Source organism: Bacteroides faecium, from assembly GCF_012113595.1.
Classification (GTDB): Bacteria; Bacteroidota; Bacteroidia; order Bacteroidales; family Bacteroidaceae; genus Bacteroides; species Bacteroides faecium.
This window is the reverse complement of record NZ_CP050831.1, coordinates 4556043-4671385: the sequence shown is the minus strand read 5'-3', so window position 1 is coordinate 4671385 and position 115343 is coordinate 4556043. Positions and strand designations below refer to the sequence as shown.

General features: G+C 45.2%; 99 protein-coding genes and 1 tRNA gene (2 of these 100 cut by a window edge). 51 read left to right on the top strand and 49 right to left on the bottom strand.

What is annotated here, in order from left to right; translation table 11 throughout:
* The 4 genes in view from BacF7301_RS17330 to BacF7301_RS17315 are tightly spaced (at most 49 nt apart) and all read left to right on the top strand, a layout consistent with a single transcriptional unit that may run on beyond the window.
* Positions 1 to 517 carry the final stretch of a SusC/RagA family TonB-linked outer membrane protein gene (locus BacF7301_RS17330; RefSeq protein ID WP_167964738.1) on the top strand. 2285 nt of this gene lie to the left of the window's left edge, so only the last 517 of its 2802 coding nucleotides appear in the window; its start codon lies beyond the left edge, outside the window; its stop codon occupies positions 515 to 517.
* A gap of 11 nt (positions 518 to 528) precedes the next feature.
* On the top strand, positions 529 to 2166 hold the full coding sequence (locus BacF7301_RS17325) for a SusD/RagB family nutrient-binding outer membrane lipoprotein (protein WP_209319457.1): 1638 nt from the start codon (positions 529 to 531) through the stop codon (positions 2164 to 2166).
* A 49-nt stretch (positions 2167 to 2215) separates the two neighbouring features.
* Positions 2216 to 3313, top strand: coding sequence for an endo-beta-N-acetylglucosaminidase (locus tag BacF7301_RS17320; RefSeq protein WP_167964736.1), 1098 nt, complete (start codon positions 2216 to 2218; stop codon positions 3311 to 3313).
* 20 nt (positions 3314 to 3333) lie between these two features.
* Positions 3334 to 4515 carry a BT_3987 domain-containing protein gene (locus BacF7301_RS17315; protein ID WP_167964734.1) on the top strand — a complete coding sequence of 394 codons (1182 nt, stop codon included), beginning with the start codon at positions 3334 to 3336 and terminating at the stop codon, positions 4513 to 4515.
* A gap of 371 nt (positions 4516 to 4886) precedes the next feature.
* Here the strand turns inward: BacF7301_RS17315 and BacF7301_RS17310 are convergent, their stop codons facing one another.
* A complete protein-coding gene (locus BacF7301_RS17310) occupies positions 4887 to 5882 on the bottom strand; it encodes a FecR family protein (protein WP_167964732.1) in 996 nt (331 codons plus the stop codon).
* Between the two features lie 160 nt (positions 5883 to 6042).
* Between BacF7301_RS17310 and BacF7301_RS17305 the strand changes: the two genes are divergently transcribed.
* The 5 genes from BacF7301_RS17305 to BacF7301_RS17285 are packed head-to-tail and all read left to right on the top strand — an operon-like array spanning position 6043 to position 14225.
* Complete coding sequence (locus BacF7301_RS17305) at positions 6043 to 6654, top strand: RNA polymerase sigma-70 factor (RefSeq protein ID WP_167964730.1); 612 nt, start codon at positions 6043 to 6045, stop codon at positions 6652 to 6654.
* Between the two features lie 19 nt (positions 6655 to 6673).
* A complete protein-coding gene (locus BacF7301_RS17300) occupies positions 6674 to 9844 on the top strand; it encodes a UvrD-helicase domain-containing protein (RefSeq protein WP_167964728.1) in 3171 nt (1056 codons plus the stop codon).
* Between the two features lie 14 nt (positions 9845 to 9858).
* Positions 9859 to 10485, top strand: a complete 627-nt coding sequence (locus BacF7301_RS17295; RefSeq protein ID WP_167964726.1) for a radical SAM protein — start codon at positions 9859 to 9861, stop codon at positions 10483 to 10485.
* Positions 10482 to 11327, top strand: coding sequence for an energy transducer TonB (locus BacF7301_RS17290; RefSeq protein WP_167964723.1), 846 nt, complete (start codon positions 10482 to 10484; stop codon positions 11325 to 11327). The genes BacF7301_RS17295 and BacF7301_RS17290 overlap by 4 nt, the downstream gene beginning before the upstream one ends.
* Positions 11328 to 11357: 30 nt before the next feature.
* Positions 11358 to 14225, top strand: coding sequence for a PD-(D/E)XK nuclease family protein (locus BacF7301_RS17285; protein ID WP_167964721.1), 2868 nt, complete (start codon positions 11358 to 11360; stop codon positions 14223 to 14225).
* Between the two features lie 157 nt (positions 14226 to 14382).
* Here the strand turns inward: BacF7301_RS17285 and BacF7301_RS17280 are convergent, their stop codons facing one another.
* Both BacF7301_RS17280 and BacF7301_RS17275 read right to left on the bottom strand, forming a co-directional pair.
* The gene (locus BacF7301_RS17280; RefSeq protein WP_167964719.1) at positions 14383 to 15516 is read right to left on the bottom strand and encodes a hybrid sensor histidine kinase/response regulator; all 1134 of its coding nucleotides are present in this window, start codon (positions 15514 to 15516) and stop codon (positions 14383 to 14385) included.
* A gap of 31 nt (positions 15517 to 15547) precedes the next feature.
* Complete coding sequence (locus BacF7301_RS17275) at positions 15548 to 16477, bottom strand: UDP-glucuronic acid decarboxylase family protein (RefSeq protein ID WP_167964717.1); 930 nt, start codon at positions 16475 to 16477, stop codon at positions 15548 to 15550.
* 202 nt (positions 16478 to 16679) lie between these two features.
* Here BacF7301_RS17275 and BacF7301_RS17270 point away from each other — a divergent pair, with 202 nt between their 5' ends.
* Positions 16680 to 17639: a hypothetical protein gene (locus BacF7301_RS17270; RefSeq protein WP_167964715.1), complete on the top strand. Its 960-nt coding sequence runs from the start codon at positions 16680 to 16682 to the stop codon at positions 17637 to 17639.
* A 236-nt stretch (positions 17640 to 17875) separates the two neighbouring features.
* The gene (locus tag BacF7301_RS17265; protein ID WP_167964713.1) at positions 17876 to 18835 is read left to right on the top strand and encodes a hypothetical protein; all 960 of its coding nucleotides are present in this window, start codon (positions 17876 to 17878) and stop codon (positions 18833 to 18835) included.
* Positions 18836 to 18928: 93 nt separating this feature from the next.
* Here BacF7301_RS17265 and BacF7301_RS17260 read toward each other — a convergent pair whose 3' ends face one another.
* From BacF7301_RS17260 to BacF7301_RS17200, 13 genes are all read right to left on the bottom strand, one after another.
* On the bottom strand, positions 18929 to 22156 hold the full coding sequence (locus BacF7301_RS17260) for a fimbrial protein (RefSeq protein WP_167964711.1): 3228 nt from the start codon (positions 22154 to 22156) through the stop codon (positions 18929 to 18931).
* A 44-nt stretch (positions 22157 to 22200) separates the two neighbouring features.
* The gene (locus BacF7301_RS17255) at positions 22201 to 23808 is read right to left on the bottom strand and encodes a fimbrillin family protein (RefSeq protein WP_167964709.1); all 1608 of its coding nucleotides are present in this window, start codon (positions 23806 to 23808) and stop codon (positions 22201 to 22203) included.
* A 40-nt stretch (positions 23809 to 23848) separates the two neighbouring features.
* Positions 23849 to 24961 carry a hypothetical protein gene (locus tag BacF7301_RS17250; RefSeq protein WP_167964707.1) on the bottom strand — a complete coding sequence of 371 codons (1113 nt, stop codon included), beginning with the start codon at positions 24959 to 24961 and terminating at the stop codon, positions 23849 to 23851.
* 2 nt (positions 24962 to 24963) lie between these two features.
* Positions 24964 to 25962 (bottom strand): FimB/Mfa2 family fimbrial subunit, encoded by a 999-nt coding sequence (locus BacF7301_RS17245; protein WP_167964705.1) that lies wholly within the window; start codon positions 25960 to 25962, stop codon positions 24964 to 24966.
* 277 nt (positions 25963 to 26239) lie between these two features.
* Positions 26240 to 27955 carry an Mfa1 family fimbria major subunit gene (locus BacF7301_RS17240; RefSeq protein ID WP_167964704.1) on the bottom strand — a complete coding sequence of 572 codons (1716 nt, stop codon included), beginning with the start codon at positions 27953 to 27955 and terminating at the stop codon, positions 26240 to 26242.
* A gap of 57 nt (positions 27956 to 28012) precedes the next feature.
* Complete coding sequence (locus BacF7301_RS17235; protein WP_167964703.1) at positions 28013 to 29524, bottom strand: DUF3868 domain-containing protein; 1512 nt, start codon at positions 29522 to 29524, stop codon at positions 28013 to 28015.
* Between the two features lie 8 nt (positions 29525 to 29532).
* Complete coding sequence (locus BacF7301_RS17230) at positions 29533 to 30105, bottom strand: DUF3575 domain-containing protein (protein WP_167964702.1); 573 nt, start codon at positions 30103 to 30105, stop codon at positions 29533 to 29535.
* A 21-nt stretch (positions 30106 to 30126) separates the two neighbouring features.
* Complete coding sequence (locus tag BacF7301_RS17225) at positions 30127 to 30492, bottom strand: hypothetical protein (protein ID WP_167964701.1); 366 nt, start codon at positions 30490 to 30492, stop codon at positions 30127 to 30129.
* A 17-nt stretch (positions 30493 to 30509) separates the two neighbouring features.
* Positions 30510 to 30791: a hypothetical protein gene (locus BacF7301_RS17220; RefSeq protein ID WP_245208256.1), complete on the bottom strand. Its 282-nt coding sequence runs from the start codon at positions 30789 to 30791 to the stop codon at positions 30510 to 30512.
* Positions 30792 to 31280: 489 nt separating this feature from the next.
* Positions 31281 to 31823 carry an IbrB-like domain-containing protein gene (locus BacF7301_RS17215; RefSeq protein WP_167964700.1) on the bottom strand — a complete coding sequence of 181 codons (543 nt, stop codon included), beginning with the start codon at positions 31821 to 31823 and terminating at the stop codon, positions 31281 to 31283.
* The gene (locus tag BacF7301_RS17210) at positions 31820 to 33124 is read right to left on the bottom strand and encodes a DUF3440 domain-containing protein (protein ID WP_167964699.1); all 1305 of its coding nucleotides are present in this window, start codon (positions 33122 to 33124) and stop codon (positions 31820 to 31822) included. Before BacF7301_RS17210 ends, BacF7301_RS17215 begins: the two co-directional genes overlap by 4 nt.
* Positions 33125 to 33127: 3 nt before the next feature.
* Positions 33128 to 33535, bottom strand: a complete 408-nt coding sequence (locus BacF7301_RS17205; protein ID WP_167964698.1) for a hypothetical protein — start codon at positions 33533 to 33535, stop codon at positions 33128 to 33130.
* A gap of 96 nt (positions 33536 to 33631) precedes the next feature.
* Entirely contained in the window at positions 33632 to 33970 is a 339-nt protein-coding gene (locus BacF7301_RS17200; protein ID WP_245208255.1) for a hypothetical protein, read from the bottom strand.
* Between the two features lie 1045 nt (positions 33971 to 35015).
* Between BacF7301_RS17200 and BacF7301_RS17195 the strand changes: the two genes are divergently transcribed.
* Positions 35016 to 36020 carry a beta-ketoacyl-ACP synthase III gene (locus tag BacF7301_RS17195; protein ID WP_167964695.1) on the top strand — a complete coding sequence of 335 codons (1005 nt, stop codon included), beginning with the start codon at positions 35016 to 35018 and terminating at the stop codon, positions 36018 to 36020.
* Between the two features lie 173 nt (positions 36021 to 36193).
* Here BacF7301_RS17195 and BacF7301_RS17190 read toward each other — a convergent pair whose 3' ends face one another.
* Both BacF7301_RS17190 and BacF7301_RS17185 read right to left on the bottom strand, forming a co-directional pair.
* On the bottom strand, positions 36194 to 37324 hold the full coding sequence (locus tag BacF7301_RS17190; RefSeq protein WP_167964693.1) for a helix-turn-helix transcriptional regulator: 1131 nt from the start codon (positions 37322 to 37324) through the stop codon (positions 36194 to 36196).
* Entirely contained in the window at positions 37321 to 38547 is a 1227-nt protein-coding gene (locus tag BacF7301_RS17185) for a helix-turn-helix domain-containing protein (protein ID WP_167964691.1), read from the bottom strand. Before BacF7301_RS17185 ends, BacF7301_RS17190 begins: the two co-directional genes overlap by 4 nt.
* A 264-nt stretch (positions 38548 to 38811) precedes the next feature.
* On the opposite strand from BacF7301_RS17185, the gene BacF7301_RS17180 reads away from it, so the two are divergent.
* The 6 genes from BacF7301_RS17180 (at position 38812) to BacF7301_RS26125 (ending at position 46655) form a co-directional block, all read left to right on the top strand.
* A complete protein-coding gene (locus BacF7301_RS17180) occupies positions 38812 to 39930 on the top strand; it encodes a DUF3575 domain-containing protein (protein WP_167964690.1) in 1119 nt (372 codons plus the stop codon).
* On the top strand, positions 39909 to 40808 hold the full coding sequence (locus BacF7301_RS17175) for a hypothetical protein (protein ID WP_245208254.1): 900 nt from the start codon (positions 39909 to 39911) through the stop codon (positions 40806 to 40808). Before BacF7301_RS17180 ends, BacF7301_RS17175 begins: the two co-directional genes overlap by 22 nt.
* Before the next feature lie 34 nt (positions 40809 to 40842).
* Positions 40843 to 42945 (top strand): fimbrillin family protein, encoded by a 2103-nt coding sequence (locus BacF7301_RS26060; protein ID WP_167964688.1) that lies wholly within the window; start codon positions 40843 to 40845, stop codon positions 42943 to 42945.
* Positions 42946 to 42991: 46 nt separating this feature from the next.
* Positions 42992 to 45259 carry a fimbrillin family protein gene (locus BacF7301_RS17165; protein ID WP_167964686.1) on the top strand — a complete coding sequence of 756 codons (2268 nt, stop codon included), beginning with the start codon at positions 42992 to 42994 and terminating at the stop codon, positions 45257 to 45259.
* Between the two features lie 145 nt (positions 45260 to 45404).
* Complete coding sequence (locus tag BacF7301_RS17160) at positions 45405 to 46322, top strand: hypothetical protein (RefSeq protein ID WP_167964684.1); 918 nt, start codon at positions 45405 to 45407, stop codon at positions 46320 to 46322.
* Positions 46323 to 46559: 237 nt separating this feature from the next.
* Entirely contained in the window at positions 46560 to 46655 is a 96-nt protein-coding gene (locus BacF7301_RS26125) for a GNAT family N-acetyltransferase (RefSeq protein ID WP_167967234.1), read from the top strand.
* Between the two features lie 222 nt (positions 46656 to 46877).
* Here the strand turns inward: BacF7301_RS26125 and BacF7301_RS17150 are convergent.
* Positions 46878 to 46951: transfer RNA gene (locus BacF7301_RS17150), tRNA-Asp, on the bottom strand.
* Between the two features lie 156 nt (positions 46952 to 47107).
* On the opposite strand from BacF7301_RS17150, the gene BacF7301_RS17145 reads away from it, so the two are divergent.
* Positions 47108 to 48424, top strand: a complete 1317-nt coding sequence (locus tag BacF7301_RS17145) for a pyridoxal phosphate-dependent aminotransferase (RefSeq protein WP_167964682.1) — start codon at positions 47108 to 47110, stop codon at positions 48422 to 48424.
* A gap of 94 nt (positions 48425 to 48518) precedes the next feature.
* A complete protein-coding gene (locus BacF7301_RS17140; protein ID WP_167964680.1) occupies positions 48519 to 49109 on the top strand; it encodes a YqgE/AlgH family protein in 591 nt (196 codons plus the stop codon).
* 11 nt (positions 49110 to 49120) lie between these two features.
* On the opposite strand, the gene BacF7301_RS17135 is transcribed toward BacF7301_RS17140, so the two are convergent.
* The 3 genes from BacF7301_RS17135 to recR are packed head-to-tail and all read right to left on the bottom strand — an operon-like array spanning position 49121 to position 50759.
* Entirely contained in the window at positions 49121 to 49657 is a 537-nt protein-coding gene (locus BacF7301_RS17135; protein ID WP_167964678.1) for a GNAT family N-acetyltransferase, read from the bottom strand.
* Positions 49654 to 50112, bottom strand: coding sequence for a hypothetical protein (locus BacF7301_RS17130; RefSeq protein ID WP_167964676.1), 459 nt, complete (start codon positions 50110 to 50112; stop codon positions 49654 to 49656). The genes BacF7301_RS17135 and BacF7301_RS17130 overlap by 4 nt, the downstream gene beginning before the upstream one ends.
* Positions 50113 to 50141: 29 nt before the next feature.
* Positions 50142 to 50759 carry a recombination mediator RecR gene (gene recR, locus BacF7301_RS17125; protein WP_167964674.1) on the bottom strand — a complete coding sequence of 206 codons (618 nt, stop codon included), beginning with the start codon at positions 50757 to 50759 and terminating at the stop codon, positions 50142 to 50144.
* Between the two features lie 90 nt (positions 50760 to 50849).
* On the opposite strand from recR, the gene BacF7301_RS17120 reads away from it, so the two are divergent.
* The 7 genes from BacF7301_RS17120 (at position 50850) to BacF7301_RS17090 (ending at position 57989) form a co-directional block, all read left to right on the top strand.
* The gene (locus tag BacF7301_RS17120; protein ID WP_167964673.1) at positions 50850 to 52304 is read left to right on the top strand and encodes a sodium:solute symporter; all 1455 of its coding nucleotides are present in this window, start codon (positions 50850 to 50852) and stop codon (positions 52302 to 52304) included.
* 124 nt (positions 52305 to 52428) lie between these two features.
* Entirely contained in the window at positions 52429 to 53031 is a 603-nt protein-coding gene (yihA, locus tag BacF7301_RS17115) for a ribosome biogenesis GTP-binding protein YihA/YsxC (RefSeq protein WP_022139785.1), read from the top strand.
* A gap of 14 nt (positions 53032 to 53045) precedes the next feature.
* Positions 53046 to 53645, top strand: coding sequence for a DUF4923 family protein (locus tag BacF7301_RS17110; RefSeq protein WP_167964672.1), 600 nt, complete (start codon positions 53046 to 53048; stop codon positions 53643 to 53645).
* A gap of 99 nt (positions 53646 to 53744) precedes the next feature.
* The gene (locus BacF7301_RS17105) at positions 53745 to 54140 is read left to right on the top strand and encodes a DUF1573 domain-containing protein (RefSeq protein ID WP_022139787.1); all 396 of its coding nucleotides are present in this window, start codon (positions 53745 to 53747) and stop codon (positions 54138 to 54140) included.
* Between the two features lie 104 nt (positions 54141 to 54244).
* Complete coding sequence (locus BacF7301_RS17100) at positions 54245 to 56233, top strand: OPT family oligopeptide transporter (RefSeq protein WP_167964671.1); 1989 nt, start codon at positions 54245 to 54247, stop codon at positions 56231 to 56233.
* Between the two features lie 5 nt (positions 56234 to 56238).
* Complete coding sequence (locus BacF7301_RS17095) at positions 56239 to 57021, top strand: N-acetylmuramoyl-L-alanine amidase-like domain-containing protein (RefSeq protein WP_369805502.1); 783 nt, start codon at positions 56239 to 56241, stop codon at positions 57019 to 57021.
* A 2-nt stretch (positions 57022 to 57023) separates the two neighbouring features.
* Positions 57024 to 57989 carry a PorV/PorQ family protein gene (locus BacF7301_RS17090; RefSeq protein WP_167964670.1) on the top strand — a complete coding sequence of 322 codons (966 nt, stop codon included), beginning with the start codon at positions 57024 to 57026 and terminating at the stop codon, positions 57987 to 57989.
* Here the strand turns inward: BacF7301_RS17090 and lipB are convergent.
* Positions 57946 to 58629 (bottom strand): lipoyl(octanoyl) transferase LipB, encoded by a 684-nt coding sequence (gene lipB, locus BacF7301_RS17085; protein ID WP_167964669.1) that lies wholly within the window; start codon positions 58627 to 58629, stop codon positions 57946 to 57948. The genes BacF7301_RS17090 and lipB overlap by 44 nt on opposite strands.
* Positions 58630 to 58695: 66 nt before the next feature.
* Here lipB and BacF7301_RS17080 point away from each other — a divergent pair, with 66 nt between their 5' ends.
* Positions 58696 to 59535 carry a helix-turn-helix domain-containing protein gene (locus tag BacF7301_RS17080; protein ID WP_167964668.1) on the top strand — a complete coding sequence of 280 codons (840 nt, stop codon included), beginning with the start codon at positions 58696 to 58698 and terminating at the stop codon, positions 59533 to 59535.
* A 127-nt stretch (positions 59536 to 59662) separates the two neighbouring features.
* Here BacF7301_RS17080 and BacF7301_RS17075 read toward each other — a convergent pair whose 3' ends face one another.
* The 4 genes from BacF7301_RS17075 to BacF7301_RS17060 all read right to left on the bottom strand — a co-directional run bounded on the left by BacF7301_RS17075 (position 59663) and on the right by BacF7301_RS17060 (position 65091).
* Complete coding sequence (locus BacF7301_RS17075; protein WP_167964667.1) at positions 59663 to 61879, bottom strand: heavy metal translocating P-type ATPase; 2217 nt, start codon at positions 61877 to 61879, stop codon at positions 59663 to 59665.
* 104 nt (positions 61880 to 61983) lie between these two features.
* Positions 61984 to 62307, bottom strand: coding sequence for a heavy-metal-associated domain-containing protein (locus tag BacF7301_RS17070; RefSeq protein WP_167964666.1), 324 nt, complete (start codon positions 62305 to 62307; stop codon positions 61984 to 61986).
* A gap of 33 nt (positions 62308 to 62340) precedes the next feature.
* On the bottom strand, positions 62341 to 64563 hold the full coding sequence (locus tag BacF7301_RS17065) for a TonB-dependent receptor (RefSeq protein ID WP_167964665.1): 2223 nt from the start codon (positions 64561 to 64563) through the stop codon (positions 62341 to 62343).
* Between the two features lie 129 nt (positions 64564 to 64692).
* Positions 64693 to 65091 carry a hypothetical protein gene (locus tag BacF7301_RS17060; protein ID WP_167964663.1) on the bottom strand — a complete coding sequence of 133 codons (399 nt, stop codon included), beginning with the start codon at positions 65089 to 65091 and terminating at the stop codon, positions 64693 to 64695.
* A gap of 126 nt (positions 65092 to 65217) precedes the next feature.
* Here BacF7301_RS17060 and BacF7301_RS17055 point away from each other — a divergent pair, with 126 nt between their 5' ends.
* From BacF7301_RS17055 to gcvP, 5 genes are all read left to right on the top strand, one after another.
* Positions 65218 to 65451, top strand: coding sequence for a YecH family metal-binding protein (locus BacF7301_RS17055; RefSeq protein ID WP_167964662.1), 234 nt, complete (start codon positions 65218 to 65220; stop codon positions 65449 to 65451).
* Between the two features lie 223 nt (positions 65452 to 65674).
* Positions 65675 to 66526 carry a DUF3298 and DUF4163 domain-containing protein gene (locus tag BacF7301_RS17050; RefSeq protein WP_167964661.1) on the top strand — a complete coding sequence of 284 codons (852 nt, stop codon included), beginning with the start codon at positions 65675 to 65677 and terminating at the stop codon, positions 66524 to 66526.
* A 114-nt stretch (positions 66527 to 66640) separates the two neighbouring features.
* Entirely contained in the window at positions 66641 to 67261 is a 621-nt protein-coding gene (gene rsmG / locus BacF7301_RS17045; RefSeq protein WP_167964660.1) for a 16S rRNA (guanine(527)-N(7))-methyltransferase RsmG, read from the top strand.
* Positions 67262 to 67303: 42 nt separating this feature from the next.
* Positions 67304 to 67942: an MBL fold metallo-hydrolase gene (locus BacF7301_RS17040; RefSeq protein ID WP_044655322.1), complete on the top strand. Its 639-nt coding sequence runs from the start codon at positions 67304 to 67306 to the stop codon at positions 67940 to 67942.
* 21 nt (positions 67943 to 67963) lie between these two features.
* Positions 67964 to 70813 carry an aminomethyl-transferring glycine dehydrogenase gene (gene gcvP / locus BacF7301_RS17035; RefSeq protein ID WP_167964659.1) on the top strand — a complete coding sequence of 950 codons (2850 nt, stop codon included), beginning with the start codon at positions 67964 to 67966 and terminating at the stop codon, positions 70811 to 70813.
* A gap of 152 nt (positions 70814 to 70965) precedes the next feature.
* On the opposite strand, the gene BacF7301_RS17030 is transcribed toward gcvP, so the two are convergent.
* From BacF7301_RS17030 to BacF7301_RS16950, 16 genes are all read right to left on the bottom strand, one after another.
* Positions 70966 to 71535, bottom strand: a complete 570-nt coding sequence (locus BacF7301_RS17030) for a nitroreductase family protein (protein WP_167964658.1) — start codon at positions 71533 to 71535, stop codon at positions 70966 to 70968.
* A gap of 37 nt (positions 71536 to 71572) precedes the next feature.
* On the bottom strand, positions 71573 to 72658 hold the full coding sequence (locus BacF7301_RS17025; protein ID WP_167964657.1) for an HpaII family restriction endonuclease: 1086 nt from the start codon (positions 72656 to 72658) through the stop codon (positions 71573 to 71575).
* Between the two features lie 46 nt (positions 72659 to 72704).
* The gene (locus BacF7301_RS17020; protein ID WP_245208253.1) at positions 72705 to 73538 is read right to left on the bottom strand and encodes a C39 family peptidase; all 834 of its coding nucleotides are present in this window, start codon (positions 73536 to 73538) and stop codon (positions 72705 to 72707) included.
* A gap of 49 nt (positions 73539 to 73587) precedes the next feature.
* The gene (locus BacF7301_RS17015; protein ID WP_022139805.1) at positions 73588 to 74202 is read right to left on the bottom strand and encodes an IMPACT family protein; all 615 of its coding nucleotides are present in this window, start codon (positions 74200 to 74202) and stop codon (positions 73588 to 73590) included.
* Positions 74203 to 74291: 89 nt separating this feature from the next.
* A complete protein-coding gene (locus tag BacF7301_RS17010) occupies positions 74292 to 75539 on the bottom strand; it encodes a DUF1015 domain-containing protein (protein WP_167964656.1) in 1248 nt (415 codons plus the stop codon).
* 85 nt (positions 75540 to 75624) lie between these two features.
* On the bottom strand, positions 75625 to 76545 hold the full coding sequence (locus BacF7301_RS17005; protein WP_167964655.1) for an NAD(P)-dependent oxidoreductase: 921 nt from the start codon (positions 76543 to 76545) through the stop codon (positions 75625 to 75627).
* A gap of 98 nt (positions 76546 to 76643) precedes the next feature.
* A complete protein-coding gene (serC, locus tag BacF7301_RS17000; RefSeq protein ID WP_167964654.1) occupies positions 76644 to 77711 on the bottom strand; it encodes a 3-phosphoserine/phosphohydroxythreonine transaminase in 1068 nt (355 codons plus the stop codon).
* 475 nt (positions 77712 to 78186) lie between these two features.
* A complete protein-coding gene (locus tag BacF7301_RS16995) occupies positions 78187 to 79521 on the bottom strand; it encodes a DEAD/DEAH box helicase (RefSeq protein WP_167964653.1) in 1335 nt (444 codons plus the stop codon).
* 45 nt (positions 79522 to 79566) lie between these two features.
* Positions 79567 to 79746, bottom strand: coding sequence for a hypothetical protein (locus BacF7301_RS16990; RefSeq protein WP_022137688.1), 180 nt, complete (start codon positions 79744 to 79746; stop codon positions 79567 to 79569).
* A gap of 268 nt (positions 79747 to 80014) precedes the next feature.
* Complete coding sequence (gene nqrF, locus BacF7301_RS16985; RefSeq protein ID WP_167964652.1) at positions 80015 to 81289, bottom strand: NADH:ubiquinone reductase (Na(+)-transporting) subunit F; 1275 nt, start codon at positions 81287 to 81289, stop codon at positions 80015 to 80017.
* 19 nt (positions 81290 to 81308) lie between these two features.
* Positions 81309 to 81935 (bottom strand): NADH:ubiquinone reductase (Na(+)-transporting) subunit E, encoded by a 627-nt coding sequence (nqrE, locus tag BacF7301_RS16980; protein ID WP_167964650.1) that lies wholly within the window; start codon positions 81933 to 81935, stop codon positions 81309 to 81311.
* A 42-nt stretch (positions 81936 to 81977) separates the two neighbouring features.
* Positions 81978 to 82619 (bottom strand): NADH:ubiquinone reductase (Na(+)-transporting) subunit D, encoded by a 642-nt coding sequence (locus tag BacF7301_RS16975; protein ID WP_167964648.1) that lies wholly within the window; start codon positions 82617 to 82619, stop codon positions 81978 to 81980.
* Between the two features lie 19 nt (positions 82620 to 82638).
* Entirely contained in the window at positions 82639 to 83313 is a 675-nt protein-coding gene (locus tag BacF7301_RS16970; protein ID WP_167964646.1) for a Na(+)-translocating NADH-quinone reductase subunit C, read from the bottom strand.
* A gap of 13 nt (positions 83314 to 83326) precedes the next feature.
* Positions 83327 to 84499: an NADH:ubiquinone reductase (Na(+)-transporting) subunit B gene (locus tag BacF7301_RS16965; protein WP_167964644.1), complete on the bottom strand. Its 1173-nt coding sequence runs from the start codon at positions 84497 to 84499 to the stop codon at positions 83327 to 83329.
* Between the two features lie 121 nt (positions 84500 to 84620).
* Positions 84621 to 85970, bottom strand: a complete 1350-nt coding sequence (locus BacF7301_RS16960; protein ID WP_167964642.1) for a Na(+)-translocating NADH-quinone reductase subunit A — start codon at positions 85968 to 85970, stop codon at positions 84621 to 84623.
* 751 nt (positions 85971 to 86721) lie between these two features.
* A complete protein-coding gene (locus tag BacF7301_RS16950; protein ID WP_167964640.1) occupies positions 86722 to 88116 on the bottom strand; it encodes a C1 family peptidase in 1395 nt (464 codons plus the stop codon).
* 152 nt (positions 88117 to 88268) lie between these two features.
* Here BacF7301_RS16950 and BacF7301_RS16945 point away from each other — a divergent pair, with 152 nt between their 5' ends.
* The 7 genes from BacF7301_RS16945 to BacF7301_RS16915 all read left to right on the top strand — a co-directional run bounded on the left by BacF7301_RS16945 (position 88269) and on the right by BacF7301_RS16915 (position 97489).
* Positions 88269 to 89540, top strand: coding sequence for a BamA/TamA family outer membrane protein (locus BacF7301_RS16945; protein ID WP_167964639.1), 1272 nt, complete (start codon positions 88269 to 88271; stop codon positions 89538 to 89540).
* Positions 89541 to 89853: 313 nt separating this feature from the next.
* Positions 89854 to 90600 (top strand): TolC family protein, encoded by a 747-nt coding sequence (locus BacF7301_RS16940; RefSeq protein WP_167964637.1) that lies wholly within the window; start codon positions 89854 to 89856, stop codon positions 90598 to 90600.
* Positions 90601 to 90611: 11 nt separating this feature from the next.
* A complete protein-coding gene (locus BacF7301_RS16935; RefSeq protein ID WP_167964635.1) occupies positions 90612 to 92840 on the top strand; it encodes a GumC family protein in 2229 nt (742 codons plus the stop codon).
* Complete coding sequence (locus tag BacF7301_RS16930) at positions 92830 to 94167, top strand: O-antigen ligase family protein (RefSeq protein ID WP_167964633.1); 1338 nt, start codon at positions 92830 to 92832, stop codon at positions 94165 to 94167. Before BacF7301_RS16935 ends, BacF7301_RS16930 begins: the two co-directional genes overlap by 11 nt.
* Entirely contained in the window at positions 94164 to 95132 is a 969-nt protein-coding gene (locus BacF7301_RS16925) for a glycosyltransferase family 2 protein (RefSeq protein WP_167964631.1), read from the top strand. Before BacF7301_RS16930 ends, BacF7301_RS16925 begins: the two co-directional genes overlap by 4 nt.
* Positions 95133 to 95145: 13 nt before the next feature.
* The gene (locus tag BacF7301_RS16920) at positions 95146 to 96357 is read left to right on the top strand and encodes a glycosyltransferase family 2 protein (RefSeq protein ID WP_167964629.1); all 1212 of its coding nucleotides are present in this window, start codon (positions 95146 to 95148) and stop codon (positions 96355 to 96357) included.
* 13 nt (positions 96358 to 96370) lie between these two features.
* On the top strand, positions 96371 to 97489 hold the full coding sequence (locus BacF7301_RS16915; RefSeq protein ID WP_167964627.1) for a glycosyltransferase family 4 protein: 1119 nt from the start codon (positions 96371 to 96373) through the stop codon (positions 97487 to 97489).
* Between the two features lie 124 nt (positions 97490 to 97613).
* On the opposite strand, the gene BacF7301_RS16910 is transcribed toward BacF7301_RS16915, so the two are convergent.
* The 4 genes from BacF7301_RS16910 to BacF7301_RS16895 form a co-directional block, all read right to left on the bottom strand.
* Positions 97614 to 98075, bottom strand: a complete 462-nt coding sequence (locus BacF7301_RS16910) for an N-acetylmuramoyl-L-alanine amidase (protein WP_167964625.1) — start codon at positions 98073 to 98075, stop codon at positions 97614 to 97616.
* A 156-nt stretch (positions 98076 to 98231) separates the two neighbouring features.
* Positions 98232 to 98759 (bottom strand): HU family DNA-binding protein, encoded by a 528-nt coding sequence (locus tag BacF7301_RS16905; protein WP_167964623.1) that lies wholly within the window; start codon positions 98757 to 98759, stop codon positions 98232 to 98234.
* Between the two features lie 186 nt (positions 98760 to 98945).
* The gene (locus BacF7301_RS16900; RefSeq protein ID WP_167964621.1) at positions 98946 to 99365 is read right to left on the bottom strand and encodes a HEPN domain-containing protein; all 420 of its coding nucleotides are present in this window, start codon (positions 99363 to 99365) and stop codon (positions 98946 to 98948) included.
* Positions 99362 to 99670 (bottom strand): nucleotidyltransferase domain-containing protein, encoded by a 309-nt coding sequence (locus BacF7301_RS16895; protein ID WP_167964619.1) that lies wholly within the window; start codon positions 99668 to 99670, stop codon positions 99362 to 99364. Before BacF7301_RS16895 ends, BacF7301_RS16900 begins: the two co-directional genes overlap by 4 nt.
* 157 nt (positions 99671 to 99827) lie before the next feature.
* Between BacF7301_RS16895 and BacF7301_RS16890 the strand changes: the two genes are divergently transcribed.
* A complete protein-coding gene (locus tag BacF7301_RS16890; protein WP_167964617.1) occupies positions 99828 to 100052 on the top strand; it encodes a DUF4248 domain-containing protein in 225 nt (74 codons plus the stop codon).
* Between the two features lie 8 nt (positions 100053 to 100060).
* Here BacF7301_RS16890 and BacF7301_RS16885 read toward each other — a convergent pair whose 3' ends face one another.
* The gene (locus BacF7301_RS16885) at positions 100061 to 101860 is read right to left on the bottom strand and encodes a bifunctional DNA primase/helicase (RefSeq protein WP_167964615.1); all 1800 of its coding nucleotides are present in this window, start codon (positions 101858 to 101860) and stop codon (positions 100061 to 100063) included.
* A 191-nt stretch (positions 101861 to 102051) separates the two neighbouring features.
* Positions 102052 to 103056, bottom strand: coding sequence for a DUF7833 domain-containing protein (locus tag BacF7301_RS16880; RefSeq protein ID WP_167964613.1), 1005 nt, complete (start codon positions 103054 to 103056; stop codon positions 102052 to 102054).
* Between the two features lie 170 nt (positions 103057 to 103226).
* Here BacF7301_RS16880 and BacF7301_RS16875 point away from each other — a divergent pair, with 170 nt between their 5' ends.
* The 10 genes from BacF7301_RS16875 to BacF7301_RS16830 form a co-directional block, all read left to right on the top strand.
* Positions 103227 to 103784, top strand: coding sequence for a hypothetical protein (locus tag BacF7301_RS16875; RefSeq protein ID WP_167964611.1), 558 nt, complete (start codon positions 103227 to 103229; stop codon positions 103782 to 103784).
* Positions 103785 to 103849: 65 nt separating this feature from the next.
* Positions 103850 to 104965: a glycosyltransferase family protein gene (locus BacF7301_RS16870; protein ID WP_167964609.1), complete on the top strand. Its 1116-nt coding sequence runs from the start codon at positions 103850 to 103852 to the stop codon at positions 104963 to 104965.
* The gene (locus BacF7301_RS16865) at positions 104958 to 106412 is read left to right on the top strand and encodes a lipopolysaccharide biosynthesis protein (protein WP_167964607.1); all 1455 of its coding nucleotides are present in this window, start codon (positions 104958 to 104960) and stop codon (positions 106410 to 106412) included. Before BacF7301_RS16870 ends, BacF7301_RS16865 begins: the two co-directional genes overlap by 8 nt.
* A 41-nt stretch (positions 106413 to 106453) precedes the next feature.
* The gene (locus BacF7301_RS16860; RefSeq protein WP_167964605.1) at positions 106454 to 107590 is read left to right on the top strand and encodes a glycosyltransferase family protein; all 1137 of its coding nucleotides are present in this window, start codon (positions 106454 to 106456) and stop codon (positions 107588 to 107590) included.
* A gap of 15 nt (positions 107591 to 107605) precedes the next feature.
* The gene (locus BacF7301_RS16855; protein ID WP_167964603.1) at positions 107606 to 108364 is read left to right on the top strand and encodes a glycosyltransferase family 32 protein; all 759 of its coding nucleotides are present in this window, start codon (positions 107606 to 107608) and stop codon (positions 108362 to 108364) included.
* 30 nt (positions 108365 to 108394) lie between these two features.
* A complete protein-coding gene (locus tag BacF7301_RS16850) occupies positions 108395 to 109252 on the top strand; it encodes a glycosyltransferase family A protein (RefSeq protein WP_167964601.1) in 858 nt (285 codons plus the stop codon).
* A 27-nt stretch (positions 109253 to 109279) separates the two neighbouring features.
* Positions 109280 to 110068 carry a class I SAM-dependent methyltransferase gene (locus BacF7301_RS16845; protein WP_167964599.1) on the top strand — a complete coding sequence of 263 codons (789 nt, stop codon included), beginning with the start codon at positions 109280 to 109282 and terminating at the stop codon, positions 110066 to 110068.
* Positions 110065 to 111603 carry a polysaccharide deacetylase family protein gene (locus BacF7301_RS16840; RefSeq protein WP_369805498.1) on the top strand — a complete coding sequence of 513 codons (1539 nt, stop codon included), beginning with the start codon at positions 110065 to 110067 and terminating at the stop codon, positions 111601 to 111603. The genes BacF7301_RS16845 and BacF7301_RS16840 overlap by 4 nt, the downstream gene beginning before the upstream one ends.
* Positions 111604 to 111632: 29 nt before the next feature.
* Positions 111633 to 112847, top strand: a complete 1215-nt coding sequence (locus BacF7301_RS16835; RefSeq protein ID WP_167964597.1) for a glycosyltransferase family 2 protein — start codon at positions 111633 to 111635, stop codon at positions 112845 to 112847.
* A gap of 73 nt (positions 112848 to 112920) precedes the next feature.
* Positions 112921 to 115343: the 5' portion of a hybrid sensor histidine kinase/response regulator gene (locus tag BacF7301_RS16830; RefSeq protein ID WP_167964595.1), read on the top strand. It continues 250 nt past the right edge of the window; the window shows 2423 of its 2673 coding nt (coding positions 1–2423); it begins with the start codon at positions 112921 to 112923; its stop codon lies off the right edge, out of view.

Genomic DNA, 115343 nt, shown 5'->3' with positions numbered 1-115343 from the left:
TACCACACCGTTTAAAATAGGTACCGTCAATCCGAAGTGGAATCTGGGATGGAGACATGGATTTAACTATAAAGGCATTAATGCTAGCGTGATGTTTACTGCAAGAATCGGCGGCAACGTGATTTCTAAAACTCAAGCTACGCTTGACCGTTTCGGCGTATCAAAAGCATCTGCAGATGCGCGGGAGACAGGCTATGTAATGCTGGGTAATATAAAGATGGAGCCGCAAGATTATTATGGAACAATCTACGATTTAGACTCCTATTATGTTTATTCAGCTACCAATATCCGTTTGCAGGAAGCCAGCATAGGCTATACGCTGCCTAACAAATGGTTTGGTAATGTGGTGAAAAACGTGAACGTCTCTGTATATGGAACCAATTTATGGATGATTTACAACAAAGCTCCATATGATCCTGAACTAACTGCTTCAACGGGTACGTTCGGTCAAGGTTACGACTATTTTATGTTGCCTAGCAGTCGTACTTACGGATTTAGTTTGAAATTTGGATTCTAATTATTGATATTATGAAAATGAAGAAATACTTATTATTAATCTTTTCGCTAAGTTTCTTAACTGCTTGTGAAGATTATGTTGACATAAATAAAAGTACTACGGGTGTGACAGATGGAGATCTGGAGGCAGGCGGATTGATATACGGCACACAGTTGATGGATATGCAACAGCGGGTTATTCCTATCGGCTCGCCGAGTAAGACAACCGAACCGGGCAATGACCTGGCGGTTACGGACGTGATGTCATCCGGTCAGTATATAGGTTATTTCGGGATGAATAACAACTGGAGGTTGGGCACGGAAGCTACTTGGGATTTTGCAGACAATCGAATGAACTATGCATACGAACAGCTTTACATGAAAGTATATCAGCCTTGGGTGCAGATATACCAAAAAATCGGGACGAGCGATGAGCCTGAGAAACAAGAAATTATGGCTATATTTAATGTAGTGAAAGTTGCAGGTTGGTTAAGAGCTACCGATTGTTTCGGTCCTATCGTATATACCAATGCAGGAAACGGTGACATCGCTCCGGCACTCGACAAACAGGAAGATGTGTATAAGGCTATGCTGAAAGATTTGGCTACTTGTGCAGATGTTCTCAACAAAGCGACTTCGAAGATTATGCCCAAATATGATTTAATCTATGATGGGGACCCCGTGAAATGGACGAAACTCGCCAATTCCTTAATGCTGAGAATGGCAGTCCGCGTTCACTTTGTCAATGAAGCTTTAGCAAAAGAATATATTGCGAAAGCATTGGACCCTAAGAATGGAGGCGTGATTGAAAGCAAAGCTGACGAAGCTAAAATCGGTAATACAAGCAAGTACCCGTTACTCAATTCTCTCATCGCCACAATTGATTATAAAGAAAACCGGATGGGTGCCACGGCTTGGTCTTATCTTACCGGTTATAGCGATCCGCGTTTGGAAAAGTACTACACGGAAGGTACATATAACGAAACAAAAGGATATTATTGCATTGCTCCCGGCAATACTCAAGGACAGGGAACAGGTAAGAATAGCGCAGAATTTGCATCTTCTCCCAAAGTGGAAAATGCAGATCCTTTGTATTGGTTCAGAGCTTCCGAAACTTATTTCTTAAAAGCTGAAGCGGCATTGTATGACTTGATAGCAGAAGACGTAAAGAACTTGTATGAAGCGGGCGTGAAAATGTCTATGGAAGAATGGGGCATTACGGATGCAGTAGCTACTGCCTACTTAAGCAAAGGCAGTGTGAAACCGGCAGCGTTGACAACGAGTGATTATCATTATTCCAATTATTCTAATCCCTACGGTTTTGACATCACTGCCGGAAACGTTTCTCCCAAATGGGATGCCGCCGCTTCGGAAGAAGGAAAATTGCAACAGATCATTACTCAGAAATATCTTGCTCTCTATCCTAATGGAATAGAAGCGTGGACGGAATATCGCAGAACAGGTTATCCTTATCTGGCAGATCTCTTTGACAGCAACTTGCCCAATAAGATAGGTGCAGATGCAAAAGCCCGGACACCGGAACGTTTCAGCTTTTCAACAAAGGAACATCAGGGCAACCCTAATATGTCGTCTCTTTCTACTTTGCTAAATGGTCCGGATAAAGGGGGCACTAAACTTTGGTGGGTACGTTCCGGCAGGCCTGTCCAGTAATAACCATTCAGTTACTTGTTTTAATAATCAATGAACAACAATTAATATTATGAGATTACGTAATTATTTATACATTGGTATTGCAGCTTTGAGCTTTGTAGCCTGTTCTGATTGGACAGAGACAGAGCGTGTGACGTTCCCCGAACAAGAAGATATAACACGCCACATCCCTTTTATTGAAGCACAGGGAGAGGAGGATTTAATGCCTTCGCAACGTGAATATTATCGCCAACTCAGAGAGTACCGTAAAACTCCTCATGTGAAGGGTTTCGGCTGGTATGGAAACTGGACCGGTAAAGGTACGAATCCTCAGAATTATCTGAAGATGTTGCCCGATAGTGTAGATTTTGTTTCGCTGTGGGGGGCCAGAGGTTACTTATCTGACGAACAGAAAGCAGACTTGAAATTCTTCCAAGAGGTAAAAGGAGGGAAAGCCCTGCTTTGTTGGATTGTTCAGGATATTGGTTCCGCCATTACTCCACAAGGTAAGGATATGCACCAATACTGGGTAGAAGAACTAGGTGAGGGTGATCCTGTAAAAGGAAGTATCGCTTATGCAAATGCTATTTGTGACACTATTGAAAAATATAATATAGATGGTTTTGATATTGACTACGAACCGGGATATGGACATTCGGGAACCATAGCTAATGGTCAGGAAATAAGTCCGAAAGGTAATACAAAAATGCAAGCCTTTATAGAAACTTTGAGTGCCCGTTTACGTCCTGCAGGCAGAATGCTGGTAATGGATGGGCAACCGGATCTTTTGTCTACAGAAACATCTAAATTAATAGATCATTATATCTATCAGGCTTATTGGGAAAGTAATACAAATAGTGTTATCAGGAAAATCAATCATCCGCATTTAGAGGATTGGGAGCGTAAAACCATTATCACAGCTGAGTTTGAACAAGGTTGGAGAACCGGTGGCATTACCTATTATTCCAGTTCTGTGCGTCCTGAATTCAGGTATATTTATGGGGCACAACTCTTTGATTATGCAACGATGGACTTGCCTAGTGGCAAACGAATCGGTGGCATAGGTACTTATCACATGGAGTATGATTTTGCCAACGAACCTTCTTACAAGTGGTTGAGAACTGCTCTTTATTATGGTAACCAGGTTTATCCCGGCAAATTTGAATAAACTTTTAATCAGAAAGAAAAATGAAAAAAATAGTTATGACTCTGTTCGGTGCATTGCTTCTAGCAGGTTGCCAGAACGAATTATATACGGAATCTCAAAAAGATAACGGAAGCGGTCAAGGTGCATACATTGCCGCTGAGGGTCCTATTCAGATTTTCGTAGAAGAGGGTAGAGAATATTTCATCAAAGATGTGAAAGTCGGATTGACGGTAAAGGAGGACAAAGCATTCGATGTTCCTTTAATCGTTGGTGACCAGACACAACTTGACGAATACAACAAGAAGAATAACACATCCTATCTGATGCTACCGCCCGAAATGTATGAGATGCCGACTGTTATGAACTTCAAACCCAATCTGGCTATGCAGTCCATACCGGTTTCATTGAAAAATCTGAAATTTTCATTGAAAGGAGATTATGCATTGCCTATCCGTTTGTCTAATGGCTCTGCCTCTCCGATTCCGGGTGAAGAAGAAGCGTTGCTTATTCTAGAGAAACGTACGCGTACCAAAGTACTTCTTATGAATGGCTCAGGAAGTGAGAGTGACAAAATGTTCCCACAGGACTTTAAGGTGAAACAATGGACTATGGAAGCTATGGTTAAGCGTTCTGCATACAATGCCAACAATAGGTCTATTGGGGGAACAAAACTGGTTGCCAATGCCGGACCTCATGATGAAATTTACACTCGGTTTGGAGATGTAACCATTGACCCCAATCAATTGCAAATAAAAACGGGTTCTGCCCAAATAGATGTTCCGAAGAATAAATTTGCCGCTAAACCCAATGAATGGTATATGCTTACGTTTGTGTATGACGGTAAAATAACTTATGTGTATGTAAATGGCGATCTGGTAGCATCCAGTGAGATTAGGGACGGAGAGTATGGCCTGATTGGTTTCTGGATAGGGGGCGCCAACGAATATATCCGCGAAGTTCGTTTCTGGGATATCGCACGCACTCAACAGCAAATCAAAGCATTTACTTGGAAAATGGTAAATCCGGACGAAAAAGGATTGTTGCTTTACTATCCGTGTAACGGGCTAAAACGTAATCACGAGACCGGTGAAATCACAGAGGATGATACTATGATATGGAACTGGGCTACTTATTACAACGGCGATAAGGATAATCTGAATCTTCCGATGAAAGGCAGATTTGATGATAACGGTGGCAAAATGTTTGTATTCCCTGCCGAATAATAAAGACTAAGATAGAGAATTAAAATCTCTTAAACCAAGCACATCGTTCAATCAACTGTAGAAAGAGCGATGTGCTTATCTAGGCTCACATTATTTTCATGGGTATTTAACCTATTATTTCAGTTTATCAATTTGAGTGATTTCATACTCGAGCATTTTCATACACGGTTATTAGTTAAATGGAAATTTCTGCACCGATGAATTTGCTTATTTAATTCAAATCCGCACGGTTATGAATAAGACAGTAGAGCTGTTAAATCCCCAAGTATAAAAAGTGCCCCCTTATCTATTTTTATAACAATAAAGGCATGCCAGCTAACCCGACATGCCTTCTATCTCAAACACTCTTTTCTTCTATAAATATCTCCGTTTTATTTCTTCTTTATCAACCGAATCACCCGTCCGTTTTTCTTATAGTTGAAATGATTAGTATGCATCAAAACATTAAGAATTTCATCCGGTGTGCTATCAGTTGAGAATTCACCAGTAAATCGTTCAGTTTTCAGAGCATCATCCTCATAAACAAATTTAATATCATACAACTTCTCCATGACATTGGTAATTTCCAATAGCGAATGTTGCTTGAACATCAGTTTGCCGTTAATCCACAAAAGAACATCCGTAGGTTGGTTATACTCAATCAGTTCAGCCTGATAAGTATCCGTATTCACGTTCAATGTTTGTCCCGGTTTCAGCAAATAGCCATTATCCTCTGTCCGTGGAGAATCCACCCGAACCAATCCTTGAAGCAAAGTAGTCACTACCCTATTCTCTTCTTCGCGTGCCCGCACATTGAATTTAGTCCCCAACACGCATGTCTTGATTTGCTTACTGTTTACTATAAACGGAGCATGCTTATCATGAGCCACCTCAAAATAAGCTTCACCTGACAGGTCAACCTGGCGGTCCGAACTCCAGAAAGAGTTATGATAAACCAATTTTGAAGATGCATTCAGCCATACCTTACTGCCATCCGGGAGTACAGTCTGTGCTCTTTGTCCTGCAACAGTCAGCACCTCATAGTCCGAAAGTTTATTAGATACCAGCCCCCAAGTAAGCCCGCCTGCAAAAACAAGTCCGGCAAGGAAAGCAGCAGCCACAGTACTATAACGTCCCCAACGGATTGACATATTCTTCCGTTTGGCCTTCTTTTCTTTCTCCCGAACAGCCGATTTAAATTTATCTAATGACGCCTCTGTATCTACGGCATTCATCATCGCTACCCGGTCACCTACAAAAAGAGTATAGTATAGCTGTTCCAGAACTTTCCGGTTCTCCGGCGCTTCCTTGCACCAGGCTTCCACCCGTCCGGCTTCCTCGTCATTACATTCACCCCGTAGATAACTCAACAAGAATATTTCATCCATGTCTATTCAATCTTTTTACAATAAAAAATATAATACCTTTGTAGTAATACAGTTGGCTGCACAAATATACTAAACTCAAAAAGAAAAAAATATTTTTCTCCTGTTTTTATTTCTTTTCTCTACTTCTTTCATTATTTTTGTCTTACAAAAGCAAAAGAGAATGTCACAATCTCCAATATTTCTAGATATTAATAACAATAAATCTGTCATCAATGCTCTGAAAGCAGGCGAAGAAAAAGTTTTTGACGCGGTCTACCGTCATTACTTCCGACGATTGTGCGCCTTCTGCTCGCAGTACGTTGCCGAGCAGGAAGAGATTGAGGAAATTGTGCAGGAAACAATGATGTGGTTGTGGGAAAACCGTTCCAGTCTCATGCCGGAACTGACATTGAAAACCCTTCTTTTTACGATAGTCAAAAACAAAGCACTGAACCGTATCTCCCATTTTGAGATTAAACGGAAAGTACATCAGGAAATAGTAGAAAAATACGAAGGTGAATTCAGCAATCCGGATTTCTATTTAGAAAATGAACTCCTGCGACTTTACGAAGAAGCGTTAAAACAACTTCCTGAAGAATATCGGAAAGCATATGAAATGAACCGTAATCATCGTTTAACTCACAAAGAGATAGCCGAAAAACTCAAGGTTTCTCCACAAACTGTCAATTACAGAATCGGGCAGGCTTTGAAGTTACTGCGAGTAGCTTTAAAAGACTATCTGCCTCTATTCATACTTTGTTTCGGAGTTGATTTTCTGAAAAAGTTTTATTAATTCATTCTATTATTAGATAATGAGCGAACTCCTTGTTTATAAAGCCTCTGCAGGTTCGGGAAAAACATTTACCCTGGCTGTAGAATATATTAAGCTACTTATTCTTAATCCACGTGCCTATCGTCAGATTCTGGCTGTAACCTTTACAAACAAAGCCACGGCAGAGATGAAAGAACGCATTCTCAGCCAGCTTTATGGCATCCAGACGAGTGATAAAGATTCCGAAGCCTATCTCAACCGTATCAAGGAAGAGACTGGTAAAACGGAACAGGAAATACGTGAAGCAGCAGGTGTTGCCCTCAGCTATATGTTGCATGATTACAGCCGTTTTCGGGTAGAGACAATCGACTCTTTCTTCCAGTCCGTCATGCGTAACCTGGCACGGGAACTGGAACTCAGTCCGAACCTGAATATAGAACTGAACAACACCGAAGTACTTAGTGATGCAGTAGACAGTATGATTGAAAAGTTAGGTCCTACCTCTCCTGTCCTCGCCTGGTTGTTAGACTATATCAACGAACGGATTGCCGACGATAAACGTTGGAACGTATCGGACGAAGTCAAGAGTTTCGGACGCAATATCTTTGATGAAGGCTATATTGAGAAAGGAGAAAAACTTCGTGAACGACTGCGCAACCCAGGTACTATCAAAGAATACCGTAAACACCTGAAAGCCCTGGAAACCGAGGTCTTGGAACAAATGAAAGGCTTCTACGACCAATTCGAAGGAGAATTGGACAGACACGCATTGGCTGCCGATGACCTGAAAGGTGGCTCACGAGGAATCGGCAGCTACTTCCGTAAACTCAACAATGGAGTTTTAAGCAACGATATACGTAATACCACAGTAGAGAAATGCCTGGAAGATGCCAAGAACTGGGCAACCAAGACTTCACCCCGCTATGCGGACATCATTAACTTGGCCAATTCCAGCCTTATGCAAATTCTGGAAGATGCCGAAAAGTTACGTCCACGAAACAATATGCTGCTGAACAGTTGCCGGCTGTCCCTGCAACATCTCAATAAAGTACAACTTCTCGCCAATATCGATGAAGAAGTACGCCAACTGAACCACGATAACAACCGGTTCCTACTATCAGACACCAACGCCCTACTCCATCAATTAGTAAAAGACGGCGATTCTTCTTTTGTATTCGAAAAGATAGGGACGAATATCCGCAATGTCATGATAGACGAGTTTCAGGATACCAGCCGAATGCAATGGGGCAACTTCAAACTACTTTTACTCGAAGGATTATCCCAAGGGGCAAACAGCCTGATTGTCGGGGACGTGAAGCAATCTATCTACCGTTGGAGAAATGGGGATTGGGGAATTCTCAACGGACTGAACGACCATATCGAACATTTCCCGATTCGTGTCAAGACATTGGCTACCAACCGGCGTAGTGAGACCACTGTCATCCGGTTCAACAACCATATATTCACAGCCGCTGCCGACTATCTGAACGGAGTCTACAAAGAACAGCTGGGCAAAGATTGCGAAGACTTGCAAAAAGCCTATGCCGACGTCGTGCAGGAATCTCCCCGAAGTACAGAAAAGGGATATGTAAAAGTCTCTTTTCTCGAACCCGACGAAGAGCACGACTATACCGAACAGACACTAATCAGCCTGGGAGCAGAAGTAGAACATCTGCTTGCCAACGGTGTACGGCTAAATGACATAACCATCCTTGTACGAAAGAACAAAAGCATCCCACGCATCGCTGATTATTTTGACAAAGAACTGCATTACAAAATAGTATCGGATGAAGCATTCCGCCTGAATGCTTCCTTGGCTATTTGTATGATGATGGATGCTTTGCGCTATCTCTCGGACGAAAATAATAAGATAGCCCGTGCCCAACTGGCAGTAGCCTATCAGAACGAAGTTTTACAAAAAGGGCTGGACTGGAATACCCTCCTGCTTCTTCCTGTCGAAAACTATCTTCCATCCGCATTTTTTGAAAGGATAAAAGAACTGAGGCTAATGCCTCTCTATGAATTGTTAGAAGAACTATTCAGCATCTTCGAGATGAAGAATATCAAGGCCCAGGATGCTTACCTGTTTGCCTTTTTTGATGCAGTAACGGATTACCTGCAAAACAACTCTTCCGAGCTTGACGCATTCATCCGTTATTGGGATGAAACATTATGCAGCAAAACGATTCCAAGCGGAGAGGTAGAAGGTATCCGAATCTTCTCCATACACAAATCCAAAGGATTGGAATTCCACACAGTGCTTCTTCCTTTCTGTGACTGGAAATTAGAGAATGAAACGAATAACCAATTAGTATGGTGCGCCCCTCAGGCAGCCCCCTTCAACGCTTTGGATATTCTTCCTATCAACTACTCCACGCAGATGGCGGAATCCATATATGGAAACGACTATCTGCACGAACGCTTGCAACTATGGGTAGACAACTTAAATTTGCTGTATGTCGCTTTCACCCGGGCAGGAAAGAATCTTATCATCTGGAGCAAAAAAGCCCAGAAAGGTACAATGTCGGAACTACTGGCAAACGCACTCCCTGTCGTAGCGCTCAAAGAAGGGATAGATTGGGAAGAAGACTGTTATGAACAAGGTAAACTCTGCCCTTCGGAAGAAGATAAAGCTAAGACCTCTACCAATAAGCTTACTCAGAAACCGGAAAAGCTACCTGTTCAAATGGAGTCCATGCGCCATGATATTGAATTCCGCCAGTCCAACCGCTCAGCGGACTTCATACAAGGAATTGAAGAAGAGGAATCCGACGACCGTTTTATCAATCGCGGACGTTTGCTGCATACCCTATTCTCCGTTATCGAAACGGCAGAGGATATTGAACCCGCCATTGACCGGCTTATCTTTGAAGGAGTAATCAGAAACGAAGAAAAAGAGGAAATGGCACGTGAAGTCGCACAAAAGGCTTTCTCATCCCCCGAGATACAAGACTGGTATTCAGGAGAATGGACACTGTTCAACGAATGTGCCATCATTTACAAGGAAAAAGGAGTCTTGCAAACTCGCCGTCCCGACCGTGTAATGATGAAAGACGGGCAGGTAGTTGTCGTCGACTTTAAATTCGGCAAAGAGAATCCCAAATACAATAAACAGGTGAAAGGATATATGCAACTGCTCACCAAAATGGGATATAAAAATATCACTGGATATCTGTGGTATGTAGACGAAGAAAGAATAGAAAAAGTATAGATACAGTATAAAGGATGAAAACAGTACCCCTCATAGGCATTGCCCGTCATCGACTTTCCATTGACGGTGAAGGAGTCACAACATTAGTGGCTTTTCACGGTTGTCCGCTACATTGCAAGTACTGTCTCAATCCAACTTGTCTACAACCTGACGGCATTTGGAAGAACTACGACTGCAACCAGCTCTATGAAGAAGTACGTAAAGACGAACTATACTTTCTGGCCAGTCGCGGCGGAGTCACTTTTGGCGGTGGTGAGCCATTGCTGCAAAGCAAGTTTATCCGGCAATTCCGTCAGCTTTGCGGACCGGAATGGAGAATTACCGTCGAGACCTCTCTCAATGTTCCGACGCAAAATATAGAAGAACTTATCACAGTCATTGATAATTATATCATTGACATTAAAGATACCAACAACGATATCTATCAACAATATACAGGTAAAGACAATAAGAATGTATTCTGCAACCTCCGATATTTAATCGAGCATGGTAAAGCAGAGCAAATCATCGTCCGTACCCCGCTCATTCCCCACTACAATACAGAGAATGATATTGAGCATAGCATACAACTCTTGAAAGAAATGGGAATCACCCAATTCGACCGGTTCACTTATAAAACTCCAAAATCCTATCAGCCATGAAACGAGGAAAACAAACCTGCAAGATTCTAAAAGATATCCGCAGACAGATAGCAGAAGCAAATGATATCGAATTCATCACCTCCGAATGCCAATATCAGGGTGATTGTCTGGGTACTTGTCCAAAATGTGAAGCAGAAGTCCGTTATTTGGAACAACAACTCGAACGAAAACGAATAGCTGGGAAAGCAGTCACCGTGCTAGGTATATCCGCAGGATTAGTAGCTATGTCTCCGATGACTTCTTGTACAAACTCTGCCAATAAAGGAACGAATCAAGAAATAATAAACGATACTATCGCCAACGAATGCATGTTTGGAGACGTTATTCCCATTACAGAGGAAGACACAATTGTGGCATCAATTAAAGATACCCCCTCTCCCGTACCGGAAGTTCTTGGAATTATCGAACCTGTAACAGAAGAAGAAGTAATAGAAGGAGAAATAAGAGCAGACACCATCGAGTCCGTTTCTCTCCCCGGATGGATTCCGCCCAAAATCGACGAGATGCCTTCAGAAAATGATACATTGCATGTATCTGCCGTTATGCCCGAATTTCCGGGCGGAATGCAGGAACTCATGTCATTTATAACCAAGAAGATTCAATATCCCAAAGAGATTGCACAAGGAGAGGCAGGTATCCAAGGGCGCGTCATCGTTCAATTTATCGTAGACAAAGACGGCAATATCGTCAATCCTAAAGTTGTGCGTGGTGTAGACCCTTACTTAGATAAAGAAGCTTTACGAGTTGTCAATTCAATGCCTAAATGGAAACCGGGAGAATTGGCTGACGGTACAAAAGTTGCCGTTTATTATACAATTCCAGTCATGTTCCGGCTGCAATAAATACTTTAACCAGAAAACATTTTAAACAATATGCAAACATTTCTCCAACTAGTCGCTCACGATTTATATTCCAAAATAGGAAACGACCTGTCACGTACAGTGCTCGTTTTCCCGAACAAGCGTGCCAACCTGTTTTTCAATGAATACTTGGCAGGAGAATCCGACCAACCAATTTGGGCTCCCGCTGCAATGAGTATCAGCGACCTGTTTCAGAAACTATCCGTACAGAAAACCGGTGACCCTATCCGATTAGTTTGCGAACTTTATAAAGTGTTCAAGGAAGAAACACAAAGCCAGGAGACATTGGATGATTTCTACTTTTGGGGAGAACTGCTTATCAGCGACTTCGATGATGTAGATAAGAACATGGTAGATGCAGACAAACTCTTCAGCAATCTGCAAGACTTGAAGAACCTGATGGATGACTATGACTTTCTGGACAAAGAGCAGGAAGAGGCTATCCGGCAATTCTTCCAGAATTTTTCTATCGAACGCCGGACGGAACTTAAGGAGAAATTTATTTCCCTTTGGGACAAACTAAGCTCTATTTATCATCGCTATCAGGAGAACCTCGCAGAGCTAGGCATTGCCTACGAAGGTATGCTCTACCGGAATGTCATCGAGCAGCTCGATACTGACCGGCTCAAGTATGATAAATATATATTCGTCGGTTTTAATGTACTGAATAAAGTAGAACACCAATTCTTCAAACTGCTGCAAGACGCAGATAAAGCCATGTTCTATTGGGATTATGATATATTCTATACCCAACAAATCAAGAAGCATGAAGCCGGAGAATTCCTTAAACGTAACTTACAGGATTTCCCAAACGAGCTTCCGGATAGTTATTTCGACTCTTTCAAAACACCCAAGAATATACGCTACATTTCCGCATCTACCGAAAATGCACAAGCGCGCTTCCTTCCCGAATGGATACGTACAACCTTCTCTAATAGTGAATGTGAAGAAAAAGAAAATGCAGTAGTACTCTGTAACGAAGCACTGTTACTTCCCGTACTCCACTCCATTCCGCAAGAAGTGAAGAACGTCAATATCACTATGGGATTCCCATTGGCGCAAACTCCCGTATACAGCTTTATCAACGCAGCAATGGAATTGCAGACCAATGGTTATCGTACCGATACCGGACGATTTACCTACGAAGCAGTATCGGCTATATTGAAACATCCCTACACTCAACAACTGTCAACTCATGCCGATTCACTGGAAGATGAACTGACAAAGACAAACCGCTTCTATCCACTCCCTTCGGAATTAAAACAAGATGACTTCCTAGCCAATCTCTTCACTCCCCGCAGCGGCATTAAGGACTTATGCGACTACCTTGTCGGACTAATCAAAGATATCTCCATCCTGTACCGCAAAGAAGGAGAATACAATGACATTTTCAATCAACTTTATAGAGAATCCCTATTCCAGAGCCATCTTAAAATCAACCGTCTCTATAGCCTGATTGAAAGTGGAGAACTGAACGTTCGCACCGACACATTAAAAAGGCTGATTAGCAAAGTACTGACTACCTCGAATATCCCTTTCCACGGCGAACCTGCCATCGGAATGCAAGTGATGGGCGTATTGGAAACGCGTAATCTTGACTTCCGCAACCTTGTGATGCTATCTCTCAATGAAGGACAACTGCCCAAATCCGGTGGAGAATCCTCATTCATCCCATACAATCTTCGAAAGGCTTTCGGCATGACGACCATCGAACACAAAAATGCGGTTTACGCCTACTACTTCTACCGCCTGATACAACGGGCAGAGAATATCACTTTACTCTACAACACCTCTTCAGACGGCTTGAATCGTGGAGAAGAATCCCGTTTCATGCTACAATTATTAGTGGAAGGGCCTCACGAAATCACCCGTGAATATCTGGAAGCCGGACAATCTCCGCAAAGCAATCAAGAGATACAAATCGAGAAGACACCGGAAGTATTAAGACGAATTTACCGTGCTTACGACAGCACCAACCCGAAATCCGTCATTCTTTCCCCTTCCGCCCTTAACGCATACCTCGACTGTCGGCTGAGATTTTACTACCGGTATGTGGCAGGACTAAAGACTCCTGATGAAGTCAGTGCAGAAATCGACTCCGCTCTGTTCGGAACGATTTTCCACCTCTCCGCCCAACTGGCATATACCGAGCTGACAGCCAACGGAAATATGATACAAAAAGAAGACTTGGAACGCTTACTCCGTGATGAGGTCAAACTGCAAAGCTATGTTGACCGGGCATTCAAGAAAGAACTATTCAAGGTAGCTCCTGAAGAAAAACCCGAATACAATGGCGTGCAACTTATCAACTCCAAAGTCATTCTCTCCTATCTGAAACAGTTGTTACGCAATGACCTTCAATATACCCCTTTTGAAATGATCGCCATGGAAGAGAAAGTTTCAGAAGAAATAACTATCCGCACCGGACAAGGCCCGTTCACTCTCCGTTTGGGTGGAACGATAGACCGCATGGACGCTAAGGAAGGAACTTTGAGAATCGTTGATTACAAAACCGGCGGAAGCCCCAAAACACCAGCCAATATAGAGCAGTTGTTTACCCCTTCGGAAACACGTCCGAATTATATCTTCCAGACATTTCTCTATGCTGCCATTATGAGCCGGAAACAATCGCTGATGGTAGCTCCTGCCCTACTCTATATCCACCGCGCAGCATCGGAAAGTTATTCGCCCGTTATTGAAATGGGAGAACCCCGCAAACCGAAAATGCCGGTAAATAACTTCGCCTTTTTTGAGGACGAATTCCGCGAACGCCTGCAAGCACTATTAGAAGAGATTTTCGATGAGAAAGAAGCTTTTACGCAAACCGAAGATATAAAGAAATGTTCGTACTGCGACTTTAAGGCAATCTGTAAACGATAGATTATTTTCAGAATATAATTTGGGCACGGATTACACGAATTTCACGGTTTTTCCAATTATCTTATAAACCGTGTAATTCGTGTAATCCGTGCCTGAATTATAATATATAAAGAAGTCTCAAAGCATCATCTCTCAACAGAGAAATACGTTGAAACTATTATTTTTCCAGCAACGGAATAGAGAAGCTAAATGTAGAACCTTCTCCCTTCTTCGAGGTAAACCAAAGTTTACCGCCATTCTTGACAACAAAGTCCTGACACAGCAACAGTCCGAGTCCCGAACCTTCCTCATTATTCGTACCGAAAGTACTGAAATGAGTATCCGTATGCAACAACTTCTTCTGATTTTCTTCGTCGATACCGCACCCGCTATCTTTCACGCTTACAATAGCCATACTGTCTTCCTCAGTTAGCGATACCACCACTTCCGAGCCTTCATTACTGAACTTGATAGCATTACTTATCAAGTTACGAATCACCGTCTTAATCATATCAATATCAGCACGTACAGCTACGTCCGTCACTGGCACATCCTGTACGATCTTAATATTTTTCAAGCTGGCTACCATCGTGAAGATTTCACTCACTCCTTCTACGACCTCTACCATATTAATATCCTGATAAACCACCTTCAACTTACCAATCTGGCTCTTCGTCCATTTCAGCAAGTTATCGAGCAATGAGAACACATCTTCAGTCGTTTGATTAGCCATTGTCAGCAGTTCGTACATTTCATCACCGATAGTATCACTCGGAAGATTCAGAATCAGCATATTCAGCACCATCTTGATAGAACCCATTGGAGAGCGCAAGTCATGTGCAATCACAGAATATAGTTTATCACGTCCCATGATTGTCTTTCGCAACTCTTCCGTTTGTGCCACGATAATCCGCTTCGCCGCAACCAGTGAAATCTGGTGTGTCACACGAATAATCAGTTCTTCTTTATTGAATGGCTTTGATATAAAGTCATTTCCACCCACCTGAAATCCTTTCACGATATCCGCGGTGCTATTAAGTGCAGTAAGAAAAATAATAGGAATTTCAGCCATTTCTGAATCAGCCTTCATTTGCTGTGCTACTTCGAAGCCACTTATATCGGGCATCATGACGTCCAGCAATACAAGATCCGGTTTTTCCTTCTTTACCTGCTCCAATGCTTGTGTGCCATTGCCAGCCGTCACAATATTGAATTTCTCATTGGTCAAAAGTACCTTCAGTAAAAGCACGTTTGAGATCACATCGTCCACAATGAGTACTTTATATTCAGAAGGATTAATTTCCATATTCATAATAATCGCGTTATAATAGTTTTTTTACACATCAAACATTTTTAAAATACTCAATCATACGCTTCAACCCATCTTCCAGTTCGATGGTAGGCTCCCAATCAAGTTTTTCTTTTGCCAGCGTAATGTCCGGCTGGCGTTGTTTCGGATCATCGTCCGGCAAAGGCTTAAATACTATTTTCGAAGACGAACCGGTCATGCTGATTATCCTTTGCGCCAAATCAAGAACCGGGAACTCATTCGGATTACCGAGATTCACAGGCCCTGTGAAATCATCTTCCGTATCCATCATTCGTATCATCCCTTCAATTAAATCATCAATATACTGGAAACTGCGTGTTTGCTTCCCATCCCCATATATGGTTATATCTTCATCATTCAATGCTTGCAGAATAAAATTAGAAACCACACGCCCGTCATTCGGCAACATACGCGGGCCGTACGTATTAAAAATACGGATTATCTTCACGCGAACATCGTTCTGACGATGATAATCCATAAACAAAGTTTCCGCACAGCGTTTTCCTTCATCATAACAGGAGCGGTAACCCACCGGATTCACGTTTCCCCAATAACTTTCCGGTTGCGGATGCACAATGGGGTCTCCGTACACTTCACTGGTAGAAGCCTGCAATATTTTGGCATTCAATCTCATTGCCAATCCCAGCATATTAATAGCTCCCATTACAGATGTTTTAGCCGTCTGAATCGGATCATGTTGATAATGGATAGGAGATGCAGGACAAGCTAGATTGTATATCTCATCTACCTCGGCAGAATAGGGATAAGTAACATCATGTCTCACTACCTCAAAATGATGATTATTCATTAAATGAGCAATATTATCTTTCGATCCCGTAAAAAAATTATCAAGGCATATCACTTCGTGACCGTCGTTTATAAGCCGTGTACAAAGATGTGAGCCTATAAAACCGGCTCCCCCACTTACCAATATTCTTTTCATTATTCGTTTTTTCTATTGTTTACTAAAGAGACACTGCCTCTCCGTTTTGTTTATGGTCACAAATGTAACCGATTTGCTTTATATATACAATTTTTCGGAAAGGATATTTTCCAAAAAAGAAGAATTAAATAGTTCCACATTCTGAAACAACTTGCCACTGACAAATGTTTATAATAGAAAAGTATTATTTATTAGAACTATTATGATGACAAATAATCCAAATGCAAACCTTATAGAAGCGATGAAGGAAAAGCTTCCGCTCAAAGGGCAACTGGCAGATATGTTGATGGACACGCTATACATAGGAAAAGAGGCAGTATATAGAAGATTGCGCGGTGAAGTGCCTTTCACCTTGCAAGAGTCGGCTCTTGTTTCCAGAAAACTGGGTATATCACTAGACAAGATTATAGGGCTGAGTTTCAAATCGAACGCCATGTTCAATATAAACATTGTAGATTATGACGACCCGTTCGAGAGTTACTACAATATCTTGGAAAAATATGTCACGCTGGTCAACACAATGCCGGACGACCCGAACTCCACCATGGGAACTTCCGCCAACATTATTCCCCAGACTCTCTATCTGAAACATGAGCTTCTGGCAAAATTCCGTTTATTCAAATGGATGTACCAGAATAAATATATTGATTGCAAGAGTTTCGAAGAATTGGAGATTCCCCCGAAACTGGTCAATATCCAGAAAGACTATGTAGGAATGACACGTCATATCCACTCCATAGACTATATATGGGACAATATGATTTTCCAGCATCTCATTAACGATATCCAATACTTCGCCAGCATCCATCTCATTTCGGACGAAACGAAAGAAGAAATCAAAAAAGAATTATTCTTATTGGCGGACGAACTGGAAGAACTGGCTATCAATGGCAAGACAGCCGATGGCAATCGTGTACGCATCTATGTGTCGAATATCAACTTCGAGGCAACATACAGCTATATAGACATTAATAATCTGCAACTGAGTCTGATACGTATTTATTCCATCAACTCTATTACCACGATGGACAACGAAATATTCTGTACCCTGAAAGAATGGATCCAGTCCCTGAAAAAGTTCTCTACTTTGATATCCGAAAGCGGCGAAATGCAGCGTATTCAATTCTTCAAGCAACAGCGAGAAATTATTGATGCTCTTTAATTTTAGTTTCGTAGATTAAAACTCTAAAAAAAATCCAGTTCCAATAAACGAAAGTAGATAAGATTCTTATCTACTTTTTTTCATTCCCTGTTCCCGCCACCCCCGCTTGATTCCCAATCAGAAAAAGACATACACATTCATCCCTGTTTTCCCACACAAATCTTTCAAACACAAGACGTAATTTTGCATAGAATGTATCACAGAGATTATTAACATTAAAATTAAAGGAACAAACAATGAAAAATGGTATTCTAAACGAATTAATATCTACAATGAGGGAACGGATTCCTCAAGATATGAACTTGGCCAATACTTTGGCTGACATTTTGTGTATGGGAAAGGAAGCTGTTTATCGTAGATTGAGAGGTGAGGTATCTTTTACAATAGACGAGGTGGCGCTACTTTCTCAAAAACTCGGTATTTCTATCGACCAGGTTGTCGGCAGCCATGTATCCAACAAAGTCACTTTCGACCTGAACCTACTTCATGCTACCAGTGCGCTGGAAAGCTATTACGAAATAGTCAACCGTTATCTGCAAATTTTCGACTATGTGAAAACAGATAATACAACGGAGGTGTATACTGCATCCAATTCCCTTCCCTTTACACTTTATTCTTCCTATGAGAATTTGTCTAAATTCCGTCTTTGCCGATGGATGTATCAGAACGGAGATATAAAGACGCCACATTCTTTGGAAGAGATGTATGTGGACGACCGGATCGTCAATGTACATAAGAAGCTGAGTGAAAGTATAAGACAGTGTCCAAAAACGTTTTTCATCTGGGACACAAATATCTTTTATTCTTTTGTGAAGGAAATCAAGTACTTTGCCAGTCTGAACCTGATAAGCAAAGACGATGTCATGCATTTGAAGGAAGAGCTTCTTCAGTTACTTGGCGTGGTAGAACATCTGTCCATAAAGGGAGAGTTCAGCGAAAACAAGAAAGTATCTTTCTATCTGTCCAATATCAGTTTCGAAGCCACTTACAGTTATATCGAGAAACATGATTACCAAGTCAGCCTACTGCGAGTATATTCTATCAATTCGATGGATTCGCAAAGCTCGTATATCTGCCAGATGCAACGCAATTGGATTCAATCGTTGAAGCGTCACTCTATTCTGGTTTCAGAAAGTGGAGAAGCACAGCGTATTGCTTTCTTGCAAAAGCAATTGGAAGTTATCAATACGTTGTAAACAATTGTAAATTTTAGGATATAAAGGAAAGGGGAAAAGACGAGCTGTATCAGAATGAAGACAAACAATATTCTGATACAGCTCGTTTAGCTTTTATTCTATTGTGCGCACACAACGATACCAAGCCCAATCTGTAGATTCTGCCGTAGTCCATGCGCCGAATTCACCATTATTATGTCCGACCACCCAATAGCCGCCATCGCGTGAAGTCAATGTCCAATGCACAGCGCTAATCTTCTCGAATCCGCTCCCTGTCCAAGTAGTTGAACTACCGAAACCTTGGTTTTTGATACTGGTAACGGTCCCTCCCATACTGAGTACCAAATACATCTCACGCTGGGTAGGCAGACGCCAACCACTCCCTTTGCTTTCGCATGCCGCTTTTGCTTCCGACCAAGTTTTACCATTACTGCTGGTATTTTCAATCTGAAACTTAGGAGCAATCTTATTCATCGCGTCACTTGTACCCGGAGTTTCACCTGAAGCAAATAACACCGAAGGATCTGTTCCTCCACTGCCATCGCGAGAGACAATAGTGACCCCTGAGGATTCTACCGTCAGATAAGGGTACTTCTTTCCGCTATTTGCATTATTCCTCACGCAACGGAAATAATTATTATTACTAACAGGTGCGGAATCCAGATAACCTGCCGACATTTCCATCCAAAAACGGGTAGCAGAGCCTTTAGCCTCATAGTATGATGAAGTCCAGTAATTACCAGTCCAGTTTTGATACCACCCATATATATTCTGGCTGTCATGATTATTATAATTCTCCGCATTGCCACCCAAAGCATTTTCATAAGCGAATGACAGCAACAGTTCACTGGCAGTAGGCAGACGCCAACCATCGCCTATATTCCTACAGATATCCTCCGCATCGGCTACATTTTCCAACCGCCCCACACTTTGTTTCGTTTCGCCTATTTCCTTATAATATAGCCTGTTATCAAACCGAAGCGGATAAAGATAGAAAAGAGGTTCCCCGGCAGTTGTGTAAGATTTCGTTTCGGACACCATTTGAAGGTCAATCGTACGATAAAACGGGAATTCTTCATCCGCAACGGTATGCATTACATTTCTGAACGTGATTCTTATCGTTCCGCTTTTTCCCTCTTTCCACTTGCCGGGGTGAAGCTTCAGCCTAAAATCGTATCCGTGGCCAACCACATCATTCCCCTTGCCGTCATCATAGCCTATGATAGACTCAAGATACATCTTGTCGTCCGCATTCTTTCTGCCTATAATTACATCATTATCCGAATCGGTCCGAATCAGTCCGGTGCCATCATCGTTCGTTATATTCAATTCCTCAATATCCATAATTTCCCAATTATTATTGACAAACAATTGCAAGTATTGTTCCGCACCCAGATTGACTTTATAAGTACGGCTATTGACTGTAGTGGGAATATATCGGAATGAGAATTCCAACTCCCCTTGATTGATGGGAAATTGTACATGAGTGAGGTATCCCTCCTTATCGTACAGCCCGAATAAGATGAAGTCCCAACGCCACCACCAGCCTGCACCATCTTCAACAGTACCATCACCTGCTCTTCGCGGATTAGGCTGTATGGTAAACGCCTGCACCCTTTCACTGAATGGTACCGTATTCGTCCTGTCTAATTGCGGAATTAAACCGCCGGCATTGTATTGGATCATACCGATATCGTTAGAGTCAAAAAGTTTACCTTCTATCTTATCCACGGAAAACATGACATACACCGTCTGCGGTTCAAGAGGGAGTTCGTCACCATCGGGATTTCTAATCGGGAAAAAAAGACCTCTCTCCAACACATTTCCGTATGCATCGACAAATTTGATAATTCCCGGATCTATCGTATACTGCGTCACTTCAATATTGTGAGTCAAGCGCCCTGCCGTCAACGTAACAGTAGCCTTACGCTCAACACCTATAGTTTCATTATTAAAATAAGGAATCTTCAATTTGAATTGGGTATCATCGTTCGCTACGCCCGACGCCGCATCGACTCCACCTTCAAATTTGAGCCAGTCGCTCCCTGCAGTAACGGTGGCCTTCCAACCGCCGGGACTGTCAGTAAAAACGTCTATGGCATAACTATTATTCTGGTATTGAGTTACAGCGACCTCCGATTCACCCACTCCGAGCATATATTGCCCATTGTAGACTACATCTTTGACCTTATCACGGTCATAGTGTATCAATCGGAATTTCAGATTGGACATGACTGTATAGGATTCCAATGCCTCTCTAAAACTTGCATAACCGATTCCCAACGCTTTAGTAATGGTAATGATATATTTATGGTTTCGCTTCAAAGGTAAATATTCCACCTGCTCTCCTGTATTTCCGGTTTTGGTGAAATCCACCCGGTAAAATGTCGATTCACCAGTACCGATCCTTCCTTTTACAATCAGGCAAGTAGCATCCTTACGGCTCGCTTCTCCGTCTTGTCCCGCACCACCGGCATCCTCTGCCGCCATGGATTCAAAGGTATAAATCTCCCCATCGTAGGGTGTGTTACCCTTTACGGAATAAAGGATTGCATCCCCCTCTTCCGTCATTTTACCACTGTTCGCGGGGAGAACCGGAGTATCCGGAGCCGGGTCAGTAACCTGCCCGTTCGTGTTCCATGCCGGAGCAATGTATCCGGTGGTATTGTAATTGGCCAGGTAAACCTCTTCGACCGTGAAATTCGAAGTGGCACTGTTATTATGGATATCGATACGCGCCAGCATACGTTTCATATTTATGCCGGTTATCGGCTCCATCGAAGGAGTGATTTTGCTTATTACCTTCTCCCCGTACATCGGAATCCGCGTATATCCACCAGTCGTCGAGCCGTCTGCCAGCCATTTGCCGGTCTGGGCGTGGAGCATCTTTTCCATTGCCTCAACCTTGGTGGTCATTCCCTTCTTGAAGCCTGACGCAATATTATCAAGTTCCTTATTCGCCACAACCACAATGCAGGTAGATGCGGTGGTGAAAGGAAGCTTGGCAGAGAAACTCACAGTGGAATTGTCAGCTAAGTCCTGAGTGACTCCTGTAGCGGTGACCCATTCCAAGTATACCGCCGGTGTTTTTGACGCATCAAAAACAAGAATATCCACCGTTTTTATTTCGTCTTCTTTCTTTGCTGTTCCCGTTCCGGTCATCGTACGCGAAGATACGGACGGAAGATTTACATCGGGAACCGTTAATGTAAACCGGATACCATTTCCTGCCGGAGAAGGTGTCGACCCTAATTCTTCCTGTACGCATCCGGTAAGCCATACCGTCATCAACAGAACAGACAAAAGACAGCACTTTCTTATGATTGAAATCCCATATTGCATATTTCTATTTCCTTTCCTTAAACTTTAATATTGCATATTCGCCATTATGGCGCGGTCAATATCACCGCTATTGGCAAATTATCACCATTCGTATTGGTTAGTGTGAGTGTAGCTGTATCACCGGACATGGCATCAGCTCTGAAGTAGAAGTAAACCGCATCACCGCTCACGCCACTTGTTTCGAGCATTGTCTCACTGTTAAGCAGAATTTTATCCGGGTCCTGTATCTGGGTTATCTTCCACTCCCACGTTCCCGGATTGCCCGAAGTAAAGACAAGCTTGCGACGTTGCATATTTCCGGTTCCAACATCGCTACCATCCAATTCTACGTTCGAGGTCAACCACTCTCCGTCTTCTCCCCACTGACTCAACAGTACACGGTGTCGCAGATTACCGGCATTGATATAAAAGCCTGTTTCCCGCTTACTTCCGGTTCCGGAATTAAATCCGGGCATCACAACCTGGATATTATAGGTATATACACCTCCCGAAAGGGATGTCTGCGTCATATTAACCGTTGGCCACGTATCCATAGTACTTTTGTTTAATGACGCACCCGGCAGATAGCCCGTATCCGGATTGGCATCATAATTCGTTTTCGCTTCTATATTGACAGTGACACCATCACCAGCCGTCTGTACCTTGGTCTGCGATAACTTGAGATAATACTGTTTGTCGAAAATCACATTCACCGGGCTTTCCGTCCATTCAAGCGGGGTGGCTGAAAGCTGATAGGTTTCGTTGGATATCGTAAGATTGTAGTTGATATACTCGCCTGACTCCCAGGAGTGCGGGTTCTTGGCGATAATATCACTAAACAGGAATTCCCGGTCGCCAAAGTTGGTGGTGACAACGATTTTGGCGGTTGCGGAAAAAGCGTCGGTTGGCAGCATGAGGAATGTATCTCCCAGCAAGGTGGCATCTTCGGTCACCGTTTTGTTATCGGTGGGAGTAGAAGCGACCTTTCCGGTGGCGACATCGCTCCAGACAAACTTCGGTTTGCCGTTTTTCGTCGTGATGGTTGGAATTTCAGTCATGGCAAGTTTACCGCTTTTTCCCACATTCTGGAATTCTATTTTCTCGATAGTCACCTCATCCGGTACAGGAGCTACTTTCTTGAATGTAAAGGTAACCTTGGTCAATGTGTGGTAGAAGTGTATATTCACACCTTCAACCCATACAGGGCCCGATATAGCCGCCAGTACATCGACATGATTGGCTGCGGACGCATTCGCTGTATAATTCAGCACCATTTCTCCGGGATCAGTGAAACTCGCAGTAGGCGCATTCACATCACTGTACGGATACCAGGCGAAGAACCTCATGCTTGCATTCAACAATCCGGGCCAATATTGCAATGGCGAGATGGTGGCTGTCAAGTCGGCGTTAACCGTAGCACTTGCATTGAAGTATGGTTGGGGAACGGAAGCATCGGGAGTCAGTGAGCCGTAAAGACCGAAAGTCTCTTCTTTAAGATCGGTATTCGAAGAGATTGCCGCACCACGAGTGTAGACATAGCCGCCCTCTCCGATACGTTGCACAACAATTAATTCCTTATCACACGTCATCTCTTCTCTGACACACGAAAAGAGGACAGTCGAAAGGACAGCCATTGCCATAATCATCCTAATATTATTTATAGTCTTTATCATCTTACTTCTTTTCCGAAATTAAAATAATCAGCGAAAGATATTACAAGCCCATATCCAGATCAATGTCTTGTCTTTCACCCCAATCTTCCACGCTTATCGTCAGTATCTGAATACCTATTTTTCCTACGCGTGCCGTTACCTGATACACGTTGTTCCGACGGATCTCCGTAAAAGGTTGCGCTGTCGGACTGCCTGTGCCGTCAACCTTCGTTACGGTTTCAATTACTTTCTCGGTTATTCCGGTGACGTCCGAAGGCCCTTTCGGGACATTAGCCATACTGATAGACAGTCGGTCGGAATAATCCGACTTGAATAGACGTTCGGCTGTGTAGAACGAGCAAAGCAACTTCCGGTTTTCAGCTCCGGAAGCCGATGAATATGCCCAAGTTTCTGTAGTCTCAGCCGTCCAGCTATGCGTTAACAATTTGCTTTCCGACACGTCTTCCTTCACTTTACCGTAGTTTTTTGAAGGGTCGGCGTTATCACGCGTGCCGTTGTCCACGTTTCCCATCACGAAATAGCTATCATGGGAGAAATTGTGCAAGGTTACACTGGTGCTTCCGGCAGTATATCCGGTCACCGCCCCGCCGTCTATAGCTTCGATAAAGACATCTACCCGGGCTACGGCACGTTCGATAACCATTTGCACTGTTTTGGTTTCATCAGGTGCTATGGATATATCCCGGATCACTCCTGTCATAGGCATTCCGGTTGTCGAAATGATCTGTCCGTCACCATTCAAAATGTCGGAGATATCGTAAATCATCTCTTGCAACGTCAAAAGATTGGCTATACCGTCAAGTTTGCTTGTGAGACTCTGCGGTTCGTTGGCAATAACTACAACCAGGATATCATTGCTGGACGTCACTTCGAGAAGTTGCGCATCTATATCAGTAGCTGTCTCCGGAGTACTCAACAAGATGTGTTCATTTACATCCAGCCTCACGCCACCGGGCGTGCTGCCGAATACGATAAACCGCATGGAGTTTATCTTCTCCTGTTGTTCCACATCCCCGTTGTTCACCAAGTCGATGCTAAGTTGCGCCCGAGTAGTATGGGCAGGCAACTCATAAGCCACATCAGCTTCTCTACTACATGAGAACAAAAGGATGGTGGATGCCAGACAAATGATATGTAATAGCTTTTTTCTCATTCTTAAACTTCCATCCCGTGGAGCCAATGAATCCAGGTCCCCACGACAATACCAATTTGAAGGAATCCTCCTCCGGGTTTTTCAACAACTGTAAATATCAGGTTCCATTCACTCTGCCTGTCAAGATATTCCTGAAAGGGAAGTTCCGTCCCGTCGTAACGGGAAACCGGCCGGGCAATGCTCAAGAGTGTCATCAGATTGTAGCTCCAAACTTCGGCTTCGGTATCCGCATCCCTTATAATAAACTTATAATCCCATCCGCTCCTGTTGAGCAAACGCATCGTGTTCAGGCGTGCGGACATAACCACGTCGGGTATTTCACCCGGACCTGTATAATAAGGTACATAAGTAACCGGCCCTTGTCCTGCGGGTTCGTTTTCCCAGGAATAAACCGCATTTTCCGGCGCCTGAATTTCAAATGTATATTGTGTGCCATCCACTTTATTTTCCTCATATCCCATTAACGCGAGATTAAAACGATTGGTGTCGCGTATCAGGTTCACCGGATAAATTTTATGATCGGTATTGGATGGCAGGTGGTCCACTTTCACAACTTCTCCGAAGTAAAGATGCTGAAACTCGAAATTAACAACATTCGTCTCCCGCTTCAGGGACACAATGACCTGTTGGAGAGTGGTTGTTCCCGGTGCCAGTTCATTACCTGCATTGTCCGAAAGCCGGAATTTGTCAGACAGACTTCCGACGGTCAGTACTTTATAACTTCCGAAATCGAGCTCGTCGGTCAACGACATCCGGTTTCCACCCACCAGCTCAGCAACCCCGGCACTTTTGGTGAAGAGTAATTTATCATCGCTGTCGAACACAAGTACATCCACCGATTTAACCTGCGGATTAAATGCATCCGCATATTCCATATTGTAGTCGAATACAAATTCCAACCAAAGTTCGCACCGTGGCAAGTCTTCGCGTATACTGTCGCACGAAGCCATACATAGCATCGAAGCAACGATAAGGAACAGCGATTTAGTTTTTCCGAACATATCTTTTTTTTTTAGGAGGCAACCCTATCGGTTTGCCATTTTATATTGTCAGAGATTTCTATTTAGTAACCTCCGGTTATTTCCTCTTCTTGGGGCGCGCTTTGCATTTCATTGCATCTCGGATGCGCCGGTATATTTCAGTGCTGTTTTTGGGAAGCCTGTCACCGGCTTGTTTTTACTTTTTTCGGCGGTCTGTTCCGCACGGAATACCTATTTTAAAAAAGTACAGGGCAGGCAGTCCGCACTGCCCTGTTTTCTTTGAAAGTAAAGAGTTTATTTAGATTTCGAAATTTGTAGTCCAGTATATCCACGGAGCAACTTTAATCTCAAAGTGGAGATAAGCACCTTTCTTATCGATATCTTCTTCTTCATCCGGATCTTCAGGACCACCACCAGGATACCACGGTGTACCGTTACCATTCACCTTTGTCAGTGTAAGTGTATAATAGTTATTACGCACTACACCGTATTTTCCATACTCCATGTAAGAATTGGCTGCATTGTCATGACGAATCTCATAGTAGTAATAGTTGAGACTCTTTGGATACCAATAGATGCAACCTTCTTCTTTGCACAGTTCACCGCCATTCTTAATATTGTTGTCGTCAAGAATAGTCTGTGTAAGAAGAGCAAAACTACCCGGATCATTGGTGGTAAGTTCAGATTTTATCTGGTTATAGAATAGTTCGCATGCTGTAACCAAGAGTTTTTCCTGGGCGGTCATAGGGTCTGAGTTTGTTTCTTTAGCTTTAGCAGGTGTATAAGCAGCCAGCAAGTCATCAAAACTTTTGAAGTTTACAGAGTTAGTACCGTTAGGAAGACGATACCAGTCATCTCCTAAAGTAAATTCACCAGCCTTCCAAGGTGCATACTGTCCCTTAAGTACCAGACGCGTAGCCGCACCGAACTTCTGATATCCTGCGGCCATCGTATTCTCGATACAGTATTTGTAATTATCACCCGCCTTCGCACTTTCAGTAACCCATTCTACCTTAGGTTCGCGAGTAGTAGCATCGAGTGTATTCTTAACAATGCCTGTAAGATATTCACTTCCACCTGCAGTCGTAAAGTTCGGGTCGACTGTATAGAAGTTACTTTTGTAGAATCCGGTAGTATGAGACGACTCTGTGGTAGTCTTCTTTGCAAAAGGAAAGAACAGGGAGTTGTAGTAGTCTATAGTCCAATTTCCAAAATCAAACTGTCCAAGACTTTCATTTGTTACATCTGCAAAAGGTCCTACTTCTAATGAACCGCCAATCATAACCTCCAATTTTGCAGCAAGGCGTTCTATCTCAAGAGTAGCCGGATTACTTTTCGCCGCATTCTGAGCTTGCGCTTCCGATTTATAGTCGCTGACCAAAACAATCTTGTCCGATACATCAAGCAGACATTCATCTTCCCACGCATGATTGTCTGGATTTGCATCGGAATCATCGTAGAATCCGACATTAATCATTGCACAACCATTGGAGTGCACTACTTCTTCTACCAGATAAGCATTGTTGGGCTTAGTATTGTTTTCAGGAACTGTAATCATTCCATTGATGGTAGTATAGGTTGCACCCGCTGCAATAGCATCCAGACGACTCTTTAATACGAAACCCGGATTGGCAACAACAAGCAGATACTTAGTATCCGTACCCACCTTAATCGGAGTATTCGGAGTCGTAACTCCACTATTTGTCCCGAAAGAACTTGCTCCCAACACCGTGGCATACTTAGTTGCATCTTCATCTTTAGTCACCACCTTACTCGCATTGAACGTAATCACATAGAGCTCATTAATCTTGCTTTCCGCCTCCAAAGCCGTCTGTTCGCCAGAAGCACGTGAACCTAGCACTTTTGGATTAGTCAGACTAATTGATACATAAGCTACATCATAACCTGATGATCCCCCCTCAACCCCGGGATTTTCCTCCAGGTTCTCATTTGAACAACTTGCCAATGCCACAACGGCCAGCAACGAAACTAAAATTGATTTAATCTTTAGCATAATACAAAAAAAATTTAGAATTAATACATATATAATTTCCCACTTATTCAGTAAATTTTACTTACTATTTGTTCTCATTTCGGCAGCATTAGCCTTCTTCCTGACTAATTCTTCCAGATTGCTCCTAGCTGCATCCAGACCTGACTGCTCTGCAACTTTCAAATACTTCTCCGACAGTTCATAATCTCCTTTTATTAACATTAATATTCCCATAGCATTATTATATTCCGGCAAATTCTTATTCGAATTCACCATACCCAGATAACGTTCGGCCGAAACCAGATCATTGCGTGATAAAGCGGCAGTAGCAGCATTTATATTTGCAATTTCACTCTGCGGATACATCCGTACAGCCGCTTCGAACACATCAATAAATTCTTGCGAGCCTGTCGGATAGGTATTAGCTACCAGGAACATTTCATTCAAGCTCAGATTCTGCGGGCGCGTCTTGATAATCTCTTTCGCTTCCTCCACACTGAAATTCCTCACTTCGTAATTCACTTTGCAGATAGCCACACGCAGACTTGGGAAAATATACTTCAACAAGTACCGGTAAGGCGTTCCTCCGTGAAGTTGCATCAGTTTTGTTTCTCTTCCTTTTTCAATAGGTATGTTCCTGATAATATCAAGCACTTCGTCTTTATATTCAAATTCGATTGTTTCAAGCGCCTTCTCCAGTCCGTCCCAGTTTTCACCTCCAAAGACAATGTAGTATTGGTTTCTCGGAAAATCGTATCTGGATGCCAGATAATCCCGAAGCGCCATGGCACGCCCTTCAGACAGACGTTTGTTCGCTGCCAATGTTCCTTCCGGAGACGCATAACCGATAATATCCAGGCGGTTCACTTTCACATTCGGATCGGACTTCAGTTCATCAATCATCTTACGTATTTTGGCCAGTTCCTGGGGGTTATTCATGTATTCGGGACGAATATTGACTTTATTCACCTCGAAATCCAGAAAACATTCCGCTTGAATATCCCGTTGTTTGATTTCTTCCGCTTTCGGTTGCAGATAAGCAAACTGAGGAGCCACTACGTAAGGCGTCCATATACGTTCCAACGTCACTTTGCCAAATTCCTCTATGTTCATCAATGCCGTTTCACCGCAACCACATTCGTCACGCTGCACGTCCAGGCGCGCATCCTTCATCCATGATTCGAACGGAACCAGATATTGATACCGAATCGTATCATTTCTTAGTTTTCCGGCTTTTTCCACTATATATGGCTTCTCGTAGTTTCTCTTCTCTTTGGCGCTCATCAACGCAAGTTCACGCTCATACGCCAAATATTCGTCACGACCTTTAATAGAAACTTTCGGAAGATTCTGAGTGCGTCCGGGAGTCACCAGCCGCGGAATAAAATCCATTCCCCGGGCAGATTTCACTTTCACATTATTCAATACAAAATCTATATCGACATGAATAAACTCACCTTTCTGTTCCAACCGCACCGGATTCACAGTAATGCCACCTTCGTAAGAGCGGGACTGAGCCATAGCTGTGTTTATATTCAGGCTGCAAACCATCAACATACACACAAGGAAACCTATTTTTCTTATTATCATACTCCGCATTATTTAATTACATAAATAAGTGACACACTTGCTTTGGTAGGCCCGAAATAGTTTTTGCTGCTTTCCTTTAGTTTCGTACCACAGGTAGTGCAAGGATACTTGTCATATACAATGTGCGCATATCCCACTCCGACAGACGTTTCTATACTCCAGCGTTTTTTCAGAATCCACGAATATCCTACGGAAAAGCCACCACCATAAAGATGTCCCTGATAACGCGTATGCTGCATATTGTCACTGATAAAAGACCAGTCGGGCCACCCTCCTACATTGAAATCGGCATAATGTCCGTGCATTCCGACAAACATACGGCGAAAACTCTCGCAAAACCAGTAACGGACTTCGGGTTGTATCCCCCAATGACGGAGACGTTTGCCGTCGGAAAGTTTCCACGGATTATAATTGACCGGAATGTCCAGCGTCCATTTACGCGCCAGTCCGATCTCCAGTCCCAGATTCATGGTAGTAGTAGCGTCATACAGCAGATTGCTTTTCAGCGCAACCTTCTGGGCATGACCTTCGGAAATAGCACATCCGAGCATGAATAATATGAGTATAGCAACTTTCTTCATTTATATCACATTTACTGTTGTTTATTGCCCTAACTGAGTAACATCTATTTTTATGCGTTGCAGATTACTGATGCCCGTTCTAAGGGAAGACACCATTGTTGTGAGATGTACGATTCCGTTTCTGGAATCCGTCTCTATATTGGGCAATACCTTAATATATATCTTACCGTCTTCAACAATAATACGTTCTTCTCCTGTATGTTCCTCCGGCATTACAGAAGAATACAGGCGGATCCAATTTTTAGCACTTTCATCCACTTCTCCCGTAAGGCAGAAATAATTGATTTCATACACCTCCGAATTTAAATTTCCGGTAGGCATGAGTTGAAGCGTACTTCCCGCAGCAGGAACAGCTTTCTTTTGTCTAATATGAACTTCTTTTTCCAAATTTCCTGTTTTTAATGTTATATACACATCATCCTATCACCTGTTTCTCTTTGTCCTTCTTCATACCACATCAGACAGGTGTTGTTCTGAATACCGGACTCATACATAATATAATTCATGGGGATAGTTTCTTGAGTGCCACTATAAGGCAGAGAGCCAAGCAAAGGATTGCTCAACGGCTTAGTCAACAACCCGGCATACATATCCGCACAAGTTGTCACCTCCGGTGTTAATTGGATGAGAATGCCAGTCACATTCAACTCTTGCACACACCCTACCGCAGATAATAAAAAAATCAAATATAAACTGGTTGTAAGTCTTGTTATTTCTCTCATTAATTCTCCAATGTAGTTTCTACTACTTCTCGTATATCTCTTACTTCTCTTTTTGCTTTTCTCTCAGGACAATATTTTTCGTCCAAATCTCATATTGCAAATTTCGGAATATTAAAGGAGATACAGAATTGTATTCATTTCTGTTATAGAGAATCAACTTAGAATAAAGGGGCTAATTATGCAGGTAACGAACAAAGAGGTTACGAATTTCACAACAAAAATATTCAATATCCTCATTTCTTTCGATATGCGAACATTTTAAGATTTCCAAGTTTTTATGAGAGAAACTTGAGTAATGGAGAGAGGTTATAGTTTATCGTGTCATTTAGATACAACTCAGGCACAAAATATACAAATTAGAAGGATAATATATACAACATATTATCCTAATATTTGTATCTTCTGTGCCTATATGCCAGAATGCCTAAATACTGTATATATATAGCTATCAGATTATAACGCCTTGCGTTCTGTTTCTGTAGGCGCAATCTCGTCAGGAATACTAAATTCCCGGTTGGCAAAGAGATCCGCCAAACCTGAAATCTGTTTCAGTCGTAACAGCTCGTCACGGTCCATACCAATATTTTTCATAATCCACTGGTCGGACATGCCCGCTTTATCCAGTTCCGCGACGATATTGCACATCAATTCGATATTATGCATCCCACGGGCACGGTTATGGCGGATAGTAGAACTCATACGATTGGACAAATCCTTGTCTATCACCACAATCGGTAGCAATCCGTTTTCGCGTTTATAGATTCGTTGGGAAGTCTTCAGTACCGTATAACGGTGATAACCATCCACCAGGATATAGTTATCTTCTTCTTTATTATAATAACACACACATGGCATCGTAAAACCATCTTCCCAGATAGACAGTTCAAGCAATTTCATTTCGGGCGGTGCAACGACATTCGGATTATAGTCGTTTGCATGTACTTTCTCTATAGGTACCGCCTTTACCTCATAAACAGGGCTTTTATCTACACTCATGACACTATGATTCTATATTGTTCCATAATTTGACTTCTCTTACTCATCTCTTCCTTCGTCGGCGAGAATCCCATATACTTGCAGGCATGGTCGTTCTTGATGATACAAATGCACATTCGCTTATAAGTAGGTATCTCTCTAAACTCCGGTATATCAATATCATCCTGATATTCCATGCGTACCGGTTTCTTCAGCGTTTTATAATTACTGTTGTCCATGACGATAATCGGTACCTTGGCATCAATCAGTTTCTTGATGGTAGAGTCACTCAGGCAGCCACCTTTCGTCCGCCAGAAGTTTACGCTCACCGACAGTTTGCGGAGATAATTCTTCCGCGCCCGTTCCGGCAGACTGGACAGCAGGAAGTACATAAACTCACGCCACGTATATCCTTCGGGAAGTTTCACCGATTGCCATCCCATGGCATGAGTACCGCCGTACATCCCGGTAAAATTGACGCCATTCACCCGTCCTATCATCTTGCCCCATGTATTGGGGTCGAGTACCCGGTAGAGTTGAAGACTCTCCTGTGCTTCATTGATAAAAGGACTTGCCACACGCTGCCGCTCCAGATTCACACCTGCACGATAGTAAAGATCATACAACGTATTATAATCCCATTGGAATTTTCCGTTGGCAGTCCATACATCCGTCGTCTTCCAGTCGTAGATGGGATAGGCATTATAAATGTCATTCCCTACCTTCGACGTCCATTTATACTTATGATACATCTGGAATTTGCGGCTCATGTAGATACACCTCCACCGGTTGAAACTTTCCTGTGTACGGATTCCGATCAGACAGCAAGTTCGCACTGCGTCATTCTTATTATGTATCCATTGCGCAAAACGCATCTGGAATTCATAATCCCACATCGTTGTGTTATAAAAAGGAAAGTCATCCTTGGTCATTGCCTTTTTGGGCATGGAGCGCACCCATATATTCTTCTTACTATCTTCCCAAGGACGCCAGAATGATTGGTACATAGACGTACATGTAGCTACGCGGAACGGGATACACACCCGGTATACATCCAGAATATCCTTATTGGCTTCCAATATCCGGTCTACATAATCAATGGTCATCTTATACTGAATCTCGTAATCCATATGAAAGACGCCGAGACGTATTTTCAAATTGTTCTTCCGGATATAGTCGATACACATACTCAACAATACCCCGCTATCCTTACCTCCGGAAAAAGATACATAGATATTATCAAACTCGTTAAATATAACTTTCAGTCGCTCTTGTGCCAGTTCATATACATTCTTCGTTCCTGCTATTTTTTTGTTCCCCATAAATCATTTGTACATTTTAACATATCGCGTCCACTTCTTATCCATGGACACAAATTCAAACTTCTCAAACGTTTCTTTGTCTTGTATCAGTGTGACGGAGTTAAGCAGCCAGTTCTCGGGAGCGAACTCCTTAGTGATGGCAGGCAACAGATACGACAGGATTTCCTCCCGCTCCGTATTTTCCGCATTCACATAATAATTATTGATTACAGCCTTCTTCCGGCTTTTTTGCTCTACCGGAATGAAGCCCACCACTTCTTTATCTCTCAACGCAATAAACCACACATACTCTTCGTTTGTCTTGAAAGGGTAATTATTGTTGGCGCGTATTACTTCAGGATCCATAACCATCGGTGCCAAAAGCCGATACAAGTGTTTGTCTTTTCCTTTTAATTGTATTATCTGTATCATATCATTCAAAAATGGACATACAAAAATAAGGAAAAAATATCAATTCATTCATTTCTATTCCTAAAACATTTGTTTTTCATGTTATTATCTTTATATTTAATATTCTAAATGCCCCGCATTCACCATTACTCTTTCACGTTTAAAGTAGGTCAGCACAGTGGCAAAACCGAGATACTCCCGCCCGGGAATACGTGACCGACTTCGGAACTTATAACGGGAAAACAGAATTTTACATACCAGTTTATAGTGGAAAGACACCCCAAAACGATGCTGCAGATAATCAAACACCCGGCAGAAATATGCAAAAGCCTCCTTCACCTTGTCATTGGGAACAACCCGTGGCGCACGATCCGTATTCTCCATATGCTCCATCTCACTAAGGGCATATTCCAATTGTTCTATTTCCTCTTCTGTGTTTTGTATTGTACACTTCATCTGTTCTAATTTCTCTTCCTGGTGAATATGTTGCTCACGTTTACGTTGTAAATGTTCCTTTAACACTTATTTTTCTTCCAATATTCCAAATTTTAGTTATACATAAATACTTTGGTATTCCTGTCAGGCAGTCGTTTAAACCGCCATATGAAATCTATTTCCGAGTGCAAATATAGAGAAGATTGTTTAAATAATTAGATTTTTAATTAAAAATATTCAGACTTATAACACTTTTAAATTACCAGTATCAAAAAGTCTGTTTTTCCGGCTTGAGAAACAAGCTATATTTTTGCGGAGAATTAAACATCGTGAACAATGAATGGAGGGAAAAGATATAATGTATTTTAATACATTCTTATTTTATTATATATATTAATAGACTAAAGGGTGGCCAAAGTGCATCATGGCAAATGCCGTTTCCCCTTTGTAACAAGGTGTTTGAGAAAGAACGAAAGTGGCCGGTACGAGAGGTTCGAAAAATGTACATGCCAAACAGCCGGAATGCTTTCATATTCTATTTATTAATTTAAATAAATCATGAAAAAATTAGCAGCAGGAATGCTAAAAAAGGGCATTGGCACGTATCAGCGCCCGTGTAGTGTCCAGCGCCCATTTGGAATATCATGCCCGGATTCTTAAACAGAAGTATATCCGCCGTGAAGCAATTTGGGGATTTCACAAACTTCTGGCTCCTTTTATCAAAGGCTTTTGATAAGCCGCGTATTCGGACTTATAAAAGGTTTTAGACGGGATTTAAAAGTAAAGGCGGTCACGAGTCATGACCGCCTTTACTTTTTATTTAGAACGTTCACGAAAAAGGTATCAGGACATGAAGAACTATCAAATGCTATTTTTGCGGCCGGATAAAAAAATGCGACTAAATATTTTGCCAAAATTTGGTCTAATATTCCTTTTTATTAATTAAAAAGGAAACTGTTTTCTAGACCTTTATTGTATTTCAGTCTCTTTTCCATATATTTGCGCCCGCATTTATCATTTGGTATTAACCGCCTCATTCAAAAACTAGCTAAATAAAATAGAACCGATGGAGAAAATAAACGCAGTAATTACAGGAGTTGGGGGATATGTGCCCGATTACATCTTGACTAATGATGAGATTTCTAAGATGGTTGATACCACCGACGAATGGATTATGGGACGCATCGGAATCAAGGAAAGGCATATACTGAAAGGGGAAGGACTCGGAACTTCATACATAGCGCGCAAAGCTGTGAAACAATTGATTCAGCGTACAAAAACTAATCCGGAAGATGTTGACCTAGTAATTGTTGCTACTACTACACCCGATTACCGTCTTCCTTCAACTGCTTCTATTCTATGTGAAAGGCTAGGATTAAAAAATGCTTTCGCGTTTGATATACAAGCCGTGTGCAGCGGTTTCTTATATGCATTGGAAACGGGAGCGAATTTCATTCGTACGGGAAATTACAAGAAGATTATTGTTGTAGGAGCTGAAAAAATGTCGTCGATCGTAAATTATTCAGACCGTGCGACTTGCCCGATTTTCGGTGATGGCGGAGCAGCCGTCATGCTGGAACCTACAACTGAAGACGTAGGTATCATGGATGCTGTATTAAGGACAGATGGCAAAGGATTGCCTTTCTTACATATAAAAGCCGGTGGTTCTGTATGCCCCCCTTCTTATTATACATTGGATAATCAAATGCACTATATCTATCAGGAAGGACGTACCGTATATAAGTATGCGGTAGCCAATATGGCTAGTGCCTGTGAATCTGTTATCGAAAGAAATCATTTAAACAAAGAGGATATTGACTGGGTGATTCCCCATCAAGCCAACCAACGTATTATCACTGCCGTGACCCAGCGTTTAGAAATACCGTCTGAAAAAGTCATGGTCAACATAGAACGTTACGGAAACACTAGCGCCGGTACGCTCCCACTCTGCATCTGGGATTTCGAAGATAAACTCAAGAAAGGGGATAATCTGATTCTTACTGCTTTCGGAGCAGGATTTGCCTGGGGAGCTATTTATCTGAAGTGGGGATACGACAGGAAGAAGGAATAAAGATAAAGTACCTTATTTTCTATTACAACCCGCTCAACGATAACTATCTCATCATTGCAGGCTATACTGTCATAGCCTGCTTCAGGTTGACTCTTTATTATCTTATCCCTGTTCTTGGTTGACAGTTTTTTTACTAAACTCTGATTTAAGTTTACCTTCTTTTATTGAAAGTCTTACTTTTCAAATACTTTCAGCAACGATAGTTTATCCTCTTCATTTTTTACCCTAAGATAGCTCCGGTAACTGCTGAATCCCGCCATCAACACCAAATCAATATTATCTTTCTCTGCGTTTGAGGGCGACAAGCGGAGCCGGTCGAGATGATGCAGCCTGCAACGGTTAATCAAACGGCAGAAATTCATGTCATATTCTTTATTGATAAAGCCCGAAATGTAGCTACGGTTGGTATGTAACCCGGTGGCAAGTTCTGTAATCCGCAGGTGGGGATTGAGATAAGGCTTCTTTTCACGCAAGTAGTGCTCGAACAGTTTACGGTCAATAGTGGTCATTTTGGCAGCCGTATCCTCTTTTACATCTTCCGGTTGGATGATGAGATAATTGTCATTGAGCAGGTTGTAGCAAAGAATCAGGTAGTTTATAAAATACGGCAGCGTTCCTACCCATGCAAAATAGCTGAACGAAATAGTGGGGACATGGAACAACAATCCCGCCAACGGAACCGGAACGGTTATCAAAATAAGCACTTGTATGACCGCTAGCCAGGTGAGAGATGCGTTATAGGCATCCGAAGAATAGTTCACTATGAACTTCCTGTAACGGCGTATGTTCCGCAGATTCAGAAATGGATAGAGCGTATTGTAAACTATAAAAACGGCGGTTGTCAATACGTACATTATCCTGAACCAAAAATTGGATTCACCACCGTTTACTTCTGAAAATATCACCGCCCTCTGTTGTTCCACCGGAACAATCATGTCGCTAATTGCCGAAACGAGGGTGAAGAGAAGCGGTACTATCAGATGCAGGCGGTTGAGTTTGCGACGCTCACCGGTACTTGTTATAATGGAAACAAACCTGTATATCATTACCTGGTCGAGCATAAGCGTGAACAGGAATACAGTATAGTAGGATGCGAAAATACGGGGACTGACAGAATAGAATACCATACCCAACCATCCAAGAGAAGTAATAAGATAGGTTAATGCCAAGAAGAGGCGCAGCCTCTTCTCCTGCACGTTACGCCTACGTGCAACTGCATCCATCAGCATCATAATCATGCAAGCCAAAGCACATATAATAGGAGCTGAAAAAGCGAAAGCATCTATCTGGTCTATGTTTATCATTCCGTATCTCCTTTCTTTTTGCCTGCTCCGCCCTTTTGTTCGGCGGCTTTCTTTTCAGCAGCGGCAGCACGCGAATAATTGCGGAAGTCCTTAAATCCTACCTTGTCAAGCAAGGAACTGATACTTTTCCCCTTCCCGGCGGGTTGTGAACGGAGTTTTTCAAGTTCTTTCAGCCGCAAGCGGTTCAGATACCGGTTGAAGTTCATGCCGTATGTCCGGTTTATAAATGCCGAAAGTGCGGTGCGGTTAATATCCATATCTTCCACCAAATTAGTTATCTTGTAATCCGGGTTCAAATAGGGCTTCTCATTCCGGATGAAGCTCTCAAACGTACGGCGGTTTAGTTTGCCGGAATGTTGCTTACGCGGAGCCTTCTCTTTGATTTCTACCGTCTGCTCTTCTATTTGTTGCGCATGTTCCTTTATTACTTTGGGTTGTTTGGGTGCTTTTTCAGTAATAATATAAGGTACATAATCCCGGCGCATGATGTGGTACGCGAGCAAGACATGCTGCATGGCAATGCTTAATGCCACTATCAGCGTCCATATAGAAGAGTAGAACTCCACGCGCTTCATGATGAAGGTGGGCAATACAGACGAAAACAGCGATGCCAGAGATATTCCGACAAGAAACAAGACCCAGTTTGCAGGTTTGTGCACAATCGCCTTATTTCCTGTGGCCCTTTTATAATAACCGGCTAACACCCCGATGGCAAGCAGATAATATGTTAGCCCGAAAATGACCCGGAACAAAGGCTTTAGTGTATAAAAGCGGGTAAAGCCCTCATATCCGGCAGGATAAATTTCAGCTTTCCCCGTAACGATTTCAAGCTGTACGCTGAAAGGTACAAAGAATGACCATACCAACGTAACTATTACCAGTATGCCGGGCAATAAGTAATGGAGCATGGAAAAGTTTTCCGGCTTTCCGAGCCGGGTAAGAAAGCGGATAATCCGAAAAAAGAAGATGGCAGGTAAAATAAAAGACAAGAGACACGCGATATTCAACCAAGTGAACAGCACCGGGCTGAATGCGTAACAAAGTGTTACAAACCACCCGATGCCCGATATGGAAAAATAAAAGAGAACAATTCTTTTTAATCTTCTTTCTTCCCGTTTCAGACAGTCTTGCAGCGAGAAAGTAACCAATATTCCGCTGGCAATAGCCGAAAAGAATGGAATAAGAGGTATTATCGCAGTTATATATGTCGCTGAAATATCCATTCCACAAATATATGACCTTTTTACTCTAAATCCTCATTTTCAAGACAAAAAACGTAAAAATATACCTTTTTGCACGCCTTTTACGATTTGTCCTAACCAGAAATGCCATTAGGACAAATTGTAAAAAGCAGATTTTGTTGAATTGTCACCTGCCCAATTTGTTTTTCACATACTTTTGTGTATGGTGGTAAGAAATAAAGTTCATCAAGAGTGTTTGAATGTGATAATAATTCTATGAAAATATGAAATTTAACAAATAAGTCTATGAAACATTTACACAAAATTCTATCAGTTCTCTTGCTTTGGGGAGTTTCGCTCACCGGAATTTCCCCTGCACGGGCATCTGAAACTACTGCGGCGGATACGGTTGTCACCTTCCGTTTTCTTCCGGGTGAGAACATGTTTACCCGTGCGGGTAACGAAGCGGAACTGGAACGGCTCTATGGGTTGATTGACTGTCACAAAGCAGAGATTACAGAAGGCAAAATACCCGTGCAGGTGGATGGCTACTGCGCTTCGCTGCCAACCGCCAAAGAGAATCTGCACACGGCATTTATTCGTGCCAACAGAGTGAAATCGGAACTTATCACCCGGAAAGGACTGAAAGAAACGGATTTCGTCACGGCCAATTACGCGCGTGCGTACCATAATAATAAGGATATAGTGGTAGTGACGCTCCGCATTCCGGCCAAAACCGTCGTGGAACCGCAACCGGCTAAAGAAGAAGTAAAGCAGGAAGAACCCGCACCGCAAGAGGTAACCGTGAAGAAAAAGGAAGAACCCGTGGCGGAGAAGCAACCTGAAGCCAACGGGAACGTGGAACGACAGCCCGCACCCGTCGCGGAGCGATTGCCGTCAGAACCGGAACAACTCTACCGTTTTGCCGTGCGCACGAACGTGTTGTATGACGCCATGCTGCTTCCCACGCTCGGCGTGGAATGGCGGGTAAACCGTGATCTGGGCGTGAAGCTGGACGGCAGCCTTTCGTGGTGGGGCGGTGAGCACGGCAAGGTACAGAAGATATGGATGCTCTCGCCCGAAGTGCGATGGTACCTGCTGCACGACAAACGCTTTTATGCAGGGGTATCAGGCAACTATGGCGAATACAATGTATATAAGTATATGCTGGGCGGTGTCCTATCCAAAGATACCGGTTATCAGGGGAAGTGCTGGAATGTAGGACTAACTTTAGGCTACCAGCTCTATCTGTCCCGTACCTTTTCCGTTGACTTCAATCTCGGTTTGGGATATACCCGGTCTGAATACGACAGTTACGGCGTGACCGACGGCGTGCGTGTCTATAAGGAACGGAACAATAGTAAGCACTTCTGGGGACCCACGCGGGCAGGAATCAGCCTCGTGTGGACTATCGGCAGCAAATAAGTAGAACTATAAAAACGCGATATATGAAAATTACAATGACATTACTTTGCATCTGGGCGACCCTGTTCCTCGCGGGTTGCGATGTAAAAGACCCGATTTACAACACGCCGCACCCCGACAAAGGGGCCATCGTGATAACCGCCGACTGGACCCGGCGGGGCGAAGGCATAGCTGCTCCCGCGGAATACATCACGGAAGCAGCGGGAACATCCTTCACCCTGCATGAACCGGTTGCCGCGCTTACCGGACTATTCGTGCCGGGACCGACGGAACTGCTCGGCTACAACCCGGCGGCACACGTTACGGTAAAGGACGGCATAGCGACAGTGGACAATGACCCGGACAACGCCGGGATGCAACACCCTGAACCGGGCGTATTGTTAGCAGGCACGACGGTAGCCGATGTCGTGGCGGACGATACGACGAGCGTCGTGTTACCCATGCGGCAACTCTTCCGAAAGATAGAATCCGAAGTGGTTGTTACCGAAGGAGATCCCAGGCGTATTACCGGTATCGAAGCCCGGTTGTTAGGAGTGGCGGCGTCCATCGACTTGCGCACGGGCGAAGTGACGGGCGTTGCGGCTATCGTGCCGTTTCCTTTTGTCCGGTTGGAAGGAAAACTGGTCGGTGCCGTGTGGGTGCCGGGAATAATTCCGGGAACGGCGCAGCGTATGGCCATGACACTTACCTTCAGCGATGGCAGGACAGAGACGGTGGAAACCGACCTTAGCGAAATGTTGAAGGATTTCAATGCCGACAAACTCCATCCGATGCGTCTTACCGGTGATGTATATGCACCGGTAAATTCTGAAACGGGCGGTACGATTATCGGCTGGACGGAAACAAGCGGCGGTGACGTAAATGCCGGAATGGAATAATCAAGTATAATCATAAACTAAAAACAAATAGCAGATGAAACAATTCACATCAACCCGGCTTTTCGCTGTCACGTCCGTGGTAGCAGTCCTGCTCGCCGCAGGATGTAGCGAGGAGAACAATGAACCCGTCGGCAACGCCTCGAACGCTGTCATTGTCACCGCCTCTATCGGTAAGGCAGACAACGTGACATCCACCCGCGCCTCAAATACGGTATGGGATGCCGACGACTGTATCGGAATTTCCACCTCTTCCGCGAAGGGAAAAACAAACTATATCAATATCCAATACAAAACCGACGGCAGTGTTTTCAACCCCGTATCCGGTGCGGCGGGCGAAGACAACACCATCTACTTTCAGGATACGTCCCCGACAGAGTTCACCGCTTATTACCCCTACGAGGGTGTGAACGGCACCAAGCCCGGCAGCAACGGCGTCATCACAAAAAAACTTACCGTTGCCGACCAGAGCACGGCAAACCTGCCCGCCATCGACTATCTCTGGGCGCGGCAAACAGCCCAAAGCAGCAACCCGAAGGTCGATTTCCAGTTTTCACACCGCATGAGCCGCATCATCCTGAACTTCAAGGCAGGTGCCGGAACAGTACTCCCAACGGACGGGCTGACCTACACCCTCACCGGACTGGCAACGGAAGGAACTTTCAACACCGTCACCGGTGAAGCCCAAGCCACGGGCACGACGTCCACCCTCGAAAAACTGCCCACCATAACCACCGCGGGACAGCCCACAGGCACCGCCATCCTCTGGCCGCAACCAGCAAGCTCCGTGCGCCTGCAACTGACGCTGAACGGCACCACCTTCGGCGCCGCGCTCACTTTCCCATCCGCCACGGCGGGCGAAGCCCTTGCCCCCTCCACCTCCTATACCTTTAATGTAAACGTGGAGCGCACTGGCATCGAAATCAGCAAAGCCGATATTAAAGACTGGACGGACGGCGGCAGCAAGGACATCACCCTGCAGGAAGCCCGCACCCTGACCTACGACGCCAACGGCGGCACGGGCACGGTGAACAGCTCCAAAGTTCTTGAAGGCGCCACGACAACCCTGAACGACGGCACCGCCCTGACGCCTCCAACCGGCAAAACCTTCGCGGGATGGAACACCCTGCCCGAAGGCGGCGGCGAGTTTTATGCCAAAAACAGCAAGCTGACGATGCCTGCCGGAAACCTCACCCTCTATGCCCTGTGGTCGGGCGATGGCTCTTCGGAAAGCAACCCTGTTCTTATCACGGATGTGCAGGGGATGAAGGACATCGGGGCGAGTGACGAAAATAGAAGGAAGCATTACCGCCTTTGCAAGGATTTGGTGCTTGATAACTGGGAGGCTATCCATTACTACAGTGGAGGCAGCAATAGTGAGCCTTTCTTGGGAACATTCGATGGCGGAGGGCATACCCTTACCCTCAATGGGGTGAAGGGGATACGGACAGTATTCGGTAAGCTCAGCAACGCCAGCAATTACTTTTTTTCTCTCTTTGCCAATATTGATGGGGGAGAAGTGCGCCGCCTGCGGGTGGACGGGGAGATAACGGTGGACGGCACCGATGAAAACGTATATTACTACGTGGGAGGAATCTGCGGGTATAGCTACGCCGGCACCGTCACCGATTGCATCTCCGACGTCACGGTGACTGCGACGGGAAAGATGAACGTCCTTTATGCCGGAGGCATCGCAGGATTTAATGATAAGGGGAGAATCTTCAATTGTTATGCCACCGGAGAGATAGAAAGCACGGCTACTGCCGAAGACGTGGATTTGGGAGGCATCGCAGGATATAACGGCTTGCGTATAGCCAACTGTGCCGCACTCAACAGCAACATATCAGGCGAGGATGGGCAGAATAAGACCCGCATCCACCGCATTACAGGAAACAGCAACGGTTTCATAGTCAACAACTATGCCTCGGCAACGCTGACCGCTTTCGGAGATAAAGGACTCGATAAACTGGACGGCGAGGACTGCGATGCCAAGCCTGCCGCCTCATGGTGGATGGGACAGGGAAGATGGGCGGATAGCTACCAACGTCCCGATGGCTACACCGACATCTTCACCCCCTGGGATTTCGCCACCATCTGGGAAGTCACCGACGGCAACCTGCCCGTGCTCCACCGCAAGTAGCCGCGCCCACCATTCATCCAAATAAGAAATAAAAGAATAAGAGAATATGAAGATACACAACCATATCATCCCGAAAGCCATCCGGCGGCACAGCATCCGCCTGTGGCTTGCCACGGCGATAACGATGACGGCAACGCTGGCAGCCCTCACCGGGTGCAGCGCGGACAACGAGCCGGAAAACCCTACCGGCGGCGACGGCACCTCCGTCACCTTCGGCGCCACCATCGCCGCACGCGAAGGGCACGACAACGGCAATGCTCCCACTTCACGTGCCATCCCCGACGGAACCTTCGAGGAAGGCGACTGGATTCTCGTCCACATAGACGGCGAGCGGAAAGTCTTCGTTTACCGCACAGCCGACGGCGGCTTTGTACATGACCCCAGTATTTCCAGCCTGAACATCGACCCCACACCTCCTGAGTGGAAAAGCGGGGAAACCGGAAAAGATGTCCTTGCTTACGGGCCCACAGGAGTTATCATGTATGATGTCAATGAAGGATATGTTTTTCAATGTGCTGTCGCCAAAGACCAGAGTAAAGATAAAGATTATGAAGGACGTGATTACGTCTATGCCGCACAGTCGCTCGACCGCGGCAACCCCGCACTCACTTTCCGCCACGGCATGACGCGCGTCGTCGTCCGCCTCCGCCCCGGTGGCTCCCTCACCAGCGAGGAAGTGGCAGGTGCCTCCGTGCTGCTGGGCGACAAGAATATCTTCCTAGTAGCGGACATCGACCCCCAGACCGGGACATTGACAGCCCATGTCCCTACCGGAGGGAATCAGTTGCAACCGCAAACCGTCACCCCTCACCGTTGTGCCGCCACCCCCGCGGGCTACGCTGTGGCCTACGAAGCCCTGCTGCCCCCGCAGGACGTGAGCGGCAAACTCTTCATCAGTGCCCGGCTCTCCAACGGCACTGAACTGGGGTATGCGGCGGAGAGCGGCAGCATGCTGGAAGGCGGACACGAATACATCTACAACGTGACCGTCGAGGAAAACCGCCTGGTAGTGACGGTGACCGACAGCGACGTGCCCTGGCAGGACGGCATCCTGACCACGACGATCGACGGCAAGGAGTTCCGCCTGATACGCACCGCGGAAGACCTCGCACGCTTTGCCCGCGATGTGAATGGCGACGGAGTGACGTCGGGCTCGGGAAAGACTGACCTCAACGCCCTGCAAGTGGCGGATATCGACTTGCAGGAACTGGCCGGGTCTAAAGATGCCGCGCTGCGGGCGCTGGCGGCGGACTGGGTGCCGATAGGCAACGACAGCTACACAGGCATTTATTGCGGCAACGGCTATACTATCTCGGGGCTGCGTATCACGACCAACCACAGTTATAACGGTTTCTTCGGCTCTGTCAACTCGCCTGCCCTGCTGACGGGTATCCACCTGCGGGATGTGCAGATAACGGGCACGATCGGCAGATACACTGGCGGGCTCGCCGGCCTGGTCAGAAGCGCAGCGGTGACCCTTTGCTCGGCGGAGGGGGCAATAGAAGTCACCGGCTCCACCGATTCCAACGATGCCGCTTTGGTCGGTGGGCTGGTGGGCTATGTTAATAGCTGTTCCATCAACCGTTGCCATACGACGGTAAACATCAAGGTGGATGTGACGCTGACAAACCTCGTCCATGTGGGAGGAATCGCAGGATGGTGTATCTGCAGCTATGGTAATAACATCCTCTTTGCCTGCCGGGCCGATGGCGACGTAAGCCTAACCGGGACGGGGACGACGACCTTCTCGATGCCCCTCTGCGCCGGAGGGATAGCCGGATACAACGGAAGCAACGATAACAGATCATACAAAATCGATATCTATGCGTGCCAGGCAACGGGCGACGTCACGGTCACCCATACGGGCACGAAGGCCGTGAACGCCTATGCTGGCGGACTGGTGGGGTATAACAGCGTTTTGGGAGACCTCGAATATAGCTACGCCCGGGGCACTGCTACGGCTACGACGGGAGGCAACATACCCGGGTTTGCCGGTGCCATTGTCGGCTATAGCAGCGGAACGAGCACCGTAAGGAAATGTTTCGGTGCGGGAGCCGGAGGCAAAGGGACATCGGGGCTGGAGGCAGAGAATCATAATATTGCCTATAATACAACGCCGTTAAAGGGGGAGATAAAAGAGACAGTAGCTGATAGTTGGTGGGGCTATAATTTCTCCACCACCATCTACGATGCCTCCGCCACGCCCGCCTACGGCATCAGCATAGTTGAAAGGGTGTTTGACCACTCTGTCTGGAACAACGGCGAAGACCTCTGGCCCGCTCCCTATATGGAGTGGAACGGCGAGAATAAGTAGCTCGTCGTGGGAGACCCGAAAGCCTGGCAATGATGAAATTCCTGCTTTCGGGAGATCCCGGAAAGGAAAAAAGTCCGGATTCTCCGACGCCAGCTATAAACTTAAAGACTAAGAAAATGACAAACCTAAAAAACGATAGATCGATATGATACGCAACATCTTTTTACTAATGCTCTCTGCCCTATGCGCATGGAGCTGCACCGACAACCTCCCCGGCGACGAAGCGCCTACCGACGGCCGCCACTCGCTCAACATCACCGTGGGCCCGAAGCCCGCCTTCACCGACGGCACCCTGACCCGCGCCGACGGAACCACTCTGCCCGAAACCCGCGCCGTGCAGACGGACAAGGGGCCGAAGTGGGAAGAGGGGGATGTGGTGTGGCTGTATGCCACGTTCCATAAAGGTAAAGAAGAAAATGTCTTCTACTCCGCCCTGAAATACACCGGAGGTGCCTGGCGCTACCTCAACGAGGACGAAACCGCCACGCTCAAGGTGAACAATATCCCCGGATTCAACCGCACCCTGATTTACGACAACCCCGATGGAAGCACCGAATACGATAATGTAAGAATCTACGCCTACTACGTGGGCAAGGACTGGCCGGACAAGGACGGGGACATCCACATCCCGGCCCCCGGCAGCGACGAAGCCATCCCCGTGATGGGGGCTAATTCCATTACCAGCAGCTTCAGCCAACCCATCACGCTCTCCTTCACCTACCTGTGCTCCCGCCTGCGCCTCCCCGCCGGCTGCAGCCTGCAGGTGGATGCTTACAAATACTGGACAAAGTATCATCTGAGTAATAACTCCCCGGATATTGAAACCGCCGGCACCTCCCTCCACCTCGACGCCACCAGCGCCGACCGTGACATCTACCTCCTCCCGGTTGCGAACAACCAGGGCACCCCCGCCTCCATCACCCTCACCCGGAGCGGCGGCGCCACGTGGACTTTCAAGCCCCGGCTCGGTACCGGCACCGCCACCGGTGCCTCCGACTACTACGGCCAGTCCTACACCCTTCCCGACCTCGGAAACGGTAGCGTGACGCCCGGAGGAATGTAATGCTTATTAATATGTATCAACATTTAAAAGATAAACATAATGAAAATGAGAAATAAGAGATGCAAGACGATGTAACGCGTGGCAAGAATTAGAATTGATAAATAGAAAAAGTATGTTCGTCCTGCCGGTGTAAAGTACGGCAGGTTTTATGTCTGTTGGTTCCCTGGCTGATGTTATGTCAGCCAGGGATATATATCCGAGGGTCGATACGGGCAGGTTGCATCCAGCGCAACGTGAATAGTTTCTTCTTCGATAGGAAATGTAGTGGTAGATGCCAACTATCGAAATTTAGGAATCGGCAAATACCTAATTCGAACAATGGAGCAAACATAAACTAAAACACTATCAGCAAAACGATGATAAACAGTTAGTTAGAAACAATTCGGTGTTTTTTTTTCGAGCTTTTCGGTGGTTTTTTTATGCCTCCAAAAAAAGCCACCGAATTAGCCACCATTGAGCTTAATTTCTACTCTCTTTTTTGCTCGGTAAGAACAATAAAAAAGCTCTGATTTCGTTGAAAATCAGAGCTTTGCTTCATTTTGCAATATAACCGAGCGGTGCGTACGAGACTCGAACTCGTGACCCCATGCGTGACAGGCATGTATTCTAACCAACTGAACTAACGCACCAAAATTTCTTTTTAAATCGCATCTCTCTCGATTGCGGTTGCAAAGGTAGATATTTTTTTGAAACCTGCAATAGCTTTCATATCTTTTTTCTGAAAAAGTGGGTTTATTAAGAATTATCGTGTACATTTGCAGCTATTACATAAAATAGAAAATAGAATGAAAAATACACCAATTGAGCGACATCTGATTGATGAAACCATCAATGAGTTTCAAATTGTCGATTTTTCTAAGGCGACTATTCGGGAAGTGAAAGCTATTGCTTCAAAAGCGGAAGCAGCATCGGGAGTGGAATTTATCAAGATGGAAATGGGGGTTCCGGGACTTCCGCCATCCGCTGTAGGAGTCAAAGCTGAGATTGAGGCATTGCAGAAGGGTATTGCCAGCTTATATCCTGATATCAACGGGTTGCCGGAGCTAAAAAAGGAAGCTTCCAACTTTATCAAGGCGTTTATTAATGTAGACTTGAGCCCGGAAGGATGTGTACCCGTGACAGGTTCCATGCAAGGAACATTCGCTTCTTTCCTTACTTGCAGCCAATGTGATGAAAAGAAAGATACCATTCTGTTTATTGATCCGGGCTTTCCGGTGCAGAAGCAGCAGTTGGTAGTGATGGGACAGAAATATGAGACGTTTGATGTATATGACTATCGGGGTGAAAAGCTAAGGGAAAAACTGGAAAGCTATCTGAAGAAAGGAAATATATCGGCGATTATCTATTCGAATCCGAATAATCCCAGTTGGATTTGTCTGAAAGACGAGGAATTGAGAATCATCGGTGAGTTGGCTACACAATATGATGTAATCGTTTTGGAAGATTTGGCCTATTTTGCCATGGATTTCCGTCAGAACTTGAGTAAGCCGTATCAGGCACCGTTCCAGCCATCGGTTGCCCACTATACAGATAATTATGTATTGCTGATTTCCGGTTCCAAAGCATTCAGTTATGCCGGACAGCGCATCGGCGTGAGCTGTATTTCAGATAAGCTGTACCACCGGAGTTATCCGGGACTGACCAAGCGTTATGGCGGCGGTACATTCGGCACTGTCTTTATCCACCGGGTACTTTATGCGCTTTCTTCAGGAACAAGTCATTCTGCACAATTCGCCATGGCCGCGATGTTGAAAGCTGCCAATGAGGGACAATACAACTTCCTCGACGAAGTGAAGATATATGGTGAAAGAGCGAAGAAGTTAAAAGATATTTTCCTTCGTCATGGATTCCATTTGGTATATGACAACGATTTGGGCGACCCGATTGCAGATGGATTTTATTTTACCATCGGATATCCGGGGATGACTAGCGGTGAATTGGCCAAGGAATTAATGTATTATGGTGTAAGCGCCATCTCGCTAGTTACCACAGGAAGCCATCAGGAAGGTCTGCGGGCATGTACCTCTTTTATTAAAGACCATCAATACGCACAGCTTGACGAAAGGATGAAACTATTTGCAGAAAATCATCCGGTAGGCTGATCGTTTTACAGAAGATATTCATAAAAGCGACACTTAAAATGAAAAAAAACGGAAAGAACGATTGTTATTCCGTTTTTTTCATTACTTTAGTGGCATGAACATAGACCTTGATATATTTAAGATTCAATCGAATAATGTGCTTCCGTCAAGAGGAAAGATTTTAATATCCGAACCTTTTTTACGCGACGCGACATTCGGCAGGTCTGTAATATTGCTGGTCGATCATACGGATGAAGGTAGTATGGGGCTGGTTATCAACAAGCAATTGCCACTTCTACTTAATGATATTATCATGGAATTCAAGTATCTCGATGAGATTCCTTTATATAAAGGCGGGCCTGTTGCCACCGATACCTTATTTTATCTTCATACATTAGCAGAAGTTCCCGGTTCTATCTCTATCAGCAAAGGTCTTTACCTGAATGGAAACTTTGACGAAATAAAGAAATACATATTGCAGGGGAATGAAATAAATGAACACATTCGTTTCTTCCTGGGGTATTCCGGTTGGGAAAGCGATCAATTATACAATGAGATTAAAGAGAACACATGGCTGGTTTCTGAAGAAGAGAAGTCTTATCTGATGAAAGATAACACCAAAGAAATGTGGCGGAAAGCCTTGGAGAAACTAGGCAGCAAGTATGAAACGTGGTCACGCTTCCCACAAGTGCCTACTTTCAACTAATCTTTCATTTCTTATTTCTTAGGATTCAGACACTGAAGAAGCGCCGCATCCTTGTAGCAACCTTCCACCTGCAGCCAATTCTTTAATAATCCGCATTGAACGAAACCACAAGATGTAAATAGTTTCATACAGACTTCGTTGTCTACTGCCACGTGTGCATAAAGCTGATTCAAAGACAGGAAATCAAAAGCATATTCGCAAAGTAACTTCAATGCATCGGTGGCATATCCTTGTTGGCGATAGTCTTTATGAATGGCAATTCCCACTTCTCCACGTGAATGGAGCGGAACAAAATCCGTAATATCAATCGTACCAAGTATGCGATGATCGGCTTTGCCGACAATCATCAGACGAAGCTGCTTATCTGCAAATACATCGCATTGCGATCCCTCGATATACTGGCGCAGCACGTAGCGGGAATAAGGAACTGTAAAGTTACTGATATCCCACATCGAAGGATCATTCTCCATCTCGTACATAATATCCATATCTTCCGGCTCTACTGCACGGAGATAGATGCGGTCGTTCATTAAGAAAGATGCTCTCATTGGTCTTTTTCTTTTGCGATGTGAAGTTCGTTACGCAGTTTTTTCTCACTGGGCAGACAGAAAAGAGAAGCCGTCAGTCCAATCAGCATACAAAGATTGCCTGTGCTGCTCAACGTCAGATAATAACACAGGAGATTTACAACGATAGCAATTTCGAGTATTCCCAGTCGGACGATACTCATTTGCACATAACGCTTCAGTGCAAGCGTAATGGTCATGTTGTCTATCTTCTTTTTCAGTACAAGGCTGAATAGTTTCAGAGAAAGAGGGATACACAAGGCTGTCAGCAAGATACCGGCCGTTTCAAAGTAATAAGTAGATTGCACATTCCCTTCAAGGATTCCTACAGGAATGAGTTCAAACTCCCCTGCCCCAAGCAAAAATGCCGGGAGCACCCAAAAGAAAACATAACTGATATTCAAGTTTCTGACAGCGCGCTTTATCTGTTCTTCCATGTTCGTTCTAAATTCTAAAGATGATTTGATTATATAGTTCCGGTGAAAACGGTACGGTTCACAATGCTACGTCCCAAAGTTACCTCATCGGCATATTCCAGTTCGTCGCCAACGGATATACCCCGGGCAATCACACTCAGTTTGACTCCCAGTTTATCCAGTTTGCGGTAGATATAAAAGTTCGTGGTATCCCCTTCCATTGTAGTACTCAAGGCCAGGATAACTTCTTTGATGCCCCCTTCGGATACTCGTTGCACGAGACTCTCAATTTGCAGGTCGCTCGGCCCTACCCCATCCATCGGAGAAATGACGCCGCCCAGGACATGATACAGCCCCCTGTATTGCTGGGTTGCTTCTACCGCCATCACGTCACGGATATTTTCCACCACACAAACAGTAGATGCGTCCCGTTGCGGATTGGCGCAAATCTGACAAGTTTCGGTATCGGATATATTATGGCATACTTTGCAATATTTCACCTCACGTTTCAGGGTGATAATGGAACTTCCGAACGCTTCCACAGTAGCCGAATCCTGGCGGAGCAGATGCAGGACAAGCCGCATAGCCGTCTTACGCCCGATGCCCGGAAGTTTTGAAAATTCGCCGACTGCCTTTTCAAGCAGTACGGAAGGATATTGTTGGTTCATAGATAATAATTACTATTCTATCGATATTTTGGCGCAAAGATACAGATTATTGTTTTAATACCTGCAAAAAATACTACCTTTGCAGCCGTTATGATGATACTTATTACTATTATATGCTACTTTGCGGTATTATTATTAATAGCCCGTATCACCGGACGCAAAGGCGGTTCGAATGCAGCGTTCTTCAAGGGAGAGAACAAATCGCCCTGGTATGTAGTCTCCTTCGGAATGATTGGCGCTTCTATATCCGGGGTTACTTTTGTCTCCGTCCCGGGCATGGTACGCGGAATGGATATGACCTACATGCAAACGGTATTCGGATTCTTCTTCGGATATATGGTAGTGGCACACATACTTCTTCCTTTATATTATAAGCTCAATCTGACAAGCATATACGGCTATCTCGGCACACGCATCGGAACACGCGCCTATCGCACGGGTTCTTTTTTCTTTCTGTTATCACGTATGCTGGGAACGGCCGCAAAGCTCTATCTGGTCTGCCTGATTCTCCATACCTATGTATTTCAGGAAATGCATGTTCCTTTTTGGGCGATTGCCGTCGGCTCGGTGGCATTGGTATGGATATACACTCATAAAAGCGGAATAAAAACCATTGTATGGACAGATACCTTACAAACTTTCTGCTTGATTGCCGCGCTGATTTTCATCATTTATTTCACGATTCAGAAATTGGACTTGAATTTCAGCGGTATTGTCCGGACCGTTCAGAACAGCGAATACAGCCGGATTTTCGTACTTGACGACTGGGTGTCCCGACAAAACTTCTTCAAGCAATTCTTCAGCGGTATCTTCATTGTAATTGTGATGACCGGACTTGACCAGGACATGATGCAGAAGAATCTTTCCTGCCGCAATCTGCGCGAAGCGCAAAAGAATATGTATTGTTACGGATTCTCATTCATCCCGCTGAACTTTCTTTTCCTGTGTTTGGGAATTCTGCTGATAACACTGGCCGGACAAATGCAACTGGAGTTACCTGCCATGAACGATGATATTCTGCCGATGTTCGCTACACAAGGTTATTTGGGACAATCCGTACTGATACTCTTTACAATCGGAATCATTGCAGCCGCTTTCAGCAATTCGGACTCCGCCCTGACAGCAATGACAACGAGCGTATGCGTCGACCTGCTGGATACTGAAAAGGATACCGAAGAAGTGGCACGCCGCAAAAGAAACAAAGTACATCTATCCCTTTCGGCTCTGCTGGCTTTCTTCATTTGCCTGGTCGAAATCCTGAATAATAAAAGTGTAATTGATGCTATCTACATCATCGCTTCCTATACGTACGGGCCGCTGCTCGGAATGTTTGCTTTCGGACTGTTCACGCGCAGGCAGACTAACGACCGCTTTGTTCCGTTCATAGCCATCGCCTCTCCACTGCTCTGCTATGCCTTGGATTGGTGGATAGCCAAAGAAACCGGATATAAATTCGGTTATGAATTGCTAATATTAAATGGAACACTTACCTTTGCAGGGTTAATGTTGATGTCTGGAAAAGAGAAAACGCTGAAAGTACCATGAAAACAAGTATTGCAGCGTTTATAATAAATAATGGCAGAGTTTATTATAAACGACGCGATAGTTTATTATAAACGATGAACGAGTTTATTATAAATAATAGAACGAAGAAATAAATGACAAAAATATGGAAATATCAAGTGCAGAATTTGTGATTAGTAACACGGACGTGAAGAAATGTCCGGCAGGTATTTTCCCCGAATATGCCTTTATCGGCCGTTCCAACGTGGGCAAGTCCAGCCTTATCAATATGCTGACCAACCGCAAAGGCTTGGCTATGACTTCCGCCACACCGGGAAAGACGATGCTTATCAATCACTTTCTGATTAATAAGAACTGGTATATTGTCGACCTTCCGGGATATGGCTATGCCCGACGCGGCCAGAAAGGCAAAGACCAGATACGTACCATCATCGAAGACTACATTCTGGAACGGGAGCAGATGACAAACCTGTTTGTCTTGATAGACAGCCGTCTCGAACCGCAAAAGATAGACCTGGAATTTATGGAATGGCTGGGCGAAAACGGTATTCCTTTCGCCATCATCTTCACCAAGGCGGACAAGCTCAAAGGCGGACGCCTGAAAATGAATATCAATTCATATCTGCGCGAATTAAGAAAGCAATGGGAAGAACTCCCGCCTTATTTTATTTCTTCTTCGGAAGACCGCACAGGACGTAAAGAAATACTTGACTACATAGAAAACATAAACAAGAGTATCAATCAATGAAAAAGAGAATGAAAATGAAAAAGAGTTTTTTATCAATTGCCTTTATGGCAGCATTTATGCTGACGGCTACTAACAGCCAAGCACAATCATGGTCGGACTTATTCAATAAGGACAACATTTCAAAAGTAGTAAACGCCATTACCGGAACTGCCGAAACTATCGACATGACCGGAACATGGAATTATCAAGGTTCTGCCGTCGAGTTCGAATCGGACAACCTGTTGATGAAAGCAGGCGGAGCTGCCGCAGCTACCATGGCGGAAAACAAACTGAACGAACAGTTGAGCAAAATCGGTATCAAAGACGGACAGATGAGCTTTACCTTCAATGCCGACAGCACTTTCACCAGTACAGTAGGAAAGAAAAAGCTGAATGGCACTTACTCCTACAATGCTTCCACCAAACAGGTAGACCTGAAATATCTGAAGCTACTGAATCTGCACGCAAAAGTGAATTGCAGTTCCAACTCACTGGAACTACTGTTCAACTCGGACAAGTTGCTGAAACTGATGGCTTTTATCGGTAGTAAGAGCAACAGCACCGCACTGAAAACAGTTAGTTCGCTGGCCGACAACTATGACGGAATGATGTTGGGATTCCAACTCACCAAATAGCAAAATCAAGGCGTTTAATACTATTTCGCACTCCATTGAGTATATTTTAGGGGAAAAAGCATTACCTTTGGCACTTGTAATCAATAAAGAGAAGGAAAAATGAAAAAGATACTTTTTTTAATGACCTTATTAGTTATGGGTGTAAGTTTTGCATTTGCGCAAACAAATGCAGACATTAAGTTTGACAAGACAACTCACGATTTCGGCAAGTTTTCAGAAAACAGTCCGGTAGTTAGTTGTACGTTTACCTTCACTAATATAGGTGATGCTCCTTTGGTAATTCACCAGGCAGTAGCTTCTTGCGGATGTACAGTACCCGAATATACGAAAGAACCGATTATGCCGGGTAAAAAAGGCACAATCAAGGTGACTTACAACGGAACAGGTAAATATCCGGGACACTTTAAGAAGTCAATCACCCTGCGTACCAATGCCAAAACTGAGATGGTAAGACTGTATATCGAGGGTGATATGGAAGCAAAAGATGCAAAGTAGGAAAAAATAGACTATAACATAAAGGAGAATCTTTCGGTTCTCCTTTTTTTTTGTTTACTTTGAGGACGGAAATGTAAATTGACACATTAGCAAATTATAAAACTATGAAACAAGAAGAAGACAAATTCACCGGGCTGCCCGAGAATGCGTTCAGAGAGTTGAAACCAGGGGAAGTATACAACCCGTTGATGAGTCCCTCGAAAAATTACCCGGAAGTTAATTTCTGGTCAGTAGCATGGGGTATCGCCATGGCAATCCTTTTCTCCGCCGCCGCAGCCTATCTGGGCTTGAAGGTGGGGCAAGTATTCGAAGCTGCTATTCCGATTGCGATTATCGCGGTAGGTGTATCAGGAGCAGCCAAGAGAAAAAATGCGTTGGGAGAAAATGTAATTATCCAGTCTATCGGAGCTTGCTCGGGAGTGATTGTAGCAGGAGCTATCTTTACCCTTCCCGCTCTTTATATTCTTCAGGCTAAATATCCTGAGATGACAGTTACTTTCATGCAGGTGTTCATCAGTTCTCTGCTGGGTGGTGTATTGGGTATTCTATTCCTGATTCCTTTCCGGAAATATTTCGTCAGTGATATGCATGGCAAATATCCTTTCCCGGAAGCAACAGCTACCACACAGGTATTAATTTCCGGCGAGAAAGGCGGAAGCCAGGCCAAACCGTTATTGATGGCGGGTATGATTGGCGGATTGTATGACTTTATCGTAGCTACATTCGGCTGGTGGAACGAGAATTTCACGACGCGTGTATGCAGCGCCGGAGAGATGTTGGCAGAAAAGGCGAAACTGGTATTTAAGGTGAATACAGGTGCTGCCGTACTGGGTTTGGGATACATCGTCGGATTGAAATATGCTTCTATCATTTGTGCCGGTTCACTGGCTGTATGGTGGATTATCATTCCGGGAATGTCTGCTATTTGGGGAGACAGTGTGCTGAATGCATGGAATCCCGAAATTACGACTACCGTAGGAATGATGAGCCCGGAAGAGATTTTCAAATATTATGCGAAGAGTATCGGTATCGGCGGTATCGCTATGGCGGGCGTGATTGGTATCATCCGTTCCTGGGGCATTATTAAAAGTGCTGTCGGACTGGCTGCTAAGGAAATGGGTGGCAAGGGTAATGTAGAAAAAAGCGTTATGCGTACGCAACGTGACCTTTCAATGAAGATTATCGCAATAGGTTCTGTCATCACGTTGATATTGATTGCACTGTTCTTCTACTTTGATGTAATGCAGGGTGATCTGTTGCATACAGTAGTAGCGATTGTCCTGGTAGCAGGCATTTCTTTTCTGTTTACCACAGTAGCTGCCAATGCGATTGCCATCGTAGGTACGAATCCTGTATCGGGAATGACTTTGATGACACTGATTCTAGCTTCCGTAGTGATGGTGGCTGTCGGTCTGAAAGGCCCTTCGGGTATGGTTGCCGCATTGGTGATGGGTGGCGTAGTATGTACCGCACTTTCAATGGCGGGTGGTTTCATCACTGACTTGAAAATCGGTTATTGGTTGGGAAGTACTCCTGCCAAACAGGAGACATGGAAGTTCCTGGGAACCATCGTATCGGCTGCAACCGTAGGCGGTGTGATGATTATCCTCAACAAGACATACGGATTTACAAGCGGTACACTGGCTGCTCCACAAGCTAACGCGATGGCAGCCGTTATCGAACCGTTGATGAGCGGTGTAGGTGCACCCTGGCTGCTATATGGCATCGGTGCTGTCTTAGCTATTATTCTGACTCTTTGTAAAATTCCTGCATTAGCTTTCGCATTGGGTATGTTTATTCCGTTGGAACTGAATGTGCCGTTGGTAGTAGGTGGAGCTGTCAATTGGTTTGTTACAACCCGCAGCAAAGATGCAGCACTGAATACGGAAAGAGGAGAAAAAGGAACATTGCTGGCTTCCGGTTTCATTGCCGGTGGTGCATTGATGGGTGTTATCAGTGCTGCTATGCGCTTCGGCGGAGTCAACCTGGTGAATGAAGCATGGCTGAACAATACCTGGTCGGAAGTGTTAGCATTAGGAGCATATGCGTTGCTGATTCTTTACTTTATCAAGGCTTCAATGAAAGTTAAATAAATAGTATGAGGAGACTTTTATCCGTCATAGTATCGCTTGTCAGTGTAATGACCTTTGCACAGGAACAGTCTGCGGAGCTTGCTCCGCAGGACTCCGGCGATATGCTGCGAATCGGGAAGTCTTATTTAGGGACAAAATATGTAGCCAATACCTTAGACCGGGACGGAGAAGAAAAACTGGTTGTCCGAACCGATGCGGTAGATTGTCTCACTTTTGTGGAATATACGTTGGCGCAGGCTATCAGTCCTTCTTTTACAGAAAATCTGCAAAAGATACGGTATCGTGATGGTATCATCGACGGTTATCCCTCGCGGTTGCATTATACTTCCGACTGGATTGATAACGGTGTCCGGCACGGTTTCCTTACAGATATCACTGCCAGGAACAGTACGCCTACAATGAAATTGTCCCTTTCATACATGTCCACCCATCCCAAACAATACAAGAAATTGGCTGATTCGCCGGAAAATGTGTTACGGATGGCTGAATATGAGAAAGTTTTATCAGGAAAAATAGTACATTGGCTGCCGAAAAACCAATTGCCGGAAAACGGATTGCCGTGGATTATGGATGGAGATATTATTGCTATCACAACAAAGTTGCCCGGACTGGACATTGCTCACGTAGGAATAGCAGAATATATAAATGGAAAGTTGCATCTGCTGCACGCTTCTTCTACATTAGGGAAAGTGGTTGTCAGCGATACGCCTCTCAGGCATATGCTCAACAATAATAAATCGTGGACAGGCATACGTGTCGTTCGAATGTCGCACATTAAAAATAACTGATTATGAAACGAGTAAAACATTTCCTTCTCGTCTCGTGCATCTTCCCAGTCCTAGCGGGAGCACAAGATAGGGCAAGCACTTACCTCTTGGAATTAACTCCAAGTGCCTATTTTTTGGAACTTACTCCGGATGCCCAATCGGCGGGTATGGCAGGTACAGGATTAGCTATCACCGACAACGGAAGTACAGCAATCTTTCATAATGCTTCTACCCTCGCCTTTTCTATGGAAACAATGGGGACAAGTTATTCATACGCTGACTTGAATAAAGATTATGCGTTGCACAGCGCGTCTATCTTCTATAAAATCGGAAGAGAAGGAAAGCACGGATTTATGGTAGGCTTCCGCCACTTCAGAAGCCCGAAGCAAGAAGTGGACGGGGGACCTAATATCGGTTTTCGTCCTTATATATGGGATTTGGAAGCCGGATATTTTAGAAATGTAGCAAAAAACCTGTCTCTCTCCTTAACACTCAGATATTTGCAATCCAAATCCTGGCAAAGTGCAGACAGTAAAAATTCCGTTTGTCTGGATTTTGGGGCTACATACCACCGCAATATGGCTCTTCTCGACGAAATGGCATCATGGAGCATCGGTTTCCAGGCTGCTAATATAGGGAAAAAGTTGGATGGTTATAAACTTCCCGCCAAGTTGGGATTAGGGGGAGCAATCGACCTGCCATTCAGCATGGAGAACCGTTTGCAGGTAGCACTTGACTTCAATTATTTGCTTCCTTCCGAGATCCGACATTTGCAGACAAGCGTAGGAGCCGAATACAATTTCCTGAAATATGCAGTAGTCCGTGCCGGATATCATTTTGAAGACAAAGACAAAGGCATGGGCAACTATGGTACTTTAGGCTGTGGAATCAATTTTTGGCCCATCCGCGTTGATTTCTCTCACGCACTGGCGGATAAGGATTCCTTTATGCACCATACTTGGCAACTGGGAGTCGGAATAGTTTTCTAAGTTCTTCTTCGAGACGTTGCTTCACTTCGTCCATCGGCACATCGTGCTTCAGTTCCTGACGAAGTGAAGTGACGCCTTTATCTATAAATCCGCAAGGGTGGATATAGCTGAAATACCGCAAATCCGTATTTACATTCAAAGCCAGTCCGTGCATGGTGACATAGTGGCTGCTTCTTACTCCTATCGCACATATCTTACGGGCACGGGGTGTATCACCTTCCAGCCAGACGCCTGTTGCTTTCTCCAGTCGTCCCGCTTCAATGCCGTAAGATGCACAGACACGTATCACAGCTTCTTCCAATAGATGGACGTACTCTTTCAGTCCTAATTCAAATTCTTCAAGATTCAGTATCGGATAGCACACTAATTGCCCCGGACCGTGATAAGTGATGTCTCCTCCCCTGTCTATGTGGTAAAGGGTCGCATCAATCGCTTTCAACTGTTCGTCACTTAGCAACATATTATTTTCTTTCCCGCTACGTCCCAAAGTATAGACATGGGGATGCTCACACATGATGATACGGTTCTCATAGGTTTCATCCTGTGCTTTTGCACGGACAACGCCGTCAAACCATTCCGTCTGCCGTTGCCAGGCTTCGGCATACGGTATCAAATTCCAATCGACAAAAACTGTTTTCATAAAAACAAAGGTAAGAAATAAAAAGAAAATGTGTACATTTGTTGGCCCAATATAACAAACACAACTATGAAAATGGACTTTCCACAGGTAGACTTGCCTACCGAAGTATTAGCATGGATGAATGTCACGGAAGATATTCTGAATATTTATAAGCAATCTTGCCGGTTGCAGGCATGTATTGTCGCCATTTGTACTGAAGGCTCAATGAAAGCTTCCATCAACTTGCTTGATTATGAAATACGTCCCAATGACTTGATAACATTATTACCGGGAACTATCATCCAGTTTCGGGAAAAAACAGAAAAAGTATGTCTCTGCTTCGCAGGTTTCTCCGCTCATTGCGCCGGACGTATCAATCTGATGAAGAATATCGGCAATGCTTATCCTAAACTTATCGAACAACCGGTAGTTCCTCTTAATGAGGAAGTAGCCGGTTATCTGAAAGATTATTTCGCCCTGCTGGCACGTGCCAGTTGCAATGAGAACTTTGATATGGACCCTGAATTGGTAGAATTGGCACTTCAGACTATCCTGACAAGCATACGGCTGATATATCATAATTATCCGGGAGAGAGCAGTAGCTCAAACCGTAAAAAGGAAATATGTCGGGAACTGATTCAATCTGTCACCGAGAATTATAAGAACGAACGCCGTGCGCAGTTCTACGCGGACAAGTTGGGGGTATCTCTCCAACATCTGAGTACTACGGTGAGACAAGTGACAGGGAAAAGTGTATTGGATACGATTGCTTATATCGTTATCATGGATGCCAAAGCTAAATTGAAGGGTACGAATATGACTATCCAGGAAATTGCTTATTCGCTGAATTTTCCCAGTGCTTCTTTCTTCGGCAAATATTTCAGACGATATGTTGGAATGACGCCATTGGAATTCAGAAATGGATAATATTATTTTTAGGCACGGATTACACGGAATACGCGGTTGCTTTGTACAACCATATTTCAGAAAACCGTGAAATCCGCGTAATCCATGCCTAATTAAAGAAGAATTATTTATTTTAAACCATCACTTATTACAATCTTCTTCTTCCCAAACTCAAGGAATTGAGTACCACACTCACGCTGGAGAAAGCCATAGCGGCACTTGCCAGCATCGGGTTCAATAACAAACCATTCAATGGGAACAGGATTCCGGCAGCGATAGGAATACCTATCAGATTATAAATAAATGCCCAAAAGAGATTCTGATGAATCAGTTTGACTGTCTGTTTCGATAGCTGGAAGGCTTTGGGAAGCAACAACAGGTCGGATGTCATTAAAGTTACCATAGCAACATCCATGGCAATATCCGTACCTTTTCCCATAGCAATGCTGACGTCAGCCAATGCCAAGGCTTGCGAGTCATTGATTCCGTCACCTACCATAGCGACTTTCTTTCCCTGCAATTGCAGTTCGCGTACAAAGTCTGCCTTATCGTCCGGCAGTGCGTCAGCAACGAAACGTTCGATTCCTAAATGGGAAGCGACAGCCAGAGCTGTCCGTTGTCCGTCACCGGTCAACATGCAGATGTCGATACCCTGACGCTTCAACTCTTTCACTGCTTCGGCAGAGGTCGCCTTTATCGGGTCGGTAACAGCAATGATAGCTAATAGTTCGTTCTCACGACCAAAGTAAATGATGCCATTACCGTCCGATTCATAGCGAACCAACATATCAGCCATTACATCACTCATCGTAGCACTGAAATCCCTTAAAAGCTTATGGCTACCTACCCAGTACACTTGTCCCTGATAGGAAACTTTTATACCTTTTCCTGTGATACTTTCAAAGCTATCCAACTTGGCGGGAGTTACTTTTTCCTCGTCCTGAAGCGCAGCTACTATAGCACCGGCAAGAGGATGTTCAGATTTCATTTCCGCAGCGAGGAGCACATCTTTATAATGTGGTTCCTGCGATTGTGCCCATAGCCATCCGGTAGCTGTGGGATGCCCTTCTGTCAATGTACCGGTCTTATCCAGTATAACGACATCGACCTTGCGCATTTGTTCCAAAGCGACGGCGTCCTTAATCAGTATATGCTGACTGGCAGCCTTGCCGATTCCTACCATCAATGCGGTTGGCGTAGCAAGTCCTAAAGCACACGGACAGGCAATCACAAGAACAGACACGGCGGATAGAACTCCATAAGATATATATTCGCTGCCGCCAATGGCAATCCATAAGATAAATGTCAGGATGGCAATGCCAAGCACGACAGGTACAAAAATACCGGTTATACGGTCAACGATACGCTGTACGGGCGCTTTACTGCCCTGTGCTTCCTGTACCATATGGATGATACGCGCCAATACCGTCTCACTGCCGACCTGTGCCGCACTGATAATGAACGAACCGCGCTGATTGATAGTTCCCGCCAATACTTTATCGCCTTTCTTCTTTTCTACCGGAATAGGCTCACCGCTTATCATACTTTCGTCGACATATGAATCGCCTTCGGAAAGTTTACCATCCACGGGAATCTGCTCTCCCGGACGAACAACTACCAAATCACCGACTTGCAGTTGCTCAATCAGAATCTCCTCTTCCACTCCGTTGCGCAGGACACGGGCTACTTTAGGTTGCATCCCCATCAACTTGCGGATAGCGTTGGAAGTATTTCCTTTCGCGCGTTCCTCCATCAGTTTGCCGGTCAACACGAAAGCGATAATCACCGCAGAAGCCTCATAATAGACGTGCGGTTCCAGTCCGCGGGCATACCAGAATTCAGGAAAGAAAGTATTAAACAGGCTGAACAGAAAAGCAATGGAAGTACTCAGTGCAACCAAAGTATCCATATTGCTCCGCCCTATCTTTGCCTGCTTCCACGCTCCGGTAAAGAAACCGCCGCCGAAAAAGACCATGACAGGGATAGCAAGTACCAACTGAATCTCGTTAGAGTATGGCATATGCATCAATATCATGGAGAATACCAGCAATGGTACTACCAAAATCCATGCACCAATCACTTTCCGTTTCAAGCGAACGTAGCGTTTATGCTGCTCTTCTTCCTGACGCTCTTCTTTATGGGCTTCCTCCACAATCAGGTCGTAGCCTGCTGCAAGCACTGCCGCACGGATTTCTCCGGGAGTCAGTTTGTCTTTCTCGTAAGAAATAGTTAGCATATTGGTGGCAAAATTGACGGAAGCCTCCGTGACTCCCGGCAATTTTCTTACTGTTTTTTCTACATTATTAGCACAACCCGCACAATGCATATTGAGCACGGGAAATGCCTTTTTTACTATATTACCCATATATATAATTATTGTTTTACGGTCTTTTCCCCCTTCCTTGTCAGAGGAACAGGGAAAGACCATTATTTACTTATAGAAACAAGCCAATACGGGTATTTGTTCAATTACTTCTTATCCGCTTTCTTATCGTCCTTCTTTGTTTCTTTCACAAATTCGGCTTCATAATTGAACTTCTTGAATCCCGCTTGCAAGTTCTTTACATTTGTCTTTTCAGCATCGTATGTGATAGTGACAGTCCGGTCTTTCACAACAGTAGAAACTTCTTTCAGACCTTTTTCGAAACGCATGTTGTCCTTCACTTTCTTTTCACAGTTTTCGCAGTGCATCTGAGTCACTTTGAATACTACTACACGAATATCTTTCGCCATTACGGCAGCTACACTCAAAAGAGCCACCACGCAAGTGGCCATCCATCTTTTTGTTCTCATTTTTCTTATTAGTTTAAATGTAAGTTATTCTTTTTATTCACTGTTTCTAGCCAAGTTGAAACGCAGTCCGATATACGCCTTTGCACCGTGCATCGGTCCCCATATCATGGTGGAATCAAAGTTATCTCCCCAAGGATTTGCTGCGTCGATAATCGGGTTCTTCTGTTTGAAGTTTGTCAGGTTCTCGCCGCCTACGTAGATAGACCAGCGACGGAAATAGCGGGTTACTTGCAGGCTTAGTTGCTCAAAGCTGCCATAACGGCGATTCCATGACAGTTGCCCGTCTCCAAGTTCGTAAGGAGAAGGCATTCTGCCACCGCCATTCAATTGCAGCGTTGCGTCAAATTGCCAGATTCCCAACGGAGTTTGGTAAGATGCAGTCAGTAATCCTTTGTATTTGCTGGTCAAAGGTCTTTCCATTCGCTGGCCTTTGTAGGTGGTTTGCGCATCCGTCAAGCGGTAAGCGCCTGTCAGAGTGAATCCTTTGAAGAACGGATAGCTCGCTTCCACTTGGAATACGTGCGAATATGAACGACCATCCAGGTTATAGAAAGATACTCCATGGGGATTGCTATCCATATCTACCACAACTTGTTTCAGGAAGTCCGTATAGTAGTATTCGGCATTAATATTCAATGTTTTACCGAATATCGGGATGTAGGTAGACACACTTGCGCCATAGTTCCATGCTTCTTCCATATCCAGGTTCTTTGCAATCTCCACTTTACGGCTGCTGGAAAGCAGATAGTTATTTTCCGCCAATACATGATTTGTCCGGTAGCCTTTTCCGGCAGAGAGACGGAAGTTTATATATTCATTAGGATTGTATTTAAGGTGCGCACGGGGGGTTACAAAGAAGCCATGTTCGTTGCTATAATCTCCGCGAAGACCTGCCATCAGCATCCATTGGTCATTCAGGTTCAAAGTGTACTGCACGTAAGCTCCGGGAACGGCTTCTTTCTCAAAGGCTTTGAGAGGAGTGTCATCCGCATTGTTTGCCAAACGATAGTGTTGGTCGTAAGCATCATAATTGAAACTTAATCCTGCGGAGAAGCTGTTCTGTTTATTGAACTCCGTTTCGAACATCAATGAAGCGTAGACATTGGTTTGGTCTACGTTATAGAGCTTCAGTCCGTAATTAGCATCCTGATTATGTAAACTGGCAGAGAGAATCAAAGCCAGGTTGGTATTCTTCTCCTTATTAAATATATAGGCGTTCTTGGTGAAGAATTCATAGCGTTCCGTATCAATGTTCACTTTATAAGGATTGTCGAAATGCATTCCGCCATGATTGGCTTGTCCGCTGGTACGTGTTTCGGAAAGGGCTTTGATACCTGCCTGAAAGACATAATGGTCGCCCATATACGCCCATCGGTTCCACACATTATATTGCTCTACCTGCGGAATATCTACAAATCCGTCGTCATTACCATCGTGAGCTTTCGTCTCGTTTTCATAATGTGCCAGCAGAGAGGTGCTCCAACGTTTGGAGATTTTCAGCGTAGCATCCGCATTGGCTTCGTAACGATTGGTAGTGCTTGCGAAAAGATTGGCGGATACCCAGTCGGCTTCCGGCAATTGGGGTTTCTTAAATTCGACGTTAATCTGCCCTGTAATGGCTTCATAGCCATTCTTCACGGAAGAAGTTCCTTTGGAAACCTGTATGCTCTGCATCCATGGACCGGGAACATAACCTAAACCATAAGGAGCAGCAGCCCCGCGATAGTTCGGAATATTCTCCGTCAGCATCTGCACATAAGTGCCGGACAGTCCCAACAATTTGATTTGCTTGGCTCCCGTTGCTGCATCGGAATAACTCACATCGACCGAGGGATTTGTCACGAAACTCTCTCCCAAGTTACAACAAGCGGCTCTACTCAACTCGGCACTGCTTATCATATCTTCATTCATAACGCTGTTGCGTAGTTTCATTGTCCCCAGTCTTCGACTGACTACATTTACTTCATTCAGCTCCACCCCATCGCGAAGCACAATATCCAACTTCTGATTCCTACCGTTCACATGAATCGTATCGTTCTGAAAACCGATAAAGCTGACTATCAGCATATGGCTTTTGGAAGGTTTGGCGATAGAAAAGCTTCCGTCTTCCTTAGTAGTCACGCCTTGTCCCGTATTCATCCAGAATACGTTTGCTCCGGGAACAACTTCCCCGGTATTATCTTTTACTGTTCCATGTACTTGCGCATGCATATTGCCGGCAAACAACAGGAACAGTCCTATTATCATATATTTCATGTTTTCTAAACTTTCTTTCGAGATACAAAATTAATTCATTTCTCATGCAACTAAGTTGCATTCAATTACACCTCACTTTCCTGCTTTAATACAGCAAAAAGTAAAGTCCCTAAAAGAAAGATTTAGTGGCTAAATAATATAGGTGGAATATAGCGCCAGCTTCTGTCGAGAACAGAGAGGTGGCGGCGAGGTGAGAGTATCATACTCTACCGGATTATCTGAATAGGTGAAAGTCAGCAAATAGCAGAACTGCGCACAGAAAAGATCTACTGCCTGAGGTGAAACATTCAACTCAGTAGTATGTTTCATCAAGTCTAGCTTATAAATAGTAGCTGTACATCCTTTCGCTTTACAATCCTTTTTTGAGTCGCAAGTATGCGTTTTCTTACATTTCGGACAGCCTGTGTCACAACAGCTTTGCACCGTCTCGCAACGGGCGCAGCAATAGTGCACAATGGATACTCCCGCCCCTGAATAGATAATCAAGAGAGAAAGAATCAATGCTGTTATGTAAGCTAATCTTTTCATATCAACGGACAAAGATAAGAATAAAACTATATAAATCTATAATTTATAGAAAAAATGAGTGTAATGTCACATATGTTACAATCTATAATCCACCTCTTCCCTATCTTTGCAGAAAAAAGATAGATTATGGAACAATTACATGCTCATGAAGTCCTTCATATGATGGAAGGAAATAGCTACTCGGAATCATCATTGCGAGCAGCAATCATTGAAAAGTTTGGTGGACAACAACACTTCTACACTTGTTCGGCAGAAGATATGGATGTAGATACCCTTATAGAGTTCCTTAAGATGAAGGGAAAATTCATGCCTACCGAAGATGGATTTACCGTAGATATAACGAAGGTTTGCAACCACTGATTCTTTTTTCTACCATTAAAAAAGGAGAAGCTATGTACTTGTTGTTTAGCACACGTAAGTACATAGCTTTTTTTCTTTAATCAGACGGACACTATCCGATAAGCCTGTCTAAAGAGAAATAGCTGAATATTTTTCTGTTTTTATTAGTCCGATTCGTGAATTTCATCTATATTTGTCAATAGTGAATGAGACAGTAAATGTGTAATTTATAGAAAAAACGAGTATGAAAAAACAATATGTCAGCCTGCTTGCTATTATACTTTCGGTAAGCGGCTTTTTGTTTTCTTGTCATGACAAGATGAACAAAAATACAGGTGCGTTGCAGTTCGATAGTATTCAGGTGAATAAGACGGCACACCTGTTCAACGATACAGCCAAACCGGCTTGTAATATTATTATCAATTTTGCCTATCCCGTCAAGTCATCGGATGATATGCTGAAAGACAGTTTGAATGCTTATTTCATTTCTGCCTGTTTCGGTGATAAGTACATCGGGGAAAAACCGGAAGAAGTGATAAAACAATATACGGAAAATTATGTCAGCGAGTATCGCCGTGACTTGGAGCCGATGTACACTGAAGACGAAAAAGACAAAGAAGACGAAGCTTCCATCGGTGCCTGGTATTCTTATTATAAGGGTATCGAAAGCCACGTGCAACTGTATGAGAAAGACTTGCTTGTATATCGTATCGACTATAATGAATACACCGGTGGTGCACACGGCATCTATATGACAACTTACCTGAATATGGATCTTACACTGATGCGCCCACTTCGTCTTGATGACATTTTCGTCGGAGATTACAAAGACTCATTGACCGACCTCATTTGGAACCAGCTCATGGCTGACAACAAAGTGACAACTCATGAAGCTTTGGAAGATATGGGATATGCTTCGACCGGTGACATCACTCCGACCGAGAATTTCTATCTGAGCAAAGAAGGTATTACCTTCTATTATAATGTATATGACATTACTCCCTATTCTATGGGACCCGTAAAGGTGACAATTCCATTCCCTATGATGGAACACCTTCTCGGCAGCAACCCGATTTTGGGAGAGCTGAAAGATTAAACTTCATAAAAGAGCAGAACACCAATGAATATCCTGTTGTTACTACGCAAATAGTAATATATGAAGGATATTCATTTACTATAATTTATAATCAGTAATTTGTAATTAATAAAAGTGGAAATCATACAGAAATACTTCCCTGAACTGACAGAAGAGCAACGCAAACAATTTGCTGCTCTATATGACCTCTATATCGACTGGAATTCGAAAATCAACGTTATTTCACGCAAGGACATCGAAAATTTGTATGAGCACCATGTGCTCCATTCGTTAGGCATTGCCAAAGTCATCCAGTTCCGTCCCGGAACCAGCGTCATGGACTTGGGTACAGGCGGCGGTTTCCCCGGTATTCCCTTGGCAATATTATTTCCCGAAACGAAGTTTCATCTCGTAGACAGCATCGGTAAAAAAGTACGTGTAGCGACCGAAGTAACCAATGCCATCGGACTGAAGAACGTCACTTTCCGCCATGCGCGCGCAGAAGAGGAGAAACGCACGTTCGACTTTGTTGTCAGCCGTGCCGTGATGCCTTTGACGGATTTAATCAAGATTATCAAAAAGAATATTTCTTCCAAACAGCAAAATGCATTGCCCAACGGGTTAATCTGTCTCAAAGGCGGCGAGCTGGAACACGAGACAATGCCGTTCAAACATAAGACTATGATTCACAGCTTGAGCGATAACTTCGAAGAAGAATTCTTTGAAACCAAAAAAGTGGTATATGTTCCGATTTAAAGACTATTAGTTCCGAATAAGATTTAATCATAGAAAAGAACCATGAAAATAAAAAGGTTTGAATTTAATATGTTTCCCGTAAATTGCTACGTATTATGGGACGAAACAAAAGAAGCAGTCGTCATTGATCCGGGCTGTTTCTATGAAGAAGAAAAACAAGCACTGAAGAAGTTCATTCTCACGAACGGACTGACCGTGAAGCATCTTCTGAATACTCACTTACATTTGGATCATATCTTCGGAAATCCGTTCATGCTGAAAGAATTCGGTTTGTCGGCAGAAGCCAACAAAGCGGATGAATACTGGATTGACGAAGCACCGAAACAAAGCCGGATGTTTGGTTTCCAGTTGCAGGAAGCACCTGTCCCATTGGGGAAATATCTGCATGACGGTGATATCATCACCTTCGGGCACACCCAACTGGAAGCAATCCATGTACCCGGACACTCGCCCGGAAGCTTGGTGTATTATTGCAAAGAAGACAACTGCATGTTCTCCGGCGATGTTCTCTTCCAAGGCAGTATCGGTCGCGCCGACCTTACAGGTGGCAACTTCGACGAACTGATAGAGCATATTTGCAGCCGTCTTTTCGTCCTTCCTAACGAGACAGTCGTTTATCCGGGGCATGGTGCACCCACGACCATCGGAATGGAAAAAGCAGAGAATCCATTTTTCAGATAACACATAAAATCCCTCTATAATATGAAAACCGATTTGTTAGCTAGCCGTCACATCGGCATCAATGAACAAGACACAACCGTGATGCTCCGCAAAATTGGAGTAGCATCGCTGGATGAACTTATTGATAAAACAATTCCTGCCAATATCCGGCTAAAAGAGCCGTTAGCATTGGCCAGTCCGTTGACGGAATACGAATTTGGAAAACACATTGCCGCATTGGCAAGCAAAAACAAACTGTATACCACATATATCGGACTAGGTTGGTACAATACAATCACGCCTTCTGTTATCCAACGGAATGTATTCGAGAATCCGGTGTGGTACACTTCTTACACTCCTTATCAGGCAGAAGTGTCGCAAGGACGCCTGGAAGCATTGATGAATTTCCAGACAGCCGTGTGTGACCTTACTGCCATGCCGCTTGCCAACTGTTCATTGCTGGACGAGGGAACTGCTGCTGCCGAAGCTGTCAGCATGATGTACGCCCTGCGTTCCCGCGCCCAACAGAAATCGGGTGCAAACGTTGTCTTTGTTGATGAAAATGTCTTCCCGCAAACACTGGCTGTCATGACCACACGTGCTGTACCGCAAGGTATCGAACTGCGCGTAGGTAAATATAAGGATTTCGAGCCTTCACCGGAAGTATTCGCCTGCATACTGCAATATCCAAATTCCAATGGAAGTGTAGAAGACTATGCTGCATTTACAGAAAAAGCACATGCGGCTGATTGCAAAGTAGCTGTTGCCGCTGATATTCTAAGTCTCGCCCTGCTGACTCCGCCGGGAGAATGGGGAGCGGATATCGTATTCGGAACAACTCAACGCCTGGGCACACCGATGTTCTATGGTGGCCCGTCCGCCGCTTACTTCGCCACACGAGATGAATACAAACGGAATATGCCGGGACGTATCATCGGATGGTCAAAAGATAAATACGGCAAACTCTGTTACCGAATGGCTTTGCAGACACGTGAACAGCATATCAAGCGCGAAAAAGCGACATCGAATATCTGTACGGCTCAAGCTCTGCTGGCCACAATGGCAGGTTTCTATGCCGTCTACCACGGACAGGAAGGTATTTCAACCATTGCTTCGCGCATCCATAGCATCACCGTATTCCTCGACAAGCAGTTGAAGAAATTCGGATATAACCAAGTAAACGCACAATATTTCGATACATTGCGTTTCGAACTGCCCGAACACGTTTCAGCACAGCAGATTCGTACGATTGCACTTAGCAAAGAGGCAAATCTACGTTATTACGAGAATGGGAATGTAGGTTTCAGCATTGACGAAACTACGGATATCGCAGCCGCTAATGTGTTGCTTTCCATCTTTGCCATTGCTGCCGGAAAGGACTATCAGAAGGTAGAGGATATTCCCGAAAAAAGCAATATCGACAAGGTGTTGAAGCGTACGTCTCCTTTCCTTACTCACGAAGTATTCAGTAAGTATCATACGGAAACGGAAATGATGCGCTATATCAAGCGCTTGGACCGCAAGGATATTTCACTGGCTCAGTCTATGATTTCTCTCGGCTCATGTACGATGAAATTGAACGCTGCTTCGGAGATACTGCCTTTAAGTTGTTCAGAGTTCATGGGTATGCACCCGTTGGTTCCTGAAGACCAGGCAGAAGGATACCGTGAATTGATAAAGAATCTGAGTGAGGATTTGAAGATTATCACCGGTTTTGCGGGAGTCAGTTTACAGCCGAATTCGGGTGCTGCCGGAGAATATACAGGCCTTCGCGTGATTCGTGCTTACCTTGAGAGTATCGGCCAGGGGCATCGGAACAAAGTTTTGATTCCGGCATCGGCTCACGGGACGAATCCCGCATCAGCTATCCAGGCAGGATTTACGACCGTCACTTGTGCCTGCGACGAGTTAGGAAATGTAGACATGGACGACTTGCGTGCCAAAGCCGAAGAAAATAAGGATGAATTAGCCGCATTAATGATTACCTATCCTTCCACTCACGGCATCTTTGAAACGGAGATAAAGGAGATTTGTGAAATTATTCATGCCTGTGGCGCACAAGTATATATGGACGGTGCCAATATGAATGCACAAGTAGGATTGACCAATCCGGGATTCATCGGCGCAGATGTCTGCCATCTGAATCTTCACAAGACCTTCGCTTCCCCTCACGGTGGCGGTGGCCCGGGAGTAGGACCTATCTGTGTGGTGGAGCACTTGGTGCCTTTCCTGCCCGGACATGGTATCTTCGGCAATGCACAGAATCAGGTTTCTTCCGCCCCGTTCGGTAGTGCAGGTATTCTGCCTATCACATATGGATATATCCGCATGATGGGTACGGAAGGTTTGACACAGGCAACTAAAATTGCCATTCTGAATGCCAATTACCTGGCTGCTTGCCTGAAAGACACTTATGGCGTCGTCTATTGCGGAGCAAATGGTTTTGTTGGACACGAAATGATTTTGGAATGTCGCAAAGTACACGAAGAAACAGGTATTTCGGAGAATGATATCGCAAAGCGTCTGATGGACTACGGCTATCATGCTCCTACCCTATCCTTCCCTGTTCACGGTACATTGATGATTGAACCGACGGAGAGCGAAAGCCTTGCCGAACTGGATAACTTTGTAGATGTCATGCTGAATATCTGGAAAGAAATCCAGGAAGTGAAGAATGGTGAAGCGGACAAGAATGACAATGTATTGATTAATGCTCCGCATCCCGAATATGAAGTGGTCAATGACCTTTGGGAACATTCATACACACGCGAGAAAGCTGCTTATCCGATAGAGAGTGTACGTGACAATAAATTCTGGATAAACGTGGCACGCGTAGATAATACGTTAGGGGACCGAAAACTGTTGCCGACCCGTTACGGGACATTCGATTGACATACCCCTCTGAGACAGCTCAGAGAGCATAACGTTTTGTAAAAGCTAAAGCGGCGTTTTAGGAGTCCTAAAGCGCCGCTTTAAATGTTGTAAAGCGCTGCTTTATGAATCGTAAAACACTGCTTCAGGAATAATAGGTTGACTGGTATTCTCTATTTGACAATCGTCACCGTACCCGCTTTCACTTTCTTCTCTTTCATCGGAGTTTTGGGGTCAGCATATCCCAGTGCTACACAGCCATATACCTTATGATTTTCGGGAACTCCCAGTGAAGTAATAAACTCACGCACTCCGGGGTCATCGCAAGTCGTCCCGAGTTGGTTAATCCAACAAGAACCGATTCCCAAAGACTGGGCGGCAAGAAACATATTCTCTATCGCACAGGCACAGTCCATCCCTGCCCACCATTGGGTAGGCTCATTAGAGACAATGACTAAAGTCGGAGCATGATAATAGCAGCAATAAGTCTTGCTATGACCGCGTTCCTGCAAACGAGTATCATCGCTTTTTGCGAAAGCTCCCTTAATGCGTTCGTTCAGTTCCGACAATTTGTCGGTATTCTGAATAGCCGTGAAATGACAGGTTTCCAAATGCATTCCACTCGGAGCATAAGTTGCCGCTTCCAGAACCGCCTGCAAATCCTCTTCTGAAACTTGCTGACTTGTATAAGCCCGTACACTACGACGTGCCTTGATGTTTTCTAAAATCTCATTTGTTTTCATACTATCCTATGTTTAGAACCTATTTCTTGTTTTGAACCTATCTCTTAACCAGACCAATCTTCGCATTCAATTTGAAGTAATACACTCCGTTCTCCCTTTCCAGAAATCCGTATTTGTCCTTCTCCAAAGCGCCTTTCTCCAAACGAGTATTCAGGAACAAGAAGTCTTCCATCACCTGTTTCTCCGATTTATGATAACAGAGTATATTGCCGTTTCCATCCACCAACAGCATACCTTCTACTGCTGAATCCTGTCCATTATAGATTTTCGCAGGACGCATACCCAATGCTAGTGCCATCAAGAACTGCTTCATCTTAAATTCATAGAACTTATGCTTATTTATCAGTTCGTCTTTAATCTTCAATGGGTTCATCTGTTTGATAATCTCCGTTAGTTCACTGATACGGGATATACCATCCAAATGCATGATGCGCACCATTTCCGTCAATACGCGCGGGAAATGCAAGTCAATCATCAACAGATTGCTACGAAATACACGGTCGGCCACATCCGAATATTTGAGTACACCACCCAAACGTTCAATCATCATCATTCGCTCGGCTACCTCATTAGGAGATTCCGGCAAAGCATTAATCTTGTTGACTGTCGGAGTAGCAAATTTAATTCCACTCTGTTCCAATTTAAGATTCGCGGCACGTCCACCATCCAATAACGGGTTCATTGCACTCAATCGGGAACGGACATTAAATCCCCTCAACGGAGCTTCCGGATGCCAAAAGGCGACAGAGAAATCTGTACGGTCTTCCGTCTTTGCTTCCAAATCGAAGATACCTGCTTCGTCCAAAAACTCTTCCACTCCGTCCGGTGAGGTAACGTCATTCTCCGAAGAAGATTTAACGGCCTGCAATATCAGTCCGGCAACAATACTGAAATCTTCACGAGGCATGGATTTAACGCCTGTTTCTCCTTCGATACGAATTGTTTCTTCTTCAATATAATATCGACGTGTTCCGTCATGTTCTTCCCGTTGAATCATTGCAACAGGCCAGGACACTTCTCCCGCTTTCGCCTCTGCCGTACCTAATACCGCTTTCCCGTCTGCCAACAGGCGGAAGAATGTATAAAGTTCACACCATTCTTTTTTAGTTGCTTCAAATGCCATATATCTTGTTCTTCTTTATTTTACTAACGATGTTTTATAAATGTTCCTACTGACTGATAACCCGTGGCAGCTCTACAGACGAAACAAAAGGGGGAACGACATAAGTCACCTCTTCCAATGGCGGCAATTTTCCCACTTGAGCAAAGAGCGAATTGCGTATCCATTCCTTGGGAGTGACCACGATAAATCGCCCTGTCCAGCAACCGTCAAAATAAGAGGGATTACCCGGTTGTTTCTTTATGGGATAACAGATATTTTCTCCTTTGTTCCGCATCTCCGGCGAACGACCAGGATCATTCACCCACACATGTTTATCATCAATGCCGCGAAGTACCATCCAATGCCCCCTCGGTCCGGGACGTAAGCCACGAACTGCTCCTGTATATCTCACATTCACCAGAACAGGGATACCACGGTCAATATAATCTTTCAATATCCGATAATCTTTCTTTTGAAAATGCTCGGCACTTATCATATTCTCGTAATAACGGGCCAGTGAATCTATCTCGAAAGAATAATAACCACCCTGCCCTATCGAAGTACGACGACGGAAAGGAGCATGCTTTTTCAGGAAGTAATTCCGTTGATATTCCACCAGTTTCTTTTCCGCATCTTGAGCAGACCGTTGCTTGTCGGTAGTCATTCCCTTAAAATAGTCGAATACCATTAAGGATGAAGCCAGGGAACAATGCGAATAAGGACATCCCGTGATCTTCTGCGAATACCAGGGAACAGGAATATTATTGGGAGCTAACTTCAGCGTCTCTTGAGTCTTCAGAGTCTCCTGAGTTTTCTGCGTCTCCTGTGCACGAAGCTGAGTACCATTCCATGCAAAGAAGCCCGAAAGCAGGATAAAAAGTATGTAGTATTTCTTTCTCATTCAAATTCAATCTAATCTCTCTGTCTCAACTATGACTATTTTCTACACGTTAATTCTCTTCATCATCCAGGATTCGTGCCGTCTCCACTTTTTCCAGTCGTGCACGCAGTTTCGGCATCATCGAACGGCGAATCCGCAGTGTCATGCTGCAATCCATGTCATACGACTGATTGAGAATCTCCGGTTCTTCTTCCTTCACAATGCGCATGATGTCATTCATAAAAGGATATTCGAACATGACTGTCACATCATCATCTACCGTTTTCTCTATAATCGTAGCGGCAGCGATAGCTTCGGCAGCAGCAGCTTTATAAGCTACAATCAATCCGCTGGTTCCTAACTTGATTCCACCGAAATAACGAACTACGATAATCAGAATATCCGTCAGTTCATTGGAATTAATCTGTCCGAGAATAGGCTTACCTGCCGTGCCGGAAGGTTCTCCGTTGTCATTGGCACGAAAATCCTTGCGCGCCGCCCCCAACATATAAGCATAACATACATGCCGGGCATCATAATACTTCTTCTGATACGTTTCAAGATGTACCTTTATCTCGTCGATAGTACGCACAGGAAGGGCAATAGCAATGAACTTGCTTCGCTTTTCTGTATAAATACCTTCGGAAGGTTCTGTGATGGTTTTATAAGTATCTTCAGCAGTCATGGCGCAAAGATACAAAAAAACGGTCAATCCGTCGCAAATTTAATATTCATTGCGATAGATTGACCGTAGAGATTTATTTTAAAGATTCTTTAATCCAACTTATGAATAACCAGTCCTGAACGGAGTTTAGGTTCGAACCAGGTGGTCTTGGGCGGCATGATATTACCGGTATCTGCAATATCCATCAGTTGCTTCATAGACACAGGATAAAGAGCCAGAGCTACTTTCATTTCACCGCTATCCACACGTTTCTTGAGTTCGCCCAATCCACGGATACCGCCAACAAAGTCGATACGCTTATCCGAACGCAAGTCTTTTATTCCAAGGATTTCATCTAAAATCAGATTAGAAGAAATGGTAACATCAAGTACACCGATAGGGTCATTATCATTGTATGTTCCGGCTTTGGCAGTCAAGCTATACCATTTGTTGCCGAGATAAAGAGAGAAGTTATGTAAACCGGATGGTTTGTAAATATCCGCACCTTTCTCTTCTACGACAAAGTTCTTTTCCAATGCAGCAATGAACTGTTCGGGAGTCAATCCGTTGAGGTCTTTCACTACACGGTTGTAATCAATGATAGTCAGTTGATTGGCGGGGAAGCAAACGGCCATGAAGTAATTATACTCTTCATCACCGCGATGACTCGGATTCTGTTTTGCTTTCTCTGCCCCTACCAATGCGGCAGCAGCGGAACGGTGATGTCCGTCGGCGATATACAGAGCCGGCATCTTCGCAAATTCGGCAGTAATGACAGCAATATCCTCGTCCTGGTCAACAATCCAAAAAGTATGACCGAAGCCGTCACCCGGAGCGATAAAGTCATAGACAGGCTTTTCTGCGGTATATTTTTTGATAATGGCATCCAATATCTCATTATCAGGATAAGCGAAGAAAACAGGCTCGATATTCGCATTGTTCACACGGACATGCTTCATACGGTCTTCTTCCTTATCACGGCGGGTAAGTTCGTGTTTCTTGATAACTCCATTCATATAATCGGGAACATAAGCACCGACAACCAGTCCATACTGCGTCTTCCCATTCATAGTCTGGGCATAGATATAATAGTTTTCCTTCGCATCCTGCACCAACCATCCCTTATCCTGGAATGCCTGGAAGTTCTCGGCAGCCTTGGCATACACCGGCTCGTCATGTTCGTCCGTACCAACGGGAAAATCAATTTCAGGTTTAATGATATGATAAAGAGACTTTTCGTTACCTTCCGCTTCAATGCGGGCTTCTTCTGAATTCAAGACATCATAAGGACGGGAAGCAACCTGTTCCACCAATTCCTGCGGTGGACGAATGCCCTTAAAAGGTTTAATTATTGCCATGATATTAGTATTTAATATGTAAAAAATAAAAGCCACAGACTTATTGAAAATCTGTGGCTCAAATATACTACTATTTCTATGAATATTATTTATTCACGCGGAATTTTTCGCAACCGTCTTTCAAGAAACCAACGATTTGTTGGGCAGCAGCAATACCGGCATTGATATTTGCCTCGGCAGTCTGTGCCCCCATCTTCTTCGGAGTTGAGAAATAACGTCCGGCAAACTTCTCGGCAAATTCAGCGTTGGCAGCAGGCATGATGTCTGTGATGTATTTGAAGTCGGCACGGTCTTCCATCAACTTAATCAGTTCGGCTTCATTGATAACTTCCTTACGGGCAGTGTTTACCAACATCGCACCCTTCGGCATATCTTTCAGCAAAGCATAATTGATAGAATTCTTAGTCTCGGCAGTTGCAGGAATATGCAAAGATACAACCTGGCAAGTCTTATACAGCTCTTCTGCCGAATCAAGTGCTTTCACGCCATCCTTTTCGATTACTTCTTTCGGGCAGAATGCGTCATAAGCATACACTTCCATTCCGAAGCCTTTGGCAACACGAGCCACATTGCGGCCTACGTTTCCATAAGCGTGGATGCCCAGTTTCTTACCCATCAATTCTGTACCGGAAGTTCCGTTATAGAAGTTGCGTACAGCATACACCATCATGCCCAAAGCCAGTTCGGCAACAGCATTCGAGTTCTGTCCCGGAGTGTTCATCACACAAACATTGTGAGCAGTGGCAGCAGCCAGGTCTACGTTATCGTATCCGGCACCGGCACGAACTACAATCTTCAATTCCTTAGCAGCGTCAAGCACTTCGGCATCAATAATATCACTACGGATAATGATAGCGTTAGCGTCTTTCACTGCATCCAGCAACTGGGCTTTATCGGTATATTTTTCGAGTAAAGCAAACTCATATCCGGCTGCTTCTATTTCTTTACGGATTCCGTCTACTGCAACTTTTGCAAACGGTTTATCGGTAGCTACAAGTACTTTCATAATTTAATTCTGTTTATAAAGACTCACCACAGATTACCCGGATTCTCACAGAATTTAAGAATCTGTGTCCATCCGTGTAATCTGTGGTGAAAATATTATTAATGAAGTTTTTCAAATTCCTGCATGCAATCAATCAAGGCCTGTACGCTTTCTTTCGGCATAGCGTTGTAGCAAGATGCACGGAAACCACCTACTGAACGGTGTCCCTTGATACCTACCATACCCTTTTCAGTCGCAAACTTCATAAAGTCAGCTTCAAGGTCTTTGTATTCGGGAGCCATTACGAAACAGATGTTCATGCGTGAACGGTCTTCCTTGGCAGCAGTACCTACGAACAATTTGTTACGGTCGATTTCTGCATACAGCATATCAGCCTTTTCGATGGCACGACGTTCCATTTCCTTCACACCACCCTGTGCTTTGATCCAACGAAGATTCAGCATTGCAGAATAGATAGGTACTACCGGCGGAGTGTTGAACATAGAACCATTATCAATGTGAGTCTGATAATTCAGCATTGACGGAATGTAACGTGACACCTTGCCTACCGCGTCATTCTTCACAATAACGAATGTAACACCTGCAGGAGCCAGGTTCTTCTGTGCACCACCATAGATACAGATATATTTAGAAACGTCGATCGGACGTGAGAAAATATCAGAAGACATATCGGCAACCATCGGAACCGGAGAATCGAGGTCTTTCTTTAATTCCGTACCGTAAATCGTGTTGTTAGTAGTAATGTGGAAATAATCTGCGTCTGTCGGGATTGTGTAATCTTTTGGGATATAAGTATATGTAGCTTCAGCAGAAGAAGCAACTTCTACAACTTCACCAAACCCCTTAGCTTCTTTCATTGCTTTTTTTGCCCATACACCTGTGTTCAGATAAGCAGCCTTTTTCTCAAGGAAGTTGAAAGGCACCATGCAGAACTCCAGACTGGCACCACCACCAAGGAACAATACCGAATAACCTTCGGGGATATTAAGTAATTCCTTGAATAATGCTTCCGCCTCGTCAACCACAGGTTGGAAGTCTTTGGCGCGGTGGCTGATTTCCATAATAGAAAGACCAGAGCCGTTGAAATCTAAAATAGCCTTCGCTGTATCCTCTATCACCTCACGCGGAAGAATGGAAGGTCCTGCATTGAAATTATGCTTTTTCATTTGAAGTTTGTTTTTGGTTTAACAATTTCGTTACTTTTTGTCTTTTGACTTTGCGAATTTACGAATTTATTTCCGGCGCACAAATCTTTCCTTATAAAAATACTGTTTTAAAGCAGATTTTCCTTTCTTTTTATTGGTTTATACAGGATATATACACCATATTGTTATCCATAGATGTCAAGTAAGGGATAATAGTCGAAAAATAAATATTGAAAGGGGGAGTTGATTATAAAGTGTAAGCAAAATGCAACAAAAACGTATATTTATAAAGAAAATTACTGATTTGGGCAAGAATAACGGGTAAATTGGACGGCAAACAAAATATTCCCCGACTAAAAACAAAAATCCCCGGCTCACGATTCTGAATTGCACTTCTAAAGTTTTGTATCCAACTTTCGAAGTGCAGTTCATTCATTTTAATACGGGGATTATTATTTCTGACAAGAGCGATTAGTACAAGCTCATAAAAAGTGCTTTATTTCGCTTCTTCAATAATGGTCTTCATTCCTTTAATCTTCTCTCCTTGAATCAAGTTCAAGAGTTGTTTCACCTTTGCCCGGCGAATGGCAACGAAAGCATAATGTTCCTTCACATCAATCGCACCTACGTCTTCACGAGTCAGATTTCCTTTCTTATATAAGAATCCTGCAATATCCATCCGGTTCAGTTTTTCCTTCTTTCCCTTACCTATATATATAGTAGCCCAAAGAGATTTCGGCGGGCGGGGTGGATTTTCAGGCAAAACGACTGTTTCCATATCTTCGGGAATATAAGCAGGCAGTTTTTCTTCCTCGTGGAGAATCAGATAAGATGTTCCGGTAGCGTCCCAACGTGCCGTACGTCCATTCCGGTGCGTAAAGGCTTCTTCATTCACCGGCAGGTGATAATGAATGATGTGTTCAATCTCCGGAATATCCAGCCCACGTGCTGCCAAATCGGTAGAAATCAATACATGGCAACTACCATTACGGAATTTGTATAAAGCACGCTCCCGATCCGGCTGTTCCATGCCGCCATGAAAACGTTCGGCTACCAATTTCTTATCCGCCAATAATTTCTGTACACGATCCACCGCATCCCTGTGATTACAAAAGACGATGCTTGAGCTGCTTCCTAATGAGCAAAGCAGGTTATATAAAGTATCAACCTTGTCTTTCGCAGGAGACATCACCTTCATCAATGTCAAGCGGGATTCCTGTTCTTCAGAAACGTCCGGCAGGAAATTCAGTTTGACCGTCCGGTTCAGTCCTGTAAATTCGGGAATCTCCTCTGCGTCCGTAGCCGAGAGCAGCATGCGTTTTTTCAGCCCCGGAAGCTGCGTGATAATCTCCGCCATTTCATCATGGAAACCAAACTCCAAAGACTTGTCGAACTCATCAATGATTAAAGTTTCAATCGTTTCGGGATTGAAGTTTCCTTTCGATAAATGGTCGGTGATACGCCCCGGAGTACCGATAATGATAGCGGGATGATTACCTTGAATACTCTTCTTTTCTTCCGCAATGGGATGGCCGCCATAGCAACAACAGGTCTTCCAGGAAGTTCCCATTGTCTTAAACACAGTATCAATCTGCAAAGCCAACTCACGCGAAGGAACGAGAATCATGACCTGCACATTTCCGTCATCCGGTTTCAGTGTAAGTAATAAAGGCAATAGATAAGCCAGTGTCTTACCCGACCCTGTCGGAGACAATAATATAACGTCTTTCCTTCCGGTTGCTTGTTCAAGTGATGCTTCCTGCATCGGGTTCAGCTCCTCAATCTTCAGGTTGCGAAGAGCCGACTGTATTATTTCATTTTTCTCTAACATAGGGACAAAGATACAAAAAGGAAGAGTATGAGGACGAAAACGCGGTTAAACTTTAGCCATACCAGTCAAGATATAACGTCCTTTTAGATTATTCTCCCGCATATAAATGGTCACTTCCGCGCGGCAGGCTGATATTAATGCATATCCGGTCAGTTCCGAACTCATAGCTTTGACAAATGTGTACTCCGTATCGTCGTGAATAAAAGATATACGATGGTATTCCATAACCTGTAATGTATTTAAGTTCTATTGGGCAGTCAAATATACGAATATAATAAATAAGTATAGGCAAAAACAGGAGATTATCTTCAAAACGGACACAAAAAAGCCGAATGGTATAGCGGAAAGACAGGTATGAAAAAGTACAAAAAGAAGAAGCACAAAAAGAAGAAGCGGGAAACCTGAAAAGCATATCAGCTTTTTCAGATTTCCCGCTCTGTTCTTATGTTATCTTTCCGGTCATTTCGTCGACCGGAAGTTAACTTCCGGAAAATTATCCGCCGAAGTTATCGAACATCAAGTTCTGAGCCGGCACACCGAGATCGTCGAGCATCTTCTCAACAGCTTTCGACATCGGGCCAGGGCCACACATGTAGTATTCAATATCTTCAGGAGCTTCGTGGTTCTTCAAGTAAGTTTCGTAAATTACGTTGTGGACGAAGCCCGGAGTATACTTCACGCCTGCAGCATCGGCAGCAGGATCCGGACGGTCAAGTGCCAGATGGAATGTGAAGTTCGGGAAGTCCTTTTCAATCTGCAAGAAATCTTCCAGATAGAATACTTCGTTCAGTGCGCGGGCACCGTAGAAGTATGACATCTTACGGTCAGTAATGTGCAAAGTCTTTGTCAAGTGCATGATCTGCGCACGCAACGGAGCCATACCTGCACCACCACCAATCCACATCATTTCTTTATTGGAGTCTAAGATCGGGTGGAAGTCTCCGTAAGGACCACTCATTATTACCTTGTCACCCGGTTTCAGGGTAAAGATATATGAAGAAGCGATACCAGCCGGAACATCCATAAATCCGGGACCTTGTTCTTTCGGCTTGAACGGCGGAGTAGCGATACGTACTGTCAACATGATACGGTCACCTTCGGCAGGATAGTTGGCCATAGAGTAAGCACGGATGGTTTCTTCATCGTTCTTACATTTCAAGCCCATCAAACCGAATTTTTCCCATGCAGGCAGGTATTCATCACCAATCAGGCTCTTGTCAATATCCTTGTTATAGTCCATTGAATATTTAGGAATCTTAATCTGCGCGTAAGAGCCCGGGATGAAGTCCATGTGTTCGCCCTTAGGCAGAGCCACGATAAACTCCTTGATAAACGTAGCCACGTTCTTGTTAGAGATAACCTCGCACTCCCACTCTTTCACGCCAAGTATAGACTCGTCGATCTTGATAGCCATATCACTTTTCACTTTCACCTGGCAGCCCAGACGCCAGTGGTCTTGCTGCTGTTTGCGACTGAAGTGAGGAACTTCAGAAGGAAGGATTTCGCCACCCCCTTCGAGCACCTGGCATTTGCACTGTCCGCAAGAACCCTTACCACCACAAGCGGATGACAGGAATACTCCGTTTACAGACAGCGTATTCAGTAAAGTAGAACCGGAAGCCACTTCCAACTCCTTCTCACCGTTGATTGTTAGTTTCACATCTCCTGATGGTACCAGAAAATTCTTGGAAACCAACAAGATCACAACAAGCAACAGAATAACCACAAGGAATACCCCAATGCTCGCTAATATTAAATTCATATCCATTGTCTTTATTCCTTTCTTTTTAGATGTTCAAACCAGAGAAACACATGAATGCGATTGACATCAGACCCACTATGATAAATGTGATACCCAAGCCCTTCAACGGAGCAGGCACGTCAGAGTAAGCCATCTTTTCGCGGATAGCAGCCAGGCCGACGATAGCCAGCAACCAACCGATACCCGAACCGAGTGCATAAGAAAGAGCGTCCCAGATGTCACCAATATATTTCGGGTCGCTCGGACCGAGGTTGATACGTTGCTGCATAAACAGGGAAGCACCCATGATAGCACAGTTAACGGCAATCAACGGCAGGAAGATACCCAGTGAAGCGTACAGCGACGGGCTGAAGCGTTCTACCACCATCTCTACCAATTGCACGATACCGGCAATAACGGCAATGAAAAGAATAAAACTCAGGAAGCTGAGGTCAACGCCTTCGATGATAGCATTGGCAGCCAGCACCTTGGTTTGCAACAGATAGTTGACCGGCAACGTCACCAGCAACACGAAAGTCACGGCGATACCCAGTCCTACGGCGGTCTTCACATTCTTCGATACAGCCAGGTATGAACACATACCCAGGAAGAATGCGAATATCATGTTGTCCACAAAGATAGAGCGGACGAATAAACTTAATAAATGTTCCATATCTTCAATTAAGAATTAAGGATGAAGAGATCTCCATCTTTATTAATTACTTTCTTCTTGCAGTTCTTTGTGACGTGCACGTTGATACCAAATGATGCAGGCTACGATAATCAACGCCATCGGCGGCATCAACATCAGACCGTTGTTCACATATCCTATCTTTTGAATAGGCTCATAGTTCAAGATATTGAAACCGAGCAGAGTTCCCGAACCCAGCAGCTCGCGGAAGAAAGCGACGATTACCAGAATCTTGGCATATCCCAAACCATTACCAACGCCATCCAGGAAAGATTCCCAAGGACCATTCTGCATGGCAAATGCTTCCAAACGTCCCATGAGGATACAGTTGGTAATAATCAAACCTACATATACAGAGAGCTGAACGCTTACGTCATAAGCAAACGCTTTCAGAATCTCACTTACGATAGTAACCAAGGCAGCTACCACAACCAACTGAACGATGATACGGATACGGTTAGGAATGGTCTTGCGCAACAGTGAAATAACAACATTAGCAAATGCCGTGATAACCGTTACCGAAAGTCCCATAACGATAGCGGGTTCCAGTTTTGCGGTAACAGCAAGTGCAGAACAGATACCAAGCACCTGTACGGTTACCGGATTATCTATTCCCAGCGGAGCAGAGAATACTTCTTTATTTCTCTTTGAAAACAGTTGTCCCATATTCTTTTCTTCTCCTTAATTATTTAGTTAAAAAACTCATGTAACTATTCAGACAGGTCTTCAGCATGACATCCACACCTACAGAAGTGATCGTACCGCCGGAGATTCCGTCCACCTGATAATCAGCTTTCTCCACTTTGCCGTGTTTTACAACACCCAAAGCAACAGAGCCATTCTCCAATGTCTTCTTGCCTACGAACTCATGTTGGAACATGTCGGTCGCAATTTCAGCACCCAGACCCGGAGTTTCACTTGCATGAGAGAAGTAAGTACCATATACAGTATCCTTATCTTCGTTCAGTGCAATGTATCCCCAGATAGCGCCCCACAGACCGGCACCGTAAACAGGAACCACATATTTTGTCTGACCGTCCACTTCACATACGAATACGTGAAGACGTTGTTCTTCTTTCGCTTCTTTTTCGTAGTTGGTAGCAAAATCGCCTGTGTTTTCAGTCAGCGTGCCGTCTACGTTCATCAGCATATCGCCTTTTACATATTTCTGATATTCAGCATCCGCATCTTCCACATTCTTGATATTCAATGCGGCAAGGATTTGCTTCTTCGTGTCAAGTTGCACATTCGTATCCTGTATATCTTTCAATGAAGAGCTAACGAATGCCAGCAGGAATGCTACGATAATAACCATTACCGAAGCATAAATGATAGTATAACTATTACTATTTGTATTCATTTTCATTCGGTATTTATTGGTTAGACTTGATAGCGCGTTTTTCGCGGCGGCCGATATTGCCCTGTACTACACAGTAGTCAATCAGCGGAGCGAAGATGTTCATCAGCAGGATGGCAAGCATCATACCTTCAGGATAACCCGGGTTCAAAACGCGGATGACGATAGCCATCACACCAATCAGGAATCCGAAGATATATTTACCTTTTTCCGTACGTGCGGAAGTTACAGGGTCGGTAGCCATAAACACGGCACCGAAACAGAAACCGCCGAGAGCGAGATGTTCGTACCAAGGCATGTTAGCCATAGCGTTGTTTTCCATGCCGATGGCATTGAATACCCAAGCCATGAATGCACCGCCGACAAATACGGAAATCATTGTTTTCCAGCTTGCAATACCTGTCCACAGAAGGATAACGGCACCAATCAGGATGGCAATCACACTTGTTTCACCGATAGAACCCGGAATAAGACCTGTCACCATATCCATGTTAAACGCAGGGGCAGCACCGGTTGTAGCGGCTTCTCCCAGCGGAGTGGCAACGGTTAATCCGTCTACCGACTGTCCCAGGCCGAAGATGCTGTCGCCCGATACCCAAACGGCATCACCGGACATCTTGGTCGGGTATGCGAAGAACAGGAATGCACGGGTAATCAACGCAACGTTGAAGATGTTCATACCTGTACCACCGAATACTTCTTTAGCGAAGATTACAGAGAATGCAGTAGCTACGGCAAGAATCCACAGCGGACAGTCTACCGGAACGATCATCGGGATCAGGATACCTGAAACAAGGAACCCTTCCTGAATTTCTTCTTTCTTCCATTGGGCTACGACGAACTCAATGCCAAGACCTACTACATAAGATACGATAATTTTGGGCAGTACTGCCAGGAATCCGTAAGCAAACATTTCAATAAAGCTACCCGGAGTATGAGTAGCGTGAAAATGCTGGTAACCTACATTGTACATACCGAACAGCAATGCCGGTACTAACGAAATAACCACAATCGACATGATGCGTTTGCTGTCAATCGCGTCGTGTATATGCGTTCCCGTTTTCGCAGTCTTGCTGGGCACGAACAGGAATGTTTCGAAGCCGTCGAACACCGACTGGAATGCGTGGAATTTGCCGCCTTCTTCAAAGTTCGGCTTTATCTTATCGAGATAATTTCTTAACGCTTTCATTTATTAAATTGAGAATTGAGAATTGAGAATTGAGAAATAGCTACGCTGTGTTTACCAGAAGACGATTTCACAAAGTCCCAACTATCATTTTTTAATTTTTAATTTTTAATTATTAATTCTCTTATGCCATTTCCGAGCGAAGCATGTCGAGTCCGACACGAACGATGCGTTGCAGTTCCATCTTTGAGGAGCAGACAAATTCGCAGAGCGCGAAGTCTTCAGGAGCTACTTCATAGATGCCAAGTGCTTCCATGCGGTCGATGTCGCCGGCGATGATGGCTTTAATCAGATATTCGGGCAGGATATCCATCGGGAATACTTTGTCGTATTCGCCTGACATAATCATATGGCGTTCGCCACCCTTGACACGTGCGTCGAGTGTGTATTCTTTCTTTCCCATCAACCAGCTAAAGTATGAACGGTTGACGCTATACTGATTGAAACGCGGCATGATCCATCCGAGCATTTCGTGAATGTCGTCTCCTTCGGGAATGACTGTCACCTGGCTGTGGAATGCGCCTAAGAATCCGTTCGGGGACACTTGCTTTCCTGTCAGCACGTTACCGCTGATATAGCGTAAGTCTTTACCTGTTGTTACGTTGCCGGCAAACACGTTAGTGAGCAGTGCGCCTACCTGAAGTTTGCAGTATGCAGGTTTCAGCACTTCGGAACCTGTCACGGCTACTGTGCGTGTGAAGTTTACGCGGCCTGTATTGAAGAGACGGCCGATGAAGATTACAGCTTGCGGATCAATAGTCCATACTGTTTCGCCCTTGGATACGGGATCGAGATGGTTGATCTGAACGCCTACGTTTCCTGCAGGGTTCGGCCCGTCAAATGCGGTAACTGTAACGTTCTTTGCCTGTGTCAGCGCGGCAGCGTTCTGCTTCACGCTAATGTTCAGGTAAGTTTTTGCCATCTTGGCGAGGGCATCGAGTCCTGTCTGGAAGTTTGCTTCTTCGCCTTTCAGCGCAAATTCGAAGTCAGGTGCCAGCGGATTGCTATCGAATGCGGATACGAAGATGCCTTTCGGCGCCACTGTCGGATCTGCAATGATGTCATAAGGACGTTGTTTGATAAATGCGAAAATACCGGCTTCCAACAAAGCGGCCTTTACTGCTTCTGCATCCATCGTTGCAACATTCTTCTTACCAAACTCTTCGTAGTCCTGCTCTGCAGCAGCTTCCACCACAATGTTCAGTACCTTACGACGTGCTCCACGCTCTACACTTGTCACTACACCGCTCACGGGCGAAACAAATTTTACTTCAGGATGATACTTGTCGATAAACAAGGGTCCACCAGCCATCACATACTCCTGCTCTTTTACGACTACCTTCGGCGTCACTCCAGGAAAATCATCGGGTACGAGTGCGTAAAATCCCGGCTCTTTCACTGTTGTGTACGTCTCAGCAGCCGTACCTTTCAGGTTTATGTCAAGGCCTTTGCGTAACTTTATTACATTTGCCATGCTATAAATAAAATAATGGTTTCATAAATTTGCCGCAAAAGTAATAAATAATAATGTGATTAAAGAGGAAAAAAGAAAGGAATTACGGAAAAATATCCGTAATTCCTTGTCGTGTTCGTGCACGTTCTTTTTCTTTCGTCTTGATACGAAAGAAAAAGAACCAAAAAGAAAGAATCAAGGCTGCGTTTTTCCGGCTACTCCGGTGTTCTCTCCGGCTAAAGGGCAGAAACTCGCTTCGCTCAAACAGTCTGCCCTTCTTAACGCCGGAGAAAACACCTGCGCTTGACGCCGGAAAAACGAGGCCGGGAAACCATGCGGCATGGATACCCGTGCGGAAGAAAGTCAAAACAAAGTGAGTTGACTTCTACAATAAATATCCCTAGAGAATAGAGTTTCTACATTATAAACGTTCATAGAAATTCTACAATCAACAATGGTTATACTGCATAAGCTTACATGCAGTATAACCATTCACGTTGCAAAAGAATCCACATCACAAAAGATTTCCAAACCGAAGAGATATTTACATCAAAAAGCATCCACACCGCATGGGCATCCACGCCGAATGGGTTCCCGGCCTACTTTTTTCTCCGTTAAGCGAGAGACCGTAACGGAGCGTTAAGAAGGGCAGACTGTTTGAGCGAAGCGAGTTTCTGCCCTTTAGCGAAGTGAAGGGAACGAGTAGGAGAAAAAAGTCAGCCTTGAATTTTTCTTTGGTTCTTTCTTTTGTTTCAAGACAAAAGAAAGAACATTATTCAGCAAACATAGGATCCCAAGCAGGAAGACGAATGGGCTTCTGTTTGAGGATTTCCGAGACTTTCTTCGTGGCGTATTTGGTTTCTATTACCAGGCGGAACATATATTCGTTGAACCAGTCGTCAGTCATGATGAGATGACCTTGATAACCGGAGCCGGCACCCCAACTATTTTCAACCATCCATTTGGTTGAGTTTCCATTTTTGTCGAGGTCTACCGCCATGAGTGTCATGGCGTGGCTTGAGCCGCTGGCAAAGCTTTGGATGCGTTGCTTCTTGTTCATGCCGAACGTAGTGCCCATGAGAGATTCATAGTCGTAGTTTTTTACATCCAGCAGACCACGGTCGGAGTTGAGGAATTTGCCTACATCGCAAGAAAAATACATCATGGTACTGTCTTTGAGAGAGGTTATAGCCATCTCTTTGATGTCTTCGATGGGGAGATTGACATATGTCCAGTTTTTGCCGTCGTAACGGTGGCGGTCGTAGTCTATTTCATAACATTTGTAGAATTCACGGCTGGGGTCGTTCATGAGCATGACGTAGTTGCCGATAAGGTTTTCGTCGCCGTATTTCTTCAGGAAAGAAAGCGGGGTGTAGGTTTCCGTAGAGACGGGCTTGCCTTGGGCGTTGTATTCCGTCCAAGTAAATTCAGTGGGGGGAACACCTAAGTTTAAGACAAGCATGCGGTAGATGGTACTAAGCATTTCGGTCTTAGTCTTTTCGAGGGCGGCGGGCTTAGTACCTTTGGCGGCGAGGTCACGGAGTTGCAGACCTTGTTCACGGAGTTTCAAAGCTACCAGGTTCGCCATGCGAGATGTGCTTTCGCTGCTGTTCGTTTCGGGCATTATATCTTTGGGGACAAGTCCGTATTTACTTACGATGTCGGCTACGCCGGTAAAGGTTCCACCGTCACTCAATGGGTTACGGAAAAGCCATTCCACCATTTTGTCGTTCATCGGTTTGTCGCTGGTGTCGATGATGCCTTGCAGGAAAAGGTTCGCTTTCTCCAGTTGGTCGAAGAAGAAAGGGTAGGTTTGCGAAAACTCGAATGAGCCGAGGTTGTGCTGAGCGATGGCTTTGGCACGCATCACGTTCAGACCAGTGAAGAGCCAGCAACGGCCGGAAGATTTCTGGTCGGTGATACCTTTGGAATTCACTTTGATAGAAAAGTGCGTATCCATACCTTTCAGGTTGTCCTGATTCAGAGCCAGTTTGCGGATGTCGTTGCTGCCGATAGCGTTGCGGATAGCCTTGTCACTCGGGGTGTTCTGGTAACTCTGCTTGATTTGCTGCATCATGTCGTCGCTGATGCCGCCTTTCACTTCTTGCGCTTGTGTAGAATAATAGAAAGCACAGAAAACAAAAACTGATAAAATTCGTTTATTCATTAGTATAATAGTTTGTTAATGGACTTACAGTTCATATATGGTAATGTAAAATCGCAAATTTACGATTCTTTTTTAGAATTATTATCTAAGTGTATCAAAACTAATCGAAATAAAAGAGTTTTCTTTGCAGTCGAATTCCTCAGAAAGAAAATATGAAGAAATATATAATAGGTGTATTGATGGTGTTTCCATCTATCAATATTATGTCGGCTACGGCTGACAGCACAGCAGTAAAAAGCGATGAACTGCCAATATCCACAACTTCTATCAGTGATGATACGCCAACGGATATTGAAGACGCTCCGTCGGATACAGTGATTACCCTCTCCAAACGCGAATTACGCCGCCAACGTGTGGCAAAGAGAAATCTTCACTATAATATATTAGGTGGGCCCAGCTATACACCGGACTTCGGTTTGTTGGTAGGCGGTAGCGCGTTGATGACGTTCCGGATGAATCCGAGCGACACCACTCAGCGACGTTCGGTGGTACCGATGGCTATCGCGCTGATGTTTAAGGGCGGATTGAATTTGATGGCGAAGCCACAACTATTCTTCAAAGGCGACCGCTTCCGCATTTTCGGAACATTCTCCTATAAAAATACGATTGAGAATTTCTATGGTATCGGATATAGTACCAATAAAGATTATCCCCGTGGTGAAGATACCAGCGAATATCGGTATAGCGGTATTCAGGTGAACCCGTGGTTCCTTTTCCGCTTGGGCGAAAGCGACTTCTTCGCTGGTCCCCAAGTCGATTTGAATTATGATAAGATTACTAAACCTGCGGAAGGAATGATTAATCAGCCGTCTTATGTTGCGGCGGGCGGCACGGAGCATGGATATAAGAATTTCAGCTCAGGACTCGGTTTTCTGTTGACATATGACACGCGTGATATTCCTGCGAATGCTTACCGGGGAATGTACTTGGACTTTCGTGGAATGATGTATAATAAAGCCTTCGGTAGTGATGATAATTTTTACCGTTTGGAGTTTGATTACCGTCAATATAAGACTGTTGGTTTACGTAAAGTAATTGCATGGACGGTGCAGACAAAAAACGTATTCGGAGATGTGCCGTTGACGAAATACGCACTTAGCGGAACGCCTTTCGACCTTCGCGGATATTATATGGGACAGTTTCGCGACAAGTCGTCTCATGTAATGATGGCAGAATATCGTCAGATGATAAATACGGACAAAAGCACATGGGTGAAGAAGATGCTCAATCACGTAGGTTATGTGGCTTGGGGCGGATGCGGATTCATGGGCCCTACTCCGGGAAAGATAGAAGGCGTCCTTCCTAATCTCGGCGTAGGCTTGCGTGTTGAAGTACAACCTCGAATGAATATACGGCTCGACTTCGGTAGAGATATGGTGAATAAGCAGAATTTATTCTATTTTAATATGACGGAAGCGTTCTGATACAGATAGCAGAAGCGTTCTGATACAGATAGCAGAGGTATTCTGATACAAATGGCAGAAACGTTCTGATTCAGATAGCAGAACACATTCAGATTCAGATAACAGAAGCGTTCTGATTCTAATACAGAAAGCCTTCCTGTTCGGTATGAAAATTATTCCATCCCGGTGCAACGAAAGGTTTTCGAGCAAGTATTCGCATACAATAAAAGGGAAAGAAAGTAAAATAGATAATAAAAGACTGCACATAAATGAAATTAATCCTTATATTTGCGCAAGCTATGACACAGCAGGAGCAAATAATAGGATTTTTTTTATGAAGCAATTTATATATCATTTTTTAGGGTTATTACTTTTATTCACTTCCACCACTCATGTGGCAGCACAGGAAGTCAGCGACTATTCTCGATTAAGCGACGATGAGTATAACAAGATTGACCTTCCGCCATTATCTGTACTCTTCGAAAATGCCAAGAACAGTCCGATCTATGAGATGGCAGATGTCAAGGCGGTAATAGAGCGCAAGTTACTACGAAAAGAGAAATGGTCATTCCTTGGTTTCTTTAGTTTGAGAGGAAGCTACCAATACGGTATGTTCGGCAATGAGTCCACATATACCGATGTAGCACTTGCCCCTTACCTTACCTACTCCACTCAGGCACAGAACGGTTATACGGTAGGCGCGGGAGTCAGTATTCCATTAGATGATTTATTCGACCTCAAAGGACGTGTCAGCCGTCAAAGACTCACCCTTAGAACCGCTGAACTGGAACGGGAAGTCAAGTATGATGAGATAAAAAAAAACATTATTGAGATGTATGCCACTGCCACATCCCAAATAAAAGTTCTTCAGATGCGCAGCGAGAGTCTGGTGCTTGCCAATGTACAATATGAGATTTCAGAGAAAAACTTTGCTAATGGAACCATAGAATCCACCGACCTGGCTGTTGATAAAGAGCGACAGTCACAAGCCCGTGAAGCCTATGAAAAAAGCAAGTTCGAGCTCACCAAGAGCTTGATGATACTCGAAGTGATTGCCCGGACTCCCATTATACGAAAATAAAAGATTAAGATATGAATTTTATCATTTCTACCATACGGACCCTATTTCGCCATCGTTGGCTGATATTGATAGGAACCGCCCTTTTCACATTGCTGGTCATCTATTATACCCGCCATATGCGGGGTGGATACGATGTAAAAGCTACACTTTACACAGGAGTCGCTTCGGGCTACAATCTGGAGAGCGACAAGCGGACAGACTGGGCAACGGTGCAGAATTCCATGGACAACCTGATAAGCATCATGCAAGCTGAAAGTACCCTGAAAAGAGTATGCTTACGCCTGTTTGCCCGGGTACTCATTCTAGGAAATCCGGAAAAAGAACAGAACGGCATCACCCCTTCCAGCTATAACTACACCTATAATCACTTAAAAAACAGTCCGAACGGACCGGAGATACTAAAGCTGATTGACAAATCAAGCGAAGACAAGACCGTATCCAACCTGGAAACCTATATGCGTCCGCACAGAGAAAACTATATCTACGGATTATTTTACTATAACCACCCCTTCTACAGTTACAATGCCCTGAAAAACATAAAAGTGCAACGCCGTCTGACGAGCGACCTGCTCGACATCAGCTATTCTTCGGGCGATCCGGGTATCGTATATAATACGGTAAGCATCCTGATGGATGAATTCGTAGAAGAATACCGCCGTATCCGTTATGGAGAAACGGACAAAGTAATCAAATACTTCGAAGAAGAGTTGAAGCGCATAGGAAAGAAACTTAATGCGGAAGAAGAAGACCTGACAAAATACAACGTACAAAAACGTATCATCAACTATCTGGACGAAACCAAGGAAATAGCAGCTATCAGCAAAGAATACGAACTGAGGGAACAAGACGCCCTTTTCGCATTCAACAGCAGCAAGTCCATGCTCGACGAACTGGAGAAGCATATGGACAGCAATGCCAAACAAGTTCTCAAAAACATGGAATTTGTAGACAGGCTGCGGGAAGCTTCCAACATTACCGGCAGAATATCAGAAGCCGAAGCGATGACTGACTCAAAGAAAACGGATACACAGTCGCTGGAAAAAGACAAAAAACGGTTGAGCGAAGTCAAACAAGAACTGAACGACCTGACCTCTTCATACATCGGCCATAAATATACCAAAGAAGGCGCTTCACGAACCAGCATCATCGACCAGTGGCTTGAACAGACGCTGCTATACGAAAAAGCCAAGGCCGAATTGAAGATTGTACAGAACGCACGCCGCGAACTGAATGACCGCTACGTATTCTTCGCCCCCGTGGGTACCACCATCAAGCAGAAAGAGCGCATGATTAACTTCACCGAGCGCAACTATCTCACCGTGCTTCAAAGTTACAACGAAGCCCTGTTGAGAAAGAAAAATCTGGAAATGACTTCCGCCACTCTGAAAGTACTGAACGAGCCTACCTACCCGATTTCATCCAATTCGACCAACCGGAAACAGATTGTGATAGCCGCTTGTATAGCTAGCTTCCTCATTATCGTTGCCCTGCTGCTGTTGATTGAAATGCTCGACAGGACACTGCGTGATGCCAGCCGCACCAAGCGTGTGACCGGATTCAAAGCAGTAGGCGCTATTCCCGACACATCGTCTTCCCGCTATGGCGGACTGGCAAAAACCTACGTACAACTCTCCGTGCAAGAGCTGTCCAACTCCCTGCTCCGCTTCCTTACCAAGCGTAAATCTCCAGGAGTGTTCATTATCAACCTATTCAGTACCAGCGAAGATTCCGGTGAAGAAGAAGTGGGCAACCTGATCTGCGGATATATGCAGAGCCGCATGTTGAATACACGGTTCATCAGCTACAAAGAAGATTTCAACACCGACTCCACCCAATATCTGCTTGCCCGGAAAATCACAGACTTTTATGCCCTGCAAGGCGAAGACATATTAATAGTGGCCTATCCGCCGTTGTCGAAAAGCAACATCCCGACCGCTTTGTTGCTCGACGCCAACGCCAACATACTCGTCACTCCTGCCAACCGTGGCTGGAAGTCCATCGACAAGCAGCTCTGCGAACAGCTCATGCAACAACTGGGCAAGACAGACATTCCTTTCCGCATCTGCCTGACCAATGCCCGGCGTGAAGCCGTAGAGGACTTCACCGGACAACTTCCGCCCTATACATTGTTGCGCCGGTTAAGTTACCGTTTCAGCCAATTATCATTAACAGAAAAAATCATATTCAACCTCAAGAAAAAGGCCAAAGAAGAAGCAGAAGACGAGGACGATGACGAATAACAGGAACATCACTTTCCACTTATTGCTTGCCGCACAGTTTGCGCTGATTGCGGCAGGTATGTTTGCAAACATCAAGACAGGTTTGTTTTCAACAGCAGTCATCCTGTTGCTCACCATTATCTGCCTGATACAACTCAGCAACGACGAGCGAACCGACTGGAAGCCCGGGCAGAATACAATGACTTGGCTGTTCCTCGTCTGGCTGATGTATTACGTACTCGAAGCGCTGAATCCCAACAACGTAATGGCTGCCTGGAACATCAACCTTGCACCTTATGCGCTTATTCCTTTAATATGCGCATTCGTCGTGCCCGTTGTCGTCCGCACCAAGAAAGACATCGAACTTCTGCTGATTATATGGTCGGTATTCGTATTGATATTCACCCTCAAAGGCTATTGGCAGAAGAATCACGGTTTCAGCTCCAAGGACCTCTACTTCCTCTACGCATTGGGCGGGGCACGAACCCACATCATATGGTCGGGTATCCGTTATTTCTCCTGTTTCTCGGACGCTGCCAATTACGGCGTACACGCCACCATGGCAGCCGTCACCTTTGCCATTTCCGCATTCTTTGTCGATTCGAAATGGAAGCGCCTTTACTTCCTTTTCATCGCTTTCTGCGGAATCTACGGAATGGGCATTTCCGGCACCCGTTCCGCTATGGGCGTTCTTATGGGGGGCATGCTAATGATAACCATCATAGCCAAAAACTGGAAAGCTCTCCTGGCAGGTATCGCCATTTCTATCGGTGTCTTTTGCTTCTTCTATTTCACGAATATAGGAAGCGGAAATCAGTACATCCACAAGATGCGCTCCTCTTTCCATCCCACCGAAGACGCGTCCTACATGGTGCGTGTCGAAAACCGGCAGAGAATGAAAGAACTGATGGCAAGGAAGCCTATCGGATACGGCATCGGGCTTTCCAAAGCCGGGAATTTCAATTCAAAAGAACAAATGCCCTACCCACCCGACTCATGGCTGGTAGGCGTATGGGTAGAGACAGGAATTGTCGGGCTGATACTTTATCTTGCCATACACGGCGTCCTTTTCGCCTGGTGTTCATGGATATTAATGTTCAAAGTACGCAACAAGAGCGTGAGAGGACTGGTAGCTGCCTGGCTCTGCATGGCTGCCGGATTCTTCATAGCCGCCTACGTGAATGACGTAATGCAATACCCCAATCAGTTACCTATATATATAGGTTTCGCCCTTTGCTTTGCCGCCCCGCATATCGACAAGCGTCTCAGCGAGGAGAAAGAAAAAGAAGCAAGAGAAAAGAAAGAAGAAGAATTAGTATCCACCCAAGAAACTGACGAACAACCATGACAAGCAATACCCCGGACATATCATTTATAACCATCTGCTACAACGGCTTCAAAGACACCTGCGAGCTCATAGAGTCCCTACAGGACAAGATTCACTCCGTGAGTTACGAAATCATAGTTGTAGATAATGCCTCGCGTGAAGACGAAGCCGCCAAGATACAGAAACTATATCCCACGATTGTCGCCATCCGCAGCAACGAGAACAGTGGCTTCTCCGGTGGAAACAACATCGGAATCCGTGTAGCCAAAGGCAAATACATATTCCTCATCAATAACGATACATACATCGAATCAGACCATCTGTCCTGCCTGGTAGAACGCCTTGAAAGCCGTCCGGAGATAGGCGGCGTATCCCCGAAGATACGATTTGCCTTTCCGCCGCAACACATACAGTACGCCGGATTCACCCCCTTGTCGCCGATAACCCTCCGCAACCATATGCTAGGATTCGGATGCCCCGACGACGGTACATTCGATAGCCCGCAACTCACTCCCTACCTTCATGGCGCAGCCATGATGATAAAGCGGGAAGTGATAGAAAAGGCAGGAATGATGCCGGAAATCTTCTTCCTCTACTACGAGGAACTGGACTGGAGCACCCGCATGACGCGTGCCGGCTACGAACTGTGGTACGACCCGTGTTGCACCGTTTTCCATAAAGAAAGCCAAAGCACAGGACAACTCAGTAAGCTGCGCACCTACTACCTGACGCGCAACCGTCTGTTCTATGCCCGCCGTAACCTGAAAGGATTCAACCGCCTGGCATCCATCCTCTATCAAAGCACCATAGCCGCTACAAAGAACAGCGTCGTCTACCTCATGAAAGGCCGTTTCGACCTGGCAGCCGCCGTATTCTATGGAGTAAACTCCGGACTTTTCCTCTCCGCGTCGGACAAGAAAAACTCCGGTACTTCGGACAAGAAAAGCCCTGACACTTCGGACAAGAAATCCACTGCAACCTCTTAAAATCTGACATACCATGAATATCGTCGACTGGATTCTCTTCACACTGCTGGCGCTCTGCGTATGCTACCTGCTGCTATACGCCATAGCTTCCAAGTTCTATCGCGCTCCCCGATTCCCGGAAGCCCGTACCTTCAGACGCTTTGCCGTATTCTTCCCCGCATACAAGGAAGACCGCGTCATTGCAACTTCCGTGCGCAGTTTCCTCGAACAAGATTACCCGCGTGAAATGTTCGACATCATCGTCATCTCCGACCAGATGCAGCCTGCCACCAACGAAGAATTGCGTTCCCTGCCCATCCGCCTGCTGATAGCCGACTACCAAGACAGCTCCAAGGCCAAAGCACTGACGATGGCAGTAGACTCTATCAGCAGGGAGCACTACGACATCATAGCCATTCTGGATGCCGACAATCTAACCTCGCCCGATTTTCTAGCCGAGGTAAACCGTGCTTTCGACAGCGGCGTGAGATGCATACAAGCCCACCGCACCGGCAAAAACATGGATACATCCATCTCCATGCTCGACGGTATCAGCGAAGAAATCAACAACGGAATTTTCCGCAGCGGACACAACGTCCTCGGACTCTCAGCCGCCCTGTCAGGTTCGGGAATGGCTTTCGAGGCTGACTGGTTCCGCACGAACGTGCGGCTTCTCGAAACTGCCGGTGAGGACAAGGAACTGGAAGTGCTGCTCCTGCAACAGCGTATCCACACCACCTACCTGCCGCAAATCCCCATATACGACGAGAAAACGCAAAAAGAAGAAGCTATCGGCAACCAACGCAAACGCTGGATAGCCGCACAATTCGGTATTCTCCGCAGCTCGTTCGTCCACTTGCCCCGGGCAATAGCCCAAGGCAACATCGACTACTGCGACAAAATAGTCCAATGGATGCTCCCGCCCCGCCTGATACAACTGGCAAGTGTTTTCGGGCTGACCCTCGTTTTCACAATTATCGGCGCATGCCTGAGCTTTCAAGGCACAGGACACGAGTGGACAATAGCCATTAAATGGTGGATACTCTCTGCCGCCCAAATAGCGGCAATGACACTCCCCATACCGGGACACCTTTTCAACAAACAACTAGGCAAAGCCCTGATGAGAATCCCGATACTGGCGTTCACTACCATCGGCAACCTGTTCAAGCTGAAAGGCGCCTACAAAAAATTCATCCATACAGAACATGGAGAAGAAGAAGGAGAAAAAGAAAAACACCACCACTAAAAAAGGAAAGAATATGAAAATAGCCATTGAAGCCCAGCGCATCTTCCGTCCCAACAAGCATGGAATGGATTTCGTTGCTCTCGAGACAATCCGGGAGTTACAAAAGATGGATCATGAAAATGAATACTTTATCTTTGTCAGTCCCGGTGAAGACCGTTGCCTGGAGAGTTCGGACAATGTGCATATCATTGAGCTGAAATGCCCCACATACCCCTTGTGGGAACAAGTCGCGCTACCCCGCGCAGTTAAACGCATTCAGCCCGATCTGCTGCATTGCACCAGCAATACAGCCCCCTTGCGCTGCCCCGTGCCACTGGTTCTGACCTTGCACGACATCATCTATCTGGAAAAACGCCAATCATCCAGCCTGTCATGGTATCAGGAAATGGGATGGCATTACCGCCGGTTGGTAGTTCCGCGCATACTTCCCAAATGCGAGAAGATTATCACCGTGTCACAGTTTGAACGCCGCCGCATTCTCGACGCACTACACCTGCCCGAAGAACAACTGGTAGCTGTATACAACGGTTTCAACAAGCATTTCCATCTACAACCCAAAGCACCGGAAATAACCCGAAAATACATTGATTCGGACAGCTACCTGTTCTTTCTGGGCAACACCGACCCCAAAAAGAATACACCACGTGTCCTGAAAGCATACAGCGATTACCTGAAACAATCCGCTCAAAAGTTACCTTTGCTCATTGCCGACCTCAAGGAAGACGCCATCGACCGGATACTGGAAGAAGAAAAGATAACCGACATCAAGAGCCATCTCCGCTTCCCCGGATACATTGCGAATACTGACCTTTCGGCTCTCTATGGCGGTGCATTCGCATTCCTGTACCCTTCGCTCCGCGAAAGTTTCGGCATCCCGATGCTTGAAGCGATGGCCTGCGGAACCCCCATCATCGCAGGAAACACTTCCGCTATGCCCGAAATAGCAGGCGAAGGCGCTTTACTTGCCGACCCTTACAGTTCCGAGGACATCACGGCTAAAATTCTGCAATTAGAAAATGACGAAACATTCTACCAGCAACAAGTGGAATACGGACTCAAACGCAGCCAAATATTCTCATGGCGAAATACCGCAGAGTCATTGCTGGAGATATATAAAGAATTTGCCAAATAGAAAGAGTAAACAAGTAGGATAGAAATATCAAACGGGTAGAAAAGCTATATAAGCAGAAAAAGTAAAACGAATATCAATAAAAAAGAGCGAAACTTCCATGAATGGAAAGACTCGCTCTTTTTATTTATCCGATGTTTTTACACATGTCCCATTCCGCCTTCACCTCAAAGCACGGGCACGCCTTGATCCATTCTTCCGGTTCAATCTCCCCGTTCCCGTTCAGGTCGGGGCTTAAGTCGCGATGCCCGCAAATGCGGCAACCGGGATAGTCACGGAGCAATGTAAGGATGAGTACCCGCATGGAATGAACCTGCCACTCGGTACGTGTATCCGCAGGGCGACCGTGACAGTCGAGCCCGCCCTCATAACAGATGCCGATACTGCTCAGGTTGTGTCCCTTTGCGTGCGCACCGATCCGTTCAATCGCACGGGTCGTCTTTATGTCCCCATTCTTGCGGATATAGAAATGGTAACCCGTCCCGTTGAAGCCACGCCGGCGATGGCACACTTCCAAATCATCTTCCGTGAAATCCCTGTCCGCCCTGGTGGCGGAACAGTGGATTACAATCAGGTCAATCTTCCTCATCGACCTGTCCTTTCGCTCCTTTTGTCCTTTCTCTTTCTGCGAAAGAAGAACAGGACTTCCAATACAATGTCTAAGATTTTGTCAATCATATCTCTGCATTTTTAATAGGTTATTATTCACGTTCTTTGTGGGAGACACTAAACTGTATGGACTGGATTAGGCTGCCGGATCCGGTGTTTCGCCACCATCTCCCCCATCCCCCTTGCCGGAGTCATCGGGCTCACCGGAACCGCCGTTTCCACCGGAAGCGGACTTCTTGTCCGTGTACAACTCAAAGGTCATATTATTATCTCCGCCACGAGTGGTTGCCGTGCTGTCATTGGCCAGCCGCAGAGAATTATCGACCTTGAAACGGAGATTGACACGGGTGATATTCTTCACAGTACAGTCCTTTTCCACTTCCACGCCGGGACAAGTCAGCGTAGTGTAAAAGATACCCAACCCCTCTACTTTCACCTTATTGCCCGCCACAAGAACCTTTTTCATCGCGCGGACAAAAGACTTCATAACGTGCGACACATCCTCTACCGAAAGTGCTCCGATAGACTCAATCTCACGTGCCAAAGATTCAATGGAATAGATTTTCGCTTCCCCCGATTTGGGTTTGAGAGCAAATACCATCGGCGATTCTTCATCTCCGATTCGCTTTCTGCGCTTATAGCGCACCACAGTAACTGTTGCCATACCTTAACTATTTGTTTCTGCGAAAGGAAGGACATTCTCCCTTTCTGATGGTGAAACAAAGGTACGGCAAGAGGATAGCGACTTAACGGATTACACCGGGCTACGCCGGATTAAGACGGAATAAAACGGAATATACGAAACATAACAAGATACAAGAGGATATAACGGATTATAATGGGACAAGTACTATCCTTCTTCCTTATCTTTTCTTGTTAATAATTCCACAGCATCAATAAATGCTTCGGCACGAGGACGTAACACATCAACCAAGGCAGCATCACAATAGGCAAAATCACCATAATCACTACTATGGCGTTTATCAAAAAGCACACCAAAAGTTGTACTATGTTCTAAATCAAGTAATCCAGTCCGGACAAAATGCATTGAAAGTTGTGTCTTCACTCCATTATGAGTATTAGCATCAATATGCCGGCTCAACAAAAGAGCAGATGCAGCATAATAACAGGCATAATAAAGACGATTGACTGTGGCATTAAAATAATCTCCCGTTCGCAACAGGTCAGCCTCTCCCAATGTCTGCCTGGCACGTTCCAAACGATAATCAACCATAGCCGCACGGGTTTCATTATCTAATAGTTCTTTCATAACACAATCCCTTCCCGATTAATATTGAGCGATAATGGCGTAGTCAATCCTTCCCATGCACGCTTCAATACGACCAACGTATTGATGGCTACTCCCATTTGCGCTTCCAGTTCGCTCAAAGGGCGACGCAATGCGAACTCAGTTTCGGGCGTCAACTCGTTCTCATCCACCAAAATAAGCAAATCTATATCAGAGTCATGCCGGGCATCCCCACGAGCTTCCGAACCATAGAGTATAGTCCGAGCTGTGGGAGCTATGCGGTGCATTGTTTCCGCAATACGATGAACAAGTTCTGTACGTTTCATAAGCTATCTTCTTCCTTTTACACAAAGTTAAGAAATTAATAGCTAAAACCTATATATTCTGCTACTTTTCTTTCTATTACACTATTGAAATATTTGCCCAATCCAGTAAAAATGCGTAACTTTATACGAGTTATAACGACACTAAATACAACTGAAAATGGAAGAAAAAACATTCCAATACCGCAGCTACGGGAAAGGCGAACTAGCCATGCTATACATTCCCAACGTACAACAACAAAGCGCAGTAGACCGATTCAACGAATGGATAGACGCTGCTCCGGGACTGAAAGAACGACTCATCGCCACCGGCATGAATCCACGAAGCAGACACTATACCCCCGCCCAAGTACATCTAATCGTGGAAGTACTCCAAGAGCCGTGATTTAGAGATTACTCAAACAGTTCTTTCTCCGGCAGCCAGCAAGTCGAATCGTACGTCACGCCCCCGACACGTCTGTCCACAGGGACGGCAGGATCATGTGATTCCGTACAAGGCAAATAGCGGCCACCGACAGGATCATAGGCAAAAGTAACCATTCCGCCCACTCCGAGATGTTTGAACTTCACCTTCTCCACATATACACGGGTGACGCCGACTTCCTTATCACGCTCCACCACAATACCATAGTCAGCCTTATTGTTAAAGTCGGCCGAACCGCTGATGTCGTACATTTCCACACGCGGAGTAGAATTTGTCACCGGGTTGCGGTTCATCTTTCGGGGATGGGCAACGAGTATCACCAGGCAATTATACTGTACGGCAAATTCGGTGAATAGATTCAACAAGTTAGAAAGATACTGCGTCTCCGTCTGTCCCGGTTGCGGAGTATGGTCAAAGCGGTTCAGAGGGTCGAGCACGAGGATGCGGCATCCCCGGCGGACAACCAGCTCGCGCGCCTTGCCAAGTACCCGTTCCGGCGTGGCATTCCCCTTCAGGAAAATATGCGATACATTTTCGGCCAGAAATTCTTCCGCACGCATCATGAGCCCTTCCGACATACCGTAACTTCGCTGAAAACGGTGACCGGTCAGTTTCTCAACCAACTTTCGGAGATGATAGACGATAGGAACATTCTCCGGGCTGAAAAAAGCTATTTTCCATTGATGCCGCAGGCAAAGCCGCAATACCAGTTCGTCGAGCCATTCAGATTTTCCCGCACCGGGCGTTCCCGTGACAACGACGAAACGGCCGCGCTCGTACGTACAGATTTTATCCATCTCCTCCCAACCCGTATCCGCACCGGGGCCGAAACCATTGTCGAAAAGAGCCAGCAAGTCACCATGCAGGTCGGCAGCCGTGAAAACGCCCTCAATAGGGACTTCCGCCGCCTGTTCGATGGCGATACGAAGGCTCGAAATCCCATATTTGCAGAGATGTTCATTCGCATCCTTGCACTCCGGCCCGTAGGTCACGACGCGGCATCGTTCAGCCCCCAGACGGTTGACAAGCTCGTCACGCAGTTTCAGTCCGGCAGAATCCGTGTCAACGGCAATGATAATTTCGTTCAAATCCTCAAAGTGGGTTTCCATGAAACGGTCGAGCCAAGAGAGGTTCGAGTTGGCACCGGCGGGAACGGAGATTACGCTTTTGAATCCGGCGGCGATAGAAGAGGCGGCGTCCAGTTCACCTTCATGGATGATGCAGGAAGACTGTCCCAATACGGAGTCGATGTTATAGGGAATCAATTCGGCTCCCTGCACCATTTTGAAATGCTTTTCGTTGATGCCACGAAATTTCGTGTTTATCAGTTGCTCTCCCTCGAAATAGTTGAAACAGATACATCGTTCATTCCCGGAAGATTGCGGCATATATTCGTCCTGCTCCGTGATGCGCAGCGCAGCGATAACGGATTGCGGGATGCAGCGGGTTTCAACCAGCCAACGCTCCGTGGCTTCGGAAAGTACGGTTTTTGAGGAGTCGAATACAGGACGCTGAAAGTGTTGCGGAGCAGCAGCCGCACGACGCTGGCGGGCAGCACGGCGTTCGGCTTTTTCACGTTCCTCGTTATCGTCGGGGACGTAGAAATCAGCTCCGCAGTGGTAACAGTGGCAATGCCCCGTGTCGATATTGACACGCAGGGAGTGGTCGCGCTTGTTGTGCCTTGTAGGGAGACATTTATTACATATTGTTTTCACGACACCGCTCGTTCTCCGGCGAATGTCTACATCATAACTGGCAAAATTTCTCATAGTTTTTTATTCGTTTTCAATATTTTTCAATTGCTTGTCGGACACCAGGAGCTGTGGGCACAGCGTATGCCAAGTGCGGGGTCAAGGTTCGCCAAACGCGGGCGCAGCATATGCCAAACGCGGGCGCAGCATATGCCAGGCGTGGGCGCAACAACGATGAGCCTACGTCCGGGAACAGATGAAAGCCGGTGTCAATGCCCCCATATTTTCCGCACCTCATCCCACACAGCCGAGCCGTCCGGTCGCGGCGGGGCGTCATTCGGGATGAGATGTCCCAGATAAGTCCGCTGTCCGTCCACCATGCTCTCAAAACGGTTCACGTTCTTGCTCTCCTGCTGTTTGAGTTTCTGCAACAGCGCTTCACGCAACTTGCCGCAGGTGACGGAACCGGCTGCGATATAATTGGAGAAATAACGCTTCACGTCATCGTAGAACAGCAGTTCGTTTTCTTTCCCGTAGAGCCGGATATGGGCTTTGAACAGTTTGATAACCTCTTTCTGATGGTCAAGAAAAAGCCATCCCAAGCCGGAACGTTGCCCTGCCAGTTCCATATACAGTTGTGAACCGGCAAGCCTGTCCACCGATATTTCCCACGGTACAACAGGCTGCAATGGGCGTTGCCCTTCTTCATCCACCGAACGGATGCGCATCCTGTGCGTAGCAGGAACAGATGTGGAAACAGGAACGGCAACAGTCTCCGCCACCGGCATCGTCGCGGTATTACTGTTGTTGTTTACAACAGTAGTAATACCTCTCTTCTCCTCTTCTCTCCTCTCTTGGGTTTCGTTGGGTTTTTGCCCCTTGCTGGCGGGCGTTTCAGAAGATTTCACAGGCTTCTTCGGACGCCCCCCTTTTTTACCATTTTCGGTATCCATGCGCCGCTTCTCTTCGAGCCGTTTCATCACCCTGTCCAGATACGGAGCCCGAAAAGTTTGCCGCTCCTCGTTTAACTCAAAAAGATGGTAGTCGCGGAGCACGTGCTCCATCATCGCCAAGTCCAGTTCATAACGCCGGGCAAAGGCTTTCAGCAGAAGCGGCGTGCAGGAAGCCTCGTAATTGTCCTTCGTGCGCAGATGAAGCAGCAACATTACGTAGATTCCGATAGCTTGCGCGGCATCCAGTTCCGCCATCATGCCGGCGATATTGTCGTCGTTCAATAAATTTACTTCCAAGTTAAAATACTGGTCTTTTTTCATTATTTCTTCCAAATTTTAAAATTATTCGACAAAATCCCACCCTTTCCGATGAGGTAACTTAGTGAGTACAAAGGTCGATTAAATGTGTAACATACGCCTATTCAAAAAAGAATAGGGAAATCTATAAATTTTTAAAGAACTTTGCGCCAGAATATTAACAATAAAAAAAAATGGCAAATTCAAAAAAAGTTCTCAATGAAGACGAAGTAGTACGTCAGACGCTACTAAGATATATCCACCTTTCTTTCGGGCGTCTCCTTCACTACGTGCGCACCATCTCTCCCCTGTCACACGAGAAAGTGCAAGAGCGGACAACGATCAACTCCGGTGAAGCATGGCGGATGGAAAATCCCCGGAATTACAACATAATCTCCTATGCACAGGCGTTCAACGCGCATCTCAAGGAAATAAAATGCAACTTCTACCCCCTGATTCTATGCAGCCAGATTATCCGGGCACTGCAAACCGGCAAATGCCTTGCCATAACAACCGTAGACTACAGCGAAATTGAAAACTATGACAAGCATCAGATTATTCTTCTGCAGCAAGTAGACGAGAAAGAACTGAAAAGACGGGAGACACAAAAAAAACAAAAACAAAAGAACAGCCCGAAACCTGAACAGGATAATGATAAAAAGGAACAGAATAAAAAGAAAGATGGACTGAACAAAAAGAAAAATGAAACGAAGAAAGCGTCTGCCGACAAAAAGAAGCCGGAAAAAAAGTAGAGTTTCCAGAAGTTTTATTACCTTTGTGGCATAGCCAGGGGCTGAAAAATGACTAAAGTAAAAACATGAACAACAGTGAAGATATTAGCGGTCAACCGATAAAAGCACTTATTGTATTTAGGGAAAATGGAGATACGGACAATCTGTTCGTCCCGATTCTGTGCGACGCCATCAAAATGGCCGGTATCGACGTGCGATGTTCCACCAGTGAATTTTGGAACTCAGATACAAATTATGACATTATCCACTTTCAATGGCCGGAAGAAGTGGTAGGCTGGACGTGCGATGACCCCGGTGTCGTCCGGCGACTGGAAGAACGAATCCGTTTCTTTCGCTCACGAGGGACGCGCTTCGTCTACACACGCCACAACGTACGCCCGCACTACGCCAATGAAGTAATCAGCCGGGCGTATGACATCATCGAGTCCGAAAGCGACGTCGTGGTGCACATGGGACAGTTCAGCCGCAAGGAGTTCATTGCCAGGTATCCCGACAGCCGCAATGTCGTGATTCCGCACCACATCTACCAATATACGTATAAGGAAGATATCAGCGTGGAACGTGCCCGGCAGTATCTCAACTTGTCGCAGGACGCGTTCATCGTCACCGCTTTCGGCAAGTTCCGCAACCGGGAAGAAATAGACATGGTGCTCGGCGCGTTCCGGGCATGGAACGAGCCACGCAAGATGCTCCTCGCCCCACGTCTCTATCCTTTCTCGAAGCGCAACAAGTATGGCGGCAACCTCTTCAAGCGATGGACTTCGCGCATCGGGTATTACCTGCTCATACCCCTGTTCAACCGCTGGATGAAGCTGAAAGCCGGAGCCAACGACGAACTGATAGACAACTGCGACCTGCCTTATTATATGGCAGCCTCGGACGTGATACTTATCCAGCGAAAAGATATACTCAACTCCGGCAACGTCCCCCTCGCCTTCCTCTACCGCAAAGTAGTGGTGGGGCCCAACGTGGGGAATATCGGCGAACTGCTGACCGAAACCGGCAACTCCACCTTTGATCCCGACAGAAAGGAAAGCATCATCATGGCGCTCGAATCAGCCCGCCGTCTCGCCCTGTGGGGGCAAGGGGAAATGAACTATACCTATGCCATGGAGAACATGAACATCCGGAAGGTAGGAAAAGAGTATGCACAAACTTATAAACAAGTAATAAATGGCTAACAATATCAAACGCCAGCTATTTTCAGGAGTATTCTACACGGCACTTGCCAAATACAGCGGTGTCATCATCTCTCTCGTCATAGCAGGTGTACTGGCACGTCTCCTCTCGCCCGACGACTTCGGCATAGTGGCCATCGCCACCGTCATCATCGCTTTCTTTAATCTTTTCACGGACATGGGGGTATCTCCCGCCATCATCCAGCACAAGTCGCTGACGGGGGACGACCTGGCGGACATTTTCTCGTTCACCGTGTGGACGGGTATCGGCATCAGCGTACTCTTCTTTGGCGCTTCGTGGCTCATCGCCGACTATTACGAAAGCGACATCCTGCGGACGCTCTGCCAACTGCTGTCTGTCAACCTTTTTTTCGCATCCGCCACCATCGTTCCGGGAGCATTGTTCTATCGCAACAAAGAATTCAAGTTTATCGCCCTGCGCAGCTTTATCATACAGATTTCGGCAGGAGCCGCCGCCGTGACCGCCGCCCTCTGCGGAGCAGGATTGTATGCATTGATTATCAACCCGATTGTATCGAGCATACTGATATTCATCATTTCCTACCATCGCTATCCGCAACGGCTGCGCTTCACATTGGGACTGGGCGTGCTCCGGAAAATATTTTCTTACTCCGCCTACCAATTCCTGTTCAACGTCATCAATTACTTCAGCCGCAATCTTGATAAATTGCTGATTGGTAAATATATGGGTATGTCTCCCCTGGGATATTACGAAAAATCTTACCGGCTGATGATGCTGCCCTTACAGAACATCACGCAAGTGATCACGCCCGTGATGCACCCCATTTTCAGCGATTTCCAGAACGACAAGGCGAAGTTGGCGACGTCCTACGAACGGATTCTCCGTTTCCTGTCTTTCATCGGGCTGCCTCTCAGCGTGTTGTTGTTTTTTACGGCACAGGAAGTGACACTGATTATTTTCGGCGACCAATGGTTGCCATCCGTACCCGTTTTCCGGATACTGGCTCTCTCAGTGGGGGTTCAGATTATTCTTTCTTCTTCCGGTTCCATCTTTCAGGCGGCAGGAGACACACGGAGTTTATTCGTATGCGGCGTGTTCTCGTCCGTGCTCAACGTGGCGGGTATGCTGCTCGGTATTTTCTATTTCGGCACACTGACGGCGGTGGCAACTTGCATCGTCGCAACGTTTACCATCAACTTCGTGCAGTGCTACTGGCAGATGTACCGGGTGACTTTTCGGAGAAGCGCGTTGCCGTTCGTCCGTCAGCTTATTTCTCCGTTGGTGGTGAGCCTGCTGATGGCGGCAGCCCTCGTCCCCATGCAATATGCATTGGAAGGGATGAATATTTTTTTGACAATTATTGCCAAAGGTATCGTTAGTTTTATTATCTTTGGTGTTTATATACAAGCCACGCATGAGTACGACCTCATAGGAAAAGTACGGAGCGTGGTGAGTAAGAGAAAATAAAAGGACAGAATAAACAATAATATAGAGACTAATTTAGAAGAATGAAAGCCTTGTTCCTTATATTCCACGGTTTCGACAAAGCCAATGGAATCAGTAAGAAAATTCATTACCAGGTGAAAGCCCTCAAAGAGTGTGGTGTGGACGTTCGCCTGTGTTATTACGATATAACTTCTAATGGAGATCGCCGCTGGATGGTAGACGATGAAGTAATTGCCGACTTCGGGACAGGGACTACGGCCAAGCTCTGGAAAAGAGTTTATTACTCTCCTATCATTGAATATGCCCGCCGCGAAAATATTGGTTTGGTTTATATCCGCTCGCATCACAACGCGAATCCTTTCACGCTGAAGCTGGTGAAACGACTGAAGCGCACGGGTGCCAGAGTGGTGATGGAAATCCCTACTTATCCCTACGATCAGGAGTATGTCTCTTCATCCATGAAACTGCATCTTATCATCGACCAGTGTTTCCGCCGCCAACTGTCAAAGCATTTGGACGGAATTGTCACTTTCTCCAACGCGGAAACTATATTCGGGGGCAAGACGATACGTATCTCCAACGGGATTGATTTCGACGCTATCCCCATGAGACGGCACAGCGAGAACGACACTACGAAGGAGTTGCATCTTATCGCCGTGGCGGAAGTGCATTACTGGCACGGATTGGACCGGATGGTGAAGGGGCTAGCCGATTATTACCGCACGAATCCTGAATATAAGGTTTATTTTCATATCATAGGCCCGTTGTCCGGCGAACGTGAACGGGAAGAAATTCTGCCTGTCATCCGTGACAATCATCTGGAGCCTTATGTCATCCTGCACGGGCCGCTGCACGGCGATGAGCTGGATGCCCAGTTTGAACGTGCGGACTTTGCCATCGGCAGTCTGGGACGTCACCGAAGTGGCATTACTTATATCAAGACGCTGAAAAACCGTGAGTATGCCGCACGGGGATTCGCTTTCGCATATTCGGAGACGGACGAGGATTTCGATTCCATGCCTTATGTATGGAAAGTGCCCGCGGACGAATCGCCGATAGATATTCCGAAGTTGATGGAGTTTCAGCAATCACTGAAAATCACGCCGGCTGAGATCCGCGAATCGGTACGCCCGTTGTCCTGGAAAGCGCAGATGCAGAAGGTGGTAGGGGAAATTGAAAAGATTAATAACGCAACCTGATAATCTAGAGATATTATGATACCAAAAATTATACATTTATGCTGGTTGAGCGGCGATCCTTATCCGCAGAAGATTCAACGATGCCTGGACAGTTGGAAAGTACATCTCCCCGACTACGAGGTGATGTTGTGGGATTGCAACCGGTTCGACCTGAAAAGCAGCCCGTGGGTGGAACAGGCTTTCGCTGCCAGGAAATATGCTTTTGCGGCTGATTATATACGCATGTTCGCTCTCTACAATTACGGGGGGATTTACCTGGATTCTGACGTGGAAATACTCAAGAGTTTTGATGAGTTTCTGGAGCTGCCCTACTTCGTAGGAGCGGAGAATGCGGGGACTATCGAAGCGGCAATTATCGGTGCCGAAAAGGGATGCGACTGGATAAAGGCTTGTCTGGATTATTATCAGGACAGGGAGTTTGTGAAGGAAGACGGCCAGATGGATATTCGTATGCTGCCTGAAATTATGAATGAGACGATACAGAAACTGAAGCCTATATATGTCTTGCCTTCGGGAAGCAGTATCGCCGAACTGAAAAAGAAGGAACAGGATATGCAGGAAAGGGTTTGTGTGCTCCCATGTGAATATTTCTCGCCCAAGGTGTTTGATTCGCGGCAGGTGATTCTGACGCCTCACACGTATGCGATTCATCATTATCAGAATTCATGGTTTTCGCACAAGGCGTTTGTTTATTACCGCACGAGGACATTGCTTATCAGGGTATTCGGTTATCGGTTTGTGAGGAATATAGAGAGATTTTTACGGAAGAAATAATTGTATAATCATAGAAGAAAGGATTCGGTTATGAGCCAATGGTACAGTAAATATCTGCAAGTATACGAGAAGCCTTTTTCAGAGGCGCCGCCAAGTGTCGTCGAAGAGGTGCGGCAGAATATTGCAGGACTGCAAAGTGAGCATCCGGTTGTCACGGTGTCGTTGATCGGATACAATGAGGAGAAGCATCTGTTGGCGTGTCTATGGTCATTGAGCGAGATGAAGTGCAAGTATCCCGTGGAGATTATCGGTGTGGATAATGAATCGAAAGACCGGACAGCGGAGATTTTTCAGGCTTGCGGCGTACCTTATTATACGGAGACGCAGCACAGTTGCGGTTTCGCCCGTCTTTGCGGTTTGACTCATGCACGGGGGAAGTATCACATTAATATTGATTCGGACACGATGTATCCGCCCAAGTATGTGGAAATGATGGTGGATGCGCTGGAACGTCCGGGCGTGGTGGGCGTGAGTTCGCTATGGAGTTATATTCCTGACGAAGCACATTCGAAGTTCGGATTGATGGTTTATGAAGCTGCGCGTGATTTGCATCTGTGGTTGCAGTCGTTCAAGCGTCCGGAGTTGAGTGTGCGCGGACTTGTATTTGCTTATCGCACGGAATATGCACGGACAACGGGGATACGCACGGACATCATCCGTGGCGAGGATGGGTATCTGGCTCTGCAACTCAAGCAGTTTGGCAAGATTGCGTTCGTGCGCAGCCGGAAGGCTCGTGCCGTGACGGGGTATGGTACAGTGGGTGCCGACGGTAGTTTGTTCAATAGTTTCAAGGTACGTGTCGTAAAGGGATTGAAAGGTATCGGAGGAATATTTACTAAAAAGAAAGAGTATATAGATGAAGATAGCAACTTGATAAAGAAGAAATAAGTCATTCACAATAAAACAAATGCAGCTATGATTAACCGTAATCCCTATGACAGAGATGATTTGAAAATCAGCAAAAAAGACAGGGTACTTGAAGTGGGTCCGGGGCACAACCCTACTTTCCGGGCAGATGTCATCGTAGAACGATTCCTGGAATCGAACTATCATCGTTGCGGAACTGTAAAGGTTTACCCGCATCAGGAGATTATTAACGCGAACGGAGAAGCGTTGCCGTTCAAGGACAAGGAGTTTGATTATGTGATCTGTAACCAGGTGCTTGAACATGTGGAAAATCCTGCGGATTTTATCCGCGAACAGTGCAGGGTAGCCAAAAGGGGGTATATGGAAACTCCCAGCCTGCTGGGCGAATTTCTTTTTCCGAAGAAATCACACAAGTGGATTATTCTCTATCTGGACAATAAGTTGATTCTCTTTGAGAAGTCCAGGATGCCGGGCAATTACGAGAATAACTATGGCGAGCTGTTTCTCAACTATCTGCCTTATCAGTCGCTGACTTACAAACTGCTGTGGCTCACGGAAGGGGATTTGATGCTGAACCGGTGTGAATGGAAGGATGATATTGACTTTGTAGTCAACCCGACTGACGAGAGGTATACTGATTTCTTCACCAAACCGTGGAGCAGGAAAATGGTGGAACAGTTGTATCCGCGAAGAAGTGCATCCAAAGAGTTCAAGAAGGTGGCTGCTGCGTTTTATTATATGATTAAAAATAAAATAAAGAATAAGACTCATAAGCATTCGCCCATTAGTTTGGAAGAGTATATGAGACTAAAAGGTAAACAAATAGTGATAGTATGAGATTTCGGACTATTCCATATTTCTACTTTAAAGCCATGTCCCGAAAAGGAAAAGTGGTGGTATATCTGGCGTTATTCTGCCTGATTAACACCTCGTGTATCAAAAAGCTCAACCTGTACCAAGGTGATAAGGATGATGATAATGGTAATAGCAAGGTGAAAGAAAAAACAGTTGTCTGCGAAACGGACTTTTTCTATCCGTTCGACAAAGAGGTGAAGTCTGTTGAAGCGAAAATAACAATTCGTACCCGTACGCCGCTCCCGCAGGATATTTACTCATTGCGCCCCGAATTTCCACCATTAAAGTATAACAAATCCTGGCTGTTCATGCTGACACAGGATGACTGCAAGCAGGTGGCTTTTTGTTGTACGTGGGCGGCTATCAACGGCCGTCCCTTGTCAAGCCAGTATTTTTATGATTTGGCTCATGTGCAGGCGGATGATTTTCCACCCGACGCCTATTATTTGGGCAAGACTCTGGGATGTACGGACGGAGCAGGAAACGAGATTCGTTTCTCTTTTACGACTACTCTCTCGCCCGAATGGGGATATATGAACGAGGCGACGAAGGTGGGCAAAGGTTACACGGAAAACTATCACCGGTTTTTCATGAAATCCGGCCTGTTCTGGGGAAATGTGAAAGAGATGCTCAATTATGGTGTCGGGATTGCTTTTCACGACCTCAAGGTGGATGATCCCAACAGCGAGGAAGATGTCCTGGCACATCTCGGCATGGCTGACAATATCATCGTCGATAAATTGGGCAGAAGTTGCAAGATGCTGGCAAGACCCGATGGAAACAATACTTATATAAGAGCCGGAGAAAGATATCCGGCGGTGCAGACGATGACTACGGAATCAGGTGGAACGAAGTTGTATCCCTGCCAGAGCATGGATTTATACAAGGTCCCTGTAGAACGGTCTTTTTATGATCCATCGCCCAGCGAACCTGATCCGAGAAGCAATCAGGACAGGATAAAGGATGCGATTCAAGAGGAACTGGCAAAGCCGGAAGAAGAGCGGGCAGCCATCAATGTGGGTGTGCACGGCACAGACTGGGGATGGGTGGAACTTTTCCAGTGGCTCAACGATGAATATGGCAAGGACGGACAGGACAACGTGTGGATGCCCAGTCAGGAAGAGTATTATGAATATGATTACTACTACAAAAATGGAATGATAATGCCTCGGCGGATAGACGACCATACTCTTGAACTGACCGTGACTCTACCCGGCGGAACCGCTTTTTATTACCCGTCTACCACCATCAATTTATACAACTTAAAGATGGATGATATTGATTCTATCGAGACTGGCGACAATATATCCGGATTTTCTTATGCCTACTGCAAAGATAAAGAATGTGTCATGATGAATATCGACTGCCGGAAGTATCTGGCAGAACATGCTGAGAACTTCGTGAAACGGTATGAAGCCAATCCGAACGTGAAGGCTAATAAAGATGATGCGCTTTATTTTGTGGGTATACTGAAGGAATCGGATAAGAAGGATGAATTACTCAAAAGAATCAAATAAATATATAATATTAGATAGATAATACAGCTATGAACAATACTCTTACTCTCTGTCTCGAAATTATTTTTTGGTTTGCCCTGTTTATCGTGTTCTACACGTATCTGGGCTACGGAATCGTGCTTTATATCCTTGTCAAGCTGAAAGAACTTTTCGTGAAGCCGGTGAAGCGTTCACTGCCATCGGCAGACGAGGCACTGCCGGAAGTGACACTCTTCATCACTGCTTTCAATGAGGAAGATGTGGTGGATGAGAAGATGGAGAACAGTCTTGAGCTCGATTATCCTGCGGATAAGTTGCGTATTGTCTGGGTGACGGACGGCAGTGATGACGGGACGAACGACCGTTTGCAAACTCGTTGGCAGGGGAAGGCGACGGTATATTTTCAACCATTGCGGCAGGGTAAGACGGCGGCAATGACACGGGGAATGACGCTTATAGACACTCCGCTTGTAGTCTTCACGGACGCCAATACGATGGTAAACCGCGAAGCGATACGGGAGATTGTGCTTGCGTTTCAGGATCCGAAAGTGGGTTGTGTGGCTGGTGAAAAACGGATTGCCGTGCAGACGAAGGACGGGGCGGCTGCCGGTGGCGAAGGGATTTACTGGAAGTATGAGTCGACGTTGAAGGCGTTGGATGCACGGTTGTACTCGGCTGTAGGGGCTGCGGGAGAGCTGTTTGCCGTACGCCGGGAGTTGTTCGAGGCGATGGAGCCGGATACGTTGCTGGATGATTTTATTCTTTCGTTGAGGATTACGATGAAGGGATACACGATTGCTTATTGTACCAATGCGTATGCTGTCGAAAGCGGATCGGCCGATATGCGGGAAGAAGAGAAGAGGAAGGTACGCATTGCTGCGGGCGGTTTGCAGTCTATCTGGCGGTTGCGCCCGTTGCTGAATCCTTTCCGGTACGGGGTGTTGAGTTTTCAATATACGTCGCACCGGGTGTTGCGGTGGTCTGTCACGCCGTTTCTGTTGTTCGCTCTCTTACCGCTGAATGTAGCGATTTTATTGCTGGGGGGCTCGTCGGTGTTTTATGGGGTGTTGCTCGGGTTGCAGGTTCTCTTTTATGTTTTAGGGTATTGGGGGTATTATCTGTCTACCAGGCAGATAAAGAATAAGTTACTCTTCATCCCATATTATTTTCTTTTTATGAATGTCAATGTATTGAAAGGAATACGCTATCTGAAAAAGAAGAAAGGAAGCGGTGCCTGGGAAAAGGCGAAGCGGGCGGAGAAATAAAAACAAATCTCAGAATCTTTTGTTATCTTAATGGGACACGACAGTCTCAATCATCTAAAAAAAGAAAACAGACATGGACAGGACATTACATGATGCAAGTAACGCACAGAGAATACTGAAGCTGACGGCTGATACGATGCTGTTGATCGACCGGAACGGTGTCTGCGTAGACATCGCGCCGTATTGTGATGCTTGGTTTCTGCAAGAAGATATACTTTTAGGGAAGAATATATTCGAACTTCTGCCGGAATATACACGGGAGAGAGTGGTGCCCGTCTTTCAGACGGTGCTTGAAGAGCAAAGGAGTATCAGCAAGAATTTCAAGTTGGTACTGAAAGGTGAGACGTATTATTTCAAGTGTCTCATGCATCCTTATGACGACATGGTGCTCTGCCAGTATCGTGACATCACGCAAAGAAGCAATGTGAAACGCAAGCTGGAGCATACGAACCGAACGCTGCGGGAGATTCAGAAGGTGGCGCAAATCGGACAATGGACGTATAATACGAATGAGAATGTCTTTCATTATCTAGGTTACACGGGTGTGCTGGCGAAAGAGGAAGTTCAGCATATCTCGTTTGACAAATACAAGGAACTGATTGTCAAAGAGGATTGCCATACTTTCATGGAGTGGTGCGGCAGGAACCTGGAAGGATTCAACACGGAAAGTATTAACTATCGTGTCCGCCTGGACGGGAAGATTTTTTATATGACTATCCAGACATATCTGCGCGAACAACTGCCGGACGGCAGCCTGAATATCGAAGGGTATATCCAGAATATAACGGATACACAGCTTCGCAGAAACGACATCAACACGTTGACGCATGCCATCAACAACGCGAAAGAAAGTATCTTTGCCGCCAAACCGGACGGGACGGTTATCTTTGCCAACCGTCGTTTCCTGCAGAATCACGGGATAGCGGAAAACAGGGACATCAGTCGGCTGAAAATATATAATGTGGCGGCGGACTTGCCTACGCAAGAAGCATGGTACGCACGCTGCAAAGATGCTACGGATGGCGGAAACAATAAGTTCATTGCCCCGCACCCGTCGAAAATCAATAAGGATATATTGGCATACGAATGTACGATGTACAAGGTGACCAATGATGAGGGTGAGGATAGTTACTGGTCGTTCGCGCATGATATTTCCGAACGCATGAGGTATGAGGCGCAAATCAAGCGGTTGAACTTGATTATGGATACTACTATTAACAATCTTCCTGCGGGGATTGTGGTGAAGGAGATTAATAATGATTTCCGATATATTTACCGAAACCGCGAATCGTACAACCGGGATGTATTCAACGGTACTTCCATCGGTATGAATGACTTCGACTATTATCCGTTTATCGTGGCGGAGAAGAAGCGGCAGGAAGATCTTCAGGTCGCCAGCACCGGAAAGGGAATGCACTGGACGGCGGAAGGAAAGGACAGGAACGGGAATCTGATTATCCTCGACAAACGGAAGATACGGGTGGACGGCGACGAACTCTCCTCTCCTATCATCGTTAGTATCGAATGGGATGTCACGGAACTGGAGATGATAAAACGGGAGCTGATGTCGTCCAAAGAAAAGGCGGAGATGTCCGATAACCTCAAATCGGCTTTTCTCGCCAATATGAGCCATGAGATACGCACTCCGCTGAATGCGATTGTCGGTTTCTCACACCTTATCGCCGAAAGCGACGATGCAGAGGAGAGAAAGACGTATTACAATATTGTGAATGCCAATAACGAACGGCTTCTGACGCTGATTAACGAGATTCTCGATTTGTCGAAAATTGAATCGGGGACTATCGAGTTCTCTTTTGGGCCTACCAACCTGCATCACTTGTGCAAGGAAGTGTATGACGCGCATATATTCCGCACTCCGCAGGGGGTAAGTCTCGTTTATGAGCCTTCGGACGAGAGTATGATGATTGAAACGGATAAGAACCGGGTGTTCCAGGTGATTTCGAATCTGATTGGGAATGCGGTGAAGTTTACGAAGGAAGGTAGTATCAGTTATGGTTATGAGTTGGTGGATAATCAGATTGTTTTCCATGTAACGGATACCGGCACGGGCATTGAACCGGAAAAGGTGGGGCGTGTGTTCGAACGTTTCGCCAAGTTGAACCAGCATGCGCAGGGGACGGGACTGGGGTTGTCTATCTGTAAGTCAATCGTTGAACGGCTCGGCGGACAGATTTCGGTCAGTTCGGAGTTTGGAGTGGGGACAACGTTTAAGTTTACTTTGCCGTACAAGGGGACGGGTGCAGGGAAAGAGGAAGTGATTTTGGAAAGTGAAGGTGGCGCGGTAGCGTCAATGGATGGAGATTCAGCGTCAATGAATGGAGATTCGGCTTCTAGCGAAGCAACGCAAGATGGGGATAATGTCAAACCGGCTTGTATCCTGGTTGCCGAAGATACGGACAGTAACTTCGACTTGCTTGAAGCTATTCTCGGAAAGAAACATCGCCTTATACGTGCGCATGATGGAATGGAAGCGGT

What these genes read in the sequence shown, in the direction of transcription:
- BacF7301_RS17325 (WP_209319457.1), top strand. Translation starts at nt 529, where the DNA reads ATGAAAATGAAGAAATACTTATTATTAATCTTTTCGCTAAGTTTCTTA.
- BacF7301_RS17320 (WP_167964736.1), top strand. Translation starts at nt 2,216, where the DNA reads ATGAGATTACGTAATTATTTATACATTGGTATTGCAGCTTTGAGCTTT.
- BacF7301_RS17315 (WP_167964734.1), top strand. Translation starts at nt 3,334, where the DNA reads ATGAAAAAAATAGTTATGACTCTGTTCGGTGCATTGCTTCTAGCAGGT.
- BacF7301_RS17310 (WP_167964732.1), bottom strand. Translation starts at nt 5,882, where the DNA reads ATGGATGAAATATTCTTGTTGAGTTATCTACGGGGTGAATGTAATGAC.
- BacF7301_RS17305 (WP_167964730.1), top strand. Translation starts at nt 6,043, where the DNA reads ATGTCACAATCTCCAATATTTCTAGATATTAATAACAATAAATCTGTC.
- BacF7301_RS17300 (WP_167964728.1), top strand. Translation starts at nt 6,674, where the DNA reads ATGAGCGAACTCCTTGTTTATAAAGCCTCTGCAGGTTCGGGAAAAACA.
- BacF7301_RS17295 (WP_167964726.1), top strand. Translation starts at nt 9,859, where the DNA reads ATGAAAACAGTACCCCTCATAGGCATTGCCCGTCATCGACTTTCCATT.
- BacF7301_RS17290 (WP_167964723.1), top strand. Translation starts at nt 10,482, where the DNA reads ATGAAACGAGGAAAACAAACCTGCAAGATTCTAAAAGATATCCGCAGA.
- BacF7301_RS17285 (WP_167964721.1), top strand. Translation starts at nt 11,358, where the DNA reads ATGCAAACATTTCTCCAACTAGTCGCTCACGATTTATATTCCAAAATA.
- BacF7301_RS17280 (WP_167964719.1), bottom strand. Translation starts at nt 15,516, where the DNA reads ATGAATATGGAAATTAATCCTTCTGAATATAAAGTACTCATTGTGGAC.
- BacF7301_RS17275 (WP_167964717.1), bottom strand. Translation starts at nt 16,477, where the DNA reads ATGAAAAGAATATTGGTAAGTGGGGGAGCCGGTTTTATAGGCTCACAT.
- BacF7301_RS17270 (WP_167964715.1), top strand. Translation starts at nt 16,680, where the DNA reads ATGATGACAAATAATCCAAATGCAAACCTTATAGAAGCGATGAAGGAA.
- BacF7301_RS17265 (WP_167964713.1), top strand. Translation starts at nt 17,876, where the DNA reads ATGAAAAATGGTATTCTAAACGAATTAATATCTACAATGAGGGAACGG.
- BacF7301_RS17260 (WP_167964711.1), bottom strand. Translation starts at nt 22,156, where the DNA reads ATGCAATATGGGATTTCAATCATAAGAAAGTGCTGTCTTTTGTCTGTT.
- BacF7301_RS17255 (WP_167964709.1), bottom strand. Translation starts at nt 23,808, where the DNA reads ATGATAAAGACTATAAATAATATTAGGATGATTATGGCAATGGCTGTC.
- BacF7301_RS17250 (WP_167964707.1), bottom strand. Translation starts at nt 24,961, where the DNA reads ATGAGAAAAAAGCTATTACATATCATTTGTCTGGCATCCACCATCCTT.
- BacF7301_RS17245 (WP_167964705.1), bottom strand. Translation starts at nt 25,962, where the DNA reads ATGTTCGGAAAAACTAAATCGCTGTTCCTTATCGTTGCTTCGATGCTA.
- BacF7301_RS17240 (WP_167964704.1), bottom strand. Translation starts at nt 27,955, where the DNA reads ATGCTAAAGATTAAATCAATTTTAGTTTCGTTGCTGGCCGTTGTGGCA.
- BacF7301_RS17235 (WP_167964703.1), bottom strand. Translation starts at nt 29,524, where the DNA reads ATGATAATAAGAAAAATAGGTTTCCTTGTGTGTATGTTGATGGTTTGC.
- BacF7301_RS17230 (WP_167964702.1), bottom strand. Translation starts at nt 30,105, where the DNA reads ATGAAGAAAGTTGCTATACTCATATTATTCATGCTCGGATGTGCTATT.
- BacF7301_RS17215 (WP_167964700.1), bottom strand. Translation starts at nt 31,823, where the DNA reads ATGAGTGTAGATAAAAGCCCTGTTTATGAGGTAAAGGCGGTACCTATA.
- BacF7301_RS17210 (WP_167964699.1), bottom strand. Translation starts at nt 33,124, where the DNA reads ATGGGGAACAAAAAAATAGCAGGAACGAAGAATGTATATGAACTGGCA.
- BacF7301_RS17205 (WP_167964698.1), bottom strand. Translation starts at nt 33,535, where the DNA reads ATGATACAGATAATACAATTAAAAGGAAAAGACAAACACTTGTATCGG.
- BacF7301_RS17200 (WP_245208255.1), bottom strand. Translation starts at nt 33,970, where the DNA reads ATGAAGTGTACAATACAAAACACAGAAGAGGAAATAGAACAATTGGAA.
- BacF7301_RS17195 (WP_167964695.1), top strand. Translation starts at nt 35,016, where the DNA reads ATGGAGAAAATAAACGCAGTAATTACAGGAGTTGGGGGATATGTGCCC.
- BacF7301_RS17190 (WP_167964693.1), bottom strand. Translation starts at nt 37,324, where the DNA reads ATGATAAACATAGACCAGATAGATGCTTTCGCTTTTTCAGCTCCTATT.
- BacF7301_RS17185 (WP_167964691.1), bottom strand. Translation starts at nt 38,547, where the DNA reads ATGGATATTTCAGCGACATATATAACTGCGATAATACCTCTTATTCCA.
- BacF7301_RS17180 (WP_167964690.1), top strand. Translation starts at nt 38,812, where the DNA reads ATGAAACATTTACACAAAATTCTATCAGTTCTCTTGCTTTGGGGAGTT.
- BacF7301_RS26060 (WP_167964688.1), top strand. Translation starts at nt 40,843, where the DNA reads ATGAAACAATTCACATCAACCCGGCTTTTCGCTGTCACGTCCGTGGTA.
- BacF7301_RS17165 (WP_167964686.1), top strand. Translation starts at nt 42,992, where the DNA reads ATGAAGATACACAACCATATCATCCCGAAAGCCATCCGGCGGCACAGC.
- BacF7301_RS17160 (WP_167964684.1), top strand. Translation starts at nt 45,405, where the DNA reads ATGATACGCAACATCTTTTTACTAATGCTCTCTGCCCTATGCGCATGG.
- BacF7301_RS17145 (WP_167964682.1), top strand. Translation starts at nt 47,108, where the DNA reads ATGAAAAATACACCAATTGAGCGACATCTGATTGATGAAACCATCAAT.
- BacF7301_RS17140 (WP_167964680.1), top strand. Translation starts at nt 48,519, where the DNA reads ATGAACATAGACCTTGATATATTTAAGATTCAATCGAATAATGTGCTT.
- BacF7301_RS17135 (WP_167964678.1), bottom strand. Translation starts at nt 49,657, where the DNA reads ATGAGAGCATCTTTCTTAATGAACGACCGCATCTATCTCCGTGCAGTA.
- BacF7301_RS17130 (WP_167964676.1), bottom strand. Translation starts at nt 50,112, where the DNA reads ATGGAAGAACAGATAAAGCGCGCTGTCAGAAACTTGAATATCAGTTAT.
- recR (WP_167964674.1), bottom strand. Translation starts at nt 50,759, where the DNA reads ATGAACCAACAATATCCTTCCGTACTGCTTGAAAAGGCAGTCGGCGAA.
- BacF7301_RS17120 (WP_167964673.1), top strand. Translation starts at nt 50,850, where the DNA reads ATGATGATACTTATTACTATTATATGCTACTTTGCGGTATTATTATTA.
- yihA (WP_022139785.1), top strand. Translation starts at nt 52,429, where the DNA reads ATGGAAATATCAAGTGCAGAATTTGTGATTAGTAACACGGACGTGAAG.
- BacF7301_RS17110 (WP_167964672.1), top strand. Translation starts at nt 53,046, where the DNA reads ATGAAAAAGAGTTTTTTATCAATTGCCTTTATGGCAGCATTTATGCTG.
- BacF7301_RS17105 (WP_022139787.1), top strand. Translation starts at nt 53,745, where the DNA reads ATGAAAAAGATACTTTTTTTAATGACCTTATTAGTTATGGGTGTAAGT.
- BacF7301_RS17100 (WP_167964671.1), top strand. Translation starts at nt 54,245, where the DNA reads ATGAAACAAGAAGAAGACAAATTCACCGGGCTGCCCGAGAATGCGTTC.
- BacF7301_RS17095 (WP_369805502.1), top strand. Translation starts at nt 56,239, where the DNA reads ATGAGGAGACTTTTATCCGTCATAGTATCGCTTGTCAGTGTAATGACC.
- BacF7301_RS17090 (WP_167964670.1), top strand. Translation starts at nt 57,024, where the DNA reads ATGAAACGAGTAAAACATTTCCTTCTCGTCTCGTGCATCTTCCCAGTC.
- lipB (WP_167964669.1), bottom strand. Translation starts at nt 58,629, where the DNA reads ATGAAAACAGTTTTTGTCGATTGGAATTTGATACCGTATGCCGAAGCC.
- BacF7301_RS17080 (WP_167964668.1), top strand. Translation starts at nt 58,696, where the DNA reads ATGAAAATGGACTTTCCACAGGTAGACTTGCCTACCGAAGTATTAGCA.
- BacF7301_RS17075 (WP_167964667.1), bottom strand. Translation starts at nt 61,879, where the DNA reads ATGGGTAATATAGTAAAAAAGGCATTTCCCGTGCTCAATATGCATTGT.
- BacF7301_RS17070 (WP_167964666.1), bottom strand. Translation starts at nt 62,307, where the DNA reads ATGAGAACAAAAAGATGGATGGCCACTTGCGTGGTGGCTCTTTTGAGT.
- BacF7301_RS17065 (WP_167964665.1), bottom strand. Translation starts at nt 64,563, where the DNA reads ATGAAATATATGATAATAGGACTGTTCCTGTTGTTTGCCGGCAATATG.
- BacF7301_RS17060 (WP_167964663.1), bottom strand. Translation starts at nt 65,091, where the DNA reads ATGAAAAGATTAGCTTACATAACAGCATTGATTCTTTCTCTCTTGATT.
- BacF7301_RS17055 (WP_167964662.1), top strand. Translation starts at nt 65,218, where the DNA reads ATGGAACAATTACATGCTCATGAAGTCCTTCATATGATGGAAGGAAAT.
- BacF7301_RS17050 (WP_167964661.1), top strand. Translation starts at nt 65,675, where the DNA reads ATGAAAAAACAATATGTCAGCCTGCTTGCTATTATACTTTCGGTAAGC.
- BacF7301_RS17040 (WP_044655322.1), top strand. Translation starts at nt 67,304, where the DNA reads ATGAAAATAAAAAGGTTTGAATTTAATATGTTTCCCGTAAATTGCTAC.
- gcvP (WP_167964659.1), top strand. Translation starts at nt 67,964, where the DNA reads ATGAAAACCGATTTGTTAGCTAGCCGTCACATCGGCATCAATGAACAA.
- BacF7301_RS17030 (WP_167964658.1), bottom strand. Translation starts at nt 71,535, where the DNA reads ATGAAAACAAATGAGATTTTAGAAAACATCAAGGCACGTCGTAGTGTA.
- BacF7301_RS17025 (WP_167964657.1), bottom strand. Translation starts at nt 72,658, where the DNA reads ATGGCATTTGAAGCAACTAAAAAAGAATGGTGTGAACTTTATACATTC.
- BacF7301_RS17020 (WP_245208253.1), bottom strand. Translation starts at nt 73,538, where the DNA reads ATGAGAAAGAAATACTACATACTTTTTATCCTGCTTTCGGGCTTCTTT.
- BacF7301_RS17015 (WP_022139805.1), bottom strand. Translation starts at nt 74,202, where the DNA reads ATGACTGCTGAAGATACTTATAAAACCATCACAGAACCTTCCGAAGGT.
- BacF7301_RS17010 (WP_167964656.1), bottom strand. Translation starts at nt 75,539, where the DNA reads ATGGCAATAATTAAACCTTTTAAGGGCATTCGTCCACCGCAGGAATTG.
- BacF7301_RS17005 (WP_167964655.1), bottom strand. Translation starts at nt 76,545, where the DNA reads ATGAAAGTACTTGTAGCTACCGATAAACCGTTTGCAAAAGTTGCAGTA.
- serC (WP_167964654.1), bottom strand. Translation starts at nt 77,711, where the DNA reads ATGAAAAAGCATAATTTCAATGCAGGACCTTCCATTCTTCCGCGTGAG.
- BacF7301_RS16995 (WP_167964653.1), bottom strand. Translation starts at nt 79,521, where the DNA reads ATGTTAGAGAAAAATGAAATAATACAGTCGGCTCTTCGCAACCTGAAG.
- BacF7301_RS16990 (WP_022137688.1), bottom strand. Translation starts at nt 79,746, where the DNA reads ATGGAATACCATCGTATATCTTTTATTCACGACGATACGGAGTACACA.
- nqrF (WP_167964652.1), bottom strand. Translation starts at nt 81,289, where the DNA reads ATGGATATGAATTTAATATTAGCGAGCATTGGGGTATTCCTTGTGGTT.
- nqrE (WP_167964650.1), bottom strand. Translation starts at nt 81,935, where the DNA reads ATGGAACATTTATTAAGTTTATTCGTCCGCTCTATCTTTGTGGACAAC.
- BacF7301_RS16975 (WP_167964648.1), bottom strand. Translation starts at nt 82,619, where the DNA reads ATGGGACAACTGTTTTCAAAGAGAAATAAAGAAGTATTCTCTGCTCCG.
- BacF7301_RS16970 (WP_167964646.1), bottom strand. Translation starts at nt 83,313, where the DNA reads ATGAATACAAATAGTAATAGTTATACTATCATTTATGCTTCGGTAATG.
- BacF7301_RS16965 (WP_167964644.1), bottom strand. Translation starts at nt 84,499, where the DNA reads ATGAAAGCGTTAAGAAATTATCTCGATAAGATAAAGCCGAACTTTGAA.
- BacF7301_RS16960 (WP_167964642.1), bottom strand. Translation starts at nt 85,970, where the DNA reads ATGGCAAATGTAATAAAGTTACGCAAAGGCCTTGACATAAACCTGAAA.
- BacF7301_RS16950 (WP_167964640.1), bottom strand. Translation starts at nt 88,116, where the DNA reads ATGAATAAACGAATTTTATCAGTTTTTGTTTTCTGTGCTTTCTATTAT.
- BacF7301_RS16945 (WP_167964639.1), top strand. Translation starts at nt 88,269, where the DNA reads ATGAAGAAATATATAATAGGTGTATTGATGGTGTTTCCATCTATCAAT.
- BacF7301_RS16940 (WP_167964637.1), top strand. Translation starts at nt 89,854, where the DNA reads ATGAAGCAATTTATATATCATTTTTTAGGGTTATTACTTTTATTCACT.
- BacF7301_RS16935 (WP_167964635.1), top strand. Translation starts at nt 90,612, where the DNA reads ATGAATTTTATCATTTCTACCATACGGACCCTATTTCGCCATCGTTGG.
- BacF7301_RS16930 (WP_167964633.1), top strand. Translation starts at nt 92,830, where the DNA reads ATGACGAATAACAGGAACATCACTTTCCACTTATTGCTTGCCGCACAG.
- BacF7301_RS16925 (WP_167964631.1), top strand. Translation starts at nt 94,164, where the DNA reads ATGACAAGCAATACCCCGGACATATCATTTATAACCATCTGCTACAAC.
- BacF7301_RS16920 (WP_167964629.1), top strand. Translation starts at nt 95,146, where the DNA reads ATGAATATCGTCGACTGGATTCTCTTCACACTGCTGGCGCTCTGCGTA.
- BacF7301_RS16915 (WP_167964627.1), top strand. Translation starts at nt 96,371, where the DNA reads ATGAAAATAGCCATTGAAGCCCAGCGCATCTTCCGTCCCAACAAGCAT.
- BacF7301_RS16910 (WP_167964625.1), bottom strand. Translation starts at nt 98,075, where the DNA reads ATGAGGAAGATTGACCTGATTGTAATCCACTGTTCCGCCACCAGGGCG.
- BacF7301_RS16905 (WP_167964623.1), bottom strand. Translation starts at nt 98,759, where the DNA reads ATGGCAACAGTTACTGTGGTGCGCTATAAGCGCAGAAAGCGAATCGGA.
- BacF7301_RS16900 (WP_167964621.1), bottom strand. Translation starts at nt 99,365, where the DNA reads ATGAAAGAACTATTAGATAATGAAACCCGTGCGGCTATGGTTGATTAT.
- BacF7301_RS16895 (WP_167964619.1), bottom strand. Translation starts at nt 99,670, where the DNA reads ATGAAACGTACAGAACTTGTTCATCGTATTGCGGAAACAATGCACCGC.
- BacF7301_RS16890 (WP_167964617.1), top strand. Translation starts at nt 99,828, where the DNA reads ATGGAAGAAAAAACATTCCAATACCGCAGCTACGGGAAAGGCGAACTA.
- BacF7301_RS16885 (WP_167964615.1), bottom strand. Translation starts at nt 101,860, where the DNA reads ATGAGAAATTTTGCCAGTTATGATGTAGACATTCGCCGGAGAACGAGC.
- BacF7301_RS16880 (WP_167964613.1), bottom strand. Translation starts at nt 103,056, where the DNA reads ATGAAAAAAGACCAGTATTTTAACTTGGAAGTAAATTTATTGAACGAC.
- BacF7301_RS16875 (WP_167964611.1), top strand. Translation starts at nt 103,227, where the DNA reads ATGGCAAATTCAAAAAAAGTTCTCAATGAAGACGAAGTAGTACGTCAG.
- BacF7301_RS16870 (WP_167964609.1), top strand. Translation starts at nt 103,850, where the DNA reads ATGAACAACAGTGAAGATATTAGCGGTCAACCGATAAAAGCACTTATT.
- BacF7301_RS16865 (WP_167964607.1), top strand. Translation starts at nt 104,958, where the DNA reads ATGGCTAACAATATCAAACGCCAGCTATTTTCAGGAGTATTCTACACG.
- BacF7301_RS16860 (WP_167964605.1), top strand. Translation starts at nt 106,454, where the DNA reads ATGAAAGCCTTGTTCCTTATATTCCACGGTTTCGACAAAGCCAATGGA.
- BacF7301_RS16855 (WP_167964603.1), top strand. Translation starts at nt 107,606, where the DNA reads ATGATACCAAAAATTATACATTTATGCTGGTTGAGCGGCGATCCTTAT.
- BacF7301_RS16850 (WP_167964601.1), top strand. Translation starts at nt 108,395, where the DNA reads ATGAGCCAATGGTACAGTAAATATCTGCAAGTATACGAGAAGCCTTTT.
- BacF7301_RS16845 (WP_167964599.1), top strand. Translation starts at nt 109,280, where the DNA reads ATGATTAACCGTAATCCCTATGACAGAGATGATTTGAAAATCAGCAAA.
- BacF7301_RS16840 (WP_369805498.1), top strand. Translation starts at nt 110,065, where the DNA reads ATGAGATTTCGGACTATTCCATATTTCTACTTTAAAGCCATGTCCCGA.
- BacF7301_RS16835 (WP_167964597.1), top strand. Translation starts at nt 111,633, where the DNA reads ATGAACAATACTCTTACTCTCTGTCTCGAAATTATTTTTTGGTTTGCC.